A 115343-nucleotide genomic window follows, 5' to 3' on the forward strand; every position below is an offset into this window, starting at 1 on the left:
CGGTCGAGGTGCGTCCGATAATCTGCATCAGCTGCGGCTGCGTTCCGATCTGCGCGTAAAACCGGTCCACGACCTCTTCAACCACCTTCGCAAATACCTCACGATGATTTGCGAGAAGCTCCAATCCTTGCTCGTCCAAACCGATATACTCCAACTGCTGGCGTCTTTTCGGGGAAACATCCATCATTTCGAAAAATCCACTCCTAAATAGGTGATCCATATCACAGGTTCAAGTACTTAGGGTCCATTATAGCCTATATTTACCACCTCGGCATAATCCCAAAGTCCTAATTGTGCGTAGATTTGCACAACCAATCGGGCAATCCCCTCCAAACGAGGAGAAGCCACCCGATTCCACGGGCGGCTTCTCCAGACATTCCGCGTATCCTATTATCGTATTCGGTCTTACCGGTTTAACAGGCTGCCCACGTAACGCAGCAGCTCATTGGCGCATACCGGGCAGTACCCATGCTCCTCGATCAGCCTGGAGCTTACCTCGTTGATCCGTTTCAGCTGCACGGCATCCGGCGTTTTGGTCGAGGTCGTAATTTTGACGATGTCCTTGAGGTCCGTGAACAGCTTCTTCTCAATCGCTTCCCGAAGGCGCTCATGATTATGGTACTCGAACTTTTTGCCCTTGCGGGAATAAGCCGAGATACGAATCATGATTTCCTCCCGGAACGCCTTCTTCGCGTTCTCCGAGACGCCGATCTGCTCCTCGATCGAGCGCATTAATCTTTCGTCCGGATCCATCTCCTCGTCGGTCAACGGATCGCGGATTTTCGTCCAGTTGCAGAACGCTTCGATGTTATCCAAATAATTCTCGAACAGCGTCTTGGCGGACTCCTCGAAGGAATACACAAAAGCCTTCTGGACTTCCTTCTTGGCCAGATCGTCATACTCCTTGCGAGCGGCGGCAATGAAATTCAGGTAGCGTTCCCGCTCCTCCTTGGCAATGGACGCATGCTGATCCAGCCCATCCTTGATCGCCCGCAGCATATCCAGCGCGTTAATGCACTGAAGATCCTGCTTAATCAAAGCACTGGATATCCGGTTGATGACATAACGCGGATCGATGCCGGACATGCCTTCCTCCAAATATTCGTTCTGCATCTCCTTCAGGTCCGCTTCCTTATAACCTTCAACCTCCACCCCGTCGTACATGCGCATCTTCTTGATCAGATCCATGCCCTGCTTCTTCGTTTCCTTCAGACGCGTCAAGACGGAGAATATCGCGGCAGATCGAAGCGCGTGCGGCGCGATATGGATATGCTTCATGTCGCTTTGGCCGATCAGCTTCGAGTAGATCTTCTCCTCGTCGCTGACTCGCAGATTATACGGGATCGGCATGACAATCATCCGGGATTGCAGGGCCTCGTTTTTCTTATTGGCAATGAACGCCTTATACTCGGATTCGTTGGTATGGGCCACGATCAGCTCATCCGCGCTTATCAGCGCGAACCGGCCCGCCTTAAAGTTCCCTTCCTGGGTCAGGGAGAGCAAGTTCCATAGAAATTTTTCGTCGCATTTCAGCATCTCCTGGAATTCCATCAAACCGCGGTTCGCTTTGTTTAATTCGCCGTCGAACCGGTAGGCGCGCGGATCCGATTCGGAGCCGTATTCCGTGATGGTGGAGAAATCGATGCTGCCGGTCAAATCGGCAATATCCTGCGACTTGGGATCCGACGGACTGAATGTGCCGATGCCGACCCGGTTCTCCTCGGAGATTAATATCCGCTCGACTTCAACCTTTTCGATATCGCCGCCGTACTCGGTTTTAAGACGAAGCTGGCAGGCCGGGCACAAATTCCCCTCGATTCGGACGCCGAGCTCCTTCTCGATCTCCGGTCTTAGCTCCGTCGGAATCAAATGCAGCGGCTCTTCCTGCATCGGGCATCCGGCGATCGCGTAAACCGCTCCGCGGTCGGTACGGGAATGCTTCTCGAGGCCGCGCTTCAGCATCGTGACAAGCGTGGATTTGCCGCCGCTGACAGGTCCCATAAGCAGCAGTATGCGTTTGCGCACATCGAGTCTGCGGGCTGCCGAATGGAAGTACTCCTCCACGAGTTTCTCGACAGCCCGGTCGAGGCCGAAGATTTCCTGTTCAAAAAACTTATATTTTTTCTGGCCCCCGCTCTCTTCGAAACCGTAGGATTCGATCATGTCATATACACGGGCATGGGCCGTCATGGCTGGAGAGGGATCCTTCTTAAGTATTTCAATGTATTCCCTGAATGTGCCGCTCCACGCCAAACGGTCGCCTTCTGCCCGATACGATGCTATGCGTTCGAAAATATCCATATCGCTACCTCCTATGAGTCTGTTTATGGGGATTGGCTTCCATTCCACAGCGTCATTAGAAAACATTCCATTATCGAAAAAGTGTATTACATACCTATGCGGCTTGCTTGGAATAGTTGACCTTATTTTCGAAGTCACGCGTATGCTTTTTTATCTAACCACCGGTTCATTCTACACTCGGGTACGCCGCGAAAGCAGTCCCCATGCTATACTGAAATTACATTGACGTAACATTAGCAACTTTCGATTAAAAGGAGAGTCATCATGGCGATAAAGCATGAAGCCGAGCTGTACGCTCCCCTGAAGGCCTTTTTTGAATTAAACGGATATGAAGTCAAAGGCGAGGTACGAAATTGCGATCTGGTCGGCATGAAAGACGGCGCCGATGAACCGCTGATCGTGGAGCTGAAAAAAACGTTCAATCTGGCCCTTCTGCTACAGGGCATTGAGCGGCTGAAGCTGACCCCGTACGTATACCTGGCCGTCGAGAAGAGCCGGGCGAAGAAAGGAGCGGTCAACCAGCGCTGGTCCGAGCTGACGGGGCTTTGCGGACGACTGGGATTGGGGCTCATCACGGTCACCTTCTACAAAACCAAGGCGCCCTTCGTCGAGGTGCTCTGCGAGCCGGAGATGGCCGTGCAGAAGGGCCGCACCGCCATTAGGCGCAAGGAACGCCTGCTGTACGAGTTTCGGGAGCGCAGCGGCGATTACAACACGGGCGGAGTGACGAGGGCCAAGCTGGTGACGGCTTACCGCGAGAAAACGCTGCGCGTTGCTGCTGCCATGAATGCAGCGGAAGCGGAGCAGCGCAGCATGCACGAAGCGGCCCCCGATGGGCGTGAGCTCCAAGAAAAAGCTGTCCCTGCAGTGCCGCCCGGCATTTCTCCCGCGGCTGTGCGGGATCGGAGCGGCGTGGGTTCGGCGGCAGACATTCTGCAGCGCAACTACTACGGCTGGTTCCGCCGGGTGAGCCGCGGACGCTACGTGCTGACGCCGGCAGGCGTGCAGGCCTTGGCAGACTATGCCACCGTATTGAAATCATAATGACTGAATATAGACCGGATCTTGAAACCCATACAAATCCGCCCATGAAAAAAAGCTGCGGATTGAGCCTATCAGCCTGGCTCGATCCGCAGCTTTGCTATGTTCAACCCGTTCGTAAAAGGAAATCTTCCATGTCTAATTCCGGGCCGTAAATTCCATCACGGCTTCGCTGATAAGATTCATGCCGAGCAGCAGCTCATCCCGCCCGGGATGCGTAAAATTCAGCCGGATGCACTCCCTGGTTCGATCTGCCGCCGAGCACATCGAGCCCGGAAGGAATGCCGCTCCCTTCAGCAAGGCCGCCCTCAGGAGCGCATCCCCGTTTAACCCTGGGGGCAGCTGCACCCAGAGAAACATCCCGCCGGGCGGTACCGCGTACCTCGAATCCTTCCATGCGCTGCGTTTCAGCAGCTCCACCATCAGCTTGAGCCTCGTTGCGTACTCCCGGTTGAGCATGTCGATATGATCCTCCAGCTTAAAATGCTTCGATTCCAGCAGATGGTGCAGCATCCGCTGGTTGAGCATGCTGGATTGCCAGTCGGCCATCTGCTTCACGGCCGTCATCATCTCGATCAATCGCCGGCTCCCGGCGGCCCATCCCGTTCGAAGCGCGGGGGCTACGGTTTTGCTGAAAGAGCCTACATACAGAACATGTCCTCCCTGCGGCTCTTCGAGCGAGAAGATGGAAGGAATGCGGGGCTTCGGATTCTTGGCATCCGCGAAATGAAGGTCGCCGTATGAATCATCCTCCACGACAAGAAGCCCATGCGAGACGCATAGCTTCAGCACCTGCTGACGCCGTTCCAAACTCCACATGACGCCGGTCGGATTGGTAAAATTAGGCGCGGCCATAAGCAGCTTCGGCTTATGCTGCCGGATCATGGCCTCCAGATGCTCGGGCAGCATCCCGTCATGATCTCCCTCCACAGGAACGATGACGGCACCTTGAAGACGCAGCACCTGAAGCAGTCCGGGGGAGGTCGGGTTCTCCACCAGCACCGGATCCCCAGGATCCACGTACACCCTGACCAGCAAATCGATGGCCTGCTGGGTGCCTGTCGTCAGCAAAATATGCTGGGGCTGAACGCTCAGGCCTTTCCGCCGGGAGAAGTCCTCGCTCAGCCACTCGCGGAGCGGCCCATAGCCTTCCGCCTCACCGTACTGCAGGGCCAGCGGGTCCTCGGACAGCACCGATGTCGCCGCCTCCGCCAGAGAATGCAAAGGGAATAACTCTTCGGCCGGCAGCTCTTCCGCCAAGGAAATAAAAGAATCCCGCTTCGCAAGTTCCCTGATATCGCGCAGCGGGGATGACAAAAGGGTCTGTGCACGGGAAGCAAAGGAATACTGCATGGAAGTCCCCCCTCTAACCGTTATCAAAACCTCGGTTTTGTATTCAGGAGCCTCTTATATAACCTCTAAAAGGTATTCCTGATATTTATATATTATAACCTTATTCCTGCATTAGGCATAAATTTGTCTGCCTTGGCGGGTGTACAGGGCATACTTCTCGATGGCCTGCGCACGGGTGGAAACCCCGAGCTTCACGTATATTTTGCGAAGGTAGTTGTCGATCGAGCGGCGGCTTACCTGAATTTCCATGGCGATTTTGTCGTACGTAATGCCCTGGACGATCCGTTCCATTATAAAAGCCTCCGTCTCGGAGAGCTGGAGCCCGCCTTCGTTCATCGCAGAGGCCGTCAGCGGCCAGATGCCTTGCCTTACCCAGTCGAGCGGCAGCGAGGCAATGCCCTCCCGAAGTCCGGTAATCATATGTATGAGCTGGAAAGTGGATGCCTGCTTGGACAACAGGCCGCTCGCGCCGCGACTGATCAAAGACTGGAGCAAGGGAAGCCCGTCATTATCGGTCATAATGACGACATGGGTCTTCGGTGACAGCAGCTTCATCTGCTCCAACACCGCTTCGGACGTATGATCCGACAAATGATAATCCAATAGTACCAAGTCAGGAAGCAAATCCTCGACCATTCGAAGCCCTTCCGAACCCGAGGATGTCATTCCCTCAACGAGCAGATCCTGCTGCTCTTCCAAAATCAATTTCGTTCCCAGCATGCTTGTAGGTTGACTTCCGACGATAACTACCCGCCAAACCTGATTCATTTTCTAATAGACCTCCTGTATCAACAAACTTGGCTCCCTAGCATCTCTATTAAGTAAGCGCCGTCAATTCCTTGCGTTACCGTCATTGCGAATTCCCGTTGTTTGCAGATATGGACAGACGCAAATTCCAGCCGTTATTCGCATAGAAAAAGGGTTAATTAATCCTATAGGCGCAGGGATAATGACGGCATGCATGGCGAATGTCTTATATGTATCCTAATTGATAATCAAATCTATACAGATTGTATCCCACTCTAACTTTCTAAGCAATCTCTTTTTCATAAAAACAAGTGCTATTGGTTCGTCTTTGCGAAAGTAATCCTGACATGATAGAATGATACCTGGAAAAAATGATAGATTTTGAGGGGTGATGAAATGCCAATGTTGGAGCCGGAAAACAATACCCCCTATAAATCCCGTGAGGAAGTGCATCAAAAGGGGCCATCCGCCAAATGGTTCTGGGTATTTTGGATTGTGCTGATCGGGCTGGGTACCACCGCAGCCTACCTATATAGCAATCATCTGAAAGAGCAAGTCGTGGTGCAGCTGCAGCAGGATACGCGCCAGGAGATGGCGGCATTCAAAGCGGAGTACGACCAAAGGTTTAACGAGCTGGTTCAGGAAATGGACGAGATGCAGAGCAAGGTTCAATCGTTTAATGAGCTGCTGACCTTTACCAAGGATCAGGCCAGCGGCAAGACGGACAACAGCAACAAGCTGTACAGTCAATTGAGCCAAGTCGAGAAACAGCTGAAAGAGCTGGAACGCAAGATGGAGCTGCTGAAGTGAGAAAACTGAAGTATATCCGTCCCAAACAGTTAAACCGTACGTTTATGCTTGCCATTGCACCATTTATCGGGATGCTGCTGTGTATGTGGTTAATCACCGAGCCGCCGCGCTTGTCGCACGAAACCGCGGAGTACATACCGTCGGGCAGCATATCGGAGCAGTCCGCCATGATCAAGCAGGATCTGGATCAAGCTGCAGTCTCAGCAGAACAGACGATATCCTCCATTGAAAAAACGGCCAAGCTCTATCGGCAAACGACCGCTACGGTAGGAACCATTCTGAAAACAGCGGAATCACAGGCCGCGCGGCCGGAGCAAATCTATAATCGCCGGATTACAGCCAAACTGGGTGTCCCGATCGAGACGGTCAACAGCGACCGGATACGAATCGAATTGTACAAGATCAATCCGGGCACCTATCATGGCTATGCGATGAAGGTCAAACTGAAGGATCCTTCCGCAATGAAGATGTCGCTCGGCAGCGAAAGCGGCAGACCCGGATCCGTCGAAACCACGATGCGCGCCGTAAGCCGGCATGGCGCCGTTGCGGGGATTAATGCCGGGGGATACGCTGACGGGAACGGGGGCAGACATCCGCTGAGCACGACTTTTTACGACGGCAAATACGTCTCGGGATTTCAACCGAGCTTTAAGGATCTGGCCTTTGTCGGCCTGAGCAAATCCGGCAAGCTGATCGGCGGCAAGTTCTACAGCCAGAGCGACCTTGATCGGCTCGATCCGATGTTCGGGGCCACCTTTGTGCCGGTGCTGCTCCAAAACGGCAGGAAAACGACGATCCCCGACAAATGGAAAACGACTCCCGGCCGGGCACCACGCACGGTCATCGGCAATTACAAGGACGATCAGCTGCTCATCCTCGTTACCGAAGGATATGATGAGAAGGGGAAATCGGGAGCCACGCTGCAAGAGCTGCAAACCAAACTGAAAAAAATGGGCGTGATCGACGCCTATAACCTGGATGGCGGCGGTTCCGCATCCCTTGTTCTGAACGGACGCGTCGTGAATAAGCCGTCGGACGGCAGTCTGCGGCCGGTACCCACGCACTTCTTGTTTTTCAAATGATAGAGTCGGCACTCATATTCTCGTTTATTTTTTGGCCTAAGGTGGTTATAATAAAGTTAGCTTAGCAGGAGGTGGCATGAATGTCGTTCTCATTAACATTTTGGATCGTCATGCTCGTATTCGCCCTTTATATGGTTGGCATTTGGACCGCGGCATACAACGATGACAAAACCAAAGGCCTGTAAGGCGACTCCCTCGTATATCGGGGGAGTTTTATTTTTTTCGGACAAAAAAGGCACCGCTCATCAGCGATGCTCAAAAGGAATTTCATCGTTCACATATAAGGACATTAGGCATGTTTAGGAAGCTGCTGCATTTCGGACATGCATTGCGAACAGATATAGCGCTCCTTAAACTCGCTTACGCCGTCCATGGAGCCACAGAAGACGCATTTCGGGCGATAGCGCTCCAATATAATATGGTCCCCCTGTACAAGGATTTCTACGGGATCCCCCTCGTTCATTTGATATCTCTTGCGCAGAGACTTAGGCAGAACGATTCTTCCCAGCTGATCAACTTTACGGACAACACCAGCAGGTTTCATAACGATTGTACACCTCTTTCATTTTCAACAAGTGATTTCTGACACCACAGTTCCAGAACTGATAACAAGGGCCTAGTATAATAGTTCGATAAAAAGTTGTCGAATCCTGCTGGATGTTAAGAATTTCTTAGTTTTTTTCAACATCAACTAGGTATACTGGATGATTTTCCCCAAAAATGCGCGATTTTTCAGCTGTTCTTATTCCATACCCGGGAAATCCAGCTGGCGCAATGCCTCATATACCATAATCGCCGCGGAGTTGGACAGATTTAACGATCGGACCTTATCCGTCATCGGCATGCGGATGCAATGCTCGGCATTTGCGGCCAGCAGTTCCGGAGGCAATCCCTTGGTTTCTTTGCCGAACACCAAAAAATCCCCATCCTGATATTCGATGTCCATGTAACGCTTGGTAGCCTTCGTCGTAGCGTAGAAATAACGCCCTTCCGGATAGAGCGCCTGCAATTCCTCAAAGGAATCGTGATATTCAATATGTACGGCGTACCAGTAATCCAGTCCGGCCCGTTTCAATGTCTTGTCGTCTGTATTAAAGCCGAGTGGACGGACCAGGTGCAGATGCGTGCCCGTGGCGGCACAGGTTCTGGCGATATTGCCCGTATTGGCTGGAATTTCCGGTTCGACTAGTACGATGTGTAATGCCATGTTGATAAGTCCACCTTTTCTTCTGTTTATTTTTATTCTTATTATAACCGATTCCCTTCCGAATTCCCGGGATATCCAGAAATAACCTTCCGCCAGCTTGGCGGAAGGTTATCGTCGTTGATCTCATGAAATTAGCTGTGGCTGTTCTTGAACTCCTGCATGAATTCCACGAGGGCCTGAGCGCTCTCGTAAGGAACGGCATTATACGCGGAAGCCCGCAAACCGCCGACGCTGCGGTGGCCCTTGAGGCCGACAAAACCTGCTTGCTCCGAAGCCTTCACGAATTCCTTCTCCAGCTCCTCGGAGGCAAGACGGAACGTAATGTTCATATCGGAACGCACCTCTGCGTTCACGCAGCCGCGGTAGAAGCCTTCGCTGCTGTCGATGGCATCATAGATCAGAGCCGCTTTCTTGCGATTCAACTGTTGAACACCTTGGAGGCCGCCCTTCTCCTCAATCCACTTCAGCACTTCGTTGATCATGTAAATGCCGAAAGAAGGCGGCGTGTTGTACAGCGAGTTATTTTTCAAATACGTATTGTAGCGAAGCATAGTCGGCAGATGTTTAGGAGAATCTGTAATCATGTCCTCTCTGACGATCACGACCGCCACGCCGGATGGTCCGAGGTTCTTCTGCGCACCCGCATACACCATCGCGAACTGGTTCATATCGAATGGACGGCTGAGAATATCGCTTGACATATCACCGATGAGCGGAACGGAACCGGTATCCGGGAATTCCTTAAACTGGGTGCCTTCAATGGTTTCATTGGAAGTCAGATGGAGATAAGCTGCATTGTCCGACAGCTTAATGTCTTGAATGCGGGGCAGAGTCATGTATTTGCTCTCTTCGGAAGATGCCGCCACATGGGTATCGCCGATCAGCTTGGCTTCTTTAATAGCCTTGTCCGCCCAGCTTCCCGTCATCACGTAGTTCGCAACCTGGCCTTGACCCAGGAAGTTCATCGGAATCATGGCGAATTGCGTGCTTGCGCCGCCCTGGATGAACAATACCTTGTACCCGGATGGATTCCCCAGCAGGGACAGCAGGCGCTCCTGCGCTTCGTTATGAACGGCTTCATAAACGGCGCCGCGATGAGACATTTCCATAATCGACATGCCGGTATTTCCGTAATTGACGAATTCGGCCTGGGCGCGCTCCAACACTTCAAGCGGCAATGCAGCAGGTCCTGCGTTAAAATTGTATGCTCTCTTGCTCAAAAGACTCTCCACCCTTTCTCTACTATGAATGCTAATTAACGCTAATCATAGCAACAATCCCATAGACCTTCAAGTGTAATTATTCACATTAAATTGTTCCGGTTACCAGCAGAAGAATTGGTACTTTCTGCTCCAAGATCTCTTTTCTCCGGGGGCCAGGCTTAATCGAACAAACACTTCCGGCGAAATAACGTGTCCGGTCCCCCACAGGGCCATATGCGCAACCGGAAAATCGCTGATCTCCCTTACCCCTGCCCTGCGGGCACTGTGCGTCAGCTCCCATGAATATGGATAATCGCCGCCGTTGAAGCCTTTCATTCTTCCATAGAAGGGCTTATGCGGTCTGGCGGTCCAGCCTATCTCGTTATCCTGGACAGACAGCAAGTCCGAGGTGTAGTCAGATTCGACCTCCATAAACCGGACAGGAACCGGCAGCTTCAGCTTATACCCGGGTCCTACCGCTTCCTCGTTGATCCCTATGAAATTATGGACATACTCCTCCGTATCGATCCTTCGGCTTCCTTCGTTAATAAGCTCGTAATCTATCGTTAATACGGTATCCTCAATCGAGATCTTCTTCACCAATCTTGCTGCATAGCCGTTTATGCTCCTGGAACGAACCGTATAGGAGATGTTCGAGTCACCCGAAATGACATCCACATCGAAAGGCTCCGCCGGATACGCATACTGAAAGTTATACGGGGCCTCGCTGACCCGTTTAAGAAGGCCCACCCCCAATTTAGGAAACCAATCTCCAACTTCGGCCTCCGCGTACCCCATCCCTTCATGGAGTCCGAACTCGTTGCATAACCCGGACCCGGCCTGCGGGTTAAACCCTTCCGCAAACTCATGAACACAGAAGGTATGGCCGCTCTCGGTCAATTTCACCTGGGTGATGAAACCCGTGCGGTCAAAACGCGTGCCTTGATAACGTCCGACTTTCGCTATTTCGACTTCCAATCGTCCGTTCGCTAGTTGATGTCCCACAAAGCATCGCTCCATTCATGATGAAGAAGCCCCGGCCGACTTGTCTGCCAGGGCTTCCGTAATTTTTATAAGTGCGAATCAGGCAAGCTCGACGTGAATCAATATCCGCTCGCTGCCGGATAACGAGGACAGCATGCTGCGATCCAGCTCGACGGCCCCGGGTTCTTGACTGCGCAGCTGTATCTTTTCACCGTTCAGCATAACCGATTGAATCGCGTAGCTTCCGTAATCCAACCGGTTTGGATTGCCGTATACGATTTGAAGCTGTTTTCCGGCAAACCCGGTAGTGACCGTGGCATGGCCGTCGGTATCGAATTGAGCAGACCTTAGTTTCGGTTCCAGGCGAAGATGTCCCCGGTTCCCTTTCACTCCAAACACCTCGGTCAGCATGGTGAGCAGCAGCCAGCTTGCCGACCCGGTAAGGTAGGGATACATCCCCCTTCCCTTCTCGTTAATGTACTCGGGAATGCCCGGATACATGCGGCTGCGTTCAAAATCCTGGCTCAGATCATAAATCGAACGCAATACCTCGTAGCCCTCTTGGACAAAACCTCTCTTATAAAGCGCATTGGCGTACATGACGCTCATATGGCTAAACATGGCCCCATTCTCTTTATGTCCGAACGCGAAGCCGAATGCCCGCCCGAGGTTTTGTTGGATCTCGCCAAAGTTCGAATTGAGGCGGTAACCGATGCTAGGGTCTTTTAAGTAACGGTCAACAGACTTCGTGATGTGCCCTACCTGTTCATCGTCCGCAATTCCTCCCATGACGGCAAAGACCTGGCCTGTTAGCGTCATGCGCACACCCAGGGGATGATCGCCTTCCACGCGGGCGCCGTCATTATTGTAATACCCGTTAAACCAGGAGTACCCTTCTTGGCTCGTGATCCATTCGTTGCAGCGCAAATTTTGAATGAGCCAATCCGCCTTCAGCTTCAAATCCTGCACAACGTCCGCAATGCTGAATTTCCGTTTGTTCCCGGTCACGGACGCCTTGACGGCCTCATAATAGCTATCCAGCAAATTCAGCTTGCCCTGCACATCCTCGTACGAGACGGGAGCCGTCACCGAATCGAGAAGCACCGCCATTTCCTCCGCTATTTCCACATGCTCGACGCCTTCCGTATCCTGCCACGCCAGCAGCAGATCGCCAAGCTGCATCAAATTGCTGGCATAAAACGCCGTGAAGGCCACGCTCTCCCCTCTGCCCGGAGCAAGGTCCAGACCGTCGTTCCAGTCGGCTCCCTCGAGTTTGATGTTGTTGTGTTCGCCGACGTTAAAGAACGGCACCAGATTTTGAAGCAGCATATGCTCCAGGACCGTACCTTCGTATACCTCGCCGCTGACGGTCAAGAGTCGATTCCCGTGCTCAGGCAGCCATCCGGCGTCCTTCTCCTGGCAGCGTTTTACGAATACGTCACGGAAATAGGTCTGCGGCTGCTTCAGAAAATCCATATCCCCGCTCTGATCGATGTAAAGCAGCGTGGTCATGAAAGGCCAAGCGCCGTGATCCATCCATACGCGCGGAATGTTGTTCCGGTCAGCAACGAATTCGCCCGGCTTCGTGCCGATGATCGTAGCATTGCTTCCGTCAATCCGGACGCCCGCATAGTTATTGAGCAGCAGATACCGAACCTCGGCAGGCTCCATAATCATCAAGGCCAGGCAATCCTGCCACAAGTCGCGCCATCCGCGGCCACCTCGGCCGTAATCATGATAAGGAAGAAAGGAATTCCCGTATAAACGGCGCAGGATCGGCTGCAGGGTAACCCATTTCATCCATAGATCCTGCTGCGGATCGCCCGTCTGGAAGGATACCGTATTCAGTTTCTCATTCCAATAGGCTTCGTTCTGCGCAAGCAGCTCATCAAACCGCTTCTCCGATAAATACGTTTCGGACAGCCTTTCGATGTCTGCGCGATCCTTCGCTATGACCATTGCCATAACATAGGCTTTGGATTCACCGGGCCGCAGCTCCGCCTCCGCGAACCGCAGGCCGCCAAGGGCCTCGTACCCTTCCATGGAGTCTCCAGCCTGCGCATATGCCGGCTTATTGGCAATGACGGCCTCGGGCCAATCGAGAGCCCCGCCCTCCCCGATGTATTCCTCGAGCACCGGGAAATAACCGATTGGGGCTGAACCGTCCCCCTCCGCACCCAGCACGCTGTAGGATACGCGATTGATGCGGTGACCCCGCTCGTCAAACGAGAGCACGGGCTGCACTTCGACCCCTTCCCGATGGACATAAATGCGATGCAGCAGGGATGTCACATGACGATGGTCCCGCAGATCATCCGCCGAACGGCCATACAGCGGAACAGCCGCGGTAGGGGTCAGTTTAAGCGTCTGCTGGCCTACATTGATCAGCGTTACTTTCATTAACTCGATCTGGTCATCGGTCACCGGCACGAAGCTGGTCACTTCCGTTTGCAGTCCGGCCTCCCCGTTCATCCGTTTCAGCTTGTGCCATAGGAACCCGGCTTCCAATTGGCTCTCTTCATCCTGATGCATGAACCGTTTCGCATTCTGCCTCGCGGAGTTTCCGGATACGGACCATGCGCCATGCCCGTCGATGTGCACCCAAAAGTTGCGCGCGGACTTGGAATTATGAAGATCCTCCACCGATACCGGCGACATCAAAAACGTATTGTGGCTGCTGGTCATTTCGCCGTGAAGATTCGGCGAGATGGCCGACATCATGCCCGCCTCGTTGACCAAAGGAAAATATAAATAGTTATGAAGTTCAGGATCACGCAGCGTAAAGACGCCCTGATCCCCCTCGAACTTCCATCCCGTTGATTTCATATCGCTTTTTCTTCCCCTCTATGCCTTAGGATTTGACGGCTCCCGCCAGGGCACCGTCCACCAGATACTTCTGTATGAACGTATACAGAATGATCAATGGTGCGGCAACGATCGTAATTCCGCATGCAAGCAGCGGCCAGTTATTCCCGTACTGCCCTCTGAATTCTTTCAGGCCGAACGTAATGGGATAGTTGGACGGACTCGGCAGGTACATGATCGGACCGACAAAATCGTTCCAGATTCCGATGGCGGTCAGAATGACGCCCGTTGCGATCACCGGCTTCATCAGCGGCAGAATGATCTGGAACAAGTAACGGATATAGCCGGAGCCATCCATGCCTGCCGCCTCATCCAGATCGCGGCTGATCGACTTGATGTAACCGACGAACATCATGAACACCACGCCCGTCCCCGTCGTTTTCAGCAGGATATAGCCGAGCTTGGTATCATACCCGAAGAACGAAACGCTTTCCTTGAAGGACAGCATCAATTTATACTGCGCAACCATCGGGTTCGGAAGGAACTGGGACAGCAAAAAGAACATGTAGATAAAGCTGCTCCACATCACATAACCGCGTGCGACCGGAAACGCCGCAAACAACGATACGATGATGGTCAGCACCGTCGCCGTCACCGTATAGATCAGGCTATTCGCAAAATAACCCGCGAAATTGCCTTCAGACCATGCCTGGGAATAGTTGCCCCATTCGATGTTCTTCACGATTCCGATCGGGTTGAGCAAGTATTCGTTGAAGGATTTGAGCGATACATTGAAGACGAGCAGAAGCGGAACGACGTACAGAATCAGCAGCAAACCTATGACAGCATAAGAGAGAATTTGCGTGGTTTTGGAATTTCGCATCAATATTCCACCTCTCTCTTACGCGTCTGTCTGACGGCTACGACAACAAACAGGAGAATAATCAGGAACTGGATCACGGACAGTGCCGAAGGAAGGCCCATTTCCAAGCTTCCCCGGAACGTTTCCTTGTACACGTCGTAAGCCATCGTCCTAGTATTGAAACGACCGTCCGTTGTCGCCAATATGATATCGAACGTCGACATGGCGCCGATAATGGATAACAGCATATTCACCGTGAAGGACGGAGCGATCAGGGGGAAGGTGATGTGGCGGAAAGACTGCCACTTGTTGGTGCCGTCAATATGACCCGCCTCGTATAAATCCTTCGGAACCGACTGGAGACCAGCCAGAAAGATCAGCATGGAGTAGCCCATGTACATCCAGATCTGAACGAAAATAATATAACCGAACGCATGGGTAAAGCTGCCGAAGAACATGTCCTGATAGCCGAAAAGAGCGTCATAAAGGCGATTGACCGGTCCGTTCAACGGATCGAACATCATGCCCCAGATCAGTGCAACCACGGCTACGCCGAGTACGACCGGCAGGAAGAATACCGCGCGGTAGAAGTAATCGCCTTTCAGCCGCTGGTTAATGATTACGGCGATAAACAGGGCGACCCCGTTTTGCACGATCGTCACGACGAACATGAAGATCAGGGTATTTACGATCGAGCGCCACCGCTCGCCTGAGTTCCCCGAGAAGAAAAGCTCCCTGTAATTATCAAGCCCGACGAATTGATAGGTGCTGCCCGGCAGGTTCTTCACATCGGTAAAGGAATAGATGACCGTCAGGATTGAAGGCCCAAAATAAAAAACGATGTATAACGCCATCGGTATCAATAGCAGCAGCAATGGTATGAAGCGGTTAAACCCTTTTCCAAATGGATACATCTCTCTCACCTCGCAAATCCATTTCAATGCATGTCGGGGCCTGCTGCACAGACCCCGATTACAGTATGGTTCTTTCTATACAAGTCTCTTTATAATAGAAGAAGTTTATTTCGGAGCGGCTGCTTCCCATTCTTTCTGCTGAATGTCAGCCAGCTCTTTTGCCGTTTTATATGGTCCGCCCGGTGCCAGGAATTCCGTGTGAACGCCTTCTGCAGCCAGATGCTCGCCGATATTCTGGCGGTTGATCATCATGATTTCGTACGCCAATTCAAACTCGCCGAGATAAGGAGTCAGTTCATTGTCAATGAAGTCGCTTTCCGTCTGAATGTTGTCCTGCGTCGGAATGAATCCGGCTGCCTTCACGAATGTCGTGTAATTTTCCGGCTCCGAGAAGAATTCAAGCCACTTCAGGGCTCCTTCTTTGTTCGGACCTTTCTCGGCCGCATACCATGTTACGTCATACTTGCCGACAAAGGAGGCGTTCTTCGCTGCATCCTCGGTGGCCGGAAGCGGGAAGTAACCGAATTTCAACTCTGGATTAGCTGCCGCAACGGTTGGGGCATCCCAAGAGCCGTCAGCCAGCATCGCAGCTTTTCCTGTTGCAAAATAGGAAGGCGCCGTTGCATAATCGATCCCCATGAAGCCGTCGATCATGTAATTGTCTTGAAGCGTCTTCATTTTTTCCAAAACCTCGATGGCTTCTTCATCGTTATAAGCCGTCTCGCCTTTCCACACGCCCTCGATCCATTTCTGCTGGTCTCCGCCGCCCAGGATTTTGGCCTGCAGGGCGAACACTGGAAGTTTCAAAGGCCATACGTCTTTACCTGCTACAACAATCGGTGTGATGCCTTTGGCTTTCAAGTCATCGTTCAGCTTCATGAACTCCGACCACGTTTTCGGAACGCTTAAGCCGTTCTGCTCGAAGATTTCTTTGTTGTAGAAGAGACCGGACATCGCAACCTTGCCTGTAGGAACGGCATATACTTTATCGTTATAAGTTCCGGCTTTTTCGATATCGTTTGCGTTATAATTCTTAATGAAGGCTTGGTCGGATAAATCCGCAATCAATCCGGTATCGATCCATTGCTGCCAATCGGGTACTTTAGCGCCCGGCGTCCATTCCTGCGGGGAGAGTCTCATTCCCGACAAATCGGCCAGGACGTCCACGTCATTGGCGGTGATTCTTGCTCTCTGTGCCTGTTTGTATTCGTCATCCGGACCCGTAGTGGTATACTCTACCGTATACTCGGGATACTTCTCTTCAAATTTCTTATTGATCTCTTCAATCGCTTTATTGATGTTATCTTGTTTCCAGTGTAAAATTTTGATGACCTTTTTATCGCCTTTGGCAGGTGCGCCTTGATCGGCTGAATCGCTGCTTCCGCAAGCTGCTAGCGAGAAGGTTAGTGCGCCAGCCAAAAGTATTGCTGATAACTTCTTAATCATTTGTTCGTTACCCCCTGATATAAAATTGCAATTCATTATGAAACCGGATTCATGTTTCCGCTTTTTCTTGGCCTGTACAAACTTGATGTTACGAAACTATAATTATTAATTTTCGTAATTGAGCGAATTATACCGAAAGCGGTTTCGTAAGGCCTATTATTACGCATAATATTTTGTTTGTCAAAGCTTTTTTTATCTTTTCCGCTACTTTTCTTTCACCGCACAGAGAACATCCCTTTTCTTACTCTGACAGGCTTTATGACTGTTCTCTTTCATTGACTTACCTCGCTAAAGCAGGTACACTGAGTTACGAAACTGTTTCGAACCCGTGTTGTATAACATGGCAGCCGGATGGTATACTTTGGCTTGGATAAGCCCTTATGCATAGGTGAACCGTCATCATTTCATTGGATCATGGGAAATTCGTTCAAAACACACTCCTTAGTTAGACAGAAAACACGTATCTCATAACTTTTCTGTTCCTAAACATTACGCATAAAGGAAATTCACGATAAACATTAGCGAAAATTAACGAAAATAATGAAATGACATTATAAACAGAATAAGGGGCGTTTCGCATGGCGTTAAACATCAAAACAATCGCTAAAATGGCAGGGGTCTCTGTATCGACCGTCTCCAAAATTATCAACAACTACAGTGATGTATCCGATGAGACCAAAGCTCGCGTGTTGGAAATTATGAGAGAAACGGGATACACCCCTTCCAATTCCGCGAAAACTTTAGCAACCAAAAAATCCAATCTAATCGGCGTCATCTTTGCGGGAAAGCTGAACGTTGATTTTACCCACCCGTTTTTTGTTGAGGTGCTGAATTCTTTTAAGAAGCAAATGGGGGTTCTCGGTTACGATCTGCTGTTTTTTTCGAACGAGAAATTCCAGGGGGAGGATGCCGATTATCTCGGACGGTGCCGCCATTATCAGGTAGACGGCTGCGTCATTATATCCGGAGAGGAAATCGAGCCCTCGATTAAGGAGCTGGATGAGAGCGATATTCCCTGCATCGGGGTCGATATTGAGCTGTTCGGCGAAATGTCGGGTCATATCATGTCCGACAATTACAAGATGTCCTCGAAGGTCGTGGAGCATTTTTATCTCCAGGGCTTCCGAGACTTGGGCTTCATTGGCGGCAGCAAGGAGTCCGAAATCTCCAATATGCGAGAGGCGGGTTATCGCAACGCCATGGAAAGCTTCGGCCTTCCGGCCCGCGCGGAGTGGTTCCTGAACGGGGATGATTTCTATGAGGCCAGCGGATATAAAGCGATGACACGGCTGATTAAGACAGGATCCCTGCCCCGCGCCATTTTTGCGGCCTCGGATCAGATTGCCATCGGCGCCATCCAAGCGCTTCAAGAGCATGGTCTGAATGTCCCTGACGACATGTCGATCATCGGCTGCGACGATATCGAGGCTTGCAAGTACACAACGCCTAAACTAACGACGATTCGGCAAAACAAAGAGAAAATCGGCCGCTTGGCGGCACTCATGCTCTACGACCTCATCCATAAACAGTCCCCCGTCAGTTCCTTTGTCGTCGAGCCCGAACTCATCGTCCGCGAATCTTGCGGGAGCAACACGCATCACTACGGGTATTTCGGATAAACATCCGGGCAAAGGGACAGCCAGGGCGTTAAGCTCTTAATGAGCCCCTTGCCTTTCAGAGCCATCTTAGGATTGGTTCCAGTCACGAGTGTATACCGCCAAAAAGAGCCTGGGGCATGATGCCCCAGGCTCTTTTATAATCCTGTTTATTAGATATCGTAGTACAGGGAGTACTCGTGCGGATGAACGCGGATGTTAACCGCTTTGGCTTCGGCACGCTTGAAGTCGATGAAGTTCTCGAGGAATTCTTGCGTGAATACGCCGCCCTCTGTCAAGAACTCATAGTCTGCTTGAAGTGCATCCAATGCCTCGTCCAGGGAGCCCGGTACGCTGCGGATTTCCTTCTTCTCGGCGTCGGACAATTCGTAAATGTTTTTATCGAATGGCCCGTAACCGAGTGCGGTAGGATCGATTTTGCGCTTGATCCCGTCCAGACCGGCCATCAGCATAGCAGAGAATGCAAGGTAAGGGTTCGCTGTGGAGTCCGGTGTACGGAACTCGATGCGGCAGCCTTTAGGCGTTACGGCAGCAACCGGAATCCGTACTGCGGCAGAACGGTTGCCCTTGGAGAATACGAGGTTAACCGGTGCTTCATAGCCTGGTACCAGACGTTTGAAGGAGTTGGTGCTCGGATTCGTCAAAGCGATCAAGGCAGGCGCATGGTACAGAATACCGCCGATGTAGTGCAGCGCCGTTTCACTCAGGTTCGCATAAGCGCCTTTTTCGTAGAACAGCGGAGTGTCGCCGTCGAAAATGGATTGGTGAACGTGCATGCCGCTACCGTTATCCCCGAACAATGGCTTCGGCATGAACGTAGCTGTTTTGCCGTATTGGCGGGCTGTGTTATGCACGATATATTTATAGATCAACAAATTGTCAGCTGTTTTCTTCAATGTATCGAAACGGAAATTGATTTCGGCCTGGCCGGCAGTTGCCACCTCATGGTGGTGACGCTCAACGCGAAGACCTGCTTCGTCGAGGAGACGGCACATTTCGCTGCGGATATCCTGTTGAGTATCCACTGGAGCTACAGGAACATATCCGCCCTTAACCCCTACTTTGAAACCCAGGTTGCCGCCTTCTTCCTTGCGGTTCGTATTCCACTGGGCTTCCTCGGAGTCTACGAAGTAGCTGGAGCTGTTCATGGAGCTTTCATAGCGGACTTCATCGAACAGAAAGAACTCGGATTCCGGTGCGAAGAAGGCTGCTGTTCCGATGCCGGCTTCTTGAAGGTATTGCTCGGCACGAGCCGCGATTCCGCGCGGGTCACGCTCATAAGCATCGCCTTCCGGAGTATAGATGTTGCTCATAATGTTAAGTGTAGGGTGTGCTGTAAACGGATCAATATAGCAAGACACCGGATCAGGCATCATGACCATATCCGATTCTTCAATGCCGCGGAATCCTGGAATAGAAGATCCATCAAACGCTACCCCGTTCACGAAAGTTTCTTCGTCTACTTCTGAAGCCGGCAAGCTAATGTGATGCACCCGTCCCGACAAGTCTACAAAACGAAAATCGACCCACTCAATATTGTTCTCTTTAATGGTTTGCAATACTTTCTCTACCGACATGTCTCTTCCTCCCAATTTCCGAACATTAAGACTTAAACAGCTTAACAATGTTCATAATCTTTCGATTTCTTTTCGTCATTATATGCCGGGAGATAACCTGACGTCAATACCTATGTAAGGTATTTTTTAAAACGGTGTCATGTTATGTGACATGAAAAACCAATTAAAGTAAATGCAGCAAAAAGACACCTGCGGTAAAAATGCAGGTGCCTTCTACTATAAATTAGGGGATGGCGAAGCCATTCATTGTGTTCTTACCGCTATGCTCGAATATATCATTATAGCATGTAACACGTGTTATACGCGCGCGAATTCAGAAGCAGGCGCTTTGGCCGTGGCAAAGCTCTTTCCTACCAATGGAGCCAGCTGCTCCAAGTCTTTAAGCAGTGCGGCGAATTGGTCCGGGAACAGGGATTGGACCCCGTCGCCTGTCATCGAGTTGTCCGGATCCGTATGCATTTCAATGATAAGACCGTCGGCTCCGGCCGCGACGGATGCCTTGGACATCGGTTCGACCAGCTCGCGCCGGCCCGTTCCGTGACTCGGGTCAGAGATGACCGGAAGGTGACTCAATCCTTGCAAAACAGGAATGGCAGATAAATCCAGCGTATTGCGGGTATAAGTTTCGAATGTTCGGATTCCGCGTTCGCAGAGCATGACATTCGGATTGCCGCCGGCCAGAATGTATTCCGCTGCGTTCAGGAATTCGTCATAAGTTGCACTGAAGCCTCTTTTCAGCAAAACCGGTTTGCCGCAGGTGCCAAGTTTCCGAAGCAGATCGAAATTTTGCATGTTGCGGGTGCCCACTTGCAGAATATCGGCGTACTCCGCGCAGATATCGACGTATTCGGGCGTCATCACCTCTGTAATGGTCAACAGGCCATGCTTTTGCCCAGCTTCCGCCATCATGATCAGACCTTCGACGCCAACGCCCTGAAAGCTGTAAGGACCCGTACGCGGCTTAAATGCGCCCCCTCTTAGCACTTGTCCGCCTGCTGCTTTCACCAGCTGCGCAATTTCATCAATCTGCTGCGCGGATTCAACGGCACATGGGCCGCCCATGACAACCAGATTGCCGCCGCCAATCTTGGTTCCCTTAATATCGATCACCGTATCATCCGGATGGAAATCACGGCTGGCAAGCTTGTAGGACTTGGAGATCTTAACTACATTCTCTACGCCCTTCATTTGGCGAAGATGCTCCGCAAGCTTCGGGTTCACGCTGCCAATCAGGCCGATCACCGTGCGATCCGCCCCCTTCGATACGTGAGCCTGGAGCCCTTCCTTCTCAATTTCGGTAACGATATGCTGAACTTGTTCCTCTGATATTTGATTGGATGTAATGACGATCATAAATAAACCTTCTTTCTGAATGAATTCCAATTTCGATGTTGATTTCAATCCATGGATAATCACTTTCGCACTTGTTCGCTTTTAAGCTTTTATGCTTTTAATCGATAAAGTAAATATACAGAAAAAATCTCCCCTCGTCAAGCCCATTCTTCATGGCTATCACGATCGGGAGATATTCCTTGCCTGTTACATCAGCGTTTTGTTGCGTCCTTCCGCTACGGTTCGCTTCACCAGCGGTATGACAATTCTTACCGTTGTCCCGATGCCGGCGCGGCTGAATAACGTGACCCCATACTCGCTGCCGTAGTGAAGCTTGATCCGTTGATCTACGTTTCGTATGCCGTAACCCGCATTGGTCAGATCCTGTCCCCCTGTATTATCCAGCACGCGGCCGGGCGGGAAACCGACGCCATTATCGATGATTTTGAATTCCAAAGCATCTTCCAGCAATCTGGCCGTTATCCGGATATGAATATAGTCTCCGGTCCACGCATGCTCGAGCACATTCTCGATAAACGGCTGCAAAATCAATTTCACGGTTTCATACCGGACCACCTCGGGCTCAAAATCATAAGTAACCTGCATCCGGTCGTCGTATTTAATCTTTTGAATGTCCACGTAAGCTTGGGCCTGTTCCAATTCATTCTTCACGGATATGATGTTCCGGCCGTCGTTGAGCGACAAACGATAAAACTTCGCCAGGTCCATTACCATACGCTGCAGTTTATCCAGCATCCCGAACCGCGCGAGGCGGCTGATGGAGGATAGGGTATTGTATAAGAAATGCGGATTAATCTGTGCGTGCAGCGACTCCAGCTCCGCTTCCTTTTTCTGCAGGTCGGCCAGGTACACCTCATTGATCAGCTTGCCGATGTTGCTGCCCATATCGTTCAAGGCAGAGGAAATATGCGTAAATTCATCATTCCCCTTAAAGGATACCCGTTTATGGAATTCGCCTTCCTGGAAGGAGTCCAGCACAGATACGATTTTGGACACCCGGCGGCTGAAATATCTGGAGACCACGATGCTGACCACGAAGAAGATACCGATGCAGATCAGACAGATCAGATAGGTTAGATTACGTATTTTGACCGTGTCTTTTTCCACGATTTGAGCAGGCACGACGGCAATCAAATCCCAGCCGAGCTGGGGAATGGGCTTCCGAATCAGAAGGTCCCCGTTCTTGCGAAGTTCCTTCTCTTTGAAAACGTTTGTGGATTTTCCCCCTGATGAAAGAACGACCCGGCCCTGTGCATCCGATAAATACAATGCGGTCCCGTCACCGATCTTCTTGTAATCCATGCTTTCAAACAGGTCCGTCATACTGACGTTCATCCGCATGAACCCGATCTCCTGCGGTTTGATGGTCGAACTGATATCCACCAGCCGCCGCAGCAAGGATATGCGTCCGTTGCTCACATCGTCCTCAATCTGTTTCCACTGAAGGGTTACGCCGTAATTTTCTTCCTTCGGATATAATTTATACCAGGAGCGGCCCTCCAGCCTGTCATATTGATAAATATCAAACAGACGTTTGTTGGAGTCCAGCGGGTCTGTATACGTATAACTGTCATAGATCTCCCTAAGGTCGTCGTTGCGCAGGTAGATCGATAACCAGATCCTTCGGTTCGCCGTGCTTACCGCGGTCTCCAGCTTCGGAATCAGTACGTTGATCGTGGTGTCATAGCTTATCCAAGCGCTTTCGGTAAAACGCAGACGGCTGTTAAAGGTCGTATCAAAATAAAGCATATCCGATATCCGGATCATGTCCTCCATCTTATACGATATGTTCTCGCTCATCTGATGAAGCGTGCCCTGAATGTTGTTATACGTCTGCTCTCGGGTGGACTTCACGAAGACCTGATTCGCAATCTGACCGACAAGCAGCACCGGTATAATGATAAATACGCAGTACGAAAACATTAACTTGTATCCGAAAGGTATCTTGACCCGTATTCGTTCGAATTTCCCCGCCATAGCCTGTTTGACCCCATATCTAATCTGAATTTTGCAAGTTACGAGTGCTTGCGCCGGTATTCCAGAGGCGTCATTCCATACATTTCCTTAAACTGCCTGCTGAAATAAGGCAGATACTGATAACCTGTCTGTGATGCAATTTCATATATTTTGAGCTTGGTCGTCTTGAGGAGATCCCTGGCGCGCTCCATCCGGAGCTTGATTACATAATCGCTAAAGTTGTGCCCGGTTTCTTCCTTGAAGAGCACCCCGAGATAATTCGGTGAAAAAGAAAACCGGTTCGCCATATCCCGCAGCGTAATATTCTCGTGCATGCGAGCCTGGATATTCTCTATAATCTCTTCGACCAGCCTGCCATTCTTGGTTGATTTGCGGTTCTTGAGCATTTCCGAAATTTCCATTGCCTTCATGCGGAGCCATGAGAAAATATCATCCATCGTTTCGAATTGAAGCAGAATATCCAGGTTTTTGAGCTCCAGTCCTGCCATACGATATAACTCTTCGTTCATCGCTTGCAGATGTCCTTCCAGCTTCACCATGATATACACGGCCAAATTGCGTATGGTGAACTTGGATCGGATGCTGGATGCCAGCAGTTGAATCGCTTCCAGTTCGTCATAGATACGAACGATATCATACTCCGTCATGGCTGTAAATAAAGCATCCAAACGGATGTCGAGGCTTTTTACGTCTTCCCGGTCCTCGGTCGGCACCTCGCTGTACAGGATCCATTTGCCCTTGCCCCGGAACATCTTATAATCCAGCGCGTCCAAAGCTTCCATGTACGACGTGTGAAGCTGCTCCAGCTGATGGACAGCCCTGCCTTCCCCGACCGTCATCGAATAGTTATATTCCCGTTTTAATTCCTCCAGCAGGGCTTGAATCTCTTCCTTGCCCCGGCCCCCGTTAAGGAGTACGGCCGTTCGCTGATCGGTTACCTTGCATATATATTCAAAGCCGCGCTGTTCAAGCAGTTTATGCAGTCTCGTGAAATACTCCTCTATGGCACTCAGCTTTTCCTCGGAATCGAGCGAGCCGGTTCGCCAGGTGCTCACATTATCAAGCTCCAGCAGAATGACGCAGACCGGCCAATGAAGCTCTGTCAGCCGGTACTCCCGCTTGATAATGTCCAGGATGGCTCCGTCATAGGGCCGCTGAAGGATTTGCAGGAGATACTGATTTTTGAGGATGGGGATCATCTGCTGGTAAGCTTCCTCCGTCTCCTTACGTTCATGAAGACGATCCAGCTCCATTCTAACCTTCGTTAATGCATCGATCAGCTCTTGGTCCTCCATCGGCTTTAACACATAACTGCATGCGTTCAAAGCAATCGCCTGCTTCACGTAACCAAAGTCCTGGTAACCGCTTACGAAGATAATCCGGAGCTCCTCCTGCAATTTCAGTGCCCGCTGAGCTAGCTCAAGCCCGGTCATGTTCGGCATGCGTACATCGGTAACGAGGATGTCGACCTTCTCACTTTCGAGCACCTCACAAGCAGCAAAGCCGTTATTGACCGAATCGATCACTTTCATTCCGAGATCTTCCCATGGAATAAAGCTTTTCATGCCCTCTAGGTCCAGTATTTCGTCGTCTGCCAGCAGCACTTTATACACGGGTATCATCTCCCCCATAAATTCCGATAAGGGTATACTGCATAAGCAGCATACCCTTCTTGGTTTAAGCAAAAATTAATTATTGGCCTTTCATTTTAGCAACGTTTTCTTGCCATTTCGTTGTTTTGAATGCAAGCAGCTTATCGTATCCTGCAGATTGGGCATCGGCTTCAGCCTTGTCGAGGATTGCCAACACTTCGGCATCATCCTTCGCGTACAGGGCTTTCGCTCTGGATTCCGTAAAAATATCTTCTACGCGTTGACGAATAATTCCTTCCTCGCTGTCCGGAGCCGGATCGAGGTTAATGTACTCCGTGGCATTGGCTTGAGTTTTCCAAGTGACTTCATATTGCCAGCGAGTGGACCAGTTGCGCTGCTCTTCCGGCAACGTGCTCTCGTATTTCGCTTTCGCTGTATCAACAAACACGGTGTTACCATTCCAGTGAAGATTCGTTGTGATGGCTTGCAGCTTGCCGAGACCGGCAGCATCCGTTACATATTTCTCGGTGAACTTCGGTGTTACGCCATCCTCTTCAAATCCGTCCCAGTATCCTCCTGGAGGCCCCCACATGAGAACGCTTTGGCCTTCAGGACCTGTGTACCAATCCAAGAATGCGAATATCGCTTCGGGATCTTTAGCGGATTTCGTAATGACGCTTACGTTCCAACCCAATTGCGTATAAGTACCAGGGAAGATCTTGTTCTTGTCCAGGCCTTCCTTGTGAATCGGCCAGATCATGAAGTAACCGGCTTCCGGATCCTTCGCCGTCAATTCAGCGTGGGCGTTCATTGCATTTTCCGTCGGGCTCGAAGCTGCATACACAGCAACGCGTCCCGTGTTCACTTTTTCTTTGACTTGGTCAGCCGTTTGGGTCATGGCATCCTGAGAAATCAATTTCTCGCGGAACAACTTCGCGGAATACTGCATCGACTCGCGGAAAATCGGATCCGTAAAGATCGAAGTCAGCTTATCGCCGTTAGGCACACCGCGGATGCTGATCCAACGAGTCAGAGCGTTTTCTGCAAATGCAGAGTACAGCACCTCGATACCTTGACCTTGTACGTGCGGTTCATAAGGAACCACTTGATCGCCGTATTTCGCTTTGACGGCTTTCAGGTATTCATACAGATCATCCGTCGTTTCCAGCTTAGGCTCGCCAAGCTCTTTGTAGATCTTCTTGTTTACAACATAACCCGCATTACCGTTCGGTTGGTTCGTATACCAGTTCGGGAACTGATACAGCTTGCCGTCCGGAGAGCGAAGCATGTTCAGACCTTCGTCCCCCATCCACTCTTTCAGGTTAGGATATTTATCAAGATATTCATCGAAAGGTACGAGCATATCGGCTTGACGCAGCTTCTCTACGTCCGGACCACGGTCCATCCACATCACATCCGGAAGCTCCGTGGATGCGATCATGGTATTGAATTTTTGCTGTGCGTTACCTTGCGAATGGATCGCGTTGACGGTTACCTTCTTGTTCTCCTTAATCCATTTCGAAGATTCGTCTTGTCCCCATGGCGGCATGGTGTACTCGTTATAATGGCCGTAGAAACTGAACTCAAGCGGTGTTTCGCCAAGCACAAACTTGTCGGATGCCTCCGTTGGAGGCGTGCTGGTTCCGTTTTCGCCTGCAGGCGAAGGATCAGCAGTCTTGGTTCCACCGCCGCCGCCGCATGCAGAAAGCATCAGCGCTGCCGCAAGCAAAGCCGTCATGGACGTGGTCAGCGATTTCTTTCTCAACCTCATTCTCTAATTTCCCCTTTCGTTTTTACACTTGATATTTATGTCTAAAGCTTAAGGCTTCAAACAACACGCATTGTTTTCCCTACTCTTTCAGGGAACCTACCAGAACACCTTTAACGAAGTGCTTCTGTACGAATGGATACACCATAATAATCGGAAGCGTTGCCACCATCATGGTTGCCATGGACAACGACTTGGAGGTTACACTTTGCATCCGGGAGAGCACCGCCTGCGAAGCGGAATCCAGGTTGCTCATCTGTTCAGACATAATATTGGAGTTCAATATTTGACGAAGCATGGTCTGAATCGGAAGCAAGTTCTCGTTATTGATGTAGATACTCGGCAAGAACCATTCATTCCAATGGGAAACCGCCGTAAACAACGATAATGTTGCGATGACCGGACCGGACAGAGGCAGAATGATCTTAAAGAAAATGCCCCAGTTGCCGCAGCCGTCGATTTTGGCGGACTCTTCAAGACCGCTTGGGAGGCCGTTGAAGAATGTCCGGAAAATGATCATGTTCCACACGCTTACCAAACTCGGGATAATGAACACCCAGAAGGAATCCATCAGCCCCAAACCGCGAACGAGCATGAACGTCGGGATCAAGCCGCCGCCGAAATACATCGTAACGATACACATAATCATGTAGTATTTGCGGCCGATCAGCTCCCGCTTGGTCATCCCGTAAGCGAAGATGGAGGTTACCAGTATGGAGGAAATCGTTCCGATCACGGTACGAAGCACCGAAATCTTGAAACCATTCAGCAACCGGTTATCCTGAAACACGATGCCGTAATTCTCAAGCGTAAAATCACGGGGCCAGAAGGTAACGCCCCCCATTGCCGTATCTGAACCTGAGTTAAATGAAATGACTAGTCCGTTCCAAAACGGATAAAACGTTACAAAGGCCAAGAATGCCAAGAAGATATAAATGATGACCATCATCACTTTGTCACCAAATGCTAGACGTACCACTATTACCCGCTCCCTTCCTCATAATGATCTCTTACCATAAGCTGTTTCCTGATTTGCGTGCAATCAAGTTGGCAATCGTCAGAAGCATGACGCTGATCACCGCTTTAAACAAGCCTACGGCCGTTGCATATGAGAATCGGGAGTTTTCGATACCTATTCGATAGACATATGTGTCGATAACGTCGGATACCTCTCGCAATACCGGGTTCTTAGCCAAGAGCAAGATGTCTTCGAAGCCTGCAGTCAGCAAGTTACCAATGGCAAGAATCATGAAAATAACGACGACCGGCATGATCGATGGAAGCGTAATCGTGAAAATCTGCCTGAATTTGCTTGCGCCATCCATGTCGGCCGCTTCATACATGTGCGGGTCAACCCCGGCAACCGCCGCCAAGTATACGATGGAGGAAAATCCAATCTCTTTCCATACCCCTGTCGTAACGAGAATTCCCCAGAAATATTCCGGTAGCGACAGGAAGTTGATCGGCTCTTCGATCAAATTCAGCTTCTGCAGCAAAATGTTCACGCTGCCGTTATCCGTTGACAAGAGCGAAATCGCAAAGCCTGAAACGATAACCCAGGACAGAAAGTGCGGAAGATAACTGACCGTTTGCACCAGTCTCTTGAAGAACATATGTCGAACTTCGTTCAGCATAAGCGCCAGCAGAATCGGTGCCGGAAATCCAATAAGAAACTTGAGCAAACTGATGACAATCGTGTTTCTCATGACCGTCATAAATTCCGGCGATTCAAAAAACATTTCGAAATGCTTGAATCCGGCCCACGGGCTGTCGCCCATCCCCTTGAAAATGTTAAAGTCTTGGAAAGCCATTAAAATACCGTACATCGGTATGTAGCTAAACACAAAAACGAGTGCCAGTGCAGGTAGCACCATTAACTGTATATCCCATTGTTTAGCAAAGCGAAGCAATAAACTTTCCTTCTTCCGTTTCGGAACAGGTTCCTGTTCTACGGATATTTGCGCCATGTCCAACCCCCCGTGTGTTCTATGCCATGAAGTTTACCTGATGTCTAACATTGTAGAATAAACGATTGAATATAAACATTTGCCTATTCAACGAAAAATGATAGTATTCAATCGAGAATTGAAACGCTTACACGGCATGGAATATTTGCGAGGATGAAATGAGAGGTGCGATTCCTTTCCATAAACATAAAAAGACCCACCGCAAACATCATTGCGATGGGTCTGAAAAATAAGCTTGTGATGGCATTAACTATGATTTGCTCTTCACCCGAACAGGCGGAAGCAATTTACTCATATTCACCGTACGCTTGATCTCCCAAGTTTCCGGCTGATCATGTTCATACTGTTCCAAATAGGCGATGACTTCCTTCGTGATCGGAGTCGGTGTTGATGCCCCTGATGTAACTGCCACTTTGCCTACTCCTTCAAGCCATTCGCGTTTGAGTTCCGTCACATCGCCAATACGATGGGCCGGTACTCCTGCTATCTCTTCGGATACCTGCGCAAGACGGTTCGAGTTATTGCTGCGAGGATCTCCTACCACGATCACTAAATCCGCCTGACCGGCTTGTTCGGCTACCGCTTCCTGACGCACCTGCGTTGCAAGACAAATTTCATTATGAATCTCCGCTCCCGGGAATTTATCGAGCAGGCTCTTCATGATATGCTTGATGTCCCATTGACTCATCGTGGTCTGGTTCGTGATGATGATTCGGGATGTTTTCACCTGAAGCTGTTCAATTTCTTCTTCTTTCTCGATCAGATGCACGTGTTCCGGTGCGATCCCGATCGCCCCTTCCGGCTCGGGATGCCCCTTCTTCCCGATATAAATGATCTCATATCCGTCGGCTACCTTATCCCGGATCAGATCATGGGTTTTCGTGACATCCGGGCAAGTGGCGTCGAGCGTGGTCAACCCTTTATCCCGCGCAAGCTTGCGTACTTCGGGAGAGACCCCGTGTGCGGTAAAAATAACGGTTCCGCTCTCCACCTGGCTCAGGATTTCCATCCGATTCGGACCGTCCAGGGTAATGATGCCTTCGTCCTCAAAGGATTGCGTGACATGACTGTTATGCACAATCATGCCCAATATATAAATAGGCCGAGGAAGATCCAGATTCTGCGCCGCCTGACGCGCCAAGACCATGGCGTCGACGACACCGTAACAATAACCTCTCGGTGATATTTTCAAGACTTCGATGATCCCCACCTGCTTTCCGTAGTAATACATAAGCGATCTAGTCTATTATACCCTATTCCAGGGGAGGAGCAAAGACGACGGGGAGCCAGACGATAAAGGTGCTGCCTTCTCCTCTTCGGGTGACAACCTCGACAGAGCCCTTATGCTCATCGATGATCCATTTGGCGATGGACAGCCCGAGTCCGGTTCCGCTCGTGATGCCTCTCGACTGATCCGCGCGGTAGAAGCGTTCGAATATGAACGGAACCTCATCCTTATCCATACCGATTCCCGTATCCGATATCCGCAAGCCCACCTGACCTTTGTAAAGAACAACATCCAGACTGACCTCACCCTCAGGCGTGTACTTGAACGCATTCTCGATAAAAATGAACAGCATCTGCTGTAAATAATCCTTATTTCCTTCCACATAAACACCGTTCAGGACAGACAGCTCTCCGACATGCCACTCTGCGGTTTTCTCCAGGAAATGAGCGCGCCGTGCAACCTCTTCAACCAACGGCTGGAGCGGCACCGGGTCCAGCTCAAACGTCTGCCCTGTATCGGCCCGGGCCAGGGACAGCATATCGTTCACCAGCCGGCTCATCCGCTTCGCTTCATCGGATATATCGCCTACCGCTTCGACCGAGATCTGTTTGATCATTTCCTCGTCCATATCCGCTCTCTCGCCGGGAGCTACCGTCCACATCTTCTGCAGAAGATCCACATTGCCCCGGATGGTGGTCAGCGGGGTGCGAAGTTCATGGGAAGCGTCCGATACGAAGCGCCGCTGCGCCGCATAGGCATCCTCAAGCTCTTTATAGAAGCTCTCCGTCCTCTCAAGCATCCCGTTAAACGTGCCGATTAACTGACCGATCTCGTCCTGAGGCCCGTCGTATTCGATCCGTACGCTAAGGTCGGTGCCTTTTTGAATCTGCTCCGCTGCCTCCGTGACCTTGCCGATCGGTTTCATGGATTTCCGGGCTAAGAATAATCCTAGGGTTGAAGCGATCACGAGTGTCGCTGCCGAGCCCATGATGAGGATGGATTGGAGCCGGTCCAGGGTTTGCTCGATGGTGCGTGTGTTTGCACCAACTTGTAGCCATCCCACTAGCTTACGTGAAACTTGTTCAGATACAGGGGCTTCGTATACGAGAAACGAGTTACCGTTTACGCTAACCCTTTTAAATACAGGTTTATTTGTTTTCAACGCTTTTTCTACAGAAGGTAAATCAAATTGCAAGTTATTTATGGCCATATTTTCGGACTGTATAAGCTTACCGTTATAAAAGGTATAGTTTTGCCAATAGAGATCAGCATCCTCCAGCCTATTTACCGAAGAACGGTTGAGTTGAACATCCCATGCGCTTGGATCGAAGCCAATTTTATCAGCTTGCTGCTCAATCCGCTGCTTTAACTCCTCATACGTATACAAATGGACAAAGCCATACACCGCCGAGCTGAATATCAGCAGTGTCACAAACAAAATGCCGGTATACCATGCTGTCAGTCTTAACCGAATGGACATGCTAGTTATCTCCTCTTAAAATATAGCCGGCTCCGCGGATCGTCTGGATCAGCCGTTTACCTCCATGTTCCTCGGTCTTCTGCCGGAGCATGGCGATATAAACCTCCAGCACGTTCGACTCCCCGCTGTAGTCATAGCCCCATATTTTATCCATAATCAAATCGCGGGACAGCACCCGCTTCGGGTTTTGCATAAACAGGTGCAGCAGCTCGAATTCCTTGGCCGTGAGCTCCAGTCTCTGCCCGCCGCGAATGACCTCCCTTGCGTCGGTATCCATCACGAGATCCTCGAAGGTCAGTCGGTGGTTCGAGGTATCATCCCCGGTTTTACGGCGCAGCAAAGCCCGGACGCGGGCTAGCAGCTCCTCCAGCGCAAAGGGTTTGACCAGATAATCATCCGCTCCGGTATCCAGCCCCTTTACCCGGTTCTCCACCTCATCCTTTGCCGTCAGCATCAGCACCGGTATCGTGCTTCCGCCCTCCCGGAGTCTGCGCAGCGCTTCAAATCCATCGACCTGAGGCATCATCACGTCCAGAACGACGACATCCGGGTCTTCACTCAATATCACTTTCAATCCTTCTGCTCCGTTGGATGCGGTCAGGACGTCATAGCCCTCAAACGCAAGCCCTCTGCGCAGCATGGAAATAATCTTCTCATCATCATCTACAATCAAAATCCGGGATCGCATAGCGGCATCTCCTCTATCTTCTTAGCGTTATATTTAGTACGACGTTACAATCCCATTATATCGGTCGCTTCAAGGACAAGACAAGCGGAAGGGAACGGTCCCTTCCGCTTGTTGTCACGCCTATCCAGGGTTACGGCTGCTGTTGCCGTTGTTGCTGCTGTTGTTGGGTTAGATCAAAATCGTTCTTGTCGCCGATCGTCAGCGCTAGGTCCATGTTCTTGCCGTTACGCACCACATTCAACGTGATTTTGTCTCCTACCTTCTTCGATTGAATCAATTCAATCAGGTCCTGCGCGGTCGGATACTTGGTACCATCCACACCCACAATGATGTCATATTGGCGCAGGTCCGCTTCATAAGCCGGCGAACGGAACACGACGCTGTCAACGTAAGAACCTTCCTTCACGTCCGTACCCAAGGATTGGGCTATTTGCGGAGTGACCGTTCCCAGGCTGGCCCCGATGAACGGAACCGGCTCTTTCGGCACTTCCTCGTTATTTTTCAGGTATTCCACGACTTCCTTGATCGTGCTGGACGGAATCGCAAATCCGATCCCTTGCGCTTCCGCGCTGACGGCTACGTTCATTCCGATAACCTCGCCCTTCAGATTGAGGAGCGGTCCGCCGGAGTTGCCCGGATTAATCGAAGCATCGGTCTGGAGAAGGTGCTCATAATTGCGGTCTTGTTCGCCGTTCGTGCCTTGAATATCGATCTCGCGTTCCTTCGAGCTAAGTACACCAGCGGTTACCGTGTGTTCAAAACCGTGCGGGTTGCCGATGGCAACAAGCCATTCACCAACCTTCAGCGAGTCGGAGTCACCTAGCTGTACTGATGGGAAATCCGCCCCTTCGATTTTCAAAACGGCTAAATCGAGCTCATAGCTGGAACCGAGCAGCTTCGCTTCATAAGGCTTCTTGGTACCCTGTACCGTCACTTGGATCACATCTGCGCCATGGATGACATGCTCATTCGTCAAGATGTATCCCGACTTCTCAAAGATGAAACCCGAGCCGATGCCTGAAGGCTGAAGCTGGGATTCCTGACCTCCGTTGTTGCTGCTTCCACCGTTTCCGCTGTTTCCGCCATTGCCTTCCTGGCTCGATTGACCGCCGCCGAAGAAGTACCAGAACGGATCGTTCATGTTCGGATTCGTGCTTTGTCTATTGCTGCTGTTTACAAGCGTCTCGATCAGTACGACCGCCGGACTCGCCTGATCCACCACTGCCGATACGTCGCCAGGATTCGATGGGATCATCGCTGATGCGGTAGTAGCTCCGCCGTTATCTCCACCGTTATCCTCGACGTTAGCCGAAGTTTCTTGGGCTGGCTCTGATGAGTACGCCGCATCCGGCGTAAACAGATTCGTTCGGTCAGCGGCAAACATCAGGCTCGAAATGACGAGGACGCCTGCCAAGAAAGACAATAGTACGGTCTTGACGGAATTTTTGGGCTTCTGGCTGTAGTTCCACTCTTTGTTTCTTTTCATGGAATCCACAGGCCCGCCGCCACCCTGGCTTCCGGAGGAATGGGCCTGCGAGAAGCTGGAAGATGGAATCGGTTTAACGGGCTGCGGAGCGGTAACCTCCACTTCCTGGGGTTCCCGGCTCTGGTAAGGCCGTTCCGTTTTCTCATCGTCGCGGTTATTCGATATGGACTGGAACGGTCCGTAAGAATAGTAATAAGAAGAATTCTCCGTGGATGCTTCCTCACGTCTCGTTGCTTCATTGTTATTCGCTTCGTTGTTCATTCCCTCATCATCCGGATACCCGTAACGCTTTCTTTGGTCGTCCATTGGTCTACCTCCTATTAAAATCACTTGCTTCCAAGTGGTCTAATTGATTAACTGTTCTTATTGTGTACTATAAACCTTAATAGTACCTTAAAAACAATTAAAAGGCAGATAAAAAGAAAACCGGGACGCTTCCCGGTCATACCTCACCAAAAGAACATATTGCTATATTTTGACCCAGCCCTTCCGGTGGGCATAAATCGCCAATTGCGTACGGTCCTCCAGCTCGCACTTCATCAGCAGATTGCTGACATGGGTTTTGACCGTCTTGATGCTGATATGCAGCTCTTCGCCGATCTCTTTGTTGCTCTTGCCTTCGGCAATCAGGAGCAGCACTTCCTTCTCCCGCTCGGTAAGCCCGGATTCATCCCCGTTCACCATATGCCGGCGGATTCCCCTGGTGAGTGCTTCCGACACGTCTTTGGTCATGACCGGCATCCCCCGGAACGCTCCCTGAAGGGCGTAAATGAGCTCGTCAGCCGAAACCGTCTTTAGCACGTAGCTGACTGCCCCCGCCTCAATGCACTCGACCACAAGCTCGTCTTCGAGAAAGCTGGTCAGAATCACGATCTTCTGATCCGGGAATTCGGACATAACCGCGCGCGTGGTCTCCGCCCCGTTCATCACCGGCATCATCAGGTCCATTAGAATGAGATCCGGCCGGTCGGCCTCCTCCCCGTTTCTCAGCATATCGACGACCTCTTGGCCATTCGCTGCTTCTCCGATCACTTCAAACCCCGGATCCAACGATAAATATGTTTTTAACCCCATGCGAACCATATCATGATCATCAGCCAGCAATATCCGAATCGTACCCATAATGATTGTTGTCCCCTCTCTATTCCACTGGCTCAGCCAGCACTTCCTCATCCTTGTTCTCTTCCTCCGCCGCTCCGGTATTGCCCTCGGCCTCAAATAACGGAATATTTACTCGCACCGTCGTTCCCGCGCCCTTCTTGCTTATAATATCGACCTGTCCGCCAAGCTTTTCGGCCCGTTCGCGCATCGTCGACAGCCCATACGATCCCTGCTTGCCTGCCACCTCGTCAAAGCCGACACCGTCGTCGCTGATGCTTAAAATCACGCGTTTCTGGTCCTCGCGAAGCGACATGCTGACAAGGCCTGCACCGGCATGCTTCACGATATTAGCCACCGCTTCCTGGATGATCAGGAAGAGCTGATGCTCAATCGCATCCGACACCCCGCCGTAGAGCTCGACATCCTTCATGCCCTTCAGGCCGTTTTGGCGGCAGTAATCCGGAAACCACCGTTCCAGTGCTTCTTCAAGGGTTCTGCCTTCCAGCTCCACGGGCCGAAGCTGCGCAATCAGCGCCCGCATCTGCTTCTGCGCCACATGGGACATCTCGATCAACTGGCCGAGCACTTTGTCCCCCTGCTCCGGATTCCGCTTCAGTACCGCCGGGAGGGATGAAGCCGACATGTGGATCGCGAACAGCTGCTGACTGACCGTATCGTGCAGATCCCTTGCCATCCGGCGCCGTTCCTCGAGGACCGCGGCTTCCGCGGCAATCTCCTTCTCAATGACATCCTGCTCGCCGAGGCGCTGCAGCAGCTTCATTTTCTTCTCCAGCGCTTCCGTCATCCCGTTAAACTCATCGTATACTCTGGCAAAAGACCCGTCTTCCATGGCAGGCAGCCGCACGTTCAGATTTCCTTTGGCAACCTGCAGCATGTTCAGATGAAGCAGATCCAGCGGCCGCTGGATGCGCTGTCCCGCGATGTATCCCGCAATCCCCGTAAACAGAAGTACACCGACCGTGTAATACACCCACAGCCGGTTATCTTCAATATGTATGTAGCCGGATTGGTTTGCTGTGTACAGGAAAACAGCAACTCCGGCTCCGATCAACAGAAAATAAAACAATATCACCCATTTGGTATTTTTCAATATCCCCATCATAACGATTAACCTACCCTATTCACTTTGACGTCACCGATAAATACGCTCACGGTAATTCGAATTTTCTTGCCCGCTTCCCTGTAATGCGGGCTTTCCAGGCCGGCATTGCTCATAAAGCCGCTTCGGGACTCCTCCAGCACCTTCATATCGCCGATGAAGGAATTGGTCGTGACATGAATGCCGACGTCCGAATCGTTCGGAACGAACACCTTGACATCCCCGATAAACGCCGAGATGTTGATTTTCGTTTCGCCGTAAGGGATTTGAGCTTTGGTCAGGTCCAGTACCGTATCGCCGATGAACTGCGAAATATTCGTCGGCTTCAGCTGGAAATAATCCTTCCCCATGTGCACGTCCCCGATAAAAGAGGACTTGTTCACCGTATCATGGCTATGCCAAGATTGGTGATGATGATGATGATGTTGATGATGGTGGTGTTCATCCTTATATTCCGATCCGTCGCCGTAGCTTTTGCCGTTATCGTCAAAATCCACATGAACTCTGAACTTGCTGCGATCCGGACGTTCCTGGCGCGGGCGCTCATGCTGTCCCTGCCAGCGGTACCCTTTGCTTGAATCGTGCGAGTCTCTTGATTCGAACTCCGACTCTTCATAAGCCTTGTCAGCCTTGTCTGGCTTGCCGAATCTTCGCTCGAATTCTTCGTCCAGGGAGGATTCCAGCGGACGCGCTTCAGGCGGCTCCGGGATATCGTAATCGTCCCGACGATGCGAGCCGAAATCACCCGGACTTGGCGGTGATGGCGGCGGCGTATGATCCTTCGGTTTGAAAATAACCTGCAATCCGTACCCGATCAGGATGATCGGAATCGCGTATTTGATCAAATCGCCGAAAGAGAAATGGATCATGTCCAGATTTCTTCCGAGAAAGTACGATCCGATCACGATCGGTACGATCGAGCCCCACAATGCTCCGCCACGGGCATAAATCAAGCTTTGCAGCCCGAACCAGATGATGAACACCGGCCAAAATGTCGAGAATATATAACCAAGGTCCACATGTATAATATCGAGCTGATTGAGAAGAAACACCACACCAATGCCGATGAGCAGCAATCCGTTGCTAAGCTGGCTCCATCCTTTTCTACTCATGGTCATCCCCTAGCCTTCCAGTTCTATTTTTTCTTAATTACAGTGTACAACATATTGCGATGAACGGGTTAGCGGCGGTGGAATGAAGTTGATCTCGGTCTCGAGACCGAGTCCCTGGATATAAATGGATATCATTCCATAATAAAAGACCTCCGCTTTTAAGCGGAGGTCTTATTGCTGCACGAACGGGCGTTGACATCTACACCTTAACGGTTTGCAGAATGGTCCCCTGGTGTGTTCAGATCGCCAAACTCAGCGTCAAACTTCTCGTTCGGTTTTTTGTAGTTCTCCTGTACTTTGGAGTTCCCTTTTGGGTTGCTGGCGATGCTGGTCTCTTCAGCAAACTCAGCGTTAAACTTTTCGTTAGGTGTTTTAAAGTTCTCTTGCACCTTGTTCTTTTTAGCCACAATATTCACCTCCCTGTTCATTTGCGATACCATCATCCTCTTCAGGGGTTTGGCCCCCGAAAAGTAGTATGTGATGAACAGGGTGTCATTATTCTTAAATGTTTACTGCCAAAGACGCGCAGCAAAATTACCCTAAATGGCTTCCTCCAGCACGGATGAAGGCAGGAAACGATAGGTCTCAATCGCGTCCTCCAAGGTTCTCAGCATGGCTTCCGTGCATTTGCCGCTTCCGGTTTTAATGACCTGCACCTCGACGTCCTTTTTCCCCCACTCCTTAAACACCTGCTTGGTGGTGGAGAAATAGAGGTCAATCTTCTGGCCCTTGATGGCTGATCCGATATCCGCTACGATCCCATACCCATAGCCGGGAATGTAGAGAATGCTGCCGAGCGGAAATACATCAGGATCCGCGGCAATCGTAGACAGCGTATTTCGATCCCGCTTGACCTTCACCCCGGAGTAGGTGATTCCATACTGGGGATGTCCCGGCTTCTTCCCGGTCGACTCGTAACCTGCCGTGTATCCCGTAGCGGTTACCTTCACCGTATGCAGCACCTGGTCCTCCCTCGGGGCAAGCACCGGCATGGACTCGCGTTTCTTGCCGGGCTCACTGGTCTTCGGCCCCGTACTTGGAACCTCCAAATATCTATTCATATCACTAAAACCTACCACGCGCAGCGCATAGAAGCGAGACATTTCAACGTAATCGGAGCCATGTATTTCCTCTGATGGATCATACACATTTCGGGTGTCCGTCGATTCGTAGGATTCGCTTAGAATCAAATTGCGGGCCTCTACTGCCGTAGAGCCTGCGCTGAACAAGATGGCTGATAAAATAAAACCAGCAAAAAACCTCTGCCATGTTTTCCATTGGATCATGTGAATACCTCCCCCTTACTAGCGAGGGTTCCCACTTCCCGAATAGAATATACGTCATGGCAGAGGTCTGCATGTTTCCTCGGTTACTTATCTTTTACGGCTAAACTAAACCACATGGGTGTTAATTTCTTCACGCAGCTTGAGGATGATTTCGTCCAGCGGCTGGGCCCCGATGTCCCCTTCGCCGCGCTTGCGGACGGAAACCGCTCCGGCATTTTTCTCGTTCTCGCCAACGATGAACATGTATGGAATCTTCTCGAGCTGTGCTTCGCGAATCTTGTAGCCCAGCTTCTCGTTGCGAAGATCCGGCTCTACGGAAATACCGGCGAATTGAAGCTTCTCGGCCACTTCCTTGGCGTAGTCTTCAAAGGCGTTGGATACCGGAATGACTTTGACCTGTACCGGGGAAAGCCACAACGGCAGCGCCCCTGCAAAATTCTCGAGCAAGAATGCCGTAAAGCGTTCCATGGTGCCCAGAATCCCGCGGTGGATTACGACAGGACGGTGCTTCTGGCCATCGTCGCCGACATATTCCAGCTCAAAGCGCTCAGGCAGCAGGAAGTCGAGCTGGACGGTGGACAGCGTTTCTTCCTTGCCCAGTGCCGTGCGGATCTGAACGTCAAGCTTCGGTCCGTAGAAGGCAGCTTCGCCTTCCGCTTCATAGAACGGCATGTCCAGGCTCTCCACTACTTCACGCAGCATGCGCTGGGACATTTCCCACATTTCGTCGTTCTGGAAGTACTTCTCGGTATCCTGCGGATCCCGGTAAGACAGACGGAAGCGATAGTCGTGAATGCCGAAGTCCTTGTAGACCGTCATGATCAGCTGAATGACCCGGGCAAACTCTTCCTTGATCTGATCCGGACGGCAGAAAATATGCGAGTCGTTCAGCGTCATCGCGCGCACGCGATGCAGGCCGGTCAGTGCGCCGGACATCTCGTAGCGGTGCTGCATGCCTAGCTCCGCAATGCGGATCGGCAGATCCCGGTAGCTGTGCATATCGCTCTTATATACCATCATATGGTGAGGGCAGTTCATCGGACGCAGAACAAGCTCTTCGTTGTCCATTTCCATTTTCGGGAACATGTCCTCCTGATAGTGCTCCCAGTGACCGGAGGTTTTGTACAGCTCCACGTTTCCAAGTACAGGGGTGTACACGTGCTGGTAACCCAGGCGTTCCTCCATGTCCACGATATAACGCTCCAGGGTACGGCGCAGCTTCGCGCCGTTAGGCAGCCAGATCGGCAAGCCTTGTCCAACGAGCTGAGAGAACGTAAACATTTGCAATTCCTTGCCCAGTTTGCGATGGTCGCGCTTTTTGGCTTCCTCCAGCAGGCGAAGATGCTCGTCGAGCTGCGCTTTTTTCACAAACGCCGTACCGTAAACACGCTGAAGCATTTTGTTCTTGCTGTCGCCGCGCCAGTATGCGCCTGCCACGTTCATCAGCTTGAACACCTTGATTTTGCCGGTTGAAGGGACGTGCGGTCCACGGCAAAGGTCGAAGAATTCGCCCTGCTCGTAAATCGTGATGATGCTGTCCTCCGGCAGGGCGTTGATCAGCTCCAGTTTGTATGGATCGCCAAGCTCGCCGAAAATGCGCAGCGCTTCCGCACGGCTCACTTCCTTGCGGACGATCGGGAGGTTCTCGCCGATAATGCGTTCCATTTCCTTCTCGATCTTCTGCAGATCCTCCGGATTCAAAGGCTCTTCCAGGTCCATGTCATAATAGAAGCCGTCTTCGATGACCGGCCCCACGCCAAGCTTGACTTCTTTCTGTCCATACAAACGCTTGGTTGCCTGAGCCAGCAAATGCGCTGTACTGTGGCGCATCACCTCAAGCCCTTCGGGCGTATCCTGCGTAACGATTTCGATCAGCGCTCCGTCCTGAAGCGGAGTGGATAAATCCACGACGATCCCGTCCATTTTTCCCGCAACGGCATTCTTTCTCAGTCCGCTGCTGATCGACGCAGCCACATCCTCGATATTGCTGCCGGCCTCATACTCCCGTACGGAGCCGTCAGGCAGTTTAATGCTAATAGCCACCTTGTATTCCTCCCCAAAAAAGTTTTCACGTTTCTTCCATATATGAAGGACGCGTTAGTCTCCCCGTGAAGCAAGGCCTTGGGCTGTTCACAAGCCCGCCTGGACTTCAGCGAAGGATACCGGAACATGCAAAAAACACCCGTCCCGCGAAGGGACGAGTGTTATACCCGTGGTTCCACCCTAATTCGATCTCTCCATCCTCTTATGTACCCGGTACATAATCGATTAAGATCCTTCATCAGCATTGAGTAACGGTCATGAACCGGTGAAGCCTACTCATCCGCATTCTTGATGACTTGCGGGTTCGACGACACAGCTACAAAGGGGTAAATCAATGGCGAACCGGAGGAAATTGCAGCCGAGGTTTCCTCTCTCTGAGCGGTCGGATCCGGATTGATTCATGTCTTTGTCAGAGCTTTTACGTGAATTTATCAGTAATTATAATCCTGACCGCTTCGGTGCGTCAAGTCATCATTCGTCCGCTTCCCAGAAGCGCGCTGCATTCCGGACAGCTGCAGCATACTTCGGCGCGGTTATCAAAGATATGGGCCAATGTCGCGATGACGGGAAGCTCCGGCTGCCTCGTGTGGATAATCATGCGAGCCGGAGATACCGAAATCAGCGTGCTGACGACCATATCCTCAATCTCCATCTCCTGGTCCAGCCTTTCCATAACCAGTCCGTCGTCACGAGGGCGTTCGATCGGGCGAAGATTGCCGTCCAGCAGCAAAAAGTCCTCTTCCCCTTTATGAATGACGTGAACCAGCGGCATTTTGGGCTCCTGAAAATAAACGAAATATTTCAGCAGGCTTACGAACTCCTCATACTGCTGATCAAGCATGAACTCATCCACCGCGTACTCGGCCATCTCGCGAAGCTCCTGTTCATAGGACTGGAGCCTGAAGGTCATGAAACCGTCCAGATTGAGCTCCGGCGCCTCGTTAAGGCATTGATAAATGCCTTCAGCCAGTTTGCGCTTGCGGCTGTGCCAGAAATCCCCGGACGGGCCTTCTTCTTTTTGCAGGAGCATCAAAAACCACTGCAAAATCCGCCCTGCTTCTTCCTCATCATCAAACTCGAATTCCGAGAACATTAACCGTGCAGCAATCTCCTGCTCCTTCTCCTCCAGAATGTAAGCCGTGACTGCTTCGGCAGCAAGCCGGCGCAGCGTGTCGGCCGATGCGGTCCACGAAGACAGCGGAAGCTTGCCGGAGCACGTCCAAATCACGCGGTCATTCGAAGCGCTGAATGTGAATTTGAGCGGCTTGCACTGTTTATGTAGCTCTTTCTGCTTGTCTGACAATATGCGGTGGAACGCCTTTTTCTCGTCTTCCGTCCGCGTACCGACAGAAATGCTGAACAGTTCCATGGAATCACTCCTTTCGAGTTCCCTTTTCAGTATATGGGGACCCGCTCGGGTATATACGGAACTCCTGCTTGGAAAAACAAGCAAGTCCCAGCGCGCATATTAAAAATGTTTATCAACGCACATTCCATGAAGGGCCTGCCGCTCTTAATGTAATTTTTTATTGCGATATCAGGAAGGTTCATGTTTTGGAGTTTATACTTTCTGATATCTAAATAAAAAACGGGCCGAGTCGGCCCGTCTTGCGGATTATAAGTTATGCGATTAGTTCTGCATTACGAAGTCGCGCTCCACGGTGCTGTTATCCTCGAACACGCGAAGGATATCATACCGGGTGTTGCGCTGAGCCGGAATGTTGCCGGTCTCGCGGATTAATTGAATAATCGATTCAATGTTGACCTTGTACACGGCGCCTGCGGAAGACACCACGTTCTCCTCCATCATCGTGCTGCCGAAGTCGTTGCAGCCGTAACTGAGTGACAGCTTGCCGATCTCAGGCCCCATCGTTACCCAGGACGATTGCAGGTTCGGCACGTTGTCGATCGCAAGCCGGCCGATGGCTACCGTCTTCAGGTACGCTTCCGGCGTTTCGCGCTCGCGCTTGAGGTTCGTGTTGTCCGGTTGGAAGGTAAACGGAATGAAGGCCAGGAAGCCTTTGGAGTCATACCCGTTCTGGATGCATTCATCCTGTGCGTCACGTACGCGAAGCATGTGCAGCGCCCGTTCTTCCATCGTTTCGCCAAGACCGATGACCATGGTAGCCGTCGTGTTCATGCCGACCTTATGGGCCGTCTGCATGACATCCATCCATTGGCGCCATGTACCTTTCAAACGGCTGACTTTTTTGCGGATGCGATCATCCAGAATCTCCGCGCCGCCGCCAGGCAGCGAATCCAGACCGGCGCTGTGAAGCTCGCGCATCACCTCTTCGAGTGTGAGCCCGGAGATCTCCACCATCTTCATGATTTCGGCCGGGGAGAAGGAATGCATCGTAATGTTAGGGAACCGCTTCTTAATATTGCGAAGCAGGTCCGTATAATAATTGAAAGGCAAATCCGGATTGACTCCGCCCTGCATCAAAATTTCAGTGCCGTTAACGTCCTCGGTTTCCTGAATCTTCTGGAAGATCGTCTCATCAGGCAGAACATAGCCCTCGGAAGAGCCGGGTCTGCGATAAAAAGCACAGAAACGGCAGAATACGTCACATATGTTGGTGTAGTTGATATTCCGGCCGATAACAAACGTCGTGATGGGATCCGGATGCAGGCGCTTGGTCATCACATCCGCCGCATGGCCAATCTTCTCGATCTCATCACTCTCAAAAAGGGTCACGGTATCTTCCAAATTTAAACGCTCACCGCGTAAAGCTTTATCCAATATACGGTTTACCGCACTCATTCTTGCAGCCTCCCTACTTAAAACAAAATACAAATCACCAGTAAAACTTCGTCTATCCCATCCTACCACATTCCGCCATTAAAAACGACATCCCGTCCGTGACAGGATGCCGAATTCTATGATTTGGCAAATCTTCAAATGAGGTTCATTGCTTCTTAAAAATCTTTAGTTGCTGGCAGAAAAGGCCTGGTCCAAATCGGCAATCAGGTCATCCACATCCTCCAGTCCGACCGAGAAGCGAAGCAAACCGTCGGTAATGCCGCGCTCATGCCGAACCTTCTCGCCCATGGCCGCATGGGACATCATCGCCGGATACGACAGGATGCTCTCCACTGCTCCCAGGCTGACGGCTACCAGCGGCAGCTTCACGCGGTTCAGCACCTGCTTCGCACGCTCGCCTGAGCCGACGTCAAAGGAGATAACCGCGCCGTAACCGCTCGATTGCTTCTCATGGACTTCCCGTCCCGGATGATTCAAGAGGCCGGGGTAATACACTTGCTCTATGTCGCTTCTCCCTTGCAGCCAGGCCGCCAGCTTGGCCGCGCTTTGCTCGGAGTGGGCCATCCGAGTGCTGAGCGTCTTCATGCCCCGCATAAGGAGCCAGGAATCCTGGACCCCAAGCACCGTGCCCAAACCATTTTGCAGCTGTTTCAACTGGTCTCCCAGCTCCTGGGTTCTGGCTACGGCGAGACCTGCCAGCACATCGCTGTGTCCGCCAAGGAATTTGGTTGCGCTGTGGATGACGATATCCACGCCGAACTCGATCGGGCGCTGATAGAACGGCGTCATGAACGTATTGTCCAGCAGGGTAAGCAGGCCTTGCTCCTTCGCCCAATCCGTGACGGCGCCGATGTCGGTAATTTTCAAGGTCGGGTTCGAAGGGGTTTCCATATAAACCGCTTTGGTATTCGGTTTGAGGGCTGCCTTCACCTGATCCAGATCGGTCATGTCGACGAAGGTGCTCTCGATGCCCATACGGCTCAGTATGCTGGTCAGCAGGCGGTAGGTTCCGCCGTATACGTCCTCCGTCACGATCATGTGATCGCCTGCGGACAGCAGCATGAACGAGCTGGAGATCGCCGCCATGCCGGAAGCATAAGCGAAGCCGCGCACGCCTCCTTCCAAGAGGGCGATATAATCTTCCAGCGCCTGTCGCGTCGGATTGCCGGAACGGCTGTAATCGTGCAGTGGCGGGTTAAAGACGTCTTCATGATGAAACGTCGAGGCTTGATAGATCGGAACGCTTGAGGCGCCGGTTGCCCGGTCGATTTCCCCGCCGAAATGCAATAGTTTCGTCTCGAAACGAAGTTCTTCTTGGTGTCCCTGTTTTACTGATACCTGCTTGGTTTCCGTTCCCAAGCCGGATAGACCTTTATCGATGCTCATGCTCCCGTGCTCCCTTCCACTTCTGCCATAGCCGCGCCCAGCGCAGCATCCAAATCCGCGATCAGGTCATCCGCATGCTCGATGCCGACCGAGAACCGAAGCAAGCGGTCGTCCACGCCGATCGCTTCCCGAATCTCAAGCGGGATGTCCGTATGGGTCTGGACCGCCGGGTATGTCATCAGGGACTCGACGCCTCCGAGGCTTTCCGCGAATGCAATCAGTTTGATGTGCCGCAGCACCGGTTCGACATAGCGGGCGTCCTTCACCTTGAAGGAGAAGATGCCCGTGTTGCCGCTGGATTGGCGATTCTGGATCTCATGCCCCGGATGATCCGGCAGAGCAGGGTAATACACCTCGCCGATCGCCGGGTGGGTTGTCAAAAAGGTTGCCACCGCGGTTGCATTCGATTCGTGCCGGTCCATGCGAAGCGCAAGTGTCTTCATCCCCCTCATTAACTGGTAGGAATCGGAAGGACTCAGCACCGCCCCGATGGAGTTATGAAGGAAGGCCATCTCCTCGGATAATTCCTTGCCCTTCGTCACGATGATGCCTGCCAGCACATCGTTATGCCCTCCCAGATACTTGGTGGCGCTATGTATGACGATATCCGCCCCAAGCTCGATGGGTCTCTGGAAATACGGGGTTAGCAGCGTATTATCCACGATGCTGATCAATTGATGGCGTCTTGCCCACGTACAGACGGCTTCGATATCCGTAATCATCATGAGCGGATTCGTCGGCGTTTCGATAAATACGGCCTTCGTGTTCGGTCGTCTGGATCCTTCCAGCGCATCCAAGTCGTTTGTATCCACGTAGGTTGCCGTTACCCCGAACTTGGACATGATCCGCTCCAGCAGCCGATACGTCCCTCCGTACAGATCAAGCGACACAATCAGGTGATCGCCTTGACCGAACAGCGCAAAAATCGTCTGAAGGGCCGCCATGCCCGAGCTGCAGGCAAAGCCGGCGTCACCGGATTCCAGCTCGGCGCAAGCATCCTCGAGTACCGAACGTGTCGGATTCTTGGTGCGGGCATAATCAAACCCCGTGCTCTGGCCTAATTTAGGATGGCGGTATGCCGTAGCCTGATAAATCGGAAAATTCACTGCTCCCGTTACCGGTTCCTGCACCGATCCGATCTGTGCCAGCCGGCTCTCTATATTCAAAGGTTTCTTCTCCATCACAAACTCTCCTCCCGTACGCTGTTAAATTTGCGGACCGATATCATATGGCGTTTCCTGATATACATAGTAATTGAGCCAATTAGTGAATAATAAGTTTGCATGCGCGCGCCATATGGACGGAGGCGTTCTTGTTGGATCGTCGTTCGGGTAATAGTTGCGCGGCAGCGCGATGTCCATGCCTTTGGCAACGTCCCGGTCATACTCCCATTTCAGGGAGTCCGCATCATACTCGGAATGCCCTGTGGCAAAAATCTGCTTGCCGTCCCGGCTGGATACCAAATAAATCCCTGCTTCCTCGGACTCGGACAGGATGACCAAATCATCCACGCCTGTTATGTCTTCGCGCCGAACTTCCGTATGACGGGAATGCGGAACAAAGAACATTTCGTCAAATCCGCGGAGCAGCTTGGTACACGCTTCATTGATCGTATGCGGAAATACGCCAAAGCACTTTTCCTCGAGGCTGTATTTCGGCACGCCGTAATGATAATAAAGCCCGGCTTGCGACGCCCAGCAGATATGGAGCGTGGAGGTTACATGGGTCTTGGTCCATTCAAAAATTTCAGTAAGCTCATCCCAGTAATTCACTTCTTCGAACTCCAGCTGCTCGACCGGAGCTCCTGTAATGATCATGCCGTCAAAACGACGGTTCTTCACTTCTTCAAAGGTTTTGTAAAATGATTTCAAATGCTCGGCCGACGTATTCTTCGATACGTGGGAACTCGGGTGAAGAAGGACGACATCCACCTGGAGCGGGGAGTTGCCGATCAATCGCAGCAGTTGGGTCTCCGTCGTTTCCTTGGTTGGCATCAAATTGAGGATCGCAATCCGCAGCGGGCGGATATCCTGATGAAACGCGTGACTCTCATCCATGACAAAAATGTTTTCTCCAGCCAGAACTTCCTTTGCCGGCAGGGCATCCGGAATTTTAATTGGCATCTCGGCTCACTCCTTCGAAATATGAAATGATACATCCATAAAGCTGTGAGAAAGAGCGTTAGACTGTATAAACGCAAGAAGACCTTTCTCGAAGTAGAGAAAGGTCATCATATACGTATCACAATGCGCCTCTCTCATCTGTCAGGCTATACAACGGCTTATACAATCGTCGTATCTCCTGCAAGAATTAGCACCGTGCGATGTTGCCGCCGGTTGCCGGGTTTCATAGGGCTAGTCCCTCCACCTGCTCTTGATAAGATTTCGCTTTATTCAGTTGTTTGGAATTGTTTCGTAATTGATACCTACTTTAAATCATCCTCAATTTTTCGTCAAGAACCTTTTCATGAGTTTGTCACACTTCACCAAAGGTTTCCATACCCTATATCATGGCCCTTGGACTGCTCCGGATTTCACTTGAAAGGTCCTACACCCGGCGTTATACTAGACAAGTGCTGTTTAAAACCGAGTATGAAAGAGGTGACATGGAAGATGGACGGTGACCCGAGCCAGAAACTGGATGCACAAGACGCACAACCGCATAGGATCAAGATCAGCTTACCGGCAGAGGGCAGCGTTATTTTTCATGCGCTTTTTATCGTATTCTAACCTTCCTCGATTTATGCCCGTACACCGGTGGGCTGATATCCTGTGCCTTAACTGCTTGACTTAAGCAGCTTGGATTAGACAAAGGAGTGATATCAGATGAAAATCCGGTTGGTCGATTCGGGCGTATTTACCCCTGTTGATGACATCGAAATGACGCTGACAGCTCCGGCCAGCGGCTTCTACTGGCTGGATGCGGACGTGGATGATTTAGCCGAACTGCAGCCCCTCTTCTCCCTGCATGATCTTGCCGTTGAGGATTGCCTCAGCGAAGAGGAGCAGCGTCCCAAAATTGAAATATACGAGAACCACTATTTTATCGTCGTGAACAGCATCCGGTTTGACGACGAAGAGATTTTCCTTCGGGCATTGAATGTTTTCCTGGGCAGGCATTTTATTATTACGGTGACCAAGCAAAAGATCCATGAGCTTCGCACCGTCAAACCGCTCCTCTGGGAGGATGAAGTCAGCACGCCTGACCGCTTCCTCTATCTCTTGATCGACCTCGTCACGGACAACTACTTCTCCGTAGGGGACCGAATTGAAGCGCGGATTGAAAAGCTGGAGGAAGACATTCTGATGCATACCAAAAAATCCCATCTCAGCGAAATCATCGGTCTGCGAAGCGAGATTCTTTGGTTGAAAAAGGTGCTTGGACCTCAGAAGGAAGTTATCAATACGCTCAACAAAAAAGATCTTCGGCTGATCGATGACCAGCTGCAGAAATACTTCAGCGATATCTATGAAAATGCCGTTAAAATCTCCGAAACGTTCGAGACCTATCGGGATCTCATGGGGAACCTTCGGGAAGCCTACCAATCCAGTATCGCCAATCGGGCCAATGAAATCATGCGCGTGTTTACCGCTATTACAACGATCTTTATTCCATTGACGCTGATTACGGGCATCTACGGCATGAACTTTGAGTATATGCCGGAACTTCATTGGAGATATTCCTATTATGTGGTTATCGGCATCATGGTTTTTGCTGGCGCGCTCATGTTTTATCTGTTCCGTAAAAAGGATTGGATATAAGACACCCTGGTCAAAAGGGGCGAGTATTGGCCGGATCACAACGGTTCATACGAACCGCCGCAACTCAAACTCAATCTACAAGCACGGCGAATTAGCATCAGGACGGATCTCCCTGCAACCGGGAGAATCCGTCCTGACTTTGTTTAAGGCAGATTAACCGGCATTCGCTTTGCCGGGCTGATCCCGCCGAAAGCGGATCCGTATGAGACGAAGCCGCTCATACAGCCTCTCCGTTCCGCCCAGCTCTTCTGATTCTGCGTTCTCGGCTTGTCCCTGTCCGTATACCCGCTGTAACACAGGTTTAAGAAACGTATCGCCCAACTCTTCAAACGCCTTCCATACGTTTTCCTGCTCCGCAGCCGTCATCGTGTTCAATTCGACCTGGAGCAGCTGCTCCGTATCATAGCCTTCCTTCTCAAGCCCTTCCAACTCCTCGACCAAATCCCGACGCGACAGCGAGGTACGCGCTTCAAGCTCGGTCAACGAAGCGCCCTCGGCTATGCCAATCAGCATCGCACGGCGGGTTCGGAAGCGTTCAAGCTCCTGCTGATATCTCTGTTCCTTCTGTTTATACAGCCAGGACAAGAACTCCTCTTCCGGCAGCTGCGTATACACCCAATCCAGTGGAAACGTTGTGGTTCGCTCGATTTTCGTCGTAATTTCCAGCCATTCCACCCCGTGCTCCGAAGCCTTGCTAACCCCGATTCCCGGTAGCTGCAGCAGCTCTTCCTCACTCTGGGGAACAAAAGCGCTGATCATGCGCAGCACCCGGTTGCTGGCAATGAAATAGGGCGCTTTTCTTCCGGATGCGGCCTTTCTCCTGCGCCAGGCGCACAACTCCGTGTACAGCTCCTCCGATCCATACAGCTCGCTGTAACACTGCAGTTTCTGAGTGCCGAGATTCTTGCTCGCGGTCTCCCCCGGTTCATGGAATACCCCTTCGATTAGCGGGCGGAAGCCTTCTCCGAGCTTCTTCGCAAGCTGGTGCCGATACACGCATAGCAGCTCATTCCATGAGTTCCCTTCATACCACTCGTCATCGGAAACTTCACCGTCCGGTTCCATATTCCGCCAGCCGAGTCGCCATCCTCCTTCTTCCTCGCCGATCCATACTTGGGCCGAACGGAGATGACCTGACTCATCCGCTCCGCTCATCCGATTCATGAACACAATTTGCATCCCTCGATAACCTCCCGTTTGCGCAATCAGCATAAAGGCGGAACAACGCAAAAAAGCACCTCTCCTCCGCGCAGCGGCAAGAAAGGTGCTTCCTTCGTTCCATACATTATACTGTTGAAACTATAATACCATAATCTGTAATAGAATCCAATCCATTTTATGAACTTGCCCTATATAAGAAATCAGACTAAGCTTGAATGCTCTTGGCTTCATCCACTGCCAGCTTGGCCAATGCCAATGCGCCGCAGAGACCCGCATTATCGCCGAGCATCGGCGGAACGATGAATTGATCGATCCCGTCATGAAGGCTTGGATGCTGAACATATCCTGCCAGCAGCTCTTGAAGCTTCGTGCGGATCAGCGGGAACAGCTGCTCCTGCTTCATCACGCCTCCACCCATCACGATCCGCTGAGGGGACAAGATGAGGACATAATTCATCAGCGCTTGAGCGAGATAATAAGCTTCCATCTCCCAAGCCGGATGATCCGGCGTCAATTCCACGCCGGGAACACCCCAGCGTTTGCCAAGAGACGGTCCCGCAGCAAGCCCCTCCAAACAGTCTGCATGATAAGGACAGGTCCCCTCATATTGGTCTTCCGGATGACGGCGGACGTAAATATGCCCCATCTCCGGATGGGACAGGCCGTGAATCAGTTCGCCGGATACCACGGCGCCTGCTCCCACTCCCGTTCCGATAGTGATATAAAGACAGCTGTCCAGTCCCTGGGCCGCCCCCCACGTATATTCTCCAAGAGCAGCTCCGTTTACATCCGTATCAAATCCGATCGGAACGTCAAAACGCTCTTCCAATGCTTTAACGATATTGTAATTGCTCCAATGCGGCTTCGGCGTTGTTGTAATGCAGCCATAGGTCGGGCTGCCTTTCACCGGGTCAATTGGTCCGAACGAACCGACTCCGATCGCCTCTATATCCTTATCCGCAAAAAAGTTAAAGACGTTTGCCATGGTTTCTTCAGGGGTTGTCGTCGGAAAGCTCACTCGCTCCACAACCGTTCCATCCTCCGTACCCACGCCGCAAACGAACTTGGTTCCTCCTGCTTCAATTGCTCCAAGTAAACTCATGCTTCTTCCATCCTCTCCACGATGTGCTGTGCCTTGTTCTCTATATGGTTGCTAACAAGCTCTATTCGAAGCATATGTAAACATTGTGCTCCCGTCAAGTCTGCCTGCCTCTATCTCTGCCTCTGCCCGTTCCGAGACACGGCGAGTAACAGCCATGAGAACAAAATAATAACCGTCGCCACGCCCATTCCAGCCCGCTTTGGCCATTGCTAACCGCAACGTAAATCGCCGTGGGCAGCGTTTGCGTGACGCACGGTATATTTGCCTGCAACCATCCAGGTTGCCTCAAATTCGCCTAAACCTCCGGCAAAAGCCAGAAAGAACGCCGATACGCCTGCCTCGCGGACCTGCGGCAGCGCGGATCCAGCTGTTTCTGCTCAGTACCATTAGCGGACGGAAAGCCTACCACAATTGCAGGAGCATCAGCTGCGTTTCGCCGGCCGTTCTGCCGACAAACGCGCGCCATCCAGCGTGCCGCCGCTGATCCCAGTATAAAGGCACTGATGCTGGACAGCAGTGATGTTTTTATCGACTGCCATTCCCGCAACCCGAGCCGAGCATTTTCGTCGTGGTCACGACGACGGCTCCACAAACACAATCCAGCCACCATGAAGACGCCGCTGATTTCAGGCTTCCTGGTGAATTGAAGAAGTGCCCCGGCCTGCTGCGGATGTCTCCGGTACGACACCTTCGACCGAAGCGGCTAGGAAACCACCGCCACCCCAAAAAGATGGCCAAGACTCTTCATTTCCAGCTCCTCCAGTTTGGTTAACGCACGTTCGTGATCCACGCTCAGGCGGCACAAATCCAGCTCGCATTCCATTGGAACCTCGCAATGAATTTCGGCCAGGGCCCGGGACAGATGCAGCATCTCCAAATCCGCTTCGATCTTGGTGCGAACCCCTTTGGTCAATGAATCGAGATTGGCAAGGATGCCTTCCACGGATTCATATTCCTGGATCAGCTTGACAGCCGTCTTCTCGCCGATCCCGCGTACGCCCGGATAATTGTCGCTCGTATCTCCCATCAGGCCTTTCACATCGATCACCTGTCTTGGAGAAAGACCCTTTTCGGCATAAAGCGTCTCCGGTGTATAGTGCATATAATTGCCATGCCCCTTTTTCATAATGATGACCGAAGTCGAATCGTTCACGAGCTGAAGCAAATCGTGGTCGCCCGACAGGATCATGACGTTCATGCTATCGCCGAACCGTCTGGCAAGCGTACCGATGCAGTCATCGGCCTCATAACCCACAACGCCCAGATTCGGGATCCCGAGGCATTCCGTCACGTCGCGAACCAGCGAGAACTGCGGAACCAAGTCATCCGGCGCTTCCGGACGATTGCCTTTATACGAGGCGAATTGCTCCGTACGGAATGTTTTTGAGCCCATATCCCAGCAGCAAGCTACATGGGTAGGCTGAAATTTATCGATGGCATCCCACATATACCGCAGGAAACCGTAAATCGCGTTGGTCGGCACACCCGCTTTGGTACGACGGATATAACCGCTGGACGCGGTTGCATAATAAGCACGAAATAATAAAGCCATCCCGTCGACGAGCATTAAGGATGGTTGTGGATTGGGTATCACAGTCATGATCGCTCCTAACTTTAACTTCTCTGGTATAACCTTAAAATATACCTTGTCATTATACCATATCCTTATATGGACTTGGGCTTGTCACAGGGTATTTCTTTGAATTTCCTATCGTGGGCTGCTCACAAAAAAAAGAACATTCCGATGGTCGAAGGACCATAGAATGCTCTGCCTTCATCAGCAGGACGACATCGTTACCGGCGACTGGCTGCCCTTCGGCAAACCGATTCCGCGACTCTCGTAATCAATCACTGCCGCAGCCTGTCTTTAGTGTCTGTCATGTCCCAAAAACGACCGTTACTTCTGCCATGCCTCCTGATATTGCTCCGCTTTGAAGCCGACGGTTACTTTGCTGCCGTCGGTCACGATCGGACGCTTGATCAATCTTCCGTTGGAAGACAACAGTTCGATCTTCTCCTCATCGGAAAGGCCGGGCAGCTTGTCTTTCAGGTTCATTTCCTTGTATACCTCGCCGCTCGTATTGAAAAATTTCTTTAGCTCCAGTCCGCTCTTGGCGATCAGGTCGGCTAACTCATCCTTCTTTGGCGGTTGTTCGAATATATGTTGAAGCTCCAGCTCATGTCCTTCGTTCTGCAGCCATTTCACAGCGTTACGGCAAGTCCCGCATTTCGGATATTGATATACTTTCAGTTTGCTCATTCAATAGGTTCTCCCTCTAATGTTGTAGTGTTACATAATGAAGTGACAGCTTCTTGCGCGAGCGCTAATCTCAATGATTTCATGTCCTCAGGCAGCGGGGCCGTGAATACCATCGTCTTCCCCTCTATCGGATGCATCAGCGTCAGGCTTGCCGCATGCAGCGCCTGCCTGTCCATATAGCCGTCCAGCCTCATGATCGTTGCGGCTAACGGATCCAATGACCCGACGGCCCCATTGGAATCCTCATCCCTCTCCGGCACATCCGGTAACAATTCCTGATCGCTGTATACGGGATGCCTGTACATCTGATCTCCGATCAATGGACAACCGATGCTTAGCATATGCACCCGAATTTGATGCGTCCGGCCTGTTTCGAGCTTCAATTCAACCAAGGATGCGGAGGGGTAAGTTTCGCGTACCCTATACCGCGTAAGCGAAGGATATCCTTCCGGAGTTACGATGCGCCGGTGGGGCTCCAACGGATCCCGATCAATCGGACCGTCAATATCGCCTGTCTGCGAAGAAGGTCTTCCATGCACAAAAGCGACATACCTCTTATCGACGGTGCCGGCAATCATTTGTTCGGAAACATGCTGATGAATATACGCATTCTTCGCGATTACCAGTACGCCGGAAGTCTCCTGATCGAGCCGGTGAACCGCTCTGAACCGGTAATTCCAACCCTTCTCCTGCCAATAATGAACGACCCCGTTGGCCAGCGTGTCGGTGTAATGCCCATGCGTCGGATGCACGATGACCCCTGCCGGCTTGTTCAAGACAAGCAGATGCTCATCCTCGTACAGAATATGAAGTTCCATGGGCTGGGGCAGCATATCGTTGGAACGTTCCTGCTCCATCCGAATTTCGACCAAATCGCCCGCTTGCACTTTAACGCTAATATATACGCGGGTCCCGTTCAGCATAATGCCCTGCTCCGTCAATTTGAGGCGGGAGAGCAGCTTGCGGGATACCCCCATTCTTTTTTGCAAAATGGTCTTAAGCAGCATGCCGTCTTCGTGTGAAGGCACGACATAGCGGATTGGCGGATAGTACAGACTCATCTATTACCGGAACACCTTTCCGCTTCGCTCATATTCAACATCAGGTATCCCGGCATGCACATTGGCTGCCCGTGCGGCAACAAAGAAATAATCGGACAACCGGTTCAAGTACCGGCGGACCTCCGGATTGATCTCGGTGGTTCGCTGCAGCGTAACGGTCAACCTTTCTGCGCGGCGGCATACGGTCCGGCATACATGCAGCGAAGAAGACAAGGCGCTTCCGCCCGGCAGAATAAAGCGCTCAAGCGGAGGGTTCTTCTCTTCGAATGCATCCAGCCACGCCTCCAGACGATCCACAAGCTCGGCACCGACCTTGAGTTTATCCTCCCGCGGCCTAGCATAAGCCAGATCCGAGCCGCAATCGAACAGTTCATGCTGGATTTGAACGAGCTGAAGATACAGCTCCTCAAAATCGGCTTCCTTGGCCAAGCACACGGCCTGACCGACAAAGCTGTTCAATTCATCGATCGTGCCGTACGCTTCGATGCGCGGATCATCCTTGGGCACGCGACCGCCAATAATCGAAGTCTCCCCCGCATCTCCCGTTCTTGTATATACCTTCATCACATCTTCCTCCATTTCATATCTTGAACGAACACCATAACATCTTATTATGCTCACTATAGCATAATTTCGGATCACGTTCCCGCTGCGGCCGAATAAACCCAAGGCCGATAATGCCTGAGGGAAGTGCTTTAGGTTGGCGTTTAGATTTAAACACAAACAAGGCTGAACCACGAGTATTCTCACTCTAGGAACAGCCTTGTATTATTTAATGGTGAAATATTTTAGAGTTTCTTTTTGGGATGGGCCTTCATATATTCGTTGATCTTCAGATCCAGCAAACTGCTGATCTCGATCACAATTTCCGACGTGAAGGACTGCTCTTCCAAAAATATTTGCTCCATCTTCCGGCGGAGCATGTGAATTTCGTCTTCCAAGGTAATTTCCTGAGGAGTGGATTTGGCTGATTTAATTGACCATTTACCGTGATTATTGTCTTCAGCCGTATAATCACCACGGTAGTTTGACAATTCATAATCACAAAACACTGGTGATCCCTCCTTGGAAAGTAAAATTCTGCCCCCAAAATAAAATTATAACATAATTTTCGTCAATGAAAAGTGAATCTTTTGTTAATTCAAGGAAAAAGTTCAACGAATTCCTTGCCTACTTTATTTTTTCAACAAAATTGCCCATTCGCTCCAATGCCTCATTCAGTTGAGCAATGGATGTAGCATAAGAACAGCGAATGAAACCTTCCCCGCCAAGCCCGAAAGCAGTGCCCGGCACTGCGGCCACTTTGGCTTCGGTCAGCAATCGCTGAGCAAACTCTTCAGAGCCGAGTCCCGTTCCCTTGATGCTTGGGAAGGCGTAGAACGCTCCCTGGGGTTCGTGGCAATCCAGACCGATCTCCCGCAGCCCCTGCACAACGAGTCTGCGCCGCTGGTTATAGGATTCAACCATTCGGTCCTTCTCCCCCATGCCGTTACGCAATGCTTCAAGCGCGGCGACTTGCCCCATGGCCGGTGCACACATGACCGTATACTGATGAATTTTCAGCATGGCGGCAATGAGATCCGTATGAGCGCACACATATCCCATACGCCAGCCGGTCATAGCAAACGCCTTCGAAAAGCCGCTGACCAGTATGGTGCGGTCCATCATGCCGGGCATCGAGGCAAAGCTGACATGCTTGCCTTCATACGTGAGCTCGGCATAAATTTCATCGGAAATCACTATCAGATCGTGCTTTTCCACCACTTCCGCAATCGGAAGCCAATCCTCGTAGGTCATGATCGCCCCTGTCGGATTGCTCGGATAGCAGAGAATCAGAATCTTTGATTTGGGCGTGATTTGCGCTTCCAGCGCCTCGGCCGTCAGTTTGAAATGATGCTCAGCCGTCGTTTCGATGCCGACGGGCACGCCGCCGCCGATTGAAGCGATCGGCGAATACGAAATGTAACACGGTTCCGGAATCAGAATTTCATCTCCGGGAACAATCAAGGCCCGCAGCGCCAGATCAATCGCTTCACTGCCGCCCACGGTTACGATGATTTCATTCGCAGGATTATAGGTCACATGAAAGCTGTCGTTCAAATATTCCGCGATCGCTTCCCTCAGCTCCGGCATGCCGGCATTGGACGTATAGCCCGTAAACCCGCGTTCCAATGAATATACGCACGCTTCTCGTACATGCCACGGCGTAACGAAATCAGGCTCCCCGACGCCTAGCGTGATAATATCCTTGTTTCCGCTGACGAGATCGAAAAATTTCCGGATTCCGGAGGGTTGAATATCCCTGACTCTAGGCGCCAAATAGGAGCTCATCGATTTCCTGTTATTTTCTGCAAGCTGCTGTTCGTTCAAAATCATAGCACACGCTTCCTTTACGGCGAGATCAGGAGACGATTGTCTTCTTGACGTTCTTCAAAAATAATCCCGTCTTGTTTATATTTTTTCAAAATGAAATTCGTTTTGGTCGATAATACAGAATCAATAGGCGACAGTTTCTCGGAAACAAAATTGGCCACCTCGCGCAGGTTACCGCCTTCCACTTCGACCAGCAGGTCGTAGGCGCCTGACATCAAATAAACCGACTTTACCTGCGGGAACAAATAAATCCGTTCCGCGATTCCTTCAAAGCCTCTTCCGCGCTCAGGCGTTATCTGAACCTCGATCAGCGCCGTAACCTTCTCGTCCTCCACCTTGCCCCAATTGACAACGGTGGCGTACTTGACAATGACGTGATCTCGTTCAAGCTCCGCAATGGAGGTCTTTACTTCTTCCTCTTCTACACCGAGTAGAGTAGAGAGTAGAGCCGGCGATCTTCTCGCGTCCTCTTTCAGCAGGTCAAGCACCTTCAGTTTCAATTCGCTTAGCTCTTCCATGTACGTATCCTCCAGCACTTATTCCGAATAACCGCTCGTGACACACGGTTTTGTCGGAACAGAGATTAATACTTATATTACAATAACTTACACGGGATGTGCAAAAGAAAAAAACCGATGCATGCCCGCAGCCCAATGCTGGAGGTGTCATCGGCGAAATCGTTGCGTTAACCATAGATGGTTGGGTTACATTACATATAAGAAGCAGGGGATACATTGGTTGCATGGGGCTCAACGTTCGGATTGTGCGCATACGCGCCCATGCTTGAAGTTTTTTGATTTATCGTTTCCCGAGTTTTTTGTACGGACTGCTGCGCTTGTTTATGCTGCTTGTCCACGTCGTATTTCAGCGCATGCGTGCCTGCGGTGTACATGTTCTGCTGCTTCATCATATTAAAGAATTCGCCTTGCAGACTCAGCGTATCCGTGGTCAAATTGGTAAACATTTGACGCACGTCAGGGCAAGTGGCTTCCGTCGTGGCTGTCGTATATTCTCGAACGGCCCGTTTCAGTTCTCCCAGTATCGGGCTGAGCAAATCCTCTTCGGGCAGGAATGAAGATCCGTTAGGGGTTGCCATCGTAGTTCCTCCTTTGGGTTGTAGGTTATGCACTGTCTGCTTACTGCGGCTGGTTGGGCGCAACGCTGCTGTGGGTCTGAAGGGAGTTCACCAACATATCAAGATGCTGCTCATGTCGCTTGACGAATCCGAGCAGTGCCTGCTGAATGGCAGGGTTCTGACTGGCTGCTGCCGTAGCGGCGCAATGCTTGGCCAGCATGGTCTCGTTGGAGATGCAGTCCACGATATAATCCAGCTCTTTTGAAGTGAGAGGCTGTAATTGCTGATTGGATGTCATACGGTTCGTTGTTCCCCTTTCCATTTAGGTTGACAGGACCTAGTATGCCACCGTTGTACAAATCTATGTCGCAAGATGTCATGAAATGCGGAAGGAACGACCAAACTAATGGCGATGTGACGATGGGAGGGGATGGATCATGTTACTGACCGGCGGAACAACGCCCTGGAAATATTTAAACACCGAACCGGTAAAAAAATACCCCGTGCTCTCGGACCGGCTTAGCTGCGACGTGCTGGTCGTCGGAGGCGGTATCAGCGGTGCCCTGATGGCCTATGTCCTGAGCGTGCAAGGCGTCGACGTCATTCTCCTGGAGAAAAGTCGAGTATGCGAGGGCAGCACTTCCGCCAATACGGGACTGCTGCAAATCTCAAACGACTGTCCCCTTTCGAATTTGATTCAACATTTTGGCGAGGACCGGGGTACCGCCTTCTACATGATGTGCAGAAATGCCATACGTCGGCTCACTGAAATCGCGAATACGTTGTCAAGGGATTCCGGGTTGATCTCTCGAAGCAGCCTCTACTATGCCAGCAACCCTCAAGATATCGGCTTGATTCGTCATGAGTATGACCTCCTCAAACGCAAGGGCTTCGACGTGCAGTACTGGAACCGCGATGATGTGAAGGCTAAATTTCCGTTCTCAAAGGAAGCCGCCATCTATACCCGCGGCGATGCCGAAGTCAATCCCTACCGTCTCGGACATCATCTTCTTCAAGATGCCGGCGATCAGGGGCTGCGAATTTATGAAAACAGCGAAGTGAAAGAAACCAGGTATACACACAACGATGTCACCGTCATGACGGATCAGGGAAGCGTTTCAGCCAAACACGTGATCTGGGCTACCGGGTACAGCACCCAAGAATGGAAGCCGGATTATCAAGTGGATCTCCTCAATACCTATGCCATTATGACCGAGCCTGTTCACGATCTGTCTTCGTGGTATGAGCGGGCTCTCATATGGGAGACCGACCGTCCATATCTCTATTTCCGGACAACGCCGGATCGGCGGATCATGGCCGGTGGACTGGATGAGCCGCTGCCTCCTTCAGGCAAACCAGAGGAATACGCCGAGCCAAGAAGTCAGAGACTGCTGAATGAAATTCATAAGCTGTTCCCTACGATGACGGACCTGAAAATGGCATGCAGCTGGGCTGGCGTGTTTGCCTCCACCAAAGACGGCATCCCGCTGATCGGCAGACATCCGCAGTATCCGCACAGCTACTTCATCGAAGTTTATGGCGGAAACGGTATGGTTTACAGCATGATCGCCGCCGATCTCCTGGCCGAGACGATTGCCGGCAGAGAGCCCGAAGAACTGAAATGGTTCTCGCTGAGGCGTCCGATCGACCTGAACTTCACATAAATTAAGAAGGTATCCCCTAACAGGCCCTGCGGCCTTGGAGATACCTTCTTTGCGTTTGTACGATTTGCCTCCGCGTCGCGGCCTTCTATTTTAAAAAACGTCGCTGACCTGCGTTATCCAACTTTCGCTCATTGCATGATCTCCCTGACTCACATCGATGCCATCAGGCTCAGGCGGCTTGTCCTTTGCTAGGAAACAGCTTTCGTATGAACAGCCAAGATCCGATGGGGGATGCCCCCAGAAACAGCAGCAGCAATGTTATCGTTAACGTATCCTGCCTGAATGACAGTACAAGAATGAAAACAAGCAAGCCCGTAATTCGGCCTATCGTCAGACTGAGTTCCCGGAGCACGACCAGCTCCACCCGCTTCTCCACGTTTTCCTGATTCACGCCCATGAGATCGAAGCTGGCCGATATAGCCGGCATCATGTACAGCGGAATGAAGAGCGACGTCCCGATTCCCAGCACCAGCAGCGTAGTGTAGTTGACCGTAAATAGCAGCGGCATGATGACAATCAGCATCAATACGGAACCAACCAGCATGCCGGTTTTACGGAATTTGGGCTTGAACCATTTCCCGCAGGCCCAGTAGCTGACCAGTGAAACGGCCGAAGTAATCAACGCGAATTGCCCCAGCTTGGACTCCTGATCCGTCGCCACGAAAACAAGCAGCGTGATGAGAAAGGAGAACACGCCCTCCCGGATTCCCTGAACAGCCAAGCCTAATACCGCGTATTTCCAAACCCCGCCCTCCTTGAGGCGGCTTACCCCTTCCAGCCAGTGATAATCGCTTTGAACCGGCCTTTTGCGCAGAAAAAAGCTCATGACCACCGTTACGGCGAAGATGGCCATCGACACGGTAAAAATAAACCGATAGCCCTGATCCCCATGCATCAGCGTGATGATCCAGCCTGCCAGCCACGGACCGATAATCCCCGTTATGGAGCCCAGGAGCCCGATCCAGCCATTAAACCAGTCCCGGTTCTCCGCACTCGAAACCTCGAAGTAAACCACATTAAAGGCCAACCAGAACAATCCTAAAGACACACCGAACAGCAGGCCGAGCGGCCAAATGTAATGGACGGCGTTCCTCCCTGCCCACAGCACGCATAGATAAAACAAGCCGGACACGGCAATTCCCAGGCGAAGCGCATTCATTTTGTTATGCTCCTTCACCCATTTGCCGGCGGCCCAGAACGTCAGGCCAAGCGCCACCTGCTGCGCAATCGTGAACCAGCCGAGCATGGTGTAATCCTGGCGGCTTTTCCATAAGTATACGTTGAGGAACGTACCCGACAATGCGCTCGATAGAATAAACAACCCATGAACCGATAACAGAAGCATAGCCTGGGGGTCCTTTGTCAACTTCATATACAGTTCCTCCCTTGCCCTTTCACTTGAAGTCCAAGGTATTTTACCCCTTCGCGCTCCACTTCATGAACAAAAAAAAGGAAACCGCCGCCGGCAGTTTCCTTAAGTCATCCGCGGGATCGGCAACAGCGCCGCTCCGCAACCCTATTCCTTTTTATGGATAAAACTCTTGATCATCCGAAGCCGGTCGTTCTCTGCCAAATTGTACTGCACATGGAAGCATCCGGGACATACATAAACGTTCAGATCATACGGAGGCTGCAGAATGGGAGCTTGGATCAAGGGTGCGTGAACCGGCTGGAAGCCTTCTCCGCTCACGCGCTGCGTTCCTGCATGGAGCATATACTCTCGGCAATGCAGACACTCGGGCACTTCCTCTTGTTCGTCCAGGATCCCCTCCACCGTCTCCTCGAATGCAAAAAGATCGTGATCTTCCCCGTACTTATCCACGGTGCGAAGCGATGACAGCGATTCATGGTCGGAGCCCCAGATGCGATGAAGATCGCGCGCCTCCTCGTCGGAAGGCTCATAAGCCTCTTCATATTCCTCCACGACGTCCTCTTCATCTTCATCTTCATCTTGCAATGCGATATTCAATGTGCGGTAGCCTTTAAGCTCATTCGCGCAGTGAGGACAGGTATCCTCGGGACCTATCTCCTCATCCCATACAATCTCACTTTGGCACCATGGGCAAACCGTCGGTTCCATCGGTCATTCATCCCTTTCTTTATTCAAACGGCCATGAATGGCCCTGTTTACGTTATTTTTATTGAGACATTAAGTATACAATACCTGCCACGAAAAAAATCATGGCTGCCGCAAACAATATCCGCGGTAAATATTTCATCGTTCTTTTCCTCCCGAAGCCCTTAAGTAATGCTCGCTCCAATAATGTAAGACAAAGATACGGTGATAAGAAGCACGATCAGGCCCACTGCCCGATTATCCTTGCCAATCTCTTCATCGACCGAAAACACAGGCGTCAAGAATTCAAGCAGCCAATAAGCTAATAAAAGCAGTATAAACCCGAAGAACGACCATTTAATCATGCCGTAAATGGACGTATTAGCCGTGATGCTATACCGCATCACGTTACAAATGCCAAAGACCTTGCCGCCGGTCGCCATGGCCGCGGCAACATTTCCTTTGCGTATTTCATCCCAGCAATTGTACTTGGTAACCAATTCAAAGCAATACAAGTAAACAATAAGTGCAAGTATCGCAACCGAGAAATAGCCGACGAGCACCCCAAGCGGATGGGTCAGCAAATGATCAATCGCTTCCGTCATTCCCTTATTTCCTCCCTGATAAACGGGATGCGGCACCTTTCGCATCCCGTCGTTCTGAACCCTATTGATGATATGTTATACGATTGAAGGAGAAAACGGTTCCTGATTTCTTATTTCAACTCGGCAATCGTAACGCCATTGCCGCCTTCGCCGTAATTGCCTAAACGATGGCTCTTGACATGTTTGTGCTTGCGCAAATAATCCTGAATGCCGGTTCGCAAAATGCCGGTTCCCTTGCCGTGAATGATGTAGATCTGTCCCAGATTCCCCAAAAACGCCTCATCAATGAACCGGTCCACCTCGATCAACGCTTCTTCCAGGTTCGCTCCCCTTAAATCCAGCTCATTCCGGATGTTGGCATCGCGGGTCCGCTTCAGGACGGTGGCATGCTGTTTCGGTGCCTGCTTGGCATTGGCCGCCGGATTCGACAGCAGCTCCAAATCGTCCAGCGCGACCTTCATCTTCATAATGCCAAGCTGAACGACGGCTTCCTTCGAGCCGGACATCTCCACGACATGCCCCTTCTGATTCAGGCTGTATACCCGAACCTCATCCCCGGGCTCGATGCTGCGCTGCTGCTTCGCAGAACGCTGGCCGCCCGTTTTCTTGCCCTGCTGCGGCTCGGCGTCATCCAGGCGCTTTCTGGCCGCGATCAGCTTGTGCTCCTTAACGGAAGCCCCTTCCTCCTGGGCAATCTTGCGCAGGTCCGCAATGATCTCCTCGGCTTCGCTCCGCGCCTTGTCCACGATCTGTCTTGCTTCCGCCCGAGCCTTATCAACGAGTTTGTCTTTCTGCTCCTCGAGCTTCTGAAGCTCCTGCTGGTGACGTTGACGCAGTTCCTCCATTTCCTTCCGGACCTGTTCCGCCTTCTCACGCTCCACTTCAGCGGTATGCCGGTTCTCCTCGAGGGACGCAATCATATGCTCCACCCGCTGATCCTCTTCCTTCACTTCCCCGCGGGCGAATTCCAGAATGGATCCCGGCAATCCCAGACGTTCTGCAATAGCAAACGCGTTACTTCTTCCAGGAACGCCCACCAGCAGCCGATAAGTCGGACTTAGGGTATTGATATCGAACTCCATGCTGGCATTGATCACGCCTTTGCGTTCATAGGCGTATGCCTTCAATTCGGAATAGTGCGTCGTCGCGATCATGCGGCAGCCCATGCGGTGGATATGCTCCAGAATGGAAATCGCCAGAGCCGAACCTTCCGCCGGGTCGGTCCCCGCTCCCACTTCATCGAGCAGGACCAGGCTCTTCGGCGTCATCTGGCTTAAGATGCGGATGATGTTGGTCATATGGCTGGAGAAGGTACTCAGGCTCTGTTCAATGCTTTGCTCATCGCCAATATCCGCGTAGATCGCATCGAACACGCACATCTGGCTGCCTTCTTCGGCCGGGATAAACAGTCCGGACATCGCCATCAGGTTTAATAAACCGATCGTTTTGAGTGTAACCGTCTTACCGCCGGTATTCGGGCCCGTGACGATGATGGAGGTATAGGAATTGCCCAATTCCACGTCCAGCGGCACGACCTGGTCCGTCGGTATGAGCGGATGTCTGCCTCTGCGCAGCTTAATATATCCTCTGTCGTTCATACGCGGGAGCGAAGCCTTCATCACATGAGCTAAACGGGCTTTGGCAAAAATAAAATCGAGCTGCCCGATCAGATCGACGTCGATGGACAGCAGTTCAGCCTGCTCGCCGACCTGGGCGGTCAGCTTCTGCAGAATCACTTCGATCTCCCGCTCTTCCCGCATCCGGGTCTCGCGCAGCTTGTTGTTCATCGCCACGATGGACTCCGGTTCGATGAACAGCGTCGCGCCCGAGCCGGACTGGTCGTGCACGATACCGCCAAAGTGGGAGCGATACTCCGCTTTGACGGGAATGACGAATCGGTCGCCGCGAATCGTAATCAGCTGGTCCTGCAGCATCTTCGCCACCGATTGCGAACGGATCATGGATTCCAGCTTCTCGCGGATGCGTACCTCTCCGCCTCGCAGCTCCCTCCGAATTTGCGACAGCTCCGCGCTTGCGGAGTCCAGCACCTCGGCCGTTTCATCGATGCAGAGCCGAATGGCATCCTCCAGCGGCTTCTGCTCCGAAATAAGATCGCTTAAATTAAAGAGAATATCAATCTTCTCATCCTCATGAATCGCAGCGATAAACCGTTTGATTCGTCGCGACCCGTGAATCGTGTTCGACGTGGCAAGCAATTCATGCGGATTCAGCGTGCCTCCGATTCGGGCCCGCTTCAAAGCATCGTTGATGTCGGTAATGCCGCGGAAGGACGGGTTGCCCTTAAGCCTGTCTACGGTGTAAGCCTGGTCGGTGGCCGCGAGCAGATCCTTCACGGCTTCGAGGTCGGTCTCTGGCATTAACCTTTCTGCCCTCAAACTTCCCATGGAGGTTTGGGTATACTGCGTCAATGTATTTAAAATTTTCCGGTATTCTAAAGTGTGCAAAATCTTGTCGTTCAAGAAGTTCACAACTCCTCTCAATCAATGCCTATATTATATCGAACGCCATGCGAAATCGCCATGGAATCCAAAATCCTTCCACACATAACCTTACGTCCGATTGAACAAAATAAATTCTGCGTAACATTCCAGTCTTATTCTAAGGAGGCAGGTACCATGCAATTTCTCGGGCATGTCGTTCGATTTATCGTAGCCGCGCTCGTCCTTATGGTCGTCGGATGGGTCGTCCCTCAATTCTCCGTCGGCGGATTCGGAAGCGCCCTGCTGCTTGCACTCGTCATCGCCCTGTTTGGCTGGGCTATCGAGGGCATCTTCGGCAAAAAAGTCACGCCGTTTGGACGCGGCATCGTGGGCTTCATTGTGAGCGCGCTTGTCATTTACCTGGCCCAGTTCATCGTCGGAGGCGTTAGCGTCTCCATTCTGGGTGCTCTGCTTGCTGCACTGGTCATCGGGATCATCGATCTGTTCATTCCGATCTCCACCCCGTTTGAAGCAGGCAAAAACCGCAAAGAATAAGATAGAAGGCCGCCCGCTTCTGTCAAAGGATCCTGACGGAGCCCTCTTCCTGAACGATCCCGGTTCGCGGTTAAATCCATCGATGCATTCCCCACAACTGCCCCCTGTTGCTATATGACAGGGGGTTGTCCGTGTTCGAGCAAGTTCCCGTCCTCTTTGACTATGTTTCCCCTACATTATAACGTAAATCCATAAAATTCGTTGCAAACGCTTCACGTTCACCAATTTTTCATAACAGGCATGTGCGTCGACTCCCGTTCTGAGCTATCATAAAGATTGGAAATTAATTTTCACAATTATTTCATAGTCAGGAGAGATTATAGTGAAAAAAGGCATAGCACTACTTGTTTCATGTATGCTCCTTTTTGTATTGGCGGCCTGCGGCGGAAACCAACAAGAGTCCGAGGGCAATTCGGGGATCACGGATACCGGCGTAGCACCGGAAGCAGAACTCGTGATTAAAGGCTCCAACTTCCAATTTGACCAAGCCGAATATCACCTCAAAAAAGGGGTGCCCGTCAAGATTACTTACGAGAACGAAGACGGCAACCACGGCGTTATGATTCCTGCGCTTGGCCTGCAGCTGGACCGAAAGAACAACTCAACCGTCGTTACGCCTGACAAGGCAGGAGAATTCGAGGTTTCGTGTTCCATTATGTGCGGAGCCGGTCACAGCAAAATGATATCCAAACTGATCGTCGAAGAATAGCAGGGCTTGCTATGCAAAATGAAAACCTCCGGATCGCCAGAGTTTCCTCTCTCTGATCCGGAGGTTTTTTCAGGTTCACATCTTCGTCATGGCCTAACGCTGATCCTGCTCAATCAACTCGATCCATTCATTATATTCAACTTGGAGCTTCGCATACTCTTCCTTCAGCTTGCGGTGTTCTTCTTCAAGCTGCGCGGCTTGCTCCGCCTTCAATTCCTGTTCTGCCTGCAGCAGCCGATACTGGTGCATAACCAGCTCGTACTGTTCGCCAAGCTCGGAATACTGCTGTGCCGCTTCGCTTTTCTCGCCTTCCAGACGGTCGCAGACCTGACGCGCGGATGCAATCTCCTGCTGCCAGGACTGAAGCTCTTCTTCCAGCGCAAGCTTGGTTCGTTTCCACTCATCGCGCTCTGCGGCCAGCTTCTCGCTGTCTGCAGCCAGCTGTTCCCGTTCCGCCATCCATTGCTGGTATTGGTCCTGCCAATGAACGGCGCGCTCTTCGGACTCCCTCAGCTGCTCGGCAAGTTCGCTTGCACGCTCTTCGCTGGCGGTCGCCTTCTTGCGAAGCTCATCGAGCTGATTCGACACCGTATCGTATTCTTCTTCCAGCATGGCGTAGAGTTTGCCGGTCTCTTCCTCGCGGATTCCCGCGTCCTGGGTGAGTTTCTCCAGCTCTTCGTTGCGGAGCTGGAGCTCCTTCAATTCCTCCTGGGCGCTTCGGCGCTCGGAAAGGATCCGGTCCGCTTCGTCCTTCATCACATGGATTTCATCCTGAAGCCCCTTCATTCCCTCTTCCAGGCTTTCGTTCAATTCCATCAGCTCGACGATTCTCATCTCGAGCTCGCCGGTCTCCTCCTTGCGCTGATCCGCCAGCGTCCGCCAGGATTGCAGCTCGCTGCTTAGACGCTGCAGCTCTTCCTGCTGCTTGCGGGAGGTCTGATTCGCATCCACCACAAGCTTCTGCAGACGTCTACGCTCTTCCTCCGACTTGCCGGATTCCTGCTTCAGGGCCTCGAGTTCCTTCGCCAGCCCTTCCGCCTTCGTACGGAAGGAACGCAATTCCTGCGAGGAAGCTTCAGCTTGCTGCTTGGACGAATGGAGCTCTTCCTTCAGCTTGTCCGATTCCGCTTTTACCGTGTTCAGCTCCTTCTCCGCCGTCGACAACCGCGAGTGCAGCTGGCCGCCGCGATTGCGCTGCTCGGCAAGCTGTTTCTCCAGATCCTGCACGGTTTTCGAGTGCTGCTGCTCCAAATCCTGCACGGTTTTCGAGTGCTCCAGCTTCAGATCCTGCACCGTCTTCGTGTACTTCTGCTCCAGATCCTGCACCGTCTTTGCGTACTTCTGCTCTAGATCCTGTACCGTCTTCGAATTCTGCTGCTTCAGATCCTGCACGGTCTTCGAGTGCTGCTGTTCTTTCAGAAGCGCCTCTTGTTTATAAGTGCTCTCCTGTTTCTTCAACTGCTCCGCCAGCTTCTCTTCAGCCTGCTTCGCAGAAGTCCGCAAACTCTGTTCCAGCTTCTCGACGGCCTGTTTATGCGTGAGCGCCGACTGTGAAATTTGCCCTTCATAACGGCGTTTCATATCTTCCATCGCCTGCTTGTGGCCGCTCTCCAGCTTCTCGCGCTGCTCCTTAAGACGCACCTCAAGCTGCTGCTTCTCCTTCAGAAGTTCCGCCACGCGGTCCGATTCCTTCTGGAGCAGCTCCTTCGTACGCTCCGACTCCGCCGTCAGGTTCTCCTTGGATTTCCTGTATTCTTCAGCCAGCGTTGTCTGCTCCGCCAGCTTGCGCTCCAGCTGCTCCAGCTGCTGACGATGTCTCTCCTGCTGCTCGATTTGAAGTCCCTGCACCTTGGCCAGTTCCGTTCGCAGCTCATTCCGCTCGGCCGTCATCTGCTTGGCCTCGTTCTGATACTCCAGCTTCTGCAAAGCTTCTTCAGCCATATGTACCGCGGCAAGGACGGCAATGCGCGGGGTATCCAATCGGGAGTGCGCCTTGGAGATGGTACGCATGCGATCATCCACGTAATTGGCTACCTGTCTGGTATAATCACTGCTGTTTCCAACGAGTTTATAGGAAGTTCCGTAGATGTCTACGGTAACGCTTTTACGGTCAGATGTAGTCAAAATTGTGCCCTCCTTCTATTATGTGTAAATTCTATGATGTCTGAAATGGTCTATCCTCTGCATCCATTATATATGAGATAACATCTACAGACGAACCTCTAGAGTACAGACCGAAGTGTGGTATATGATAACACAGTTTTGTGCTTATAATTATGAACCCTGCGGGCCTTCCGATGCAAATCCCAGTTCAATTTAGAGCAAAAAAGCCCGCATCGAATCTCTGATGTAATGGATTCGATGCGGACGTTCACAATTCCTGCTATTTTCTTAATTCTGCGCCAAAAGTTTGCTGAAGGGCAGCGACTGCTTTTTCCGTAACCCCGGCAACCTCTTCATCGGTCAGCGTCCGCTCCTGATGGCGGTACGTCAAGGAGATCGCAACACTCTTCTTGCCTTCTCCCAGCTTGCTGCCCGTGAAGACGTCAAACACCTGAATCTGCTGCAGAAGCTCTCCGGCGTTCTCTCTGATGACTTGCATCAGGGAACCGGCTTCTACTTCCTCATTCACCACGATGGCAAGATCCCGCTCCATGCCCGGGAATCTAGGCAGATCGCGGTAAGCGACGCGGGCATTGGTCAGATCATAGAGCGGCTCAAGCAGGATCTCGGCGGCATAGGTATCTTCCAAATCCAGCTCCTGCTGCGTCTTTGGATGAATTTGTCCGAGCACCCCGAGCAGATGTTTGTTCTCGCCCTGACCTACGTAAACGGAAGCGGAACGTCCCGGATGGAAGCCTGCCGGCCCGTTCGCTTCGTAAGCAATGTCGTCAGCGCGAATGCCGAGATAATCGAGCACCGTTTCAAGCGCACCCTTCAAATCGAAGAAATCCACTTTGGCCGGCTGGACGTTCCACTGCTTGCTGCCTTTGCGTCCTGACAGCAGCAGACCGAGAACCGGACGCTCCTGCGGCTGCTTGGTCAACGTCTCCTCCTGCGTGTGGAACAGGTTCCCTATTTCAAACAGGGCCAGGTCCGGCTGCTTGCGGTTATGGTTATGCACCGCGATATCCAGCAGCTGCGGCAGCAAGCTGGTACGCAGCACGCTGCGGTCCTCGCTCATCGGCATCGCCAGCTTAACCGCCTTCCCGCCTTCCGATAGGGAAGTGAACACTTCCGCTTGCTGCGGATGAATGAAGGAGTAACCCAGAACCTCCTGGAATCCGCTGTGCGTCAACAGACGGCGAAGCGAGCGGCGGATGGCCTGCGCTTCCGTCAACGAACCCGGCGTCGTCGGTCCTTCAATCGCCGTGGTCGGAATGTTGTCATAGCCATACAGGCGGGCAACCTCTTCGATCAGGTCTACATCGAGCGTAATATCGCCGCGGCGGGAAGGCACTTGGATATCCACCAATCCCTGGCCCGCATCCCCGCTAGGGAAATGCAGTCGGGAGAAGATCGTTTTGACCTCAAGCAAAGACAGCTCCGTGCCCAGATAACGATTGAGCTTCTCCAGCGACAACGTAATCACGGACGGCTCGGTATGCGCACTTCCTGCTTCGACGATTCCTTGATGCACGGACCCGCCGGCATATTTCGCCATCAGTGCAGCCGCTCGGTTCAGAGCAGGGATCACTGCGGCCGGATCCACTTCCTTCTCGAAGCGGGAGCTTGCCTCTGAGCGAAGTCCCAGCTGACGGGAGGTTTTGCGGACGGTGCCGCCATCGAATTTAGCGGACTCCAGGAAAATATTCACCGTTCCATCCGTTACTTCGGAGTCCAGGCCGCCCATAACGCCAGCCAAGGCCACCGGCTTGCCGCCTGCCGTAATTACCAGCATATGCGGCTCCAGACGCCGCTCCGCGCCATCCAGCGTCACCATCGTCTCGCCGGCCTCAGCCAAGCGTACGTGAACCGCCCCGTCTTTCAGCTGATCCGCATCAAAAGCATGCAGCGGCTGGCCGTATTCCAGCATCACATAATTGGTAATATCCACGATGTTATTGATCGGACGCACGCCGGCTGCCATCAACCGGTTTTGCATCCACAGCGGGGAAGGAGCGATCGTTACCCCCGTGATATAGCGTGCAGCATAATGGCTGCACTGCTCATCCGCGCCGATCGTAACCGAGATATGATCGGCTGCTGCATCATGAACCTCCAGCATTTCCTTCTCCGGGTTCGGCAGGCTCAGCTCGCGGCCGAGGATGGCGCTCACTTCGTAAGCCGTGCCCAGCATGCTGAGGCAGTCGGAACGGTTCGGCGTCAGGTCCAGCTCCAGAATTTCATCGTTCAGGCCCAGCACATCCACAATCGGTTTGCCGATCTCCGTGTCAGCCGGGAGCACCAAAATCCCCTCCTGCAGCTCTTTGGGCAGCAGTTTGTCATTCATGCCCAGTTCCTTGGCTGAGCAAATCATGCCTTGGGACAGCACGCCGCGCAGCTTGGCTTTCTTGATATCCAGCCCGCCCGGCAGCTTCGCGCCCACAAGCGCTACCGGCACCTTCTGGCCAGCATCCACGTTTTTTGCTCCGCATACGATCTGGAGATCTTCTTCCTGGCCTGCATCGACGACGCACACGTTCAGCTTATCGGCATCGGGATGCTTCTCCTTGCTCTTGACGTAGCCTACGACCACGTTGTTAATGCCTTGATTCCGTTTCTCGATCACATCGATTTCAATGCCGGCCGATGTAATGCGGCTTGCCAAATCCTCTGAGGTTACGCCTTCGAGCGAAATATAATCGGACAACCAATCGGTTGAAACTCTCATTGTCTATTCACTTCCCTTTATCGTTAAAATTAGATCCGCGTGAACTGATTCAAGAATGCCGTATCGTTGTTGAAGAAGTGGCGGATGTCATCCACGCCGTATTTCAGCATGGCAATCCGCTCAACCCCCATACCGAAAGCAAATCCGCTGTACTTCTCAGGGTCATAGCCGCCCATTTCGAGCACCTTCGGATGAACCATGCCGCAGCCTAAAATCTCTAGCCAGCCCGTTTGCTTGCATACGCGGCAGCCGCTGCCGCCGCATTTGACGCAGGATACGTCCACTTCCGCGCTGGGCTCCGTGAATGGGAAGAAGCTTGGACGCAGACGGATCTGCGTGTTATCGCCGAACATTTCCTGAACGAATTGCAGCAGCGTCCCTTTCAAATCGCTCATGCGAATGTTCTCGCCGATCACGAGGCCCTCGATTTGATGGAACTGGAACGAATGGGTCGCGTCATCGTCGTCCCGGCGGAATACGCGTCCGGGACAGATGATTTTGACCGGCGCTTTTCCTTGCATCGACAGCATCGTCCGGGCTTGCACCGGGGAAGTCTGGGTCCGCATCAGCAGATCTTCCGTCAAATAGAAGGAATCCTGCATGTCGCGTGCCGGGTGGTTCTTCGGCAGATTGAGCGCCTCGAAATTGAAATAGTCCGTCTCCACCTCGGGTCCTTCCGCTACGCGGTATCCCATCCCGATGAAAATATCCTCGATATCCTGGATCACCTTGCTGAGCGGATGCACCGCACCTTGGCTGAGCTTGCGACCCGGAAGGGTCACGTCCACTTTCTCTGCGCGCAGACGCTCTTCGGTTTCCTGCTGCAGGAACGCTTCCTGCTTGCCGGAAATGACTTCCTCGATCGCGCCGCGAACGTCATTGGCCACCTGGCCGATAACGGGACGCTCCTCTGCGCTGAGTGCTCCCATGCCGCGCAGGATTTCCGTCAGGGCCCCTTTTTTGCCAAGGTATTTCACCCGCAAATCATTCAGCTGCTGCGGATCGTTAACATCCTGCAATTGCGCCAATGCTTCCTGCTTTAAAGCTTCCAATTTTTCCTTCATGGCTATTCGCACACCCCTTTGTAAACTCCATCATTGTTCTGAAAACAAAAAAGGCCTCTCCTCCCGAAAAGGGACGAAGAGACCGTGGTACCACCCTTGTTAACATGCATCATACTCTAACCAAGACGGTAAAAGCCTTGGGCACGAGTATGCCTCATCATGCTCACTTGACCGACGTAACGAATCGGACCCGTTATCCCCTACTCAACCGGCGGGCTGCCGTGTTCAGGGAACTGCTCCGGAGCGAACTTCACCAGCCTGATTCTTTGAGGGACACTCTCAATCCACGGCATCCCTTCCCTGTAAAGAGGCACTGGCTACTTTTCTCCATCCATGCATTTAGAACTTATGCAAATATATAGGGTTTATTATATGCAACCTTTCGGCATATGGCAAGTTTCATTTCCCCATTTTAACCTCATCGGACCGATTTTAATCTGGATCCCTGGGCTCAATCCGACAAAAGCCCGGCAAGCTCGGCCCGCAGCTCCCTAATCTCGGCAAGCCAGCTCGCCTCATCCCCGGCCTCAAGTCCATCAGCGGATAACCCCAGCAATTCCTGAATCCGGTACTCAAGCGCCATTCGGCGATTGTCCTTCTCGGTATCTCCCTTGATCACCCCGGTTCGCGCAGCCTGTTCCTCCTCCTCGCCAACGCTTCCCTCGAACCATGCGGGAGCTTCCCCGGGCTTCAGCGTAAGCAGCCGGTTCGCGATTTTGCGCACCAGATACCGGTCATGCGATACAAGCGCGATTGCGCCCGGAAAGCTTACGAGCACCTGTTCAATCACCTCTCGGGTATCCACGTCCAGGTAATTCGAGGGTTCATCCAATACGAGGAGATGCGCCCCGCTGAAATACAGCTTGAGAAAAGCCGTTCTGCACTTCTCCCCCATGCTGAGCTGTCCCATCTTCTTAAACACGTCGTCTCTCCTGAAGAGAAACGAGCCCAGCAGGGTACGCGCACGGCTCTCCGTCATGCCGGGAATGACAAGTAGGCTGTCCAGCAGCGTGGTTTCAGGTTCAAGCCCCTCAAGCTCCTGCGAAAAATAGCCGATCTTGACGGAAGGATTCCGGGTAATCCGGCCCTCCTGCGGATCGATCTCCCCCAGCAGCAGCTTGAGCAGCGTCGTTTTTCCGCTTCCGTTGGGGCCTCTTACGGCCAGCCGGTCGCCGCGGTTCAAATAGAAGGTGAGCTTATTAAAAAGCTGTTGATCTCCGTATCCAAAACAGATGTCCTTCACTTGGACCAGGGTTCGGCCGCCGAATGCCTCCCCTTCCAGCTCCATGTTCAGCTTGGGCCCGCTGCGCGGCTTATCCACCCGCTCGGCTTCCAACCGTTCCAGCGCTTTTTCCTTGGCATGGTATCTGGAGATGTTCTTCTTCGCTTTGGCCTTGTAGAAACTGGCGGTGATCTTGACTTCATTCACGTCCCCGGCCGCGTTATGCGCTTTATGGAACCATTCCTCGTATCTTCGGATCGACTCCTCAAGCGCCTTGCGGGCCAGCTCCTGCTTGCGATAAAGCGTCTCCTGCTCGCGCAGCTCGCGTTCCTTTTCGCGCCGGTAATCCGTGTATCCTCCCCGGTAACGCCGGAGTTCCTCCGACGTCAGCTCACAGACGGCGGTCGCCACCCGGTCAATGAATTCCCGATCATGGGATACAAACAGCACCGTTCCTTTATAGGTCGACACCAGCCACTGCTCCAGCCAGACCAGGCTTTCACTGTCCAGATGGTTCGTCGGCTCGTCAAGCAGCAGAAATTTCGGGGCCGACACCAGGAGCGCAGACAGCATCACCTTCGTCTTCTGGCCTCCGCTCAGCTCGCGATAGGACACCGGCCACACCTCCGGCCCGATGCCCAGCATCGTCATCGCTTTCTCCACCTCGGTCTCCCACTGGAAACCGTTCCGGGATTCATAACGCTCCAGCAGATTGCCATATAACTCAAGCAGCTGCTCCATTTCCGCAGCGCTGCCGCCGTTCATTCGCTGCTCGACTCCCGCAAGCCGAAGCTTCAGCTCCCATAACGTTGGATGACTGCGGCTGCGCACCGTATCGATCGCACTCATATCCCCTTCCTCCGGTTCATCCTGCTGTCTCAACCAGCCCCAGCGCTCTCTTGGAAGGATCGCCTCCACAACGCCGGAGGTAGGCTCAAGCTCACCGGCCAGGATGGAGAGGAGCGTTGTTTTGCCGGTACCGTTACGCCCATACAGCGCGATCCGCTCTCCTTCGGCCACTTCCAGCTGAATGCCTTCAAACAGCGGCTTTCCTTGAAGTTCCATGCTTATATCTTTCGCTTTTAGAATCATTGTCATATCGCCTCATCCTCTCTCTGTGAAAAACATCAAAAACCGCAGGCGATGGCCTGCGGCGGTTGTTATGAGAGAGGATTCGTTTGGATCTGAATAACGGGACGAATGCGCGCCACTGCTCAATTCTTCGGCTGTTCATTCCAGGCCAGCCCTGACGGTATTGAAAGGGCCTTACCCTTCGCCCGTCAACAAAAGCAGCAATCCGTTCCGTATATGTGATTGGAATTGTATCAGAGTACCGTTTCCGACATAACAAAAAGAGGCACCCCAGTCACATTGTTCAGACACGCCAAATCTCTCCCTCTACCGCCGTAGAGAAACGCCTGCAAAACTACATGCAGTTGTTTTAGAGAAAAGGGTGTCTTACTTCATTGGACTAGGTTACCTCGCATTCTTGGAATGAAATTATGGCCATTATAACAGATATTTCTAAAATGTAAAAGGGCTATCTGCGGAGCCTGCATCCTATAACAGCCAGAGATCCTTGATATCTCAAGGATTTACTACTTTGCCCCGTCTAAGATAACAAGCAGCTTTTGCAGCCTGAAGCAACAAAAAAACCCTTGATACCAAGGGTTTCTGTCTAACTATAAGCGGGTGATGGGAATCGAACCCACGCTACCAGCTTGGAAGGCTGGAGTTCTACCATTGAACTACACCCGCATATCCACCTACAAAAGTGACGCTATGCTTTGGAGCATATGCCGATTACTATTTGCGAGGTCCTAAATCATAAGCGAATCGGGACGACACGATTTGAACATGCGACCCCCTGGTCCCAAACCAGGTGCTCTACCAAGCTGAGCTACGTCCCGATAATCAACATTTTGTCTTTTGAAGACAAAAATAAATATACCATGCGTGACACGCAATTTCAACATGTATTTTATGGAAAATGTATCATAGGCACTAGAAAGCAAGCAGCACCCTTCCGAATGGGGAAAGATGCTGCTCTTTCATACACTGATATAAGATGCAAGGACGCGCCCTAGCCATCCTTACTTCTTTTTGTCGAACGTCACTTCCGGCGTCGTCAATTTATCGTAAAAATCCACTATTTTGTCTTTATCGTCCGAAGCGCGAAGTGCCATAGCGGAGCGCGGATGTTCGTCCAGGGTGCCTGTAATCATGTAGGGCATGATGTAACCCCACTCCTCTTTTTCGCGAAGAGGGATCATGAAGCGCTCAATAATGTCCAGTACCGGGCGCAGCTCGTACTTCGTGCCTTTCAAGTGGGTAACCAAAAGCTCGGTCGGACAGTTGCCGGCCGCGCGGCCCATGCCGTACACGGACGCATCCAGCAGCTCAACGCCGAGGTCGGCGGCTACCAGCGTGTTGGAGAACGCCAGCTGCATATTGTTATGGGTATGAACGCCAAGACGTTTGTTCGGCAGATGCGTCTTGAACTTATTTACCAGGTATTCCATGTCTTTATGATCCAGGCTTCCGTAAGAATCGACGATGTACACCACATCCACGACGCTCTCCCTGATCATCTCAAAGGCTTCCAGCAGCTCATTCTCCATCACGTTGGAGAGGGCCATAATGTTCAGCGTCGTCTCGTAACCGCGATCATGGAAGGTCTGAACCAGCGCAAGCGCCTTATCTACGTCTTTGATGTAACATGCAACGCGGATGAGATCCAGCAGGCTCTCCTCGCGCGGCAAAATATCATCCTCATCCACCCGGCCGATATCGACCAGTGCGGACAGTTTGGTTTTACCTTTATGGGGAATAACTTCTCGAAGGAATTCATCATCCAAAAAACGCCAAGGGCCGGCTTGATCAGCGCCTTTTAGCAGCTTAGGCGAATTTTTATAACCGATTTCCATATAGTCCACGCCAGCCTCATTCAGGCCTGCATATAAATTTTGCACGAATTCTACGCTAAAATCCCAGTTGTTCACCAATCCGCCATCGCGAATGGTACAGTCTACAATCTTTGTCTGACTACTCTTAATCATTCTAAGCTAAACTCCTCTCGGCAATTTTCTCTTCATCATACTTGAATGCCGGTTGAAAAGTAAAGCATAACATGTGCATCAATCCTTGACGGCCTCGGCCTCTCGGAGTATCCAGTCGCTGATGGTTCGGACGAGCACGCCGGTTGCCCCTCTGGGATCCACGCCCCGCTCCTTGGACAAGTAAGCCGTACCTGCAATGTCGAAATGAACCCAAGGCAGCCCGTCAGCAAACGTGCCCACAAAAAGACCGCCCGTGATCGTCCCGCCTTCTCGCCCGGTTTGATTTCGCAAATCCGCCACCTCGCTCTTCAATTTATCCCAAAACTCCGGATAGGATGGGAGCGGCCATATTTTTTCGCCGGCCCTACGGGAAGAAGCGATAAGCTCCTGCAAAAAGGTTTCGTCATTGGATACGGCCCCGGTGGCGATATCCCCAAGCGCCGAAACGACGGCCCCGGTCAACGTGGCCACATCAATCAGGCGCGAAGCGCCGAGCTGCTTGGCATGGGTTACGCCATCCGCGAGCACGATGCGGCCCTCGGCATCCGTGTTCAGCACTTCGACGGTACGGCCGCTCAGCGTCGTCACGATATCGCCTGGTTTAAAGGCGCCGCCGCTCATCACGTTCTCCGCAGACGGGATCACCATCACGACATTCGCCTTGGGACGAATACGCCCGAGAGCCTCCATAACGCCAAGCACTGTAGCCGCCCCGCCCATATCGCTGATCATATCCTCCATTCCGACTGCCCTCTTCAGCGAAACGCCGCCGGTATCAAACGTGATCCCCTTGCCTATCAGGCCGATCACATCGTCCCATGTCTCCCGTCCCTGATAACGGATCGTAATCATGCGCGGCGGATGTATGCTGCCTTTCCCTACGGCCAAGAGACCGCCCATTCCTTTCTCGACCATAGCTTCCTCATCCAGGACCTGTGCTTCGAAGCCGTACCGCTTCGCCAGCTGAAGCGCCTTCTGGGCCAAGTCTTCCGGTAACAGTTTATTGCCGGGAAGGTTCGTCAAATCTCGTGCCAGGCAGGTTGCTTCTCCAATCGCTTGGCCCAGCGACATGCCTTCCTTCCACGCGGCTTCATATTCCGCTTCCGCATTTCCTTCTATATAATAGAGGATTTCTTCTAAATCCGTATGTTCGGAAGCATCGCGTTTATAATGCGGTTTTCGGTAGCTTCCCAGGATAAAACCTTCGGTTAAAGCCTGAGCAGCGTCGCGGGGCGTCTGTTCGGCGGTGAAGCTGACCATCGTATGCGGAATTTGAATGGCCGCGCTGCGTATTCCCGATTTTACGGCCGCCTTCGCCGCTTGAGCTGCAACCAAACGCAGCTGCTCGGATGTCAGGATACCTTCGGGACGGCCTACCCATATTAACAGGCGCGATCCGCTCGAAATGCTCTCCGGCCATACGAATGACCGGTTGGCGGTGCCGTCGAACAGCCGGTTCTCCGCTAACTGCTTTAATAACGGGTCCCAGGCCGGGGAAATGCCGCCCTCCTTCGCTTGTTTTTTAGTAACGGGAACGATGATGGCATCCGCTTGTACTTGCCCGGCTGTTAAATTGCTTTCAAATGTCCATTTCATGTCTCTTCTCCTCCTAAAAAAGAAAAAGCCATTCCATTGGAACAGCTGCTCTTGTATTCAAATCGGTTGCATATCCTCTTAGACTTCCGACACGTCCAGCTTGGGAAACGTGATCACAAACTCGGTCCCGGCCCCAACCTGGCTATCCACGGCAATGGTGCCGCCATGGTTTCGGATGATGCTGTAGCTCACGGACAAACCAAGTCCCGTCCCGCTCTCTTTCGTCGTAAAAAAGGGATTAAAGAGGTGGTTCAGCGTATTCTGATCCATGCCGCCCCCGTTATCCGAAATGCAAATGTTAATATGTTTCCCCGTGTCACGGGCTGAAATATCAATCATCCCGGTAATGTTCTCGTCATGATGCTCATTTATGGCGTCGAGGGCATTTTTAATAATATTCAGAATCACCTGTTTGATCTGCTTGACATCAACGGAAATAAACGCAGGTGGGGTCTTATCGGTATGCAGATTGATCTGGCATCCCTTCATCAAGGCTTCGCTCTCTGTTAATAGAACAACTTCCTTCAATAATGAGGATACAGATACAATCTTGGTCTCTGGAGCCGAGGGTTTGGAGGAATTGAGAAATTCGTATATAATATCGTTTGCGCGATCGATCTCCGTTAGTATGATTCTGGCATACTCGTCCTTTCCCAAACTTACGAGATGCGGACGCAGCAACTGGATAAAGCCTCGAATGGATGTCAGCGGGTTTCGGATTTCATGGGCAATGGAAGCCGAGATTTTTCCCAGCATGGCCAGTTTATCGTTCTGATAAGCGGTTTGCTCAATTCGTTTGAAATCCGATACATCCTTCACGCTGATCAGGAAATCGCCTTCCATTTGGTCCCCATACGTCATCGTGATCAGCCACGATCTGCCGAATTCATCAACCAATTCATGGAATCTTCGGCGATGGAATACCGTTTCCCGAAAAATGCGAAGTATTTTTTTCTTCTTGAATCTGGAGAGCTGGGGATGACGCAATAGCTGGGTCAGCGTACAGCCTGTCAGCGATTTACGGGATACGCCTAACAGTTTTGCCATCTGCACGTTAACAAATGCCAACACTCCATCACTATCAAAGAGGATAATCCCGCTGTCGAGATTCTCCAGTATGTTCTCATACTTGTTCCTAATAAGCTGACTGGAATGAAATGAACGAATTGCCTGCAGCTCAGATTCACGGATTTGACTCAACAAGATGGCTCCCCCTTTTCTTGAAAAGTTGAACTCACCAAACCGACAAAAAACATGCGAAAAAAATGAGCTTGTCCGCCTCTGAATCAGAAGCAGCCCGAATCTGCTTCCTTCCATGATAGTCATCGAAACAAAGAAACGTCAATCAGAAATCCTGTCGAAAAATGGATAATTGCATAAAAATACCATTGTCATTACTTATGTACTTTGGTTTATGTAATTGATATAACACCCGTCATTGCACAGCTAATGTAAATGATTACCCAAATCCGCCTGATTTGAAACATTAAAAAAGCCCCGGGCATTCACGAGGCTTTATTAATCCTAATTAAGGCTGCTTTTGGAGTCGGAGCCTGCGCTGGCTCATCACGGCAAGCCGTCTTTTCAGTTCGCCCTGCCACTTCTCGTCCTCCATCCATTTGGCAACCACCAGGAGATCCAGCGACATATCAATCTGACTCTGAACAACCGTGAGCGGATCCTCCGACTCCCGATTGACCACATTCTCAAAAATGGCATCCTCATCTTCCATCACGTAATCCTGAAAATCCACTTGGGATGCACCGTCACCATGGGCATATTCAGCCAATATCTCATACTCATTCTCAACCCGATGATGAACCTCGACGCGATGGCAGACCGGACAAGACAGTAGGGGAACATTATGTACTTGAGTGCGATAATGCTTCAGTGTACCCTTTGTACCCATCATACTAGCCCCACAGCAAAAACTCATATCGTTCACCCTCCTTGTGTGGATTCTCAATCGTTTCAATATTGTATTCGCTTTCAGGCAGGCTAATTCCTTCATGAAAAAAACCTTGATTTAAAATTTTGGCATGATTTCCTAATCATAAGCCGGCCAACCTATTTATTTAATTATATATTAACGCAAGCGCGGTTTCCTAAACAAAAGTCTTCCCCTATTTCATCCAATAAAACCAAGAGTGAAAAAACCCCCATTACCTGGACGTAATGTCAGGTAATGAGGGTTGCTATTCATGAAATGGAATTACAGGTTGCTGTCGCCCGGCTTCCAGTTCATTGCGCACAATCCGCCGGATTGCAGTGCTTGAAGAACGCGAAGCGTTTCTTCTACGCTGCGGCCAACGTCGTTATGGTTAACAACTTGATATTTCAATTCGCCTTCTGGATCGATGATGTACAGGCCGCGCAGAGCAACGCCTTCTTCTTCGATCAGAACGCCGTAGTCTCTAGCTACGTTCTTGGTGATGTCGGAAGCCAGCGGGAAGTTCAATGCTCCCAGACCGTTAGCTTCTTTAGCTGTGTTGATCCAAGCTTTGTGGCTGTGAATCGAGTCAACGCTCACACCCAGGATTTCCGTATCCAATGCTTTGAATTGATCGTAAGCATCGCTGAGAGCCGTGATTTCAGTTGGGCATACAAAAGTGAAATCCAGCGGATAGAAGAAGAATACGAGCCATTTGCCGCGGTAGTCGGACAGGCTGACTTTGCCAAAATCTTTACCGTCACCTGATACAGTTTCCATTGTGAAATCAGGAGCCGCTTTACCAACCAAACGTTCTGCCATGATTGAATTCCTCCTTAACATATGTAAGAAAATACGTGTATTTTCTACATGGTATGTTCTATGAACATTTAATAGAAATGTTATCATCGAGGCTAATCAAAGTCAAGATTGTAGACGTTACTTTATTATAATTATTATAAATAAGAAGTTTTCTTGAACGTACGCTTCTTCTATTAACGGATAGCCGCGGCAATCAAATCGCCCATCTCCGTGGTGCTGAGCGCCTTGCTCTTATCAACGGCAATGTCTGCCGTCCGGTGTCCGGCATCAAGCACCTCGGCAACTGCGCGTTCAATGGCGTCAGCCGCATCCTCGTATCCGAACGTGAGGCGATACATAAGCGCTACGGAAAGAATCGTTGCGATCGGGTTCGCCAAGCCTTGGCCGGCAATGTCCGGAGCCGAACCGTGTACCGGCTCGTACAGACCGAAAGCTCCTTCGCCCATGGATGCGGATGCCAGCATGCCGATGGATCCTGTCAGCATGGCTGCTTCGTCGCTCAGAATGTCACCGAACATATTCTCGGTTACGATGACATCAAAGCTGGACGGGCGGCGCAGAAGCTGCATCGCGCAGTTGTCTACCAGCACGTGCTCCAGCTCGACGTCCGGGTATTCAGGGGCGATGCGGTTTACGGTTTCGCGCCACAAGCGGGACGTTTCCAGCACGTTCGCTTTATCGACGGAAGCCAGCTTCTTCCGGCGCTTCTGTGCAATCTCGAAGGCTTGATGCACGATGCGCTCTACCTCGGCGGTATTGTATACGCAGGTATCTACCGCTTCTTCTCCGCCTGCACCTTCGCGTCTGAACTTCTCGCCGAAGTATATGCCTCCCGTCAGTTCACGAACAACCATCAAGTCGGTTCCTTCCAGAACCTCGGGCTTCAGTGTGGATGCATCCTTCAAGCAGTCAAAAATGACGGCCGGACGCAGGTTCGAGAACAGGCCAAGCTCTTTGCGGATGCCGAGCAATCCGGTTTCCGGGCGAAGCTCCTTCGCGTTGTTGTCCCATTTCGGTCCGCCTACCGCACCAAGCAATACCGCATCGGCGCTTTTGCATACGCTCAGCGTTTCTTCCGGGAGCGGCGTTCCTTTCTCGTCGATCGCAATGCCGCCAAACAACGCATGTTCCGTCGTGAATGAAAGTCCGAATACCTCTTCGGTACGTTTAATGATTTTCTCCGCTTCCGCCACTACCTCAGGACCGATGCCGTCTCCCGCGATTACCGCGATTTTTTTCGTTTCTGCCATCCTTCGTCACTCCTTATTTATATATACACTGGTCGTATTTAATCATCTAGTTACTGTTGTAACATACTTCCCCCTCGATTGACCAAGATATAGAAACTATGAACTTAATTCGTTTTGCCTATAAGTAGGGGGAATGTGATCAGGGAGACGGCGTCATAGAAGTTGTACAGAAGCTCGAAGAGCTAATTTCGCGAGAGCGACTTAATGCGAGTAAGGCCTAAGGCGAGTAAGACTTAATGCGAGTAAAGCTTCGTGGGTGCTTTATGCGTGGTCTACTTGTACAGGAGCGGCTTTAGCGAGAGCAGCTTTATGCGAGAGCAGTTCATGCGAGAGCAGTTTATGCGAGAGCAGTTTATGCGAGAGCTTCGAAGAGTTAATGTGGGAAGCTCCGAGTACGTATCGTTCCTCCAATCGCTGTTGTCGCCGAATTTCTGGATTGTATGTCAGGGGATGAAATTCGGCTCCAAAGGCGACCGCTCCGCTTTTCCGGAATCGATTCGTCCTCTCCGCTGCTTCGATGCTAATGAATTGCCAGGTCACCGGAGGAGAGCACATCTCCCTGACCACAAGGGTGGTGGGGGGTAGAAGAGCCGCCCTATGCAAAATGATTGGGCGGCTCTTGAAGGTAACATCCGGAGGGTAACAACTTAAAGAGATTCTTGGTTGGTCCTAGTCTTTGTAGGTAGAGGAAGGAAAAAGGAGCAGGAACGAGACTAGCTGTAGGAACAAGGATATGGTATCGAAAAGGAGGGAGCAGAATTAGGAAGCTGATTGTAACAATTCGTTAAAATCTGGAGCCTGAATGGAATGCTTCTTCTGGAAATCGTTGAACAGCTTTTCCTGTAGCTCATAATAGCTGTCCATCCCCTTCGTGCTCTCGTCAGACAGAATATTTGCGATTAATCTACTGTTGTACAATGAGGTTTCGTAATCCTCATACACCTCCGCACTGTTCCAAAACTCTTCTTCCGTCTTACCCGAAATGCGAATTCGGTTCTCCATGATGTAAAGAATCAACCGGTGGTTGTCGTCATTGGGATCAGCTTCATCCAGCGCTGCTTTTTGAAATTCGATTTCCTCACTGACTTCTTTGGGCGTTACGACCACGCCCGACTGTCTGGCGTAATTCGCCGTTAGTTGCGTGATGACCATATCTTTCAGTAATGCGGCATCGGAAGGAATTTCTTTCACTTGGTTTAGGGCAAATATTAAGTCTCTGTTTATCCTCGCCAGAACAAATTCGCTCAGCGATATCTTCACGTCCTCTTTATCTACAACCCAAGTTGGGCTAGGATGATTTTGTAATTTGTCTTGAAGCACTTTCACCGAATCAAAGGTTTCCCTAATGATTTGTTTGTTACTTTCCGTTAGCGATATGGATTGAAGACTGGTCAGGTCAGACATGGTTTCCTTGAAATCAGTATCGACAGCAGTCTTGGGCTCTGTTTGGTTGCAAGCGCTGATCATCAACGCCGAGGTTAACACAACAAGCAATGAAAGTATCCTGAAAGGAACTAATCGATTCATCCTACCCCTCCTCGTAAAATCAGTCCCTATCCATATTAACGTTTCCGAACGCCGTTAGTTACATTTTTCTGCCAATACGCTACAATAGGGGTGAATTTGCCTTATACCCTAAACGACCAAGGAGTGATCATCGATTATGAAGTACGCAGCTCTAGGTAAATCCGGCATGAAAGTAAGTCGTCTGTGTTTGGGGACGATGAATTTCGGTCCTGCCACGGATGAAAAGGAAGCCTTCCGCATCATGGATGCAGCGCTTGATGCCGGCGTCAATTTCTTTGATACGGCGAACATCTACGGCTGGGGCGAGAATTCGGGCCTGACCGAAACCATCATCGGACGCTGGTTTAACCAAGGCGGAGGCCGCCGCGAAAAAGTCGTTTTGGCTACTAAATTCTACGGTTCCATGAGTGATCCTCTGGATGGCCCCAACAATGAAGCCGGGCTGTCGAGCTATAAACTTCGCCGTCATCTCGAAGGGTCGCTGAAACGTCTGCAGACCGACCATATCGAGCTGTACCAAATGCATCACGTCGATCCTTCCGTCACTTGGGACGAGCTCTGGGGCGCTTTTGAGGTTGCGGTTCATCAAGGAAAAATCGGATATGTCGGATCCAGCAACTTTGCCGGCTGGCAGATTGCGGTTGCGCAGGCCGCGGCCCAAAGCCGTCACTTCCTCGGTCTCGTTTCCGAGCAGCACAAATACAGCCTGACCTGCCGATTGCCGGAACTCGAAGTACTCCCCGCTTCGCAGCAGCTGGGTCTCGGCGTGATTCCATGGAGTCCGCTGGACGGGGGACTGCTGGGACGCAATGCCCTTAAAAAAATCGAGGGCTCGCGCAGCGGAGGCAATGCGGAGCGCGTAGAGAAGCACCGCGCGCAGCTGGAACAGTTTGCCGCTCTCTGCCAAGAGCTGGGCGAACCGCAGGATAACGTCGCTCTTGCCTGGGTGCTGAAGAACCCGGCCGTTACCGGACCGATTATTGGGCCGCGCACGCTGGAGCAATTCGAAAGCTCCCTGCGCTCGCTTGAGATCGAACTCGATGAATCCGTGATGAAGCGCTTGGATGAAATATTCCCGGGTCCGGGCGGCGCCGCCCCGCAGGCCTACGCCTGGTAAGATCCGGGTCCGTATCGACGCCTTAACGAAACCCTGTCTTATCTCGTTGATCAGCTGCATCAATCCGGTATCGGCCCTCTGCTATGAGGCCGTTTAAGGCTCGATGCTAGTGTCTTGATACCTGCATTCCACGTCTGGCCAACAGTTTAATAAAGCAAATAAAAGAGGAGCCGCTTCAATAGCGGCCCCTCTTTTTTTATGGCATGCACCTTCAGCGCTCATGCGGAGAGCAGATCTCCCGCCACGCCAAGTATGGATTACAGCGTAGCGCGCTCGCGCCGGCTAAACGTTTTGCGTTTCTCGATCAGGACGTTCACCGCATCGACGTAGGCACGTGCGCTCGCTTCCAGAATGTCGGTGCTCAAGCCGCGGCCTTGCGCGGCCACGTCGTTTTGAGACAGCACGACATGCACTTCACCTTGGGCATCCTTGCCGTGCGTTACCGACTTGATGGAATAGTCCGCAAGCGTAACCTCTTCTCCGGTCACCTTGTCGATCGCGTTATAGATCGCGTCCACGGAACCGTTGCCCTCGGCCTCTTCTTCAATCGTCTGATCTTCTGTTGCAATGCGCACCCGCGCCGTCGGCGTTGATTCGTTGCCGTAAGCAACAAAGATCGTTTCCAGCTTGAAGACCTCCGGCGTATCGATCAGTTTTTCCTCCAGCAGAGCCAGAAGATCCTCATCGGAAACTTCCTTCTTCTTGTCGGCCAGCACTTTGAATTTGGCGAATGCGTCATTCACCTGTTCTTCGGTCAGCTCATAACCCAGATCCAGCAGCTTCTCCCGGAAAGCATGGCGGCCGGAATGTTTGCCTAATACCAGCTTGCTTTCTTTGAGTCCGATGGACTCCGGGGTCATAATTTCGTAGGTTGTCTTCTCCTTCAGCATACCGTCCTGGTGAATGCCGGATTCATGGGCGAATGCGTTCGCGCCGACAATCGCTTTGTTGCCTGGCACGACCATGCCGGTCAGCTTGCTCACAAGGCGGCTCGTGCGGGCGATTTCGGTTAAGGCCAGCCCCGTCTTCGCTCCAAAGAATTCGGAACGCGTCTCGAGCGCCATCGCGATTTCCTCGATCGCGGTATTGCCTGCACGTTCACCGATTCCGTTGATCGTGCCTTCGATCTGATCGGCCCCGTTCAGAATGGCGGCAAGGGTGTTCGCCGTGGCCATGCCCAGATCGTTATGGCAGTGCGCACTCAGCTGAACCTTCTCGATATCCGGAACATTTTCCTTCAAGTATTTGAAGATGGCCCCGTATTCCGAAGGGTTCAAATATCCCACGGTATCCGGAATGTTCACGACATTGGCGCCTTCGCGCACTGCCATGGCGACGACCTCGGCCATGAAATCAAGCTCGGTCCGGCCCGCATCCTCCAGGGAAAATTCCACTTTGGAAAAGTACTTCTTAGCGTAACGGATCGAAGCCTGCGCCGTTTCCAGCACCTGCTGCTTCTCCATCCGCAGCTTGAACTTGCGGTGAATCGGCGAAGTGGCCAGGAACACGTGAATGCACGGGTCCTGGGCACCTTGAAGCGCTTCGCGAACCGCATCGATGTCATTCTCTCTGGAGCGTGACAATCCAATGACCGTAACGTCCTTCACCGCGCGTGCCACTGCATTCACAGCTGCAAGGTCACCGGGGGACGCCGCTGGAAACCCTGCTTCCATGCGGTCGATTTTCAACTTTTCGAGCTGAAGGGCGATTTCCACCTTTTCCCGAGTGTTCAAATTCACGCCAGGAGACTGCTCACCATCTCTCAGCGTTGTATCAAAGACATAAATCTTTCGCATGTCGGCACCTCCTTGAAGTTTATCTCATGACGTAAACATCCGGCGGCAGTTGATAGAATCCCCTGCCGCCGGCTGCTTAATCTGACGGATCCGGGCAGCAGCATCATCATCTCATGCCGGGCTGCCCCAAACCCCGAAGAATTCCTTATGAATTCTATATATTCTTATTTTTTGATCCAATGCATCATTTCGCGAAGCTCTGCACCCACCACTTCGATCGGATGCTCGGACTCGTTGCGGCGAGTAGCTGTCAGGAAAGCGCGTCCCGATTGGTTCTCAAGGATAAAGTCGCGGGCGAATTTACCCTGTTGAATATCAGACAGGACTTCTTTCATTGCCTTCTTGGTATCTTCGGTTACCACGCGCGGGCCTGTTACATAGTCGCCATACTCCGCCGTGTTGCTGATGGAGTCGCGCATGCTTGCAAGACCGCCTTCATAGATCATGTCCACGATCAGCTTCAGTTCATGCAGGCACTCGAAGTATGCCATTTCCGGCGCATATCCAGCTTCGGTCAACGTTTCGAAACCTGCTTTGACCAATGCGGATACACCGCCGCACAATACCGCTTGCTCACCGAACAAGTCTGTTTCGGTTTCTTCGCGGAAGGAAGTCTCGATAACGCCTGCGCGAGTACAGCCGATGCCTTTTGCATAAGCAAGACCGATCGCCTTAGCTTGTCCAGTCGCGTCTTTCTCGATTGCGATCAATCCAGGTACGCCAAAGCCTTCAACGTACGTACGGCGAACCATGTGACCCGGGGATTTAGGAGCAACCAGAAGAACGTCGTTGTCCTTAGGAGCTACGATTTGACCGAAATGAACGTTGAAACCGTGGGAGAACATCAGTGCCGCGCCTTTTTTCAGGTTGGGCTCGATATCGTTTTTGTACACCGCTGCTTGCGTTTCGTCCGGCATCAGGATTTGTACTACATCCGCACGGCTAACGGCTTCCGCTACAGGGAGTACTTCGAAACCGTCGTTTTTCGCTTTGTCGAACGATTTGCCTTCACGAAGACCAATGACAACCTGAAGTCCGCTGTCGCGCAGGTTTTGCGCTTGGGCATGACCTTGGCTTCCGTAGCCGATAACCGCGATCGTTTTGTCTTTCAGCACGCTGAGTTCTGCATCTTGTTCATAATAAGTAGTAATTGCCATTTGTATAAGTCCTCCTTTGATTTTAAAGACCCTTCATGATGAGCGGGTATCTCAATAGACCGCTGCTTACCCGATCTGCTGAGACACCCGCTCATGCCATGCAGGTGTCTAACGCTTATATTGCAATAACTTTGTCATCCGGATAAAAAGAATAATGTTACATCATTACGCGTTACCGCGAATCATCGCGGTAACCCCGGTACGGGAAAGCTCCTGGATGCCATAAGGCTTAAGCAGCTCGATCATCGCATCGATTTTGACGGTATCGCCGACAACCTGAACCATCAGGTTGGTCGTGCCGATATCCACGACGGATGCGCGGAAGGTTTCGACGACGCCCATAATTTCCGGTCTTGCCGACGGCTCGGCTTTTACTTTGATCAGGGCGAGCTCCCGGGCAACCATCGGCTTCGAGCTTAGATTGATGACTTTAATGACATCGATCAGCTTGTAAAGCTGCTTCTCTACCTGCTCCAGCGTCGTTTCGTCTCCAGTGGTTACGATAACCATCCGGGACAAGCCGATTTCCTCCGACTGTCCCACGGTAATGCTCTCAATGTTAAAGCCCCGGCGTCCGAATAACCCGGATACGCGCTGCAGGACACCCGGCTGGTCATTCACTAGTACGGCAATGGTATGTTTTGTACTCATCTTACGCATCCCCCATCAGCATTTGATCGATTGTCGACCCTTGCGTCACCATCGGATACACGTTCTCGCCTTTCTCTACAACGAATTCAACGAGGACGGGTCCCGGCGTTTCCATCGCTTCGGCCCAAGCACGCTGTGCTTCTTCTTTCGTGGTGGCACGAAGTCCTTTGACACCGTAGGCTTCAGCAAGCTTGACGAAATCAGGGCTGCCTGCCAGATCGATATGGCTGTAACGGTTATCGTAAATGATCTCCTGCCATTGACGAACCATCCCAAGCACCTGGTTGTTGATGACAACGATTTTTACCGGAATGTTGTTGATGGCACAGATGGCAAGTTCTTGCGAACACATCTGCATGCCGCCATCCCCGTTGATCGAAATGACCAGGCGATCCGGATGCGCCATCTGGGCACCAATCGCGGACGGGAATCCGAAGCCCATCGTTCCGAGACCGCCGGAGGTGATCCAGGAACGCGGCTGGTTGAACTTGTAATACTGCGCGGCCCACATTTGGTGCTGGCCAACGTCAGTCGTTACAATGGCTTCACCCTTTGTGGTGTCGTTCAGCATTTCGATAACCCATTGCGGCTTCAGCACCGTATCCGAATCGACATAACGGAATGGGTATTCGGCTTTCCATTTGCTGATCTGGTCTCTCCAGGCATCAGCTTTCGCTGCGTATGGAACGAGCGGATTCAGCATCTCAAGCACGGTCTTCACGTCTCCGACAATCGGGATATCGGTCGGCACGTTCTTGCCGATCTCAGCCGGGTCGATATCGATATGAACGATCTTCGCATGTGGCGCGAAACCGTCGAGCTTGCCTGTAACCCTGTCATCGAATCTTGCCCCGATGTTGATCAGCAGATCCGACTGCTGAATACCATGGTTCGATGTGTAGGTGCCGTGCATGCCCGGCATTCCTGTCCACAGATCGTTGCCTGTCGGGAAGGCGCCAAGGCCGAGAAGCGTTGTCGTGATCGGAATCCCGGTTTTGTTCACGAATTCGTACAGTCCTTCGTGAGCACCGGAGTAAATCACGCCGCCGCCGGCAAGAATCATCGGACGCTCGGCCTCCTCGATCGCGCGGGCCAGTTTATCCAACTGAAGTTTGTTCGGCACCGTCCGAGGATTATATCCTCTCAGCTGGATTCGCTCTTCCGGCTGGAACAGCGTGGTTGCCGCCGATACATCCTTCGGAATGTCGATCAGCACCGGTCCTTTGCGGCCGGTTGAGGCGATATGGAAGGCCTCATGAATCACCCTTGGCAGATCCTTAACGTCCCTTACCAGATAGCTGTGTTTCGTAATCGGCATCGTGATGCCTGTAATATCCGCTTCCTGGAAAGCATCCGTACCGATCAGGGTTGTTGCAACGTTACCGGTAATAACAACGAGCGGAACGGAATCCATGTAAGCTGTTGCGATACCGGTCACAAGGTTCGTTGCCCCCGGTCCTGAAGTTGCTATGCATACGCCGACTTTGCCGCTTGCGCGGGCGTAACCGTCAGCGGCATGAATGGCACCTTGCTCGTGTCGGGTCAAGACATGGTTGAAATCCTTAAAACCATACATCGCATCGTAGATATACAGGACGGCTCCGCCCGGATATCCGAAGACGCACTCGACACCTTCGAGCAGAAGACTCCGAAGCAAGATTTCCGAACCGGTAATCACTTCAGGCTTCAACCATTTCTCTCGTAATTGTTCTGTAGACCGCACTTCTGGAGTTTGCGCGCTCATCAGTCATCCTCCTCTCAAATATTGGCACTCTTCTCTTTCATCCATGATTCAAGCAACAAAAAAACCTTCCGTCGCCACACCCGGAGTATCTCCGTGTGAGGGACGAAAGGTTTAGCTTCCGTGGTACCACCCATATTTGCCCTACACCTCGCAGTGCAGAGCCTCAGCAGGTATGAAGAACGCATGAACACAGCTCTTCAATATCTGCAGTCCGTAACGCGGACTAAGACGATTCCCCCTAATAAACGCTGTTACGACTTAATGCGATAAAGTCATAGCGTAGCATCTTTCAGGGAAACAGCTCCGAGGTGAGCTCGTATAAAAGGGGTTTTGGTGGTGGTTTCAGCTGATCCATCCACTCTCTGAGCAAAAGAGCCCTTTAAACTTCGTCCTCATCATTGCCGATTGGATATATTCGTTAAAATGTTTAGAAACATTATATGATTCATTCAATCCAGAAGTCAACACATTTATTTTACTTCCGATGAAAGGTTTTCATTCACAATGGGCGCAATTCCTCCGCCGCCTTGAAGCAAAACACCCTATGAAACCCTGCTACATATGATAAATGGAGCAGACTTAACCGCGGTGAAGGGAGGAAACAACACGATGATCCGTTACCGAAAACCGGACCAGGATGATCCGATGATTCTGCAGCTCATCGAGTCCCAACTCGTCCCGCTTTCCCATATGACCAAAAAAGAGCTGGACCTCATCCGCAAGGATATTCCCTCTCGTTTACGGCGCGGCGTGACCCTTGTCGCTTCGCCTCAGGATAACGAAAAAATCGTTGCTTTTATCCATTTCATGATGCACGGCGAGCTGCTGTATATCGATATGCTGGCCGTCGCATCCACCGCACAGCGAAAACGGTGGGGTGTCCGTTTGATGGAACATGCCGAACGTTTCGCTGTATCCCGCGGATGCAAACGTGCCAAAGTCATGGTGGACATCGGCAACCACACCGGTCTTCATTTTTACCGAAAGCTTGGCTATACGGTGACCAGAATGATCGAACCCAGCCGATGTTATGAGTTGGAAAAGATTTGGTTCCTCTAATTACCAGAAGAAGCCTGGCCCGAATCCTGGTCCAAAACCCGGTCCAAAGCCTGGTCCAAAGCCCGGCCCGAAGCCGCCTGGGTAGCCTCCAAACCCGCCGCCATATGCATAAGGTGCCGTACCAATGGCAAGAAGATCAAACAATGCGAGCGGAATAATCGCCTTGGTTTTCACCTTTTTCCCCTTGGTTGCCGGTTCCACATAAAGGCGGTTGCCGGAGACGCGTACCAGCTTGCCCGTCACCATAGTTCCGTTTTTCTTATACGCCACGATCTCTTTGCCCACGTATGATTTCACTTTCGCCTTGCTGACAGGCTTGTGCATAAGATCCCTCCTCAGGTAATATACATTTCAATTTATTCCGGAAGGAGTTCCCTTGCTTGTTTCAATGCCCTTACGATAGCAAAAGATAGGCGACTCTCTCCATGAGCCGAGCACCCGTGCCGCCGAAATGATGCATGATAGCGGGGGGACGCAAAATAAAAAAAACCGCCGTAATATTACGGCGGTTTTTTCATACACGTATAATTAAGCGTTCACTTTTTCTTTAGCTACAGTAGCCAAGGAATTGAACGCGTTCAAGTCGTTCACAGCCAGATCAGCCAGCATTTTGCGGTTGATGTCCACGCCAGCAAGCTTCAGTCCATGCATCAATTTGCTGTAGGACAGACCGTTTTGACGAGCAGCCGCGTTGATACGAACGATCCACAATTTGCGGAAGTTACGCTTCGTATTGCGACGATCGCGGTATGCATAAACGAGGGATTTCATAACCTGCTCGTTCGCTGTTTTAAAAATGCGGTGTTTGGAACCGAAATAACCTTTCGCAAGCTTCAATACTTTTTTATGTCGACGACGAACGACAAATCCGCCTTTAACTCGTGCCATATCAAAAGACCTCCCAATAATTGTTGTTTACTATTTCAAGTTAGCCAGACCTTGCTTCAAACGTTTAACATCTCCAGGCGCCATGACAGGGCTATTGGACAATACGCGCTTCGCACGCTTGGATTTGTGGGAAAGCAAGTGGTTTTTGTAAGCTTTATAACGTTTAACTTTACCAGTACCAGTAATTTTGAAGCGGCCTTTCAGGCTGCTATGTGTTTTCATTTTAGGCATTGTAGTACTTCCTCCTCTAATTTCTCTTAGGCTTTTGGAGCCAAAATCATAATCATGCTGCGGCCTTCCAATTTCGGCTGACGCTCAATGACGCAGAGATCCGCCACTTCCGTTTTCACGCGCTCCAAAATCTTCTGACCGATGTTAGCATGGGTGATTTCACGGCCGCGGAAACGCACGGAGCATTTCACTTTATCGCCGTCTTTCAAAAACTTAACGACATTGCGAAGCTTGGTTTGATAATCATGCTCCTCAATGTTGGCTCGGAACCATACTTCTTTGATGTCCACAATTTTCTGGTTCTTCCGTGCTTCCTTCTCTTTCTTCTGCTGCTCATAGCGGAATTTACCGTAGTCCATGATGCGGCATACCGGCGGTTTCGCCTGAGGGGCCACGTTCACCAGATCCAGATTGAGATCAATTGCCATTTGCAGTGCTTCACGAATCGGCTTGATCCCGATTTGCTCACCTTCGGCACCAACCAAACGTACTTCTTTGGCCCGAATCTCGTCATTGATCATATGTTCCTTACTGATAGTCCTCCACCTCCAAATTACTTGTTGTTCCTGTTTGCAAAAAAATAAAGGGATGACGGGTTAACCACCGACATCCCTATTTGATACTCATCTCACAAATGAAATTGAATCCATTCATTGATTTCGTGATCAAACCAGCCAACGCATGTCGGTCAGGTGAGAAGCGGCGCTTCTGCTTGCAATCAGATATTCTGTTTAACAGACTAGAATAGTATAACAGGCCATCCTAACATCTGTCAACACAAATGGAATAAAAAACTTTGGATTAGCCTTGTTTGCTCTGAACTTCTTCAAGGCGCACAACCCGGGTATGCTCCGTATGGCTCCATTGCTTGTTGTTCTGCGTGAAGAACGCGTATACCGTGATGGGATACCACGACAGCAGATAAATCGGAAACAGCACCAGATACATATATACCTTCTTGTACTTCACCTTCTCCAGAATCATCGCAATCATGAACGTGAACACATTCGCCGCAATCGCCGTAAAGCTCAGCCACAGCGGTAAATAACCGTACAGGTTCGCGATGTTCGGACCATTGAAGAACGAGCTGTCAACCCAGATGATGGCCGTCAACAAGAAAGTCAGCAGCACGATGTAGACGTTGACTCCGTAGAGGGCCAAGTCCAGCTTCACAAGGCTGCGCTCCTTAATGGCACGCCATAACAGCGGGAAGAAATAACGGCGGGCAACCGTAAAGTGACCCTGCATCCAGCGCAGACGTTGTCTGGCGGAAGCCTTAAACGTAAGCGGCTTTTCGTCGAATACCTTCGCGTCGTAGTTGAACTTCGGATACACGCCGCGCATGACGCTGCGCATGGTGAACTCCAAGTCCTCCACCAGACTGGTTGCGCCCCAGCCGATCTCCTTCAAGAGATTGGTCTCGAAGCACATTCCCGTTCCGCCGAGGAAGTTGGCCATGTTCAGATTGCTGCGGGACAGCTGCCACAAGCGGTTGATATACCAGTAGGAAACCCCGTAAGAGGCGGTGATCCAAGAATCCTCTGGGTTCTTGGTATCGATATATCCCTGGATAACTCTTGCTCCAGAGCAAAGATCGTTGTTCATTTCATTCAAGAAATTCGGATCCGCCAGATTATCCGCATCAAACATAACGACCGCGTCGTACTGGCGCGGCATCGCCCAGAGCTCTTTCAGCATCCATTCGATGGCATAGCCTTTGCCTCGAAGATTCTGATTCGTGCGCACGCAGGCGTTCATCCCGTGGGCACGGACGATCTCTGCTGTACGGTCTGTACAGTTGTCGCAAATGACAAATACGTCGTACAGATGTTTCGGATAATTTAGTTGTTTCAGGTTCTCCATTAATGCCCCGACAACCTGCTCTTCGTTATGCGCAGCAACTAACACTGCAAATGATTTATTGGGTTCAAACTGTTGTTTCTTTTTTCTTTTGACCAGACCAAACAAAGAGAATACGAACTGGTACACACCCACCGCGGCCAAGAATAGTTGGAGCGCGATAAAGATGGCGTCTGTCATGATTCTCCGTTACCCCCTTTTTATAACCCGAGAATGTTTGTTGTTTTTTCTCTCTAAGTTCTTCGCATTTTTGTTGTTGCTATGACCCTGTGACTTGTGTCTGTCCTTCTAGTAGCCTCGGTGCCGCGGGGCAACTTCGCACGTCATACACGATTTTCCACACTTTTGAATCTTTTGTCAAAACCGTGGAATGCTCTAATTTACGGAAAAACTTCGTAAAAGAGCTCAGCTTGCATTCCAGTTTACCAGCAAGCTTCGTTTCAAACGGCTTTAGTTCTTATTTTCATCCGTTTTCTTGCTTTTTATTTCTCTTGGCTGCCCATTTTTTCTTTTTCGACTTGTCCGCCAATAAATAAACGCAACAGACAACCAAAAAGTTTTCGTTTTTTTCAGTGCTCTATCTCTAATAAACTTTTTGACGTCCGTTTGAATCATTGTAGCGGCATCTCCTACTCAAGTCAAAAGACCACGGACCCTGATTTTCTACAAAATGCGCGCTGCTGGCTAACTCCTTAAGTAGCAAGGGTCCAGCGAGAAGCTTGCCGCATCAATTGGCCGTTTCCGGGACCAAAGTCCCTTACCTGCAAGGGGGAAGTGGTTGATTTCTCTTCCCAAAATCGATATGTTAAAGTTAAAGAATAACGCTGCAGAACGGGTGAAAAGTAGTGGCTAAAAAAAGAGTCTTGCTGTTATCTGAAGGGTTCGGCGCAGGCCATACACAGGCCGCTCATGCACTCTCCAGCAGCCTGCGCCAGTTGTCCCCTAGCGTACAGACCAAAGTTCTCGAGCTCGGGAGCTTCTTGAACCCTAAAATCGCTCCACTGATCATTTCGGCCTACAGAAAGACCATTACGACTCGCCCAAGATTGGTCGGGTACATGTACCGCCATCAAAAATCCTTTAACCGTTTTACCGCTTTAGCGCTTCACCGAATGTTCTATACAAGCACCAAGAACGTGGTCAGGCAGCTCCGACCCGACATCATTGTGTGCACCCATTTCATACCAAGTGCGGTCATCTCGCGTTTGAAACGGCTGGGCACGAACGTGCCCCTGTGTACCGTTATAACCGATTATGATGCTCACGATACATGGATCAGCCCTGAAGTCGACCGATATTTCGTGTCCACGCCGGAAGTGAAGCGAAAGCTGCTCAATCGCGGGGTTTCCCAAGCCAAAATTCAGGTCACCGGCATTCCGATCCATCCCGACTTCTGGACGCATCCGAGCAAGGAGGAAATCCGGGCGCGGTTTAACCTGTCCGATATGCCTACCGTGCTGGTGATGGGCGGAGGCTGGGGCATCATGAATGACGAAGTTGTGCATGAATTTCTGACCCGATGGCGAGAAGAAGTCCAGATCATATTTTGCCTCGGCAATAATGACAAGGGCCGCGAGGAGATGGAGAGTAATTCCAGGTTCCAGCATCCGAACATCCGGATATTGGGCTTTACGCGGGAGATCGACAAGCTGATGGAGGTGTCGGATTTGCTCGTTACGAAGCCCGGCGGCATGACATGCACCGAAGGCCTGGCCAAAGGAATTCCGATGCTGTTCCATCAGCCCCTTCCGGGACAGGAAGAAGAAAACTGCCAGTACTTCACGGCGCAGGGATTGGGAGAGCCCATCCATTCCCTGGAGGTTCTGGGCAAATGGATGAACAAGCTGCTTCATCAATACGACCTGATCCAAGAACAACGGGCGCAAAACTTGCAGGACATCGAACGCTTTCATCCCATGCAAAGCGCCCGCAGCATCATCGACATGCTGGAAAACGAAAAGGTGTACTCCTGAATAAGGAGCACACCTTTTTTGCTGCGTTTTATCCCGAGCAAATCACCCGAATGGATTTTCTTCTATTATAATAGTTGTAAACGCTATCACAGAGAGAAACTATCACGTGTAGATGTTATTTTCCGTATTTTTCAAGGCGATTCTGATGGTATGAAGCAAGGGCTTCCTTGCCTACAATCGCCTCGCAGCGATGAATTTGCATGCCTTGGCCGACGAATTTCGTTTCGTATTCTGTCATGACATGCTCTTCGTTCAGCCCGTCGCGATGCAGATCCAGCGAAATGTTCGTCATTTGCAGACCATAATCGGCAAATGCATTCAGGGAGAATTCGAAGAGCGTGACCGAATCGGTCTTAAAATGGATCTCCCCTCGCTCGTTCAGGATCCGGGAATACTTGTCCAGAAAGCGCGGATGCGTCAGACGACGGCGTGCATGCTTTGTTTTTGGCCACGGATCGCTGAAGTTCAAATATAACCGTTCAATTTCGCCGGGCTCAAAAACCTCCTCGACATTCTCGATATTAAACAGCGCCAGCTTCAGATTCGGCGGGGTATCGACTCCCTCCTGGGCCCAGACATTGCGCCCCTTCTCGCTTGCGCGGCGAATCAGCTCGTCGTACATGTCGACGCCGATGAAATTCACTTGCTGATGCTTGTAACTCATCTGGCTTATAAATTGGCCCTTGCCCATGCCGAATTCGACATGGATCGGAAGGTCGTTGCCAAATAACGAAGCCCACTTCCCTCTATATTGACCGGGGTCCAAAACGACCAGGTCTTCCTGCTGCTCCAGATTTTCCCGTATACCTTTTCTTCCGCGTAAACGCATGTCATACCTCCGAAACTTTCCAAGTAAATTTAGAATGATATCCCGATACTGCATTTATTGTGACGAAGTTGATCCCAAAAGTAAAGAGCCCCATAGAAAAAGGAACCTACGCTCTGCTCAACGCAGAGGCTTTAGGTTCCTTTTTCTTATATTTGGAATTGGGGTTCCGCGATAGTTAAACTGTGAATAGTCTACCTTTCTTCCGACGTAAAATCAAACGTCTTCTCAAAGGCGGCCCGAATCTTGCGACGTGCCGAAGCCTTGACTCCCTGGTCGGAGTTAAACTCCACGCCGGTAAGGGCTAGGGCTTCATTCGGGGTAAGCTCCACAGCGATTTTGTCTTTACTGTCATTCTTTACTGTCGATGAATTCATTCGTAATCACCTCACGGTATTATTGTATCCATGACGTCACACAAATATGAATCCTATCCGTTATATACCCATGCCAAAATTGCTTGAATCATCTTTTTATTTTTCTATTTTAAATATACCAATTATATGCAATCCATTCAAGTAACAACGTCTTAATTAGGCTTGAAGACCTGTATATAACGCAATCCTTTATTTTTTGTTACAATGGACGTAGCTGTTTCATTTAAGTAAAAGGCCAGTAAATTATGGGTTGCCGGGGTCTTGGCTGAACCTGTCTCAATTCAACTTAAGCGGCTATAAAGGAGCAAACATGAGCACACCACTTATACCCGCCCCGACCTTATGGGGCGACAAACGTTTTCATACATGGAATTACGAGATGCGCGGCCAGTTCCAGGAGAAGGTATTCAAGGTTATGCTGGATGCCGGCTTTACGTGTCCGAACCGTGACGGCACGATAGCCAAGGGCGGATGCACCTTTTGCAGCGCCCGCGGCTCCGGCGATTTCGCGGGAAGGCGGCGGGATGATCTCGTTACCCAATTCAACACCATCCGTGACCGGCAGCACCAGAAATGGCCGAACGCCAAATATATCGGCTATTTCCAAGCCTATACCAACACGTATGCTCCGGTCGAAGAACTTCGCGAATATTATGAAGTCATTCTGCAGCAGCCGGGGGTTGTCGGTTTGTCGATCGCCACACGTCCCGATTGCCTGCCTGACGATGTCGTGGAATACTTGGCGGAGCTGAACGAGCGAACCTATCTGTGGGTGGAAATGGGTCTGCAAACGATCCATGATTCCACTTCCGAGCTGATCAACCGGGCCCATGATACCGAATGTTATTTGGAAGCCGTCGAGAAGCTGCGCAAACATAATATCCGGGTCTGCACACATATTATTTACGGGCTTCCGCAAGAGGATCATGACATGATGCTTGCCACCGGCCGGGCGGTCTCCAAGATGGATGTGCAAGGAATCAAAATCCATCTGCTGCACCTTATGCGCAAGACGCCGATGGTGAAGCAATACGAAGCCGGGCTGCTGCGATTCCTGGAGCAGGACGAATACATCAGCCTTATCGTGGATAGCCTGGAGTTTTTACCTCCGGAAATGATCGTCCACCGCCTAACCGGAGACGCTCCCCGGGATCTCTTGATCGGACCGACGTGGAGTCTCAAAAAATGGGAAGTGCTTAACGGCATCGACGCCGAGCTCAAGCGCCGGGATACGTGGCAGGGTAAATTGTGGGGGGTATCCTGATGGGCTTCCTCTCGGTTTTAAGTTTTGCCCACAAACTGGTGTCCGAAAGGCTCCGTCCCGGAGACATCGCGCTGGATGCAACCGCCGGAACCGGAGCCGATACGCTGTATTTAGCCAAATGCACAGGCTCAAAGGGCAAAGTGTATGCCTTCGATATTCAAGAGCAGGCGCTGCAGCTGACTCGGGAAAGGCTGGACAAGGAGCCGCCTGGCACCCTCGCAGAGGTTAGCCTTCTTCTTCAGAGCCATTCGCTTATGAGGGAGTGCGTACCTGAGATTGAGCACGGCCGCATGGGTGCGATCATGTTCAATCTCGGCTACCTTCCGGCGGATTCATCGGATAAACGGATCATGACGGAGACCGCCAGTACGCTCACGGCCCTGGAGGCTGCGATCGAGCTGCTCCGCCCCGGCGGCATTATTACCATCGTGCTGTATCCTGGCCACAAGGGCGGCGATGCCGAGGCGGACGCGGTCCAAGCTTGGGCGGGTGAATTGCCCCAGCACAAAGTGCAAACGATTTTGTATCGCGGCCTTCAGCGTTCCGAAGCGCCATATCTCATTGCACTGGAACGAAAGAAGCCGATATGATATAAGTTCTAGGAGAGGTACCGCACTTCACATCCATAGAATATTCCAAACATGATGAAAGGTAGATGATTACAATGACAAAACCATATCCATTGTTGTTCCAGCCTGAATTTAAAGAACGCGTGTGGGGAGGCCGGGCACTAGAACAGTTCGGCTTGGATATTCCTGAAGGACATATCGGAGAAGGCTGGATGATCGCCGACCATCCGAACGGCACGACCAGCATCGTGAACGGCGAGCTTGCCGGACGCGGCTTGGATGAGGTCCGGGAGCAATTCGGGCGGGAATGGTTCGGAAGCAAAGGATTCTCCGAGGTTAACGGACGTTTTCCGCTCCTGATCAAGCTGCTTGACTGCAATGACAACCTCTCCGTTCAGGTCCATCCGACCGATGACTACGAAGGGCTTCCGAAGGGCGAGCTTGGCAAGACCGAAATGTGGTATGTGCTGGATGCTAAGCCGGACGCCAAAATCATATACGGCCTGAAAGAAGGCGTGAACCGGGAAACCTTGAAGGAAGCCATGGAAAACGGCACCGTTATGGACCAGCTTCAAGAAGTGTCCGTAAAGGCCGGAGATACGTTCTACATACCTGCAGGAACCGTGCATGCGCTCTGCGCGGGCGTTGTGGTGGCGGAAATCCAGCAAAACTCGGATACGACCTACCGGATTTTCGATTATAATCGACCGGGTCTTGACGGTAAGCCGCGCGAGCTCCATATCGAAGACTCCTTGAATGTGACGGCCTATGAAGGATCGGGCGCAACCACCATGAGCACGGAAGGAACGGCGCCGGGAGAATGGCTTGAGCTTGCCAAATCCCCGTATTTCGTCGTGGAAAAAGGCGTCGTGAGCGGTGCATGGTCCTTGTCCACTTCCGCGGAAAGCTTCACGATCGTGGTTGTATGCGACGGCCAAGGAACCCTCAGCTGGGATAACGGCTCCATCGATTACACGTCAGGACAGTGCTTCCTGCTGCCTGCGAATCTGGGGGCCTATACATTGGATGGGCAATCCACGGTTCTGCGTTCATATTTGCCTTAAACAGGGTATAAATAAATGATATAAACCATTCGTTCTTGTGGAGGTGCCAGCCCTAATGATGCAAACCGACACGTTTACGATGCTGAATACGCAGGGTATGCATGTTTTTGTATATGAATGGCTGCCCGGCCCGGATGATCCCGTTCGTGCCATTGTGCAAATCGCGCATGGCATGTGCGAAACCGGCAAGCGCTACGAGGAGCTTGCCGAATTGCTCACGGAGCACGGCTATGCCGTATACTGCAACGACCATCGAGGCCATGGGCTAACGGCCGGGCTTACGCATCTCGGCGATGCCGGGGAAGACGGCTTTGAAGGAATGATTGAAGACCAGCTGCTTCTTGCTTCCGAGCTCAAGAAGCGCCATACGAGCGTTCCGCATTATTTGATGGGGCACAGCATGGGATCCTTTTTGACGCAAAAAATCATCTGTTCGGACGGTGAATTATTCGACGGATTCATCCTGTCAGGCACCAACGGTCCCCAGGGACTGCTGACGTTCGGCATGGGCTTGGCGGCCGCGCAAATGCGCCTGCAAGGAAACACCCACCGGAGCCTGATGCTGAACGCCCTGGTGTTCGGTCCTTACAACAAAGGATTCGGTCCTATCCGCACGCCGTTCGATTGGCTATCCCGGGATGAAGCCGAAGTGGATAAGTATATCAACGACCCATACTGCGGCAAGGTGTGCACCGCTCGCTTCTTTCGCGATTTCTTCAAGCTGCTGTCACAGATCCACCAGCCTCAATTGATGAAATGTCTTCCGAAGGATAAGCCTGTCTATATTTTCTCGGGCGAGGATGATCCGGTCGGACACCGCGGCAAAGGCGTGCGGCGGTTGATCGAATTGTATCGGAAGCATGGCGTCCAGGACCTCGAATACCGTTTGTATCCGGGCGGCCGCCACGAAATGCTGCACGAGACCAACCGTGCCGAAGTGGCAGCCGATGTGCTCGACTGGCTCGAACGGCACACATCCGGCTCGGACAACGTACCGCAAGAATCGATACGAGTGATGTAACAAAGCGTGATGCCAAGACATATAAAAGGGATGCCCCGGGTTTTTGAAATCCAGGGCATCCCTTTTATTATGCTGCTAAGCAGTTCGTTAGTGTATACAGAACCTTTGAAATTGACAGCGTAAAGGCTCAATCGAAGCACCTTACTCATCATCGCTCGGCGTGCGATCGATGATCAATTGCGTGACCTGGGTGTACTCTCCTTGCGCTACCTCGTCCTCGGTAGCCTCTTCGCGCAGATCGTCATTGGTTTCCATGCCCGGTGCGATGGTCGGCTCGTCAGACGAAAGCTGTTCTTGCCCCTTCCGATTGTCGTTCATAACATCCCCTCCTCATCGGTTGATGCCAATTAGAATACCGATGCCAGGGCTGTTTTATTCCTGAAACGCCTTTAGATAGGGCTCGTTATGATCGCAAAAGGGTCGCTAAAGAGCGGGGCCGCCGGTTCCTGGCAGCGGAAATTAAGCAATGACGCCAAAACAACCAATCCGTTTCATAACCAATCACAGAAGGCTTGTCCCTCGTTTCCCCTATTATGCCTGCGTCGCTAACTCCAAAGGCATCGTGTAGTACTGGGGCTGCCCTGTTTCGTTCTGCTGGTACAATACCAGCAGCATCGTTGCGTGTACCGCATGGTCCGGATAGCCCGTACCACCTTGAATGGCATCGTCGAGGTTGAATGGCAGCACCTCGATCATCGCATGCTTCTGAAGATCACGCTCCGTAATCCCAAGATCGGCGAAATCGGCGGATAGTGCCGCGGGATCTTCCACGATTTTACGAACATTGGCGTTCCACTGCGCTTTGTCTTGGGCATGATCCCACCATATTTTGCGCGGCTTGTATTTATGGCCCAGGAAATAATCAAACTTCATCAGACCGGAGACCACATTCATGTTCGGCGTGTTCCGAAACTCCAGAAAGGCCGTTAACCGCGTAAACAGGTCCTCGAGCTGATGGCCGATTTTTTGCCAGCCCTGTCCTTCCCAGTAGTCGCCAAATTCTTGGAAGAAATCAAACGGCGACGTAAACTCATGCTTCATCAAATAATTGAGCGTATGGTCCATTCGGTGTGCATTCCAATACTTCTCCAGCACATCCTCCAGTCTCTTCAAACGGACGATATCCGAGAACGGAAGCACGTCGCTGCCAAGGATCTCATACGGAGCATGGTCCATGTAGGTGTAGTTATACTTGTCCGCATCGATCCGCAGCCCGGTTCCCCGCAGCATCTTCAGGAAGCCTAACTGCAGCTCCTCCGGTCCAAGGGCAAACACATCGTTAAACGTTTTGCGGAACGTATTGTAATCCTCCTCCGGAAGCCCTGCGATCAAATCCAAATGCTGGTCGATCTTGCGGCTCTCCTTGATCATCGTCACCGTGCGTGACAGCTTGGTAAAATTCTGGCGGCGCTTCACCAGCTCGTTGGTCGGATCATTCGTAGACTGCACGCCGATTTCAAACCGGAAAATGCCGGAAGGCGCATGGTTCGCCAAATATTCCAGCACCTCCGGACGCATGATATCCGCCGTAATCTCAAACTGGAACACGCAGCCGCCATGATTTTCAATCAGGAACTCAAACATTTCAAGCGCGTAATCGCGCTTAATATTAAAGGTCCGATCCACGAATTTGATCAATTTGGCTCCGTTCTCGATCAGGTAGAGAATGTCCGCCTTGGTCCGTTCAATGTCGTAATAGCGAACCCCCACCTCGATGCTCGACAGGCAGAACTGGCAGCTGAAGGGACAGCCCCGGCTGGTCTCAAAATAAACAACCCGCTTCCCAAGATGCGGGATATCCTCCGGAAAACGATGCGGCGAAGGCAGCTCGGCCAGGATGCTCTTCGGTCTTCCCGGGTTCACAATGACTTCGTCCTGCTTGCGGTATGCCACGCCATATACGAAATGGAATTTCCGGTCCCCTTCGATCGTTTGCAGCAAATGGTGGAAGGTCTCCTCGCCTTCGCCCATAACGATAAAGTCGACATTGTGGAGCCGGTTCATCCAATACTCCGTATCGTAGGACACCTCGGGCCCGCCGAGGATGATCGTGACCTCCGGCATAATCTTCTTCACGATATCGATCACTTTAATCGTTTCTTCGATATTCCATATATAACACGAGAATCCGATCACATCCGGCTTGCGCTGGAACAGGTCGGAGACGATATTCATCACGGGATCCTTGATCGTGTACTCCGTCAATTCGATATCGAAATCCTTCTCGCTGTATGCCTTCAGGCAGCGAATGGCCAAGGAGGTATGAATGTACTTGGCATTCAAGGTTGATAGTATGACTTTCATGGTAGGGCCCACTTTCCTTCTACATAATGTTATTTATTACCGAACGGTACCGAACGCTTTTATCCTGACTGATAATACGGGAATAAGCCATGAGTTCCGCCTGACATGCAAGACTATTCTTCATAGTCATACAAATCGTCCCCGTCATTCGACGCGCCCTGACCATTCAGGAAAAACTCAAGGAACGGACGTCCGTATTTACGGAATTTCACTTCGCCGACCCCTTTGACGTTCAGCATCTCATCCTCGCTCTGCGGGCAGACCACGCTCATCTCGCGCAGCGTTGCATCGTTAAAAATGATGTAGGACGGCACATGCTCCTTGCTTGCCAGCTCGCGCCGAATCAAGCGCAGCTGCTCGAACACCGTCTCGTTAACGGCAGACGGCGAGTAGTCGCGGCGGCTGCCGCTGCGTTGGCTGCCTGCGGCTTTGGAAGGCCGCGGAACGCGCTGCATCACTTCGCGCTGGCCCTTTAACACGTCGGCCGCCTCGCTTTGAAGTTTCACGACGGGATATTGGCCTTCGGTCAGTGCCAGGAACCCTTCCGAGATGAGCACATTGATCGTCTCGGATATTTCCTTCTCCGTCCGGTTCGACATGACGCCATAGGTTGGAAGCCGGTCAAAGCCGTATTCCAGCACCTTTTTCGCCCGCGAGCCCTTCAACACGGAGGCGATCATCGACACGCCAAAGCGCTCGCGCATCCGGTGAATGCAGGAGAAGATTTTCTGCGCATCCACCGTGATGTCCACCAGCTCCCGGTCGTCCGTGCAGGAGCTGCACGTACCGCAGGGCTTGTCTTCGTGTTCTTCCCCGAAATAATCCAGCATCGCGCTGCGCAGACACCTTGTGGTGTAGCAGTAATCGATCATCTGCTGCAGCTTTCGGTAGTCGTTCTGCTTCCGTTCGCCCTCCTGGGGGTTCTGTTCGATCAGAAATTTCTGCGTCATGATATCCTGGGCGCTGAACAGCAGGATGCACTGGCTGGGCTCTCCGTCCCGCCCGGCGCGGCCGGCTTCCTGGACGTAAGACTCCATATTTTTCGGCATATTGTAGTGGATGACGTACCGAACGTTGGATTTATCGATCCCCATGCCGAACGCGTTCGTTGCAACTATGACGCGAATATCGTCATACAGGAAGGCCTCCTGGCTGTCCGCTCGCTCCGCATCGCTCATGCCGGCATGATAACGTCCGGCAAGTAGCCCCTTCGCCTGCAGGCGCTGGCATAAATCATCCACCTCTTTCCGGGTGGCAGCATAGATGATGCCCGGCTGGTGGGTATGCGAGGCCGCATAATCCAGCACGAACTCCCGCTTGTTCTCGCCGCGAAGCACCGACATTTCCAGATTGTCGCGCCCAAGTCCCGTCACGAACACCTGCGGCTGCTCCAGTCGAAGCAGGCGCTGCATGTCCTCCATAACCTCCGGCGTAGCCGTCGCCGTAAAGGCCGCGACAATCGGGCGGTTCGGCAGCCCTTTTACGAAAGGAGCCACGGAGAGATAGCTGGTCCGAAAATCATGACCCCACTGGGATACGCAGTGCGCTTCGTCGACAGCAACGATCGAAATGTCGAGGCCTGCCATCTCCTCACGGAACCAGTCCAGCTCAAGCCGTTCCGGGGCGACATATAACAGCTTCAAGTCACCGCGCTTGGCCGCGCGTATGCGCTCGTTCACTTCCTTGCCGCTGAGCGTGCTGTTGATATATGCCGCCGCCACGCCCGCCGTCGTAAGTGCATCCACCTGATCCTTCATCAGGGAGATCAGAGGCGATACGACCAACGTCAGGCCCGGGCTGAGGAGTGCCGGGATCTGATAACAGATGGATTTGCCCCCGCCCGTCGGCATAATCCCGAGCGTATCCTGGCCGGTTAGCAGGCTCGCGACGATTTTCTTCTGTCCGTCCCGAAAATCGGGATAGCCGTAATATTTTTGCAGGTATTCCCGCGCTGTGTCCATAATCATCGATTCTCTATCATTTGTTTCCACATTCATGGATATAAACTCCTTATTTCACCTTGGTTTTCCGTTTTAGAAAGCCCTCATCCTTTAAGTTTAACGGCCTTTCCATGAATGGGCAACCGAATCGGGGAAGGAAATTGCATTCGACGAGCAGAATTTCATAAATGTGGAAATATGTCTCCTATCATGTAGAGCCATTAAAACGAAGTTGGTGATTCCCTAATGAACGATGAACATGCCGAAGCCGTGCGGCAGACCATTCAATATATGAAGGAGCATCTGGACGAGCCGATGACAACCGAGCTGCTCGCCGATCTCGCGGGGTACAGCCCCTACCATTTCTCCAGGATATTCAAACGGGTAACCGGCATTTCCGTCAGGCAGTACCTGTCCGCCCTCCGGGTCGAATCGGGCAAAACCGAGCTCCTTCAAAGCCCCTCCCTGCTTGTGAAAATCGGAATGAACATCGGTTTGGTAAGTCCGGGCACCTTCAACACCCGTTTTAAGCAGCTTGTCGGCCTGTCTCCGAAGAGGTTCCGCTCCACCACCGAATCCCTTCATCGTTATGTGAATCAATATGAGCATAAGCCGTTAGCCTGGGCAGGGGAAGAATCGCAGGCTTTGCCCCGGATTCGCTGCCGGATCGAAGCTCCCGAGGCGTTCCGCGGCATGATTTATGTCGGTCTGTTCCCAAGACCCGTGCCCGATCAGAAGCCCGTAACCGGTACGGCCGTCAACCTCAAGAATCGGACCTGCACCTTAACCGGCATGCCGGCCGGCACGTATTACGTGCTGGCCGCGGGCATCCCCTGGAGCCTCAATCCAAAGGATTATTTTCTGCTGGGCAAATCCCTGCGCGGCAAACTGGAGGAGCCTGTCCATATCGACAGGGGAACCGATCTTGACGTGAAGATTGCCTTACGGGAGCCTCTGCCCCATGACCCGCCGATTGTGGTTAACCTGCCGCTGCTCTTGTTTGAGAAGGATCGGAATAACAGCGCAAGGTAGAAGAATTTTCGATGTGCTTGTCCATTTATAATGGAACTGCAAGAAGAGTTGTCTGGAACAATCAGCGCTATATGATGGAGGAATATACATGACCATTATTCAAGAAACCGTGATTCAGGCCGATGTGCAGCTCCTGTGGCGAGCATGGACCGAGTCCGCAAGGATAACCGAGTGGTTTGCGCCGGCTGCGGAAATCGAGCCGAGAGCGGGCGGAAAATTCGAGCTGTATTTTAACCCCGCCGATCGCGAATCGATGTGCACCGCCGGGTGCACCATTTTGCGGTATGACGAGCCACGCGTGCTTGTTTTTGAGTGGAAAGGACCCGATCCCTTCGCGGAAACGATGAATCAAGGCGAGCTGACAGCGGTTAAGGTTGCCTTTTCCCCTGAGGCGGACGGCACGAGAATTACCCTGGAGCATACAGGCTGGAAGGATTCCGAAGCGTCCCGGCAAGCCCGGGAGTGGCATATCGATGCGTGGAAGGGGATGCTGGCCAGCTTGAAATCCAATATCGAATCCGGGAACGGGATTCTGTGCTGCAATTAAAACAAATCATGAGCGGAGGAGTGCGAGCATATGCCAAACCTATGCGTTCTATCGATCAATGTAAGTGATATACAGCAAGCCAAACAGTTTTACTGCGACGTTCTGGGATTCGAAATCTCCAGGGTTTATGATGATCAGATCGTCAGCTTGAAGCATGAGGGCATGTCCCTCGTTCTGCAGAAATGCGACCGTCCAACGAATACGGAATACCCGCATGAGGCACAGGTGATCATCGGAATCGAGACCCCGGATGTAAACGAAGCCATTGCGAACTACAAATCGAAGGGCGTCGACGTCATCTTCGATACGCCCAAGCCGTGCCCTCCCGGGCTGTACAGCGCCATCCGCGACCCGTTTGGCAATGTGATCGAGCTGCTGGAATTTACGGAGTAATCCATCCGTTCGGCAGCATCAAAGTTCAAGCATATGAAGTGAATCCATATAAACGCCAGAGGGATAAGCTGCATGCAGCAGGTGTCGTTCTGATAGATAAGGCCTGCCGGAGAAATCCGGTTGGCCTTTTTGGAGTTTGGGAGCCGCCGCTGCTTCCCCTCTGGCATTCCTCCGCCTCTGTTAACGTTGAACCCGATCCGGGTAAGAACATAGTAATGCTGCTCCGGAAAGCGGAGCATGGGCAGATTAGGAATCGACGGTTTCGGAAATAATAGGTACTCGAACTGATATATTAACGACACAAGGGGAAATTTCATATGGATATGACACCAGAACAACGCGTGACCCTGCATGGGTTCAACAACTTGACGAAATCGCTCAGCTTTAATATGTATGACGTCTGCTATACGAAGACCCGGGAGGAACGGGAAGCGTACCTTGAATATATTGATGAGCAGTACAACGCGGATCGACTGACGAAAATATTGAGCCATGTGGCCGAAATCATCGGCGCGCATGTCCTGAACATTGCCAAGCAGGACTATATCCCGCAGGGCGCCAGCGTGACGGTGCTAGTCTCCGAGGGCCCCGTCGTGGAGGTGCCGGAGGAATCCTATGACGAATCGCCGGGTCCGCTGCCGGATAACGTGGTGCTCCAGCTCGACAAGAGCCATATTACCGTCCATACGTATCCGGAATTCCATCCGGACGAGGGCATCAGCACCTTCCGGGCCGATATCGACGTGTCGACCTGCGGGGAAATCTCACCGCTCAAAGCCCTGAACTACCTGATCCACTCCTTCGATACGGATATTATGACGATAGACTATAAAATCCGGGGATTCACGAGGGATATTCACGGACACAAGCTGTTTATCGACCATGAGATCAGCTCCATCCAGAACTATATTCCGGACGAAGCCAAGGAGCTGTTCGATATGATCGACGTCAACGTATACCAGGAGAACATCTTTCATACCAAGTGCAAGCTGAAGCAGTTCGATCTGGACAACTATCTGTTCGGTTACACGAAGGATAAGCTGTCCAAGGCCGAGCAGCAGGAAATCACCGAACGCATCAAACTGGAGATGGACGAGATTTATTACGGCAAGAACATGGACCGGAGTTACTGAATGGCTTGCTACCCTGCGGCGGCTATTCTTTTCTTGCATGTCCTTCATGCGAGTAAGCAAACAGGCCGGGCTCCCAGGAGCCCGGCCTGTTTGCTGCTTCTATGGCTTCACCCTAGAAATCGACTTTCGGAATTAGAATTCACTCTGTTTTTTAAATCAAATGGCCTGTTTTTTGTATGTTGTCATTCTCCCAGGTTCCATACAATGAAAGTGATTTACTTATTACCCCATTCCAACCAGAAAGGAGGAGCCGCTCAACCATTTGTGAAAGCGCATACGGAATGCTGCACACCAGCATCCGAACCATAAGGAGAAAGGTGGCTGAACATGAAGCATGGAAGTAAACTCGGCTTGGCAAGCAAGCTGTTGGCAGCGGCTCTTACCCTCCCCATGATCATCACGGGGAGCATCGAGTCGTTAGCGGCGCCCTCGCATCAAGCGGCAAGCAGCACGCAGCAAGGTGCCACAAAAACCAGCCGGATTCAGCTGGAGTATTTGGATAGGGGGATCGTATCGGCCTCCACTTCAGAGGGCAACTTTCTGAGCTGGCGATTGCTTGCCGGAGAAGTAACCGGATATGGCGACCAAGGGCTTATCGGTCCGACCTTTCATGTCTATCGGGACGGCAACCTGATTGCCGTCGTCGAGAACAGCACCAATTACCTGGACCGATCCGGCACGTCATCATCCTCCTATTACGTATCTGCCGTCGTAAACGGAAAAGAGGTCGACCAGAGCCTCACCTCCACTCCCTGGTCCTCCCCCTATTACGATCTGAAGCTAAACAAGCCGGATGGCGGAGTCACCCCGGCTGGGGAACCTTATACTTACTCTGCCAATGACGCCAGCGTCGGCGATGTGGACGGCGATGGGCAGTACGAGCTTTTTGTCAAATGGGACCCTTCCAACTCCAAGGACGTTTCCCAAATCGGGTATACCGGCAACACGTACATTGACTGTTATACACTGGAGGGCATCCTGCTGTACCGGATCGACCTCGGCGTCAACATCCGTTCCGGCGCCCACTATACGCAGTTCATGGTGTATGACTTTGACGGGGACGGCAAAGCGGAAATGATGCTCAAAACGGCACCGGGCACCAAGATTCTTCGCTATGATCCAGCCGGCAACATGATCTCCCAGAGATACATCACGCTGCTGCCCGAGGATATGAAGGCCGGATATTCCAATCAGGACGATTACAGGCTGAGCAAAACCGGCTACTACGAGCACATGGTAAACCTGTTTATGAACTGGCATCAGCATGAAGAGGTCGTAAGCGGCCGCTGGCCGGCCACGCTCGAAGAAAGCTTCGGCATCGATAAGAAGTACCATTATCCGTTATCCCGTACCGATGCCGAAAGCCTGGTCGATCACTTCATGGACACCTATGCGCCGCAGCGAAGCGCCCGCAACAATCTCCGGGCATTCGAAGGGTTCATCTTGGATGGTCCGGAATATCTCAGCGTATTTGAAGGCGCGTCCGGCAAAGAGCTCGAGACGATCCGGTATAAACCCGGCAGGCATGACGACGGGCTCATGTGGGGCGACTACGCCATGGCCCGGATCGAACCCGGCAATCGCGTGGATCGCTTCCTTGCCGCCGTTGCTTACCTTGACGGGGAACAACCCTATGCCGTATTCGCCCGCGGTTATTACACCCGATCCACACTCGTATCCTACAAGTGGGATGGCCGGCACTTAAGCGAGCAATGGGTTGTGGACAGCGGCTGGACCCCGATGACCAATCCGTTTAACGACAGTCCGCATGGCCGGGACGGGACCGATGCGGCATTCGGTACGTTAACGACGCAAGGGGCCCACTCGTTAAGCGCGGCTGACGTCGACGGCGACGGCAAACAGGAAATCGTCTACGGTTCGGCAACGATTGACCATGACGGCACGCTGCTGTACAGCTCCATGGATGTGCTCCCTCCTCAAAGCGCGGATCCGGGTGCGATGGCCCGCCTTGGACATGGGGACGCCATGCACGTCACCGACATCGATCCGGATCGGCCGGGTCTTGAGATCTTCATGGTTCATGAAGGCGGTGCCTACGCCCCTTACGGCTATTCCCTCCGTGATGCGGCAACAGGCAGGCTCCTCTACGGCGGCTATACCGGAAAAGACACCGGACGCGGTATGATCGGCGATATCGATCCCGATCAGCGGGGACTCGAAACATGGGCCGTCGGCACGTGGTCTGCAGATGGAGAACAGCTCTCTACGACCATGCCGGGCACGAACATGAACATCAAATGGTCTGCGGATATGACCACCCAGATCGTGAATGGTAACTTGGATCAGACACCGGTCATCGAAAGCTGGCGCAACGGGACGCTGCTAACTGCAGAAGGCACGCGCACCAATAACGGGACGAAGGGAAATCCTGCCCTCGTCGCCGATCTCTTCGGGGATTGGAGAGAGGAACTGGTGGTCCGGACCACGGACAGCTCGGCCCTCCGGATTTACCTGAGCACCGAGGTCACCGACCGTAAGCTTTATACGCTCATGCATGATCCGCAGTATCGGGTCGAGGTTGCCAGACAAAATACAACGTATAACCAGCCCTCTTACACCAGCTTTTATTTCGCATCCGATACGGATTTCTCGGAGGTTCCTATCCCCGTTTATCAATCCCCGGGCATGCTGAACGTGCTGGATCAACTGGTGAGCGAGTATGCCCGCGCAGGGGAACTGGCTAACCCGCTGCTGTCCCGGTTGAGCAATGCCTTGAAGCAGGCAGAGCATCACATGAGCAAGGGCTCCAGGGAACAGGCGCTCAAATTTTTAAATACATTCGTTTCTCAGCTGGAGGAGCATAAGAAACCCGGTGCGATATCGGATAGAGCCCAGATGAACTTGTCCTATCAGGCATGGACGCTCATCATCATGTGGAAATAGCTTAATTTGCCTAAAAACAATCGCTAGCCTAAAAAGCCGCCTTCCGGATGCCAATTGCTGATCCGGAGGCGGCTTTGCTTCATGACGATATTAGAATTGAACCGAAAATCCGTTGAACCGGTGAATGCCCGTTCCAAATCGGACAAGGTCTTTTTCCCGGAGCTCCTGCACGGCTTCTTTTACTAAGTCCAGCCATGCCGGGTCCAGTCCAAGCGTATTATGAGAACCGAAGATCCGGTTTACGCCTTCGATATTCGCGATCCGCTCCAGCGAGTTAACGAGATCCCCGGGACTTGTCGTCGGGTAGAAGGCATATACCGGCGTCTCATCGTACAGCAAATCGCCAGTGAACAAGTACCCGCGGTTGGGTTCAAATACCGCAATATGTCCGGGCGAATGGCCCGGCGTATGGTAGATGACCAGGCTTCGCCCGCCAAGCTCGATGACGTCCCCATCCCGAAGCAGGCCGGTCGGCTGCCCCCGATAAGGGGTGTACGCTGCCGGATCGAAGGAATCCGGTACGGGTCTCGTAATATCGCGTGATATATCCTTGCGGATTTGCTCAATCGAAAGCTTTTTAATGCCGCTGACCAGCCAATCCTCTTCGGCCTCATGCACATAAATCTCCCCGTACTGCCCGTGACTGCCGATATGATCTGCGTGAACATGCGTGGTCAGTACCATGATAGGCAAATCCGTCAGCTGATTGGTTATCCGCCTCATGTCGTCGATGCCAAGGCCCGTATCGATCAATGCGGCACGCTCGTCCCCTATCAACAGAAACGAATGCACCTTCTCCCAATGCCCGTACTCACTGATGGCAAACGTGCCTTCATCCAGCTGCGATACCGTAAACCACGCATCATCGATCACGATGGTATATTGATTATTGTCCATATGTATGTATCCCCCGTCCAGAATTATCGAATGGTGATATTCTCATGATCATCTTGGAATGCTATCAACGACATATAATAGCTCTTCTCCTCCTCGGAAAGCGAGCTTCTGCCGGATTCGGCACCTTCCATCGTGAAGTGTTTATCCAGAAGCCTCTTGAATTCTTCCACAAAAGCATGGAAGCTTTCATGCGTTGCACGAAAGCGGTAGGTTCCCGCAAGATTTTTCCTGTGGTGCTCACTCGTACTGTCCAGTGCAAAAGAAGAAGCCGGGGCGGTCTCGATTTTGTCCCGCGTTACATCAAGCGTCTCCATGAATACCTGTCTTGAGGTTTCCACCAAATCCAGGCTTGGCAGCAAATGATCCTCCGGAATGAAGCGGCTTGCAACGGCGCGATAGTATTTCTGCACGATACCGTTCTTCTCTTCCTTTCTGACCACATGGATGATGCCATGCTTCTCCAGCTCCTTGAGATGAAAGTAAATATTGTTCCGCGTGATGCCGAGCATCTCGGCCAGCTGCTGTCCGGTGTAGGCATCCTTCACCAGATTCATCAGCATTTTGGTGCGGAGAGGATCCGCAATCGCTTTGAGCTGCTCATGGGTTTGAATTTTATATACACCAGTCATTTTTAATTTAACACCTCCATACATTTTACCGGTAAAATTATTTTTACTGTTGATGGATTTCATCCTACCATGACTTAGATCTATCGGTCAATCCTGACGCAGGTCTCCGGCTTATCAGACGAGCCATTCCCCTTCGCCCGGCGACTGTGATATAGTATCCACAATCGTCTATTACGGACATTAAGTTCATCAAAGGATGTGCCTCCATGTTTGACCCGACTATATTCGAAAATCTAAAGGTTGGCATCGAGAATGCGGTTTATGACCTCGACAATCTCGATGAAATCATCCGCGTTACCGATCGGAAGGACCTCCTGGATATGGCGACCTTGTCCAGAAATTTTAGCCTCCGGTTCGAGTTGGTTCAGCAATCCGCGGCTTCAGCCGAAATTTGCCTGGAGACCGGGCTGCGGGATTTAGCCGCCGAGATTTTGGAAATCCCGGAAGAGCAGCCGGGCTGCTTGCTGAAGCTCCGCTTTCATAAAAACATTGCCGATCCTGCCTACTCGTGCCCGGTTATCGCGCAGATTATTAAAGAGATATGGAATCCCGAGCTCCCGCCGGTGCAAACGATACGCTACGCCTACGGCGACGATACGGTCCCCATCCATAACGCGATCGAGCTTCGCTTTCCCCGCAAAATCAACGAAGAGCAGATGGGAGACATTCCGAATATCACGGAGTTCATGCTCCGTACGCTGGTTGAATTAAACCGGATCTAGCTTGCCAGCTTTCCGGCTAGCCTGATCAGCGCAGTGTTTCATTAAAAAAGCCTGCCCCTAATATTGAAGTGCACCCCTTAGAATAGACATTGGAAAAAACCCTTGGTTATTCCGATGAATTCTAAGGGGTGTATTTTTGTGGTAATGAAAGGACAAAAGTTAAAGCAATATTCAAAAGAGGTCAAATTAGAAGCGATTCGACTTCATGTAGAAGAGAAGTGGACTTATCGGCAAATCAACGAACACCTTGGTATTCAAGACAAAGACCGAATGAAGCGGTGGATGCGAAAATATCGGGAACAAGGCGAGTTTGGATTGTTGGATCAGCGAGGACGACGAAAAGAATATATGGATCAAGATCGGTATGTCCAAAAGCTCAAACGGGAGAATGAAATGCTAAAAAAGTGCTTGGAAATCTGGATCCAGGAGGAAAGGAAGAACGCTTTACGCTCATCGAGCAAGCAGCGATTCCAAGGCAAGTAGCTGAACTATGCCAGCTCTTTCGTGTCTCTAGAAGTGGTTACTACGCCTATTTGAAGCGAAAAGGGAACGACCGAGATGCCGAGGCGAAACGGCTAATCCGTGAAGCGTACAATCGCTACGAAGGAAAGTATGGCTACCGGCAGCTCCAATTGTTCTTGTGGCAGGATGACGGTGTATGGATGAACCATAAGAAAGTGCTGCGGCTGATGCAAAAACTCGGGCTTCAAGCGAACATTCGCCCTAAACGCCGCTTTAACACGACATACCAAGCTGGAGAACGTGTGTCGGAGAATCTGCTGAAGCGAGACTTTACGGCAGAAAAACCGAACCAGAAATGGGTGACAGATGTGACGCAATACCGGGTGGGCGAGCGATGGCTGTATCTTTCGGCAGTTAAAGACTTATTCAACAATGAGATTGTAGCGTACCAACTCAGCCAACGTAACGACAATGAACTGGTTCTACGGACGTTTGCAAAAGCGTTTGCCAAGCAAAAAGACGTGACCGGATTGGTCGTTCACAGCGACCAAGGTTTCCAGTACACGTCTTACGCTTACCACGACATGCTGCCAAAGGTTGGCGCCCAAATCAGCATGTCTCGCCGGGGCAATTGCCTAGACAACGCCTCCATGGAGAGCTTCTTCTCGCATCTCAAAACGGAAGGACTCTATCCCTATGATATCCGAAATTTGACGGAGGCACAAAGGCGAATTGAGAAATACATACGGTTTTATAACCGAGAGCGACCACAGCGGAAACTAAAGAAACTGACGCCGGTAGAGTACCGACGCCAGTTTGCAGCCTAGGTGTTTTTTTTAATGTCTACTAAATGGGGTCTTGACCAATATAGCGGACAGGCTTCTTCGTTCGTATGATATTAAGCAACAACCAACCGGATCCAGATGTCCGAAGGATCTTGAACGGCCCAGACGCCGTCTCGCTGTTCCAGGTGCAGCCCCGCTTCGCGAATGCGGCCGGTTACCGCCTCAAGCGCCTCATGGCTCGGAAGCTCGATCGTATAATTCTCCATTCCCGCAGCGTTCGGCGGCGTATTCGGTACACCGATTCCCGCCCAAACATTGAGCCCGATATGGTGATGGTATCCTCCTGCGGATATAAACAACGCTGCTCCCCCATAATGGGCGGTCAGCTCAAAACCCAGCACATCGCAATAAAATGCACGGGCATCGTGCAGGTTGGACACATGGAAGTGCACGTGCCCGATGACGGTCCCTTCCGGAAGTCCAAGCCATTCCTTCTCCTTGGAGAGAGCCAGCAGTCCTTCAACATCGACCGGGTCGGTGGCCATCACATATTCCCCTTTGGCATCGCGCTTCCAGGTATCCCGTGGCCGGTCGGCATAAATCTCGATGCCGTTTCCGTCCGGATCATTAATGTACAGCGCTTCGCTGACCAGATGATCGCCTTGGCCGACCGGAATGTTATGGGCGATCAGATTGGCAAGCGCGAGCCCGAGCGATTCCCGATCCGGTACCAGGATCGCAAAGTGGTACAGGCCTGCAGTCCGGGTCTGCGGTCTTATCAGGTCCGAAACCTCCTCAATGATCAGCAGCGGCTGCTTGCCGTCAGCCGTCAATTCGGCCACCCGGCCATGCTGGCGCAGCATTTTTAATCCAACGACTTCCGTGTAAAAGCGTACCGATTGTGCCAGATTGCGAATCCGAAGAGAGACGGGTCCGAGCTTTGTGGATGGATGTATAATGGCTGTCATATTCTCACTCCTTGAATGTTGTTGTTTGATTTTTTCAAAAAATATATTCAGGTCTGCGACAGGCTTAACTTGTAATCAAAACAGTTACATCTTACTTGTAATCATTATAGTTACAGGAACATCCCGTTGTCAAACCCAGTAATTAACATATGAACGAAGGCACACCAACCAGGCCCAAAAGAAAACGCCCATCCTGCAAGGATTGAGCGTATCATGTATCATATATCATCTATTCTGAATGTTCCGTTAGCAGATGCATGGATTTTCCGGACGATTTGCTCCAAATTCACCTCATGCAGCGTATCCTCCATGGCCTTCTGGGCGGCCGAGAACACCGGAACGATCGCCGTTTGAATATGTTTGCCAACAGGACATTTCGCGTCCGAATTCTCGTGAATGCCAAACAGGGAACCCTCCTGAACGACATGAACGGCATGATAAATATCCAGCAGCGTAATCCCGGACGGAGGCTTAGCCAGCTTCGCTCCCGCTACGCCGGGTTTTACCTCGACCAGGCCCGCTTTGCTGAGCATGCCGACAATCCGCCGGATGACCACCGGATTCGTATTCACACTCTCCGCAATATAATCTGAAGTGCTGACGCC

At 51.6% G+C, this 115343-nt stretch carries 103 protein-coding genes, 2 tRNA genes, 1 pseudogene, 1 riboswitch and 2 other annotated features (2 of these 109 only partly in view); of the genes and pseudogenes, 24 read left to right on the plus strand and 82 right to left on the minus strand.

Going from position 1 to position 115343, the window contains the following annotated elements; all coding sequences use genetic code 11:
- Together MHI43_RS25590 and MHI43_RS25595 are read right to left on the minus strand one after the other, a co-directional pair.
- Positions 1–187: the start of a globin-coupled sensor protein gene (locus MHI43_RS25590; protein ID WP_036659930.1), read on the minus strand. The gene continues 875 nt to the left of window position 1, outside the view; only the first 187 of its 1062 coding nucleotides appear in the window; its start codon is at positions 185–187; its stop codon lies beyond the left edge, outside the window.
- A 218-nt stretch (positions 188–405) separates the two neighbouring features.
- A complete protein-coding gene (locus tag MHI43_RS25595; protein WP_009595712.1) occupies positions 406–2301 on the minus strand; it encodes a PrkA family serine protein kinase in 1896 nt (631 codons plus the stop codon).
- A gap of 264 nt (positions 2302–2565) precedes the next feature.
- On the opposite strand from MHI43_RS25595, the gene MHI43_RS25600 reads away from it, so the two are divergent.
- Positions 2566–3345 (plus strand): DUF2161 family putative PD-(D/E)XK-type phosphodiesterase, encoded by a 780-nt coding sequence (locus tag MHI43_RS25600; protein ID WP_036659932.1) that lies wholly within the window; start codon positions 2566–2568, stop codon positions 3343–3345.
- Between the two features lie 135 nt (positions 3346–3480).
- Here MHI43_RS25600 and MHI43_RS25605 read toward each other — a convergent pair whose 3' ends face one another.
- Together MHI43_RS25605 and MHI43_RS25610 are read right to left on the minus strand one after the other, a co-directional pair.
- Complete coding sequence (locus MHI43_RS25605; RefSeq protein ID WP_036659934.1) at positions 3481–4695, minus strand: PLP-dependent aminotransferase family protein; 1215 nt, start codon at positions 4693–4695, stop codon at positions 3481–3483.
- Between the two features lie 111 nt (positions 4696–4806).
- On the minus strand, positions 4807–5463 hold the full coding sequence (locus MHI43_RS25610; RefSeq protein WP_036659936.1) for a response regulator: 657 nt from the start codon (positions 5461–5463) through the stop codon (positions 4807–4809).
- Positions 5464–5844: 381 nt separating this feature from the next.
- Here MHI43_RS25610 and MHI43_RS25615 point away from each other — a divergent pair, with 381 nt between their 5' ends.
- Together MHI43_RS25615 and MHI43_RS25620 are read left to right on the plus strand one after the other, a co-directional pair.
- Positions 5845–6252, plus strand: a complete 408-nt coding sequence (locus tag MHI43_RS25615) for a hypothetical protein (protein WP_009595774.1) — start codon at positions 5845–5847, stop codon at positions 6250–6252.
- Positions 6249–7334 carry a phosphodiester glycosidase family protein gene (locus MHI43_RS25620; RefSeq protein ID WP_036659938.1) on the plus strand — a complete coding sequence of 362 codons (1086 nt, stop codon included), beginning with the start codon at positions 6249–6251 and terminating at the stop codon, positions 7332–7334. Before MHI43_RS25615 ends, MHI43_RS25620 begins: the two co-directional genes overlap by 4 nt.
- A gap of 289 nt (positions 7335–7623) precedes the next feature.
- On the opposite strand, the gene MHI43_RS25625 is transcribed toward MHI43_RS25620, so the two are convergent.
- The 8 genes from MHI43_RS25625 to MHI43_RS25660 form a co-directional block, all read right to left on the minus strand.
- Positions 7624–7878, minus strand: coding sequence for an AbrB/MazE/SpoVT family DNA-binding domain-containing protein (locus tag MHI43_RS25625; RefSeq protein ID WP_009595823.1), 255 nt, complete (start codon positions 7876–7878; stop codon positions 7624–7626).
- A gap of 198 nt (positions 7879–8076) precedes the next feature.
- Positions 8077–8541 carry a tRNA (uridine(34)/cytosine(34)/5-carboxymethylaminomethyluridine(34)-2'-O)-methyltransferase TrmL gene (gene trmL, locus MHI43_RS25630; RefSeq protein ID WP_036659940.1) on the minus strand — a complete coding sequence of 155 codons (465 nt, stop codon included), beginning with the start codon at positions 8539–8541 and terminating at the stop codon, positions 8077–8079.
- Positions 8542–8672: 131 nt separating this feature from the next.
- A complete protein-coding gene (serC, locus tag MHI43_RS25635; protein WP_036659944.1) occupies positions 8673–9761 on the minus strand; it encodes a 3-phosphoserine/phosphohydroxythreonine transaminase in 1089 nt (362 codons plus the stop codon).
- 102 nt (positions 9762–9863) lie between these two features.
- On the minus strand, positions 9864–10748 hold the full coding sequence (locus tag MHI43_RS25640) for a hypothetical protein (RefSeq protein WP_036659946.1): 885 nt from the start codon (positions 10746–10748) through the stop codon (positions 9864–9866).
- A 78-nt stretch (positions 10749–10826) separates the two neighbouring features.
- On the minus strand, positions 10827–13553 hold the full coding sequence (locus MHI43_RS25645) for a cellobiose phosphorylase (protein ID WP_036659948.1): 2727 nt from the start codon (positions 13551–13553) through the stop codon (positions 10827–10829).
- Positions 13554–13578: 25 nt separating this feature from the next.
- A complete protein-coding gene (locus MHI43_RS25650) occupies positions 13579–14415 on the minus strand; it encodes a carbohydrate ABC transporter permease (protein ID WP_036659950.1) in 837 nt (278 codons plus the stop codon).
- A complete protein-coding gene (locus MHI43_RS25655) occupies positions 14415–15308 on the minus strand; it encodes a sugar ABC transporter permease (protein ID WP_009595691.1) in 894 nt (297 codons plus the stop codon). Before MHI43_RS25655 ends, MHI43_RS25650 begins: the two co-directional genes overlap by 1 nt.
- Positions 15309–15413: 105 nt before the next feature.
- On the minus strand, positions 15414–16754 hold the full coding sequence (locus MHI43_RS25660) for an extracellular solute-binding protein (RefSeq protein WP_036659952.1): 1341 nt from the start codon (positions 16752–16754) through the stop codon (positions 15414–15416).
- 578 nt (positions 16755–17332) lie between these two features.
- Here MHI43_RS25660 and MHI43_RS25665 point away from each other — a divergent pair.
- Positions 17333–18373 (plus strand): LacI family DNA-binding transcriptional regulator, encoded by a 1041-nt coding sequence (locus tag MHI43_RS25665; RefSeq protein ID WP_036659955.1) that lies wholly within the window; start codon positions 17333–17335, stop codon positions 18371–18373.
- 149 nt (positions 18374–18522) lie between these two features.
- Here MHI43_RS25665 and glnA read toward each other — a convergent pair whose 3' ends face one another.
- The 22 genes from glnA to metA form a co-directional block, all read right to left on the minus strand.
- Positions 18523–19947, minus strand: a complete 1425-nt coding sequence (gene glnA / locus MHI43_RS25670; RefSeq protein ID WP_015737111.1) for a type I glutamate--ammonia ligase — start codon at positions 19945–19947, stop codon at positions 18523–18525.
- A gap of 297 nt (positions 19948–20244) precedes the next feature.
- On the minus strand, positions 20245–21300 hold the full coding sequence (gene aroF / locus MHI43_RS25675; RefSeq protein ID WP_015737112.1) for a 3-deoxy-7-phosphoheptulonate synthase: 1056 nt from the start codon (positions 21298–21300) through the stop codon (positions 20245–20247).
- A 186-nt stretch (positions 21301–21486) separates the two neighbouring features.
- Positions 21487–23277, minus strand: coding sequence for a sensor histidine kinase (locus MHI43_RS25680; RefSeq protein WP_036659956.1), 1791 nt, complete (start codon positions 23275–23277; stop codon positions 21487–21489).
- 38 nt (positions 23278–23315) lie between these two features.
- The gene (locus MHI43_RS25685) at positions 23316–24890 is read right to left on the minus strand and encodes a helix-turn-helix domain-containing protein (protein WP_015737114.1); all 1575 of its coding nucleotides are present in this window, start codon (positions 24888–24890) and stop codon (positions 23316–23318) included.
- Between the two features lie 79 nt (positions 24891–24969).
- Positions 24970–26640 (minus strand): extracellular solute-binding protein, encoded by a 1671-nt coding sequence (locus tag MHI43_RS25690; RefSeq protein WP_036659957.1) that lies wholly within the window; start codon positions 26638–26640, stop codon positions 24970–24972.
- Positions 26641–26719: 79 nt separating this feature from the next.
- A complete protein-coding gene (locus tag MHI43_RS25695; protein WP_009594306.1) occupies positions 26720–27616 on the minus strand; it encodes a carbohydrate ABC transporter permease in 897 nt (298 codons plus the stop codon).
- A gap of 31 nt (positions 27617–27647) precedes the next feature.
- Positions 27648–28604 carry an ABC transporter permease subunit gene (locus MHI43_RS25700; protein ID WP_009594311.1) on the minus strand — a complete coding sequence of 319 codons (957 nt, stop codon included), beginning with the start codon at positions 28602–28604 and terminating at the stop codon, positions 27648–27650.
- Between the two features lie 250 nt (positions 28605–28854).
- Positions 28855–29805, minus strand: a complete 951-nt coding sequence (locus MHI43_RS25705) for a 4-hydroxy-3-methylbut-2-enyl diphosphate reductase (RefSeq protein ID WP_015737116.1) — start codon at positions 29803–29805, stop codon at positions 28855–28857.
- A gap of 52 nt (positions 29806–29857) precedes the next feature.
- Positions 29858–31312 (minus strand): HAMP domain-containing sensor histidine kinase, encoded by a 1455-nt coding sequence (locus tag MHI43_RS25710; protein ID WP_015737117.1) that lies wholly within the window; start codon positions 31310–31312, stop codon positions 29858–29860.
- A gap of 1 nt (position 31313) precedes the next feature.
- Positions 31314–32000, minus strand: a complete 687-nt coding sequence (locus tag MHI43_RS25715; RefSeq protein WP_009594308.1) for a response regulator transcription factor — start codon at positions 31998–32000, stop codon at positions 31314–31316.
- A gap of 130 nt (positions 32001–32130) precedes the next feature.
- On the minus strand, positions 32131–33792 hold the full coding sequence (locus MHI43_RS25720; RefSeq protein WP_036659958.1) for a trypsin-like peptidase domain-containing protein: 1662 nt from the start codon (positions 33790–33792) through the stop codon (positions 32131–32133).
- A gap of 162 nt (positions 33793–33954) precedes the next feature.
- Complete coding sequence (locus MHI43_RS25725) at positions 33955–34608, minus strand: response regulator transcription factor (protein ID WP_009594299.1); 654 nt, start codon at positions 34606–34608, stop codon at positions 33955–33957.
- A 19-nt stretch (positions 34609–34627) separates the two neighbouring features.
- The gene (locus MHI43_RS25730) at positions 34628–35710 is read right to left on the minus strand and encodes a sensor histidine kinase (protein WP_015737119.1); all 1083 of its coding nucleotides are present in this window, start codon (positions 35708–35710) and stop codon (positions 34628–34630) included.
- Between the two features lie 5 nt (positions 35711–35715).
- Positions 35716–36825 (minus strand): cell wall-active antibiotics response protein LiaF, encoded by a 1110-nt coding sequence (gene liaF, locus MHI43_RS25735; RefSeq protein ID WP_015737120.1) that lies wholly within the window; start codon positions 36823–36825, stop codon positions 35716–35718.
- Between the two features lie 200 nt (positions 36826–37025).
- Complete coding sequence (locus tag MHI43_RS25740; RefSeq protein WP_009594314.1) at positions 37026–37226, minus strand: hypothetical protein; 201 nt, start codon at positions 37224–37226, stop codon at positions 37026–37028.
- A gap of 132 nt (positions 37227–37358) precedes the next feature.
- Positions 37359–38105 carry a 3D domain-containing protein gene (locus MHI43_RS25745; RefSeq protein ID WP_009594309.1) on the minus strand — a complete coding sequence of 249 codons (747 nt, stop codon included), beginning with the start codon at positions 38103–38105 and terminating at the stop codon, positions 37359–37361.
- Between the two features lie 105 nt (positions 38106–38210).
- Complete coding sequence (gene thrS, locus MHI43_RS25750) at positions 38211–40148, minus strand: threonine--tRNA ligase (RefSeq protein ID WP_036659961.1); 1938 nt, start codon at positions 40146–40148, stop codon at positions 38211–38213.
- A 463-nt stretch (positions 40149–40611) separates the two neighbouring features.
- Entirely contained in the window at positions 40612–41517 is a 906-nt protein-coding gene (locus tag MHI43_RS25755; protein ID WP_036659963.1) for a putative sporulation protein YtxC, read from the minus strand.
- Between the two features lie 261 nt (positions 41518–41778).
- Positions 41779–42912: a cyclic dehypoxanthinyl futalosine synthase gene (gene mqnC, locus MHI43_RS25760; protein WP_015737124.1), complete on the minus strand. Its 1134-nt coding sequence runs from the start codon at positions 42910–42912 to the stop codon at positions 41779–41781.
- Positions 42913–43077: 165 nt separating this feature from the next.
- A complete protein-coding gene (locus MHI43_RS25765) occupies positions 43078–44298 on the minus strand; it encodes an aminotransferase class I/II-fold pyridoxal phosphate-dependent enzyme (RefSeq protein WP_049788738.1) in 1221 nt (406 codons plus the stop codon).
- Positions 44295–45479, minus strand: a complete 1185-nt coding sequence (locus tag MHI43_RS25770; RefSeq protein WP_015737126.1) for a PLP-dependent transferase — start codon at positions 45477–45479, stop codon at positions 44295–44297. The genes MHI43_RS25765 and MHI43_RS25770 overlap by 4 nt, the downstream gene beginning before the upstream one ends.
- Positions 45480–45503: 24 nt before the next feature.
- Entirely contained in the window at positions 45504–46421 is a 918-nt protein-coding gene (metA, locus tag MHI43_RS25775; protein WP_015737127.1) for a homoserine O-succinyltransferase, read from the minus strand.
- A gap of 131 nt (positions 46422–46552) precedes the next feature.
- Positions 46553–46681, minus strand: a riboswitch (SAM riboswitch).
- A gap of 442 nt (positions 46682–47123) precedes the next feature.
- On the opposite strand from metA, the gene corA reads away from it, so the two are divergent.
- Positions 47124–48059 carry a magnesium/cobalt transporter CorA gene (corA, locus tag MHI43_RS25780; protein WP_009594304.1) on the plus strand — a complete coding sequence of 312 codons (936 nt, stop codon included), beginning with the start codon at positions 47124–47126 and terminating at the stop codon, positions 48057–48059.
- 153 nt (positions 48060–48212) lie between these two features.
- Here the strand turns inward: corA and MHI43_RS25785 are convergent, their stop codons facing one another.
- The 12 genes and pseudogenes from MHI43_RS25785 to MHI43_RS25840 form a co-directional block, all read right to left on the minus strand.
- Positions 48213–49238 carry an HRDC domain-containing protein gene (locus MHI43_RS25785; protein WP_036660015.1) on the minus strand — a complete coding sequence of 342 codons (1026 nt, stop codon included), beginning with the start codon at positions 49236–49238 and terminating at the stop codon, positions 48213–48215.
- 187 nt (positions 49239–49425) lie between these two features.
- Positions 49426–50322 (minus strand): ROK family protein, encoded by an 897-nt coding sequence (locus MHI43_RS25790; RefSeq protein ID WP_015737129.1) that lies wholly within the window; start codon positions 50320–50322, stop codon positions 49426–49428.
- Positions 50323–50432: 110 nt separating this feature from the next.
- Positions 50433–50639 (minus strand): annotated as a pseudogene (locus MHI43_RS25795) (molybdate ABC transporter permease subunit); the annotation flags it as partial.
- 386 nt (positions 50640–51025) lie between these two features.
- Positions 51026–51922, minus strand: a complete 897-nt coding sequence (locus tag MHI43_RS25800) for a 5'-3' exonuclease H3TH domain-containing protein (RefSeq protein ID WP_015737130.1) — start codon at positions 51920–51922, stop codon at positions 51026–51028.
- A 297-nt stretch (positions 51923–52219) separates the two neighbouring features.
- Positions 52220–52582: an arsenate reductase family protein gene (locus MHI43_RS25805; protein WP_015737131.1), complete on the minus strand. Its 363-nt coding sequence runs from the start codon at positions 52580–52582 to the stop codon at positions 52220–52222.
- Positions 52579–53643, minus strand: a complete 1065-nt coding sequence (locus MHI43_RS25810) for an RluA family pseudouridine synthase (protein WP_036659970.1) — start codon at positions 53641–53643, stop codon at positions 52579–52581. The genes MHI43_RS25805 and MHI43_RS25810 overlap by 4 nt, the downstream gene beginning before the upstream one ends.
- A gap of 3 nt (positions 53644–53646) precedes the next feature.
- Positions 53647–54207, minus strand: coding sequence for a cob(I)yrinic acid a,c-diamide adenosyltransferase (locus tag MHI43_RS25815; RefSeq protein WP_036659974.1), 561 nt, complete (start codon positions 54205–54207; stop codon positions 53647–53649).
- Positions 54208–54431: 224 nt separating this feature from the next.
- Positions 54432–54695, minus strand: a complete 264-nt coding sequence (locus MHI43_RS25820; RefSeq protein WP_009590300.1) for an aspartyl-phosphate phosphatase Spo0E family protein — start codon at positions 54693–54695, stop codon at positions 54432–54434.
- A 118-nt stretch (positions 54696–54813) separates the two neighbouring features.
- Positions 54814–56019: an aminotransferase class I/II-fold pyridoxal phosphate-dependent enzyme gene (locus tag MHI43_RS25825; protein WP_015737134.1), complete on the minus strand. Its 1206-nt coding sequence runs from the start codon at positions 56017–56019 to the stop codon at positions 54814–54816.
- 14 nt (positions 56020–56033) lie between these two features.
- A complete protein-coding gene (locus tag MHI43_RS25830) occupies positions 56034–56534 on the minus strand; it encodes an Lrp/AsnC family transcriptional regulator (RefSeq protein WP_009590307.1) in 501 nt (166 codons plus the stop codon).
- Positions 56535–56725: 191 nt separating this feature from the next.
- On the minus strand, positions 56726–57112 hold the full coding sequence (locus MHI43_RS25835) for a spore coat protein (RefSeq protein ID WP_015737135.1): 387 nt from the start codon (positions 57110–57112) through the stop codon (positions 56726–56728).
- Positions 57113–57152: 40 nt separating this feature from the next.
- Positions 57153–57389 (minus strand): hypothetical protein, encoded by a 237-nt coding sequence (locus tag MHI43_RS25840; RefSeq protein WP_015737136.1) that lies wholly within the window; start codon positions 57387–57389, stop codon positions 57153–57155.
- 139 nt (positions 57390–57528) lie between these two features.
- Here MHI43_RS25840 and MHI43_RS25845 point away from each other — a divergent pair, with 139 nt between their 5' ends.
- Positions 57529–58755 (plus strand): FAD-dependent oxidoreductase, encoded by a 1227-nt coding sequence (locus MHI43_RS25845; RefSeq protein ID WP_036659976.1) that lies wholly within the window; start codon positions 57529–57531, stop codon positions 58753–58755.
- Between the two features lie 169 nt (positions 58756–58924).
- Here MHI43_RS25845 and MHI43_RS25850 read toward each other — a convergent pair whose 3' ends face one another.
- From MHI43_RS25850 to MHI43_RS25865, 4 genes are all read right to left on the minus strand, one after another.
- Positions 58925–60127: an MFS transporter gene (locus MHI43_RS25850; protein WP_036659978.1), complete on the minus strand. Its 1203-nt coding sequence runs from the start codon at positions 60125–60127 to the stop codon at positions 58925–58927.
- Between the two features lie 144 nt (positions 60128–60271).
- Positions 60272–60835: a hypothetical protein gene (locus MHI43_RS25855; RefSeq protein WP_036659980.1), complete on the minus strand. Its 564-nt coding sequence runs from the start codon at positions 60833–60835 to the stop codon at positions 60272–60274.
- 161 nt (positions 60836–60996) lie between these two features.
- Positions 60997–61416, minus strand: coding sequence for a DUF350 domain-containing protein (locus tag MHI43_RS25860; protein ID WP_009590305.1), 420 nt, complete (start codon positions 61414–61416; stop codon positions 60997–60999).
- A 110-nt stretch (positions 61417–61526) separates the two neighbouring features.
- Positions 61527–63896 carry an endonuclease MutS2 gene (locus MHI43_RS25865; RefSeq protein WP_015737140.1) on the minus strand — a complete coding sequence of 790 codons (2370 nt, stop codon included), beginning with the start codon at positions 63894–63896 and terminating at the stop codon, positions 61527–61529.
- 156 nt (positions 63897–64052) lie between these two features.
- On the opposite strand from MHI43_RS25865, the gene MHI43_RS25870 reads away from it, so the two are divergent.
- Positions 64053–64412 carry a phage holin family protein gene (locus MHI43_RS25870; protein ID WP_036659982.1) on the plus strand — a complete coding sequence of 120 codons (360 nt, stop codon included), beginning with the start codon at positions 64053–64055 and terminating at the stop codon, positions 64410–64412.
- A 322-nt stretch (positions 64413–64734) separates the two neighbouring features.
- Positions 64735–65121: a cytochrome c oxidase subunit II gene (locus tag MHI43_RS25875; protein ID WP_009593061.1), complete on the plus strand. Its 387-nt coding sequence runs from the start codon at positions 64735–64737 to the stop codon at positions 65119–65121.
- 93 nt (positions 65122–65214) lie between these two features.
- On the opposite strand, the gene zapA is transcribed toward MHI43_RS25875, so the two are convergent.
- From zapA to leuB, 12 genes are all read right to left on the minus strand, one after another.
- Positions 65215–67245 carry a cell division protein ZapA gene (gene zapA / locus MHI43_RS25880; RefSeq protein WP_036659984.1) on the minus strand — a complete coding sequence of 677 codons (2031 nt, stop codon included), beginning with the start codon at positions 67243–67245 and terminating at the stop codon, positions 65215–65217.
- Positions 67246–67504: 259 nt separating this feature from the next.
- Complete coding sequence (pheT, locus tag MHI43_RS25885; protein WP_036659986.1) at positions 67505–69955, minus strand: phenylalanine--tRNA ligase subunit beta; 2451 nt, start codon at positions 69953–69955, stop codon at positions 67505–67507.
- Positions 69956–69984: 29 nt separating this feature from the next.
- Positions 69985–71019: a phenylalanine--tRNA ligase subunit alpha gene (gene pheS, locus MHI43_RS25890; protein WP_015737144.1), complete on the minus strand. Its 1035-nt coding sequence runs from the start codon at positions 71017–71019 to the stop codon at positions 69985–69987.
- 66 nt (positions 71020–71085) lie between these two features.
- Positions 71086–71362: a binding site (T-box leader), on the minus strand.
- 108 nt (positions 71363–71470) lie between these two features.
- Entirely contained in the window at positions 71471–73339 is a 1869-nt protein-coding gene (abc-f, locus tag MHI43_RS25895; protein WP_036659989.1) for an ABC-F type ribosomal protection protein, read from the minus strand.
- A gap of 589 nt (positions 73340–73928) precedes the next feature.
- Positions 73929–73999 (minus strand) — tRNA-Gly (locus MHI43_RS25900).
- A 78-nt stretch (positions 74000–74077) separates the two neighbouring features.
- A tRNA-Pro gene (locus tag MHI43_RS25905) sits at positions 74078–74151 on the minus strand.
- 183 nt (positions 74152–74334) lie between these two features.
- Positions 74335–75300 carry an aldolase catalytic domain-containing protein gene (locus tag MHI43_RS25910; RefSeq protein ID WP_009593056.1) on the minus strand — a complete coding sequence of 322 codons (966 nt, stop codon included), beginning with the start codon at positions 75298–75300 and terminating at the stop codon, positions 74335–74337.
- Between the two features lie 78 nt (positions 75301–75378).
- Positions 75379–76896: a leucyl aminopeptidase gene (locus MHI43_RS25915; protein ID WP_036659991.1), complete on the minus strand. Its 1518-nt coding sequence runs from the start codon at positions 76894–76896 to the stop codon at positions 75379–75381.
- A gap of 78 nt (positions 76897–76974) precedes the next feature.
- Positions 76975–78099 (minus strand): ATP-binding protein, encoded by a 1125-nt coding sequence (locus MHI43_RS25920; RefSeq protein ID WP_009593063.1) that lies wholly within the window; start codon positions 78097–78099, stop codon positions 76975–76977.
- A gap of 325 nt (positions 78100–78424) precedes the next feature.
- Positions 78425–78832 (minus strand): hypothetical protein, encoded by a 408-nt coding sequence (locus tag MHI43_RS25925; RefSeq protein WP_015737147.1) that lies wholly within the window; start codon positions 78830–78832, stop codon positions 78425–78427.
- A 276-nt stretch (positions 78833–79108) separates the two neighbouring features.
- Positions 79109–79648: a peroxiredoxin gene (locus MHI43_RS25930; protein WP_009593058.1), complete on the minus strand. Its 540-nt coding sequence runs from the start codon at positions 79646–79648 to the stop codon at positions 79109–79111.
- Between the two features lie 173 nt (positions 79649–79821).
- Positions 79822–80898: a 3-isopropylmalate dehydrogenase gene (gene leuB, locus MHI43_RS25935; protein ID WP_015737148.1), complete on the minus strand. Its 1077-nt coding sequence runs from the start codon at positions 80896–80898 to the stop codon at positions 79822–79824.
- A 252-nt stretch (positions 80899–81150) separates the two neighbouring features.
- Between leuB and MHI43_RS25940 the strand changes: the two genes are divergently transcribed.
- Positions 81151–81483, plus strand: coding sequence for a hypothetical protein (locus MHI43_RS25940; protein WP_155989821.1), 333 nt, complete (start codon positions 81151–81153; stop codon positions 81481–81483).
- 174 nt (positions 81484–81657) lie between these two features.
- Here MHI43_RS25940 and MHI43_RS25945 read toward each other — a convergent pair whose 3' ends face one another.
- On the minus strand, positions 81658–82425 hold the full coding sequence (locus MHI43_RS25945; protein WP_015737149.1) for a hypothetical protein: 768 nt from the start codon (positions 82423–82425) through the stop codon (positions 81658–81660).
- Between the two features lie 136 nt (positions 82426–82561).
- Between MHI43_RS25945 and MHI43_RS25950 the strand changes: the two genes are divergently transcribed.
- Complete coding sequence (locus MHI43_RS25950; protein ID WP_009589355.1) at positions 82562–83542, plus strand: aldo/keto reductase; 981 nt, start codon at positions 82562–82564, stop codon at positions 83540–83542.
- Positions 83543–83799: 257 nt separating this feature from the next.
- Here MHI43_RS25950 and MHI43_RS25955 read toward each other — a convergent pair whose 3' ends face one another.
- The 4 genes from MHI43_RS25955 to ilvB all read right to left on the minus strand — a co-directional run bounded on the left by MHI43_RS25955 (position 83800) and on the right by ilvB (position 88890).
- On the minus strand, positions 83800–85338 hold the full coding sequence (locus tag MHI43_RS25955) for a 2-isopropylmalate synthase (protein ID WP_009589363.1): 1539 nt from the start codon (positions 85336–85338) through the stop codon (positions 83800–83802).
- A 164-nt stretch (positions 85339–85502) separates the two neighbouring features.
- Complete coding sequence (gene ilvC / locus MHI43_RS25960) at positions 85503–86495, minus strand: ketol-acid reductoisomerase (RefSeq protein ID WP_009589347.1); 993 nt, start codon at positions 86493–86495, stop codon at positions 85503–85505.
- Between the two features lie 165 nt (positions 86496–86660).
- A complete protein-coding gene (gene ilvN, locus MHI43_RS25965; protein WP_009589349.1) occupies positions 86661–87146 on the minus strand; it encodes an acetolactate synthase small subunit in 486 nt (161 codons plus the stop codon).
- A gap of 1 nt (position 87147) precedes the next feature.
- Positions 87148–88890 (minus strand): biosynthetic-type acetolactate synthase large subunit, encoded by a 1743-nt coding sequence (gene ilvB / locus MHI43_RS25970; protein ID WP_015737150.1) that lies wholly within the window; start codon positions 88888–88890, stop codon positions 87148–87150.
- Positions 88891–89499: 609 nt separating this feature from the next.
- On the opposite strand from ilvB, the gene MHI43_RS25975 reads away from it, so the two are divergent.
- Entirely contained in the window at positions 89500–89949 is a 450-nt protein-coding gene (locus MHI43_RS25975; protein ID WP_015737151.1) for a GNAT family N-acetyltransferase, read from the plus strand.
- Here the strand turns inward: MHI43_RS25975 and MHI43_RS25980 are convergent, their stop codons facing one another.
- The 6 genes from MHI43_RS25980 to MHI43_RS26005 all read right to left on the minus strand — a co-directional run bounded on the left by MHI43_RS25980 (position 89950) and on the right by MHI43_RS26005 (position 93543).
- Complete coding sequence (locus tag MHI43_RS25980) at positions 89950–90273, minus strand: hypothetical protein (protein WP_036659996.1); 324 nt, start codon at positions 90271–90273, stop codon at positions 89950–89952.
- Between the two features lie 204 nt (positions 90274–90477).
- Positions 90478–90837 carry a 50S ribosomal protein L20 gene (gene rplT / locus MHI43_RS25985; RefSeq protein WP_006212255.1) on the minus strand — a complete coding sequence of 120 codons (360 nt, stop codon included), beginning with the start codon at positions 90835–90837 and terminating at the stop codon, positions 90478–90480.
- Positions 90838–90867: 30 nt separating this feature from the next.
- Complete coding sequence (rpmI, locus tag MHI43_RS25990) at positions 90868–91068, minus strand: 50S ribosomal protein L35 (protein ID WP_007127239.1); 201 nt, start codon at positions 91066–91068, stop codon at positions 90868–90870.
- 26 nt (positions 91069–91094) lie between these two features.
- Positions 91095–91589, minus strand: coding sequence for a translation initiation factor IF-3 (gene infC / locus MHI43_RS25995; protein WP_009589332.1), 495 nt, complete (start codon positions 91587–91589; stop codon positions 91095–91097).
- 52 nt (positions 91590–91641) lie between these two features.
- Positions 91642–91788: a sequence feature (ribosomal protein L20 leader region), on the minus strand.
- 81 nt (positions 91789–91869) lie between these two features.
- Positions 91870–93108, minus strand: a complete 1239-nt coding sequence (locus tag MHI43_RS26000; RefSeq protein WP_009589322.1) for a glycosyltransferase family 2 protein — start codon at positions 93106–93108, stop codon at positions 91870–91872.
- A 270-nt stretch (positions 93109–93378) separates the two neighbouring features.
- On the minus strand, positions 93379–93543 hold the full coding sequence (locus tag MHI43_RS26005) for a hypothetical protein (protein ID WP_155989823.1): 165 nt from the start codon (positions 93541–93543) through the stop codon (positions 93379–93381).
- Between the two features lie 230 nt (positions 93544–93773).
- Between MHI43_RS26005 and MHI43_RS26010 the strand changes: the two genes are divergently transcribed.
- Positions 93774–94901 (plus strand): UDP-N-acetylglucosamine--LPS N-acetylglucosamine transferase, encoded by a 1128-nt coding sequence (locus MHI43_RS26010; RefSeq protein ID WP_015737154.1) that lies wholly within the window; start codon positions 93774–93776, stop codon positions 94899–94901.
- 115 nt (positions 94902–95016) lie between these two features.
- Here MHI43_RS26010 and trmB read toward each other — a convergent pair whose 3' ends face one another.
- Both trmB and MHI43_RS26020 read right to left on the minus strand, forming a co-directional pair.
- A complete protein-coding gene (gene trmB, locus MHI43_RS26015; RefSeq protein ID WP_009589338.1) occupies positions 95017–95730 on the minus strand; it encodes a tRNA (guanosine(46)-N7)-methyltransferase TrmB in 714 nt (237 codons plus the stop codon).
- A gap of 191 nt (positions 95731–95921) precedes the next feature.
- Positions 95922–96104 (minus strand): hypothetical protein, encoded by a 183-nt coding sequence (locus MHI43_RS26020; RefSeq protein WP_015737155.1) that lies wholly within the window; start codon positions 96102–96104, stop codon positions 95922–95924.
- A gap of 310 nt (positions 96105–96414) precedes the next feature.
- On the opposite strand from MHI43_RS26020, the gene MHI43_RS26025 reads away from it, so the two are divergent.
- From MHI43_RS26025 to MHI43_RS26040, 4 genes are all read left to right on the plus strand, one after another.
- The gene (locus MHI43_RS26025; RefSeq protein WP_009589327.1) at positions 96415–97368 is read left to right on the plus strand and encodes a TIGR01212 family radical SAM protein; all 954 of its coding nucleotides are present in this window, start codon (positions 96415–96417) and stop codon (positions 97366–97368) included.
- Positions 97368–97958, plus strand: a complete 591-nt coding sequence (locus MHI43_RS26030; RefSeq protein ID WP_015737156.1) for a class I SAM-dependent methyltransferase — start codon at positions 97368–97370, stop codon at positions 97956–97958. The genes MHI43_RS26025 and MHI43_RS26030 overlap by 1 nt, the downstream gene beginning before the upstream one ends.
- 74 nt (positions 97959–98032) lie before the next feature.
- Positions 98033–99001, plus strand: a complete 969-nt coding sequence (locus MHI43_RS26035; RefSeq protein ID WP_015737157.1) for a type I phosphomannose isomerase catalytic subunit — start codon at positions 98033–98035, stop codon at positions 98999–99001.
- Between the two features lie 55 nt (positions 99002–99056).
- A complete protein-coding gene (locus MHI43_RS26040) occupies positions 99057–100022 on the plus strand; it encodes an alpha/beta hydrolase (RefSeq protein WP_036659998.1) in 966 nt (321 codons plus the stop codon).
- Between the two features lie 141 nt (positions 100023–100163).
- Here the strand turns inward: MHI43_RS26040 and MHI43_RS26045 are convergent, their stop codons facing one another.
- The 3 genes from MHI43_RS26045 to recQ form a co-directional block, all read right to left on the minus strand.
- On the minus strand, positions 100164–100340 hold the full coding sequence (locus tag MHI43_RS26045; protein ID WP_015737159.1) for a hypothetical protein: 177 nt from the start codon (positions 100338–100340) through the stop codon (positions 100164–100166).
- 213 nt (positions 100341–100553) lie between these two features.
- Positions 100554–102326: a B12-binding domain-containing radical SAM protein gene (locus MHI43_RS26050; protein WP_036660000.1), complete on the minus strand. Its 1773-nt coding sequence runs from the start codon at positions 102324–102326 to the stop codon at positions 100554–100556.
- A gap of 113 nt (positions 102327–102439) precedes the next feature.
- A complete protein-coding gene (recQ, locus tag MHI43_RS26055; RefSeq protein ID WP_036660002.1) occupies positions 102440–104323 on the minus strand; it encodes a DNA helicase RecQ in 1884 nt (627 codons plus the stop codon).
- 189 nt (positions 104324–104512) lie between these two features.
- Here recQ and MHI43_RS26060 point away from each other — a divergent pair, with 189 nt between their 5' ends.
- The 5 genes from MHI43_RS26060 (at position 104513) to MHI43_RS26080 (ending at position 110275) form a co-directional block, all read left to right on the plus strand.
- The gene (locus MHI43_RS26060; protein WP_015737161.1) at positions 104513–105298 is read left to right on the plus strand and encodes an AraC family transcriptional regulator; all 786 of its coding nucleotides are present in this window, start codon (positions 104513–104515) and stop codon (positions 105296–105298) included.
- An 88-nt stretch (positions 105299–105386) separates the two neighbouring features.
- Entirely contained in the window at positions 105387–105845 is a 459-nt protein-coding gene (locus tag MHI43_RS26065; RefSeq protein ID WP_015737162.1) for an SRPBCC domain-containing protein, read from the plus strand.
- Positions 105846–105875: 30 nt separating this feature from the next.
- Positions 105876–106238, plus strand: a complete 363-nt coding sequence (locus tag MHI43_RS26070) for a VOC family protein (RefSeq protein ID WP_015737163.1) — start codon at positions 105876–105878, stop codon at positions 106236–106238.
- Positions 106239–106555: 317 nt separating this feature from the next.
- Positions 106556–107371 carry an adenosylmethionine decarboxylase gene (speD, locus tag MHI43_RS26075; protein ID WP_015737164.1) on the plus strand — a complete coding sequence of 272 codons (816 nt, stop codon included), beginning with the start codon at positions 106556–106558 and terminating at the stop codon, positions 107369–107371.
- A gap of 327 nt (positions 107372–107698) precedes the next feature.
- The gene (locus MHI43_RS26080) at positions 107699–110275 is read left to right on the plus strand and encodes a rhamnogalacturonan lyase (RefSeq protein ID WP_036660004.1); all 2577 of its coding nucleotides are present in this window, start codon (positions 107699–107701) and stop codon (positions 110273–110275) included.
- 90 nt (positions 110276–110365) lie between these two features.
- Here MHI43_RS26080 and MHI43_RS26085 read toward each other — a convergent pair whose 3' ends face one another.
- Together MHI43_RS26085 and MHI43_RS26090 are read right to left on the minus strand one after the other, a co-directional pair.
- Complete coding sequence (locus MHI43_RS26085; RefSeq protein ID WP_036660006.1) at positions 110366–111172, minus strand: MBL fold metallo-hydrolase; 807 nt, start codon at positions 111170–111172, stop codon at positions 110366–110368.
- A gap of 23 nt (positions 111173–111195) precedes the next feature.
- Complete coding sequence (locus tag MHI43_RS26090) at positions 111196–111801, minus strand: winged helix-turn-helix domain-containing protein (protein ID WP_036660008.1); 606 nt, start codon at positions 111799–111801, stop codon at positions 111196–111198.
- A 206-nt stretch (positions 111802–112007) separates the two neighbouring features.
- Here MHI43_RS26090 and MHI43_RS26095 point away from each other — a divergent pair, with 206 nt between their 5' ends.
- The 3 genes from MHI43_RS26095 (at position 112008) to MHI43_RS26105 (ending at position 113812) form a co-directional block, all read left to right on the plus strand.
- Positions 112008–112523, plus strand: coding sequence for a hypothetical protein (locus MHI43_RS26095; protein WP_015737168.1), 516 nt, complete (start codon positions 112008–112010; stop codon positions 112521–112523).
- A gap of 144 nt (positions 112524–112667) precedes the next feature.
- Positions 112668–113006 carry a helix-turn-helix domain-containing protein gene (locus MHI43_RS26100; protein WP_235201830.1) on the plus strand — a complete coding sequence of 113 codons (339 nt, stop codon included), beginning with the start codon at positions 112668–112670 and terminating at the stop codon, positions 113004–113006.
- Positions 112928–113812: an IS3 family transposase gene (locus tag MHI43_RS26105; RefSeq protein ID WP_155989900.1), complete on the plus strand. Its 885-nt coding sequence runs from the start codon at positions 112928–112930 to the stop codon at positions 113810–113812. The genes MHI43_RS26100 and MHI43_RS26105 overlap by 79 nt, the downstream gene beginning before the upstream one ends.
- 71 nt (positions 113813–113883) lie before the next feature.
- Here MHI43_RS26105 and MHI43_RS26110 read toward each other — a convergent pair whose 3' ends face one another.
- Both MHI43_RS26110 and MHI43_RS26115 read right to left on the minus strand, forming a co-directional pair.
- Positions 113884–114738 carry a VOC family protein gene (locus MHI43_RS26110; protein ID WP_015737169.1) on the minus strand — a complete coding sequence of 285 codons (855 nt, stop codon included), beginning with the start codon at positions 114736–114738 and terminating at the stop codon, positions 113884–113886.
- Positions 114739–114956: 218 nt separating this feature from the next.
- On the minus strand, positions 114957–115343 hold the 3' portion of the coding sequence (locus MHI43_RS26115) for an Rrf2 family transcriptional regulator (protein ID WP_015737170.1). Its footprint extends 66 nt past the window's final position; only the last 387 of its 453 coding nucleotides appear in the window; its start codon lies off the right edge, out of view; its stop codon occupies positions 114957–114959.

The sequence above is a fragment of the Paenibacillus sp. FSL H8-0457 genome, assembly GCF_038051935.1.
Classification (GTDB): Bacteria; Bacillota; Bacilli; order Paenibacillales; family Paenibacillaceae; genus Paenibacillus_AQ; species Paenibacillus_AQ lautus_A.

Excerpts from the sequence above, each read along its gene's own strand:
- MHI43_RS25595 (WP_009595712.1), bottom strand. The coding sequence starts at position 2,301 with ATGGATATTTTCGAACGCATAGCATCGTATCGGGCAGAAGGCGACCGT.
- MHI43_RS25600 (WP_036659932.1), top strand. The coding sequence starts at position 2,566 with ATGGCGATAAAGCATGAAGCCGAGCTGTACGCTCCCCTGAAGGCCTTT.
- MHI43_RS25605 (WP_036659934.1), bottom strand. The coding sequence starts at position 4,695 with ATGCAGTATTCCTTTGCTTCCCGTGCACAGACCCTTTTGTCATCCCCG.
- MHI43_RS25610 (WP_036659936.1), bottom strand. The coding sequence starts at position 5,463 with ATGAATCAGGTTTGGCGGGTAGTTATCGTCGGAAGTCAACCTACAAGC.
- MHI43_RS25615 (WP_009595774.1), top strand. The coding sequence starts at position 5,845 with ATGTTGGAGCCGGAAAACAATACCCCCTATAAATCCCGTGAGGAAGTG.
- MHI43_RS25625 (WP_009595823.1), bottom strand. The coding sequence starts at position 7,878 with ATGAAACCTGCTGGTGTTGTCCGTAAAGTTGATCAGCTGGGAAGAATC.
- trmL (WP_036659940.1), bottom strand. The coding sequence starts at position 8,541 with ATGGCATTACACATCGTACTAGTCGAACCGGAAATTCCAGCCAATACG.
- MHI43_RS25645 (WP_036659948.1), bottom strand. The coding sequence starts at position 13,553 with ATGAAATCAACGGGATGGAAGTTCGAGGGGGATCAGGGCGTCTTTACG.
- MHI43_RS25650 (WP_036659950.1), bottom strand. The coding sequence starts at position 14,415 with ATGCGAAATTCCAAAACCACGCAAATTCTCTCTTATGCTGTCATAGGT.
- MHI43_RS25655 (WP_009595691.1), bottom strand. The coding sequence starts at position 15,308 with ATGTATCCATTTGGAAAAGGGTTTAACCGCTTCATACCATTGCTGCTG.
- MHI43_RS25660 (WP_036659952.1), bottom strand. The coding sequence starts at position 16,754 with ATGATTAAGAAGTTATCAGCAATACTTTTGGCTGGCGCACTAACCTTC.
- MHI43_RS25665 (WP_036659955.1), top strand. The coding sequence starts at position 17,333 with ATGGCGTTAAACATCAAAACAATCGCTAAAATGGCAGGGGTCTCTGTA.
- glnA (WP_015737111.1), bottom strand. The coding sequence starts at position 19,947 with ATGTCGGTAGAGAAAGTATTGCAAACCATTAAAGAGAACAATATTGAG.
- aroF (WP_015737112.1), bottom strand. The coding sequence starts at position 21,300 with ATGATCGTCATTACATCCAATCAAATATCAGAGGAACAAGTTCAGCAT.
- MHI43_RS25680 (WP_036659956.1), bottom strand. The coding sequence starts at position 23,277 with ATGGCGGGGAAATTCGAACGAATACGGGTCAAGATACCTTTCGGATAC.
- MHI43_RS25690 (WP_036659957.1), bottom strand. The coding sequence starts at position 26,640 with ATGAGGTTGAGAAAGAAATCGCTGACCACGTCCATGACGGCTTTGCTT.
- MHI43_RS25700 (WP_009594311.1), bottom strand. The coding sequence starts at position 28,604 with ATGGCGCAAATATCCGTAGAACAGGAACCTGTTCCGAAACGGAAGAAG.
- MHI43_RS25710 (WP_015737117.1), bottom strand. The coding sequence starts at position 31,312 with ATGTCCATTCGGTTAAGACTGACAGCATGGTATACCGGCATTTTGTTT.
- MHI43_RS25715 (WP_009594308.1), bottom strand. The coding sequence starts at position 32,000 with ATGCGATCCCGGATTTTGATTGTAGATGATGATGAGAAGATTATTTCC.
- MHI43_RS25720 (WP_036659958.1), bottom strand. The coding sequence starts at position 33,792 with ATGGACGACCAAAGAAAGCGTTACGGGTATCCGGATGATGAGGGAATG.
- MHI43_RS25725 (WP_009594299.1), bottom strand. The coding sequence starts at position 34,608 with ATGGGTACGATTCGGATATTGCTGGCTGATGATCATGATATGGTTCGC.
- MHI43_RS25730 (WP_015737119.1), bottom strand. The coding sequence starts at position 35,710 with ATGATGGGGATATTGAAAAATACCAAATGGGTGATATTGTTTTATTTT.
- liaF (WP_015737120.1), bottom strand. The coding sequence starts at position 36,825 with ATGACCATGAGTAGAAAAGGATGGAGCCAGCTTAGCAACGGATTGCTG.
- MHI43_RS25745 (WP_009594309.1), bottom strand. The coding sequence starts at position 38,105 with ATGATCCAATGGAAAACATGGCAGAGGTTTTTTGCTGGTTTTATTTTA.
- MHI43_RS25755 (WP_036659963.1), bottom strand. The coding sequence starts at position 41,517 with ATGGAACTGTTCAGCATTTCTGTCGGTACGCGGACGGAAGACGAGAAA.
- mqnC (WP_015737124.1), bottom strand. The coding sequence starts at position 42,912 with ATGAGTGCGGTAAACCGTATATTGGATAAAGCTTTACGCGGTGAGCGT.
- MHI43_RS25765 (WP_049788738.1), bottom strand. The coding sequence starts at position 44,298 with ATGAGCATCGATAAAGGTCTATCCGGCTTGGGAACGGAAACCAAGCAG.
- MHI43_RS25770 (WP_015737126.1), bottom strand. The coding sequence starts at position 45,479 with ATGGAGAAGAAACCTTTGAATATAGAGAGCCGGCTGGCACAGATCGGA.
- metA (WP_015737127.1), bottom strand. The coding sequence starts at position 46,421 with ATGCCAATTAAAATTCCGGATGCCCTGCCGGCAAAGGAAGTTCTGGCT.
- corA (WP_009594304.1), top strand. The coding sequence starts at position 47,124 with ATGAAAATCCGGTTGGTCGATTCGGGCGTATTTACCCCTGTTGATGAC.
- MHI43_RS25785 (WP_036660015.1), bottom strand. The coding sequence starts at position 49,238 with ATGCAAATTGTGTTCATGAATCGGATGAGCGGAGCGGATGAGTCAGGT.
- MHI43_RS25790 (WP_015737129.1), bottom strand. The coding sequence starts at position 50,322 with ATGAGTTTACTTGGAGCAATTGAAGCAGGAGGAACCAAGTTCGTTTGC.
- MHI43_RS25800 (WP_015737130.1), bottom strand. The coding sequence starts at position 51,922 with ATGACTGTGATACCCAATCCACAACCATCCTTAATGCTCGTCGACGGG.
- MHI43_RS25805 (WP_015737131.1), bottom strand. The coding sequence starts at position 52,582 with ATGAGCAAACTGAAAGTATATCAATATCCGAAATGCGGGACTTGCCGT.
- MHI43_RS25810 (WP_036659970.1), bottom strand. The coding sequence starts at position 53,643 with ATGAGTCTGTACTATCCGCCAATCCGCTATGTCGTGCCTTCACACGAA.
- MHI43_RS25815 (WP_036659974.1), bottom strand. The coding sequence starts at position 54,207 with ATGAAGGTATATACAAGAACGGGAGATGCGGGGGAGACTTCGATTATT.
- MHI43_RS25825 (WP_015737134.1), bottom strand. The coding sequence starts at position 56,019 with ATGATTTTGAACGAACAGCAGCTTGCAGAAAATAACAGGAAATCGATG.
- MHI43_RS25830 (WP_009590307.1), bottom strand. The coding sequence starts at position 56,534 with ATGGAAGAGCTAAGCGAATTGAAACTGAAGGTGCTTGACCTGCTGAAA.
- MHI43_RS25835 (WP_015737135.1), bottom strand. The coding sequence starts at position 57,112 with ATGGCAACCCCTAACGGATCTTCATTCCTGCCCGAAGAGGATTTGCTC.
- MHI43_RS25840 (WP_015737136.1), bottom strand. The coding sequence starts at position 57,389 with ATGACATCCAATCAGCAATTACAGCCTCTCACTTCAAAAGAGCTGGAT.
- MHI43_RS25845 (WP_036659976.1), top strand. The coding sequence starts at position 57,529 with ATGTTACTGACCGGCGGAACAACGCCCTGGAAATATTTAAACACCGAA.
- MHI43_RS25850 (WP_036659978.1), bottom strand. The coding sequence starts at position 60,127 with ATGAAGTTGACAAAGGACCCCCAGGCTATGCTTCTGTTATCGGTTCAT.
- MHI43_RS25855 (WP_036659980.1), bottom strand. The coding sequence starts at position 60,835 with ATGGAACCGACGGTTTGCCCATGGTGCCAAAGTGAGATTGTATGGGAT.
- MHI43_RS25860 (WP_009590305.1), bottom strand. The coding sequence starts at position 61,416 with ATGACGGAAGCGATTGATCATTTGCTGACCCATCCGCTTGGGGTGCTC.
- MHI43_RS25870 (WP_036659982.1), top strand. The coding sequence starts at position 64,053 with ATGCAATTTCTCGGGCATGTCGTTCGATTTATCGTAGCCGCGCTCGTC.
- pheT (WP_036659986.1), bottom strand. The coding sequence starts at position 69,955 with ATGAGAGTTTCAACCGATTGGTTGTCCGATTATATTTCGCTCGAAGGC.
- pheS (WP_015737144.1), bottom strand. The coding sequence starts at position 71,019 with ATGAAGGAAAAATTGGAAGCTTTAAAGCAGGAAGCATTGGCGCAATTG.
- abc-f (WP_036659989.1), bottom strand. The coding sequence starts at position 73,339 with ATGACAATGATTCTAAAAGCGAAAGATATAAGCATGGAACTTCAAGGA.
- MHI43_RS25910 (WP_009593056.1), bottom strand. The coding sequence starts at position 75,300 with ATGATTAAGAGTAGTCAGACAAAGATTGTAGACTGTACCATTCGCGAT.
- MHI43_RS25915 (WP_036659991.1), bottom strand. The coding sequence starts at position 76,896 with ATGAAATGGACATTTGAAAGCAATTTAACAGCCGGGCAAGTACAAGCG.
- MHI43_RS25925 (WP_015737147.1), bottom strand. The coding sequence starts at position 78,832 with ATGAGTTTTTGCTGTGGGGCTAGTATGATGGGTACAAAGGGTACACTG.
- MHI43_RS25930 (WP_009593058.1), bottom strand. The coding sequence starts at position 79,648 with ATGGCAGAACGTTTGGTTGGTAAAGCGGCTCCTGATTTCACAATGGAA.
- leuB (WP_015737148.1), bottom strand. The coding sequence starts at position 80,898 with ATGGCAGAAACGAAAAAAATCGCGGTAATCGCGGGAGACGGCATCGGT.
- MHI43_RS25945 (WP_015737149.1), bottom strand. The coding sequence starts at position 82,425 with ATGAATCGATTAGTTCCTTTCAGGATACTTTCATTGCTTGTTGTGTTA.
- MHI43_RS25950 (WP_009589355.1), top strand. The coding sequence starts at position 82,562 with ATGAAGTACGCAGCTCTAGGTAAATCCGGCATGAAAGTAAGTCGTCTG.
- MHI43_RS25955 (WP_009589363.1), bottom strand. The coding sequence starts at position 85,338 with ATGCGAAAGATTTATGTCTTTGATACAACGCTGAGAGATGGTGAGCAG.
- ilvC (WP_009589347.1), bottom strand. The coding sequence starts at position 86,495 with ATGGCAATTACTACTTATTATGAACAAGATGCAGAACTCAGCGTGCTG.
- ilvN (WP_009589349.1), bottom strand. The coding sequence starts at position 87,146 with ATGAGTACAAAACATACCATTGCCGTACTAGTGAATGACCAGCCGGGT.
- ilvB (WP_015737150.1), bottom strand. The coding sequence starts at position 88,890 with ATGAGCGCGCAAACTCCAGAAGTGCGGTCTACAGAACAATTACGAGAG.
- MHI43_RS25975 (WP_015737151.1), top strand. The coding sequence starts at position 89,500 with ATGATCCGTTACCGAAAACCGGACCAGGATGATCCGATGATTCTGCAG.
- MHI43_RS25980 (WP_036659996.1), bottom strand. The coding sequence starts at position 90,273 with ATGCACAAGCCTGTCAGCAAGGCGAAAGTGAAATCATACGTGGGCAAA.
- rplT (WP_006212255.1), bottom strand. The coding sequence starts at position 90,837 with ATGGCACGAGTTAAAGGCGGATTTGTCGTTCGTCGTCGACATAAAAAA.
- rpmI (WP_007127239.1), bottom strand. The coding sequence starts at position 91,068 with ATGCCTAAAATGAAAACACATAGCAGCCTGAAAGGCCGCTTCAAAATT.
- infC (WP_009589332.1), bottom strand. The coding sequence starts at position 91,589 with ATGATCAATGACGAGATTCGGGCCAAAGAAGTACGTTTGGTTGGTGCC.
- MHI43_RS26000 (WP_009589322.1), bottom strand. The coding sequence starts at position 93,108 with ATGACAGACGCCATCTTTATCGCGCTCCAACTATTCTTGGCCGCGGTG.
- MHI43_RS26005 (WP_155989823.1), bottom strand. The coding sequence starts at position 93,543 with ATGATTCAAACGGACGTCAAAAAGTTTATTAGAGATAGAGCACTGAAA.
- trmB (WP_009589338.1), bottom strand. The coding sequence starts at position 95,730 with ATGCGTTTACGCGGAAGAAAAGGTATACGGGAAAATCTGGAGCAGCAG.
- MHI43_RS26020 (WP_015737155.1), bottom strand. The coding sequence starts at position 96,104 with ATGAATTCATCGACAGTAAAGAATGACAGTAAAGACAAAATCGCTGTG.
- MHI43_RS26025 (WP_009589327.1), top strand. The coding sequence starts at position 96,415 with ATGAGCACACCACTTATACCCGCCCCGACCTTATGGGGCGACAAACGT.
- MHI43_RS26030 (WP_015737156.1), top strand. The coding sequence starts at position 97,368 with ATGGGCTTCCTCTCGGTTTTAAGTTTTGCCCACAAACTGGTGTCCGAA.
- MHI43_RS26035 (WP_015737157.1), top strand. The coding sequence starts at position 98,033 with ATGACAAAACCATATCCATTGTTGTTCCAGCCTGAATTTAAAGAACGC.
- MHI43_RS26040 (WP_036659998.1), top strand. The coding sequence starts at position 99,057 with ATGATGCAAACCGACACGTTTACGATGCTGAATACGCAGGGTATGCAT.
- MHI43_RS26045 (WP_015737159.1), bottom strand. The coding sequence starts at position 100,340 with ATGAACGACAATCGGAAGGGGCAAGAACAGCTTTCGTCTGACGAGCCG.
- MHI43_RS26050 (WP_036660000.1), bottom strand. The coding sequence starts at position 102,326 with ATGAAAGTCATACTATCAACCTTGAATGCCAAGTACATTCATACCTCC.
- recQ (WP_036660002.1), bottom strand. The coding sequence starts at position 104,323 with ATGAATGTGGAAACAAATGATAGAGAATCGATGATTATGGACACAGCG.
- MHI43_RS26060 (WP_015737161.1), top strand. The coding sequence starts at position 104,513 with ATGAACGATGAACATGCCGAAGCCGTGCGGCAGACCATTCAATATATG.
- MHI43_RS26065 (WP_015737162.1), top strand. The coding sequence starts at position 105,387 with ATGACCATTATTCAAGAAACCGTGATTCAGGCCGATGTGCAGCTCCTG.
- MHI43_RS26070 (WP_015737163.1), top strand. The coding sequence starts at position 105,876 with ATGCCAAACCTATGCGTTCTATCGATCAATGTAAGTGATATACAGCAA.
- speD (WP_015737164.1), top strand. The coding sequence starts at position 106,556 with ATGGATATGACACCAGAACAACGCGTGACCCTGCATGGGTTCAACAAC.
- MHI43_RS26080 (WP_036660004.1), top strand. The coding sequence starts at position 107,699 with ATGAAGCATGGAAGTAAACTCGGCTTGGCAAGCAAGCTGTTGGCAGCG.
- MHI43_RS26085 (WP_036660006.1), bottom strand. The coding sequence starts at position 111,172 with ATGGACAATAATCAATATACCATCGTGATCGATGATGCGTGGTTTACG.
- MHI43_RS26090 (WP_036660008.1), bottom strand. The coding sequence starts at position 111,801 with ATGACTGGTGTATATAAAATTCAAACCCATGAGCAGCTCAAAGCGATT.
- MHI43_RS26095 (WP_015737168.1), top strand. The coding sequence starts at position 112,008 with ATGTTTGACCCGACTATATTCGAAAATCTAAAGGTTGGCATCGAGAAT.
- MHI43_RS26100 (WP_235201830.1), top strand. The coding sequence starts at position 112,668 with ATGAAAGGACAAAAGTTAAAGCAATATTCAAAAGAGGTCAAATTAGAA.
- MHI43_RS26110 (WP_015737169.1), bottom strand. The coding sequence starts at position 114,738 with ATGACAGCCATTATACATCCATCCACAAAGCTCGGACCCGTCTCTCTT.